Raw genomic sequence first — 115,343 nt, 5'->3', positions numbered from 1 at the left:
TGTACTCTATGACGACCGAAGAGAAACGCAACCCGGATATGATCAACCATAGCCGCCGGAAGCGGATTGCTACAGGTAGTGGAACATCCCTGGCCGAAGTAAACCGTCTGATCAAGCAGTTTGATGAGATGCGCCGCATGATGAAACAGTTCTCAGATATGATGGGACCTAAAGGTGGCAAAAATAAAGCGATGAAGCAGCTTAAGGGTCTGGGTAAAGGGATGAAGTTTCCTTTCCGTTGATTCCAATGGCAGCTGAACGATATACAGATTTCATTGAAGGAGGTGAATTTTCAAATGGCAGTTCGTATTCGTCTGAAACGTATGGGTGCTCACAAAGCTCCTTTCTACCGCGTAGTGGTATCGGATTCCCGTTCCCCACGTGACGGTCGTTTTATCGAGGAGATCGGTTACTACAACCCGGTTGAACAACCGGCTGTTGTTAAGATCGATGAAGATAAAGCATTGCAATGGCTTCAAAACGGTGCACAAGCATCCGACACTGTCCGCAACTTGCTGAGCAAAGCGGGCGTGATGAAGAAGTTCCACGAGTCTAAATTGACTAAATAAGGTGCTGATTCGGAGGGTCATCTATGGAAGAATTAGTAAGCATAATTGCTAAGGCTTTGGTCGATCATCCGGAAGATGTGGCGGTTCGGACGGTTGAGAAAGACCGGCTTGTCGTTTATGAGTTAACCGTTCATCCTGACGATGTTGGGAAAGTGATTGGTAAACAGGGACGAATCGCAAAGTCTCTTCGTACGGTCGTCACATCAGCAGCAGTTAAGATGGATAAACGGGTAACCGTTGATATCATATCTTAAAGATATACGAAAGGGGGTTAGGATGCATGTCCTAGCCCCTTTTCGTGCATGCTGAAACTTAAATCATAGGATTGAAATAGCTCGTCAAGTATGATGTTCTGCGGAAGAATTGAAGGGTAACGGAATCGATTCTGAAGAAGCGTTAAGATAACAGCGATCCGAAGAACGATTCGTAACCGGAGGGGCGCAGGAAGATCATCACATATGAGTACCAATATGAATGGAGTGTAGGAGGAAAGTATGGCAGAGTTTATGAATGTAGGTAAAATTGTCAATACCCATGGAATTCGCGGCGAGGTGAGAATCATGCCTCTAACTGATTTCCCGGAAGTGCGTTTTGCGAAAAATGCAGAGTTGTTTTTCTTTACACCAGATAATCATCCAGTCATGGTTAACGTGGAATCTGCACGTTTGCATAAGAATATGTATATTCTTCGTCTGAAAGAGTATGGCAACATTAATGAAGTAGAGAAGTTTAAAGGCGGCATGGCCAAAGTGTTAAAAGAGAATCTGGCAGAGCTGGAGGAAGGTGAGTACTACTTCCATCAAATCGTTGGGTGTTCTGTCATCACCGAAGAGGGTGAAACACTTGGAACCATCTCTGAGATTTTGACTCCTGGAGCGAATGATGTATGGGTTGTCAAAACGCCTGCAGGTAAAGAAATTCTGCTTCCGGTTATTGATGATGTTGTTCTTGACGTGGACGTTGCAGAGAAGCAAGTCAAGGTTCACCTGATGGAAGGGCTGCTGTAACATGAAAGTGGATGTATTAACCCTATTCCCGGAAATGTTTGACGGTGTGTTCGGAATTAGCATTCTGGGCAAAGCCCAAACCAAAGGACTTGTATCTTTGGGAGCAACAAACTTTCGAAATTTTGCGACCAACAAACATAATACAGTTGACGATGCACCTTACGGCGGAGGTGGGGGTATGGTATTGAAGCCAGATCCCATCTTTGCTGCTGTCGAGGATGTATTAGAACAACGGGGCGAAGCTGCGGCAACGATGAAACCCCCACGTATCATTCTAATGTGCCCGCAAGGTGAGACGTTCACACAGAAAAAAGCAGAGGAACTTGTACAAGAAGATCATCTGATTTTTATTTGCGGACATTATGAAGGCTACGATGAGCGTATCCGAGAGTTTCTCGTAACGGACGAATTGTCAATTGGTGATTACGTGCTGACGGGTGGCGAACTGCCTGCGATGGTGGCGATTGACAGTATTGTACGCCTTATTCCGGGTGTACTGGGTAATGAGACAAGTGCTGTAACGGATTCATTCAGTACCGGATTGCTTGAATACCCGCACTACACACGTCCTCCGGAATTCAGAGGTATGAAGGTTCCAGATATGCTGTTATCCGGACATCATCTGAATATTGAGGCATGGCGCAGGGAGCAATCCTTGCTTCGTACGCTGGAACGCAGACCGGATATGTTGGAGACGGCGGACTTGACGGACAAAGAACGGATTTGGCTAAATAAACTTCGTTCCGAACGTGAAAAGAATGTAGAGTAATTTGATGATATTTCGTTTGAGCACGTAAATAATCTCTTTCGAAAGCCTGAAAGACCAGCCTTGTGTTATATAGGTTGGTCTTTTTCTATATTGAACATTTTTGCCGCTTTGAACATTTTTGCATGTTCCGAAATAGGGTTGTATAAACTGAAAAATTTCTTTATCGTGATCTCAGCTAGAAGCGTATGAAGACGACATGCTGAGGAGGAAGAATATGAATCATCAGCCGTATGAAGTTGGAAGAGTGAATATTAGCGAAGCTGGAGAGCGCTGCAAGATGCTTCTGGGAGATCTGAATGGAGATGGCAGGCTTGAGATGCTGTTGGTGCAGGCAGATGGTGGCATAGATGACCGTTACGTCCCGCATCAGGTATGCTGCTTGTCGGCATATGATCTGGATGGAGCTTTAATATGGCAGGTCGGGACACCGGACCCGAATGCTGGCGGTCCAGGATCAGACTATCCCGCTCAGATTGCAGATTGGGATGGGGACGGAAATAATGAAGTGCTGTGTGTAATGAACAAACAATTGCTTATCCTGGACGGAAGAACCGGAGAGATAAAGAAGCGTCATGAGTTGCCTGGAGAGCAAGCGCATGACTGTATTATTCTTGCAAATCTGACTGGTGACCAACACACAATGGATATCCTGCTGAAGGATCGGTATAAGACATTATGGGCATTAGATCATGATTTTAATTTGCTGTGGAAGCATGAAGGCAATATAGGTCATTTTCCGTGGGTCTACGATATCGATGGGGATGGTAAAGATGAAGTGATGGCCGGGTATGACATGCTGGATCATGATGGAGCATAATTATGGTCCTGTCAGAATCTTGATGATCACGCAGACTGTATATGGTTTGGCGATGTGGACGAGGACGGGGAGGTTGAAATTGTTATCGGTGGCAGTGTCACGGTGATGATGGATCGGAACGGTAATGAAAAATGGCGTTATGAGGATACGATTGAATCACAGCATATTGCATTGGGGAAATTTTATGGAGAAAGACAAGGATTACAGATTGCTGGCCTGGATCGGATTATTCGTGGAGATGAGAATGGTAAGGATGGAATGTTTATGCTGGATAGCGACGGAAAGGAACTTTGGAAAGAAGATCGTAAAACTCGTGGGTGGTTAACCATTATTGAGCCTGTACGCAACTGGGATGACAGCGGGCTTGACTATATCCTGGTTTATCGTCGAGGTGGAGGTGTCCTACCATCTTTGATTAATGGTAATATGCAAACGGTTGCAGCGTTTGGAAAAGAGGGCTACGCCGTACATGCAGACTTGTGTCAGAGCGGAAGGGAACAGGTCATCATCTATGATGCACATGAGGCGGTGATCTATTCCAGCTCAGTGATGGAGGTAACCACTCCAACCTCTTTGGGCATAAAAAGAGCCCAGCTTCAGCCAAAAAGGCTGTATAGCTCGACTCTTTATCCAGGCGGGGAAGTTTCAATCTAGCTTAATGACTGATCTCTACGACAGGAAGGATTTCCTGTTGTTGGTCTGATTCAGGATGGAGCAATGCAGCCAAATCGGTTCCTGTCGTAACCGTTAATCGTGGGAGCTTCATAGGATTATCCCCAGGTCGAACAAATCCTGAACGTACGGAAAAGGCCATGCGATACCCATTTTGCTGCAGCTGATAGATCATCTGCGTGCTGGTATAACCGAAAGGGTAGGCAAGATACGGCGTATCAATACCAGTTTCTTTCATCAGCTTGACGTCATCATTGAGCAAGCTTGTATCGAGTCCGACGGGCACGTTGTCGCCGCAACGCATATATCCCTTGTGATGCAGGTTATAGGTATGGCTGTTAAACTCAAAGACGTCTTTAGCGGCATGCATCTCCTGTTTGGAGATAAACGTATTTTTGGCAGGATCAAAAGGTGAAGGCTGATCCTGAATTTTGCTGCCGATTACAAACAGGGAAGCATGGAAATTATATTTTTTGAGCACAGGGTAGGCTAAAGTATAATTGTTCTGATACCCATCATCAAAGGTGATGACAATGGATTTTTTGGGCAGGGAGATCTGTCCATTCACGTATTGCTCTAGCTGCTCCAGTGTAATTGTGTTGTAGCCTTCTTCATGCAAATATTTCATATTTTCTTCGAAGTCTTCCAGATTAATGATCGATTTGTTGTTTGTTTCATGATTATTAATTTTGGGCTGTATGTAATGATACATCAGTACAGGTACTTCAGTAGCCGAATCTTGTGCGATGTGAAAGGTAGCCAGATCAAGTGCAGGTTTGCTGGAATAATCGGAGTGAGACATTAGAAATGCCTTACGTTTGACCATATCCCAGGACGTGCATGCTTTGTGAGACATTGCATTGGTAGGATGAGTTACCGCATACGCATACATTGTAATGGTACAAGTGAGTAATGCGAGTGCAGCAAGAGCAATTTTTTTGAAGTATTTCATAATTCGTTTGGTTCTCCTTTTGCCATTTCATTTCTTCGTGGAATTACATTTTTAGATGCATCACCATGTAATCCAACAAGCTATATCATAGACGATCTTTCTTGACAGAAAGTTACAGTATTTTTTCCGTCTAATACTTGACTTATTCATGGATACTAATTATGACAATCCATAGGGCGAAGCTTTGATGTCCATAAAGGAATTGTGCAGAAAAGCGCATGGACAGGTGTATTTTAATGGAATTGTAATGTGACTATAATAAAATTCAGGACGTATTTAAAATGAACGTTATAGCGGATAACGTCTATACTGGAGTAAAGGAAATTAATGAGAATTAAAGGGCATTGAAAAATCAAAGAGTTCTGTCAGCAATTTGTTTATTTTTCCTTGTGTTTTGTTATGGTGCGTGATACAATAAGTCTGTTATGTGGAATACGGCGGTCCTCTATGGATAATGAAGGAGACAAGGTGTTCTCTGGAAGAAGTATGAACGCCTGTACGGAAGGAGGGAGTCATAGATGAATATCGTTCAAGCGATTACACAAGAACAACTTCGTAAAGATATTCCGAGTTTTCGTCCTGGTGACACTTTGAAAGTGCACGTTAAGGTAATCGAGGGAACTCGTGAGCGTATCCAATTGTTCGAAGGTGTTGTGATTAAACGCCGTGGTGGTGGAATCAGTGAGACTTTTACAGTTCGTAAAATTTCTTACGGTGTAGGTGTGGAAAGAGCTTTCCCGCTTCATTCCCCTAAAATCGATAGAATCGAAGTGGCTCGCCGTGGTAAAGTGCGTCGTGCGAAGCTTTATTATCTTCGTGAACTACGCGGTAAAGCAGCGAGAATTAAAGAAATTCGTTAATATAACGGATACCGGGGAGGGCTTGGAGACAAGCCCTTTTCGTTTTTGTCCGGGAAAAGTTGAACCGGAGGTGCACTTCCGAGTAAAATGGTATGGCGGCACACGCGCGAATAGTCCGGGAGGCTTGTGAAATCAGTTATTGAAGGACATTTGAATTGTGGATTAAATGTACTGGTAATGCTTGCGTGTAAGATTACATAACTGATGATGTGTAAAAACTGCTATAACATGTACTGTGAAGAGAGGAAGATCATTAATGGAACAGGAAGTTCAACAGGACCAGGGCAATACTGCCGAAGAGAAAGGCAGTCGATCCAAAAAAGCCAAAAATGAAATTTTCGAATGGCTTAAAGCCATCGTGATCGCACTAGTACTTGTCATTTTAATTCGGTGGTTACTGTTCAAACCGTTTGTTGTGGACGGGCCTTCCATGCAGCCGAATTTTCATACAGGTGAACGTGTAATCGTCAATGAAATTTTATATGATATTAGGGAACCACAGCGCGGAGAAGTAATTGTATTCCACGTTCCTACCGAAGGCCGTGATTTCATTAAACGTGTCATTGCTGTCGCTGGTGATACCGTTGAGGTTCAGGACGATACAGTTCTCGTCAATGGTAAAAAAGTCGATGAGACTTACATTCAGGGAGCCATCGATGCTGCAGAAGCGAACGGTGGAACCTATAACGTGAAGGACTTCCCTAATGAACAATTCCCGGATGGGAAAGTACCTGAAGGTCATGTTTTTGTAATGGGGGATAACCGTCCGAACAGTACGGATAGCCGAATGATCGGTTATGTATCACTGAAGGATATTGTAGGTCGTGCAGATGTGATTTTCTGGCCGATCGGCGATATCAAATGGATTAACCATTAATATGAATGCAGGATATATAAGCAAAATATAAAATGTACACCAAAACGTAGAGGGTTGAACTAATCTGGGGATAATAGAGATCTAAGATGGTTTTACCAGCGAAGTGATGCGGTGTGCATGTTATAGAAAAAAGTTTATATATCAACAAATAATGAGGTGAAGACAAGGTGACGATTCAATGGTTTCCAGGTCATATGACCCGAGCCAGACGCCAGATTCAGGATAAGTTAAAGCTGATTGACGTGGTCATCGAACTGCTGGATGCCCGTCTGCCTGTCTCCAGCCGCAACCCGATGATTGACGAGATTTTACAGGGCAAACCCCGGATGATTTTGTTGAATAAGTCCGACTTGGCGGATGCGAAAGTAACGCAAGAATGGATTGAATATTTCAAAAAAGAGGGAATCACTGCTTTCCCTGTAGATGCTTCAACAGGTACCAACGTGAAAGACATTCCAACACAAGCAAAGCTTCTCCTAAAAGAAAAAATTGACCGTCAAATAGCTAAAGGGATTAACCCTAGAGCGGTTCGTGGACTGATTGTTGGTATTCCAAACGTGGGTAAATCCACGCTGATTAACCGACTGGCTGGACGGAACATTGCGGCAACGGGAGATCGTCCTGGTGTGACAAAGGGACAACAGTGGATCAAAGTTGGTAAAGAGATGGAACTGCTGGATACCCCCGGTATTCTGTGGCCGAAATTTGAAGATCAAAACGTGGGTTATCGTCTTGCGGTAACAGGTGCAATTAAGGAAGAGATTCTGAATGCAGAAGACATCGCCTTTTTTGGCATCAGTTATCTAATGCGTTATTACTGGGAATCTCTTGAAGAACGATACGGACTTCAGGAGTTCTCCAAGGATGCGGATGATTCTGACAGCGTTGTTGCGATCATGGAACAGGTTGGTCGTATACGTGGTTGTGTGGTAAGTGGTGGGCGTATCGATTTGGAAAAGGCATCGCGAGCTTTTCTGCGTGAACTGCGTGCGGGCAAAATGGGACGTTTCTCTATGGAAGCTCCTTATTAAATAAGAGACAACTGCCGAAAGAAGCGGCCGTTACCGGATTACCGGGAGCGGTCGCTTTTTGTCATATTGGAATTTAGATTAGAGGAACTTTGATTGATCTGGAAGGTGATTCTAGAAAATTGCACTTAATGGGATTGTATTGTACGTATATCTGGGTCTCTTAAATCATGCTATGATGAATGATGAAGATTTAGCCTGCTCAGTGCTGAATATCTTCAATTTAAGCCAACAGATACCGATAAAATAATAACTCATCATCGTATTATCATATATGCTTTACAGAAGTTTATTTCTTATTTAATAGGATCTGATAGAACAAAAATCGGGAATCTACGTCTATATAATAAAATGATATAAAGTGATGCGTTAAGCAAGAGTGGGCAGAGGAGATGACACCGTAATGAATGAAATGAAGGAGTTAACTGAATTGACGCAACTGGATGCCCTGGTTGAACCGAAAAAGAAGAAAAAAGAATTGGTGGAGCCCAAAGATCTGCTGATCTATGAGCGTGAATATTGGGAAAGCGGATTTGAACATATTGCCGGAATTGATGAAGTGGGACGTGGTTGTTTATTTGGAGATGTAGTAGCGGCAGCCGTTATTTTACCTCGTGAGCTGATTCTGGAAGGCGTTAATGATTCCAAGAAATTAACGGAGAAAAAGCGCGACGCATTATATGACATCATAATGGAAAAGGCGTTGGCAGTGGGAATTGGTTATGCGGATGCGGAAACGATTGATCAACTGAATATTAAACAGGCTGCAAGGCTTGCCATGAAACGTGCGGTAGAGGCCCTTGAGGACGTGCCGGACTACCTGTTGGTGGATGCCGAAAAGGTAGATGTGAATATACCACAGTTATCCATTATTAAAGGTGATGCAAATAGTCAATCCATTGCGGCAGCATCCATTATTGCGAAGGTTACCCGGGATAGGCTTTGCAAGGAGGATTGGGATACGTTATATCCGGAATATGGTTTATCGATACATAAGGGATATGCAACGAAATTTCATCGTGAACAAATTATGGCTCTTGGTGCTACACCCATGCATCGTCGCAGTTTTCTCGGCAATCTGCTCGGAGAACAGCACACTTTATTTTAATTAGACCATACGCGGAGGGAGGGGAAGGTTATGAATATAAGTTCCGTGATTCGTGGGTTACTGGGGGATAGTAAACCGGGAAATGCCAAGCCATTGGAGTTAAAGGAAGGCCAGGTTGTACGTGGTTCTGTGGTTAGTGTATCCGATGATGGAGCAGATGCGGTTCTTCAGATTCAGGGTGTGCAGGTGCGTGCAAAACTAGAAACCCCGCTTCGCCCAGGTGAAACAACTCTGCTTCAGGTTCAGCCTCCAGGTGAAAATGGCGTAACGGTAATGAAACCACTGACGGGTACATTAGCAGAGCTGCCACAGGCATCTCTGAACAATTTGCTTCAGGAGGTAGGCTTGCCGGATACCAAGGGGAATCGGGAACTGTTGTTAGCTATGCAGCGAAGTGGATTACCTTTAACCAAGGATAATGTAGCCATGGTTCAAAATATGATAACAGCAAAACCTGCACAAGTGCCTGTCGAAGAATGGGTTCAGGCGACAGGTATTGCTTTTCAGCGTGGTCTTCCGGTTACAGCGGAAACGGTAAAGGGCTTGCATCAAGCTGTATTTGGCCCGCCACTACATCAGTTGTTGAAGGGTTTGGCTGAACAGCTGGAGTCCATGCTGACCCAAACCGCAGGTAAACCGCTGCCGACTGCTGAACAGGCAGCTACAGTGAAGAATAACATTACGGCTGGAGTGCCTATACCTTCAAACGGAGAGCAGACGGGAGGAAACTTAGCTGCGTCAGGCGGTAACCGTCAGGTAGGAGGAACAACCGGATTGTCCGGGCAACCCGTGCCTGGAGCGACTGCTGGTGGTACTCCAATGGCTGATGGATCTGTGGAAACAGCTGGTGGTGCGGTTAAAGGCAATGGGCAGACTGGAGCAGGGACTGCCGAGAGTGCTGGGATAAAAGCAGGGACTAGCCATGTTGAAACTGCTGGCAAGGTGGGTACAGGTATTCCGGCAGGAACCGGAATACCTGGTGAGAGCCCGCGTGCAGTTGACGCGGGTGTTGCTGGGAGCCGCCCAGGTACGCCGGGTGCTGCTGTGGATGTTACGGCTGGCCGAGTGATAGCGGGCCAGCCTGAGGGGGGCGCGGCCGGGCGAACTGACGGCCACGTTGAAACGCCTGCTGCTGCGGGGTCTACCGCTTCCGCAGCAGGGCAGGCGGCGCCAGCAGCTCCATCGGCAGCGCAGCTGGCACCCAAGCTGCTGGCGCTTCTGGACGCGCTGCGCAGCGCGTCCACAGCCGCACCGGCACAGCCAGGTGCGGCGACACAGGCCGCCCCTGCATCGCAGGGCGGCTCGGTGGCTGCGGCTGCCGGAGGCGTGCCGCAGCCTTTGCCAGCCGGCGCAGACGCGCTGCCGGCTGGCGGTAGTGCCGCAGCGCCTGCGGGAGCTGCGGCGGCGCCCGTCACCCACGAGGGGGACCCGTGGGTGGGGCGTGTGTTGAAGCTGCTCGGTGCGGAGCACGAGCAGCAGGCAGTTCACGGCGCGGCTGCGCAGGCGCGCGTGGGGGATGTGGCGAGTCCGGGAACCGCGGATTCGCTCAAGGGCTTGCTGCTGCAGCTTGCCAGCAGCGATGGTGCACCGGCGGCACTCAAGGATGTCGCCGGACAGGCTGTGCAATTTCTGACAGGTCAGCAGTTATTGCTAACAACAGATCGCAGTGCTACCTTTGCCCAGATGCACTGGTTTATCCCCATTACCGGACCTGACGGAGAAGAGACGGCTTCCGTTCAGATTCAATCACGCCGTGGGCAACGCGGTGAATTGGATGCATCCAACTGCCGCCTTTGGTTTGATCTGGACATGAAAAGTCTTGGTCCGACATTGGTGGATGTGCATGTTGTTAATAATATCGTCAGTCTGCGTGTACTAAATGATGGCGAAGGAATGGGACCGCTCTTGGAAAGTGGGCGCGAAGAGATCCATAAGGCGCTGGACAAGCTGGGTTATCAGTTGCTGACTTTCAAGGCGGAACCCTGGCCTATTGGCCAGGAACCGGGTGCCGAACGGAAAATGACTGCCTCGGACTACAGTCCTGAACGATACAAAGGGGTGGACATGCGGGTATGAAAGAGGATTCGCAACCGGACCTGATGTCCAAAAAGGCCGTTGCTTTAAAATATGTACCTGGTGAGAGTGAAGCACCAGTGGTCGTAGCCAAAGGCCGTGGCAAAGTGGCAGAAGCCATTTTGGATAAAGCCAAGGAAAATGGTGTGCCTGTTCAGGAGGATGCCGCACTTGTGGAAGTGCTTTCTAAACTGGATTTGGACGAACAAATCCCGGCGGAACTGTATCAGCTGGTGGCGGAAGTGTTGACCTACATTTATCGTGCTGACCGTCTAGCTTCTGGACGAGAGGAAGAGGAATCATGGTAGAGCACGGATCAGAACAGGGTCCAGCTTCAAAACTGACACGTCAGCAAAAAGGACGATTGGGTGAAGAAGCTGCTTGCGACTGGCTTCGGGAGCATGATTATCGCATTTTGAAGCGCAATTGGCGCTGCCGACGCGGAGAGATTGATATCGTTGCTTCTCGTGAAGACATGATCATTTTTATTGAAGTCCGCAGCAGAAGCGGAACTGCACAGTATGGTACACCCCAGGAGTCAGTAGATATTCGTAAAATGCAGCAGGTACGTGCAACTGCATCTGTATATTTGCAAATGACTGGAGAAACGACTCATCAAATCCGTTTTGATGTGATCGCAGTCATGCTGGATAAAGCAGGCGAAATTGTTTCAATTGATCATATTATGAATGCATTCTGAGTTTCTGCTACATAAACGATTCTTCTAAATGTGTTAACCCACAAGAAAGACACTTAAAATAGTGACTCTCTTGTGGGTTATTTTTTTGGACAAGTTATTGGTAAGAAAGAAATTAAGAAAACATAACTAATATACATGCGACAAACAACGATACATATTGTATCGTATTATGGATTATTAAAATTATCCTCGTTGTGATTATTTACTTTTTCTATTGTTAATGGACTACATTCTAATTATTAATTCTCTAATAGAAGCTCAAACGATGTGTGTAAATCCAGTCTAAATTATAGAGTTACCTGTGATAAAATGCCCTTTTTCTCTTTATCATGCATATGTCCTTACTCATGTTCGTTTTAATTCCATAAACAATGAAGCCTCGCTGTATCTTCTAACTTGTTGCTAGACGGCGAAAGAGAATGGAGCGCTTAAAATAAATAGATACAAAATGTATCATTTATAATAAAATGAGAAAAGCAAATATGAAAAAGAGGTGTGAACTATGAAAGAAATTCAATCTATTGCGGCAAACAAAATCAAACAGGAGTGGGTGACACCACAATTGGAAGTGTTGGATATTAGCAAAACCATGAATGGTGGTGAAGGGATTTGGCAATATGTTTGGGGCGGGGAATTTTGGAAGCTCGAAATGTTGGTTAGTTAGATAGATAAAACGAGTTCATATGGTCACCGGACTTACTACTATATTTGGATGAGGTGAACGATTGTCATGAGTATTCAATGGAAATGGATGATTCGTTTAAGTGTGTTTTTATTATTTTTTGGGGTGTGTGGTCTGCTGCATTCTGGAACGACATATGCTGCATCCAAAAATGCTTCTGCGGAGGGGCAAGTTAATAATCTTGCTCAAACTTCAAAAATTTATGGGGAAATTACTGATATGGATGGTTTTCCGGTGAAAGATGTAAATGTAAATATTAAGATGCACACATTCGAAAGCAGCGAAATAGCAACCAAAACAGTTAAAACCAATTCCAAGGGAGAGTACAGTTTTGAAACAACGATAAGTGAAAGCATATACATCATTATTAGTCCGGTTGCCAAGGGGTATTTGGGAACCATCAATAAGTATAATAACTTTTATTTGTTTCCGGGAGAAACAACGGAAAAGAATTTTGTCCTTTATGAGCCTTCGACAATTGTAGGCAAAGTTACTGATCAATCAGGAAAACCTGTTGTGGGTGCTATCATTAAAGCAACAACAGTCAGCCAATCTGTAAAGACAGACAAGGAGGGCAACTATGCGATTACAGGAATAGATAATTATGCCTACAATGAAATTACGATACAGGTTGATGCAAAAGGCTATGTACTTTACACAACAAATGGATCTCCAGGCATTGGGAGGACAATGAAATTGAACATAGTACTGCAAGATGCAGCGGATGTTAGTGGTTTGGTACAAGATGAACAGGGGAGGCCAGTGGTAGGGGCCACGGTATCTATTTATAATCTTAAGATGATAACAGACAAACAAGGCAAGTATTCCATAAATCGACTGTCTCCGGGATCAAGCACAATCTCTGTTGAAGCGGATGGTTATATCAAGCAAACGATTAGGGTAACTTTGGTCAAAGGACCTAACAATACTTTTGATTTTTTTCTCAAGAATAATGTGGATAATACCCCGCCTGTAACCAAATATACTTTAGTTCCTTTGACAGAGGTATCCAATGGAAAACAATATATTAATGGTTTTAATTTTAAGTTAAAGGCAACGGACGAAGTTAACGGATCAGGTTTGAAAATGACCCAGTACAGAATCAATGGGGGTGAATGGATCACGTTTACCGTACCAATAAAAATCTATGCTCCTGATGTCAAAACAGTGGAGTATTTCAGCACGGATATCGCCGGCAACCAAGAAAAAATAAACAAAATGGATTTTGTGAATGGGAAATATGAAGGAGCAGGATCATACCCTTATTGATTAAATAGCTATTTATAATGAAGAAAGGCGACGTTGACTCTAAGAATCCCTCCGCGGGGGAAGAGTCGAAGTCGCCTTTTTGCATCCGAAATAATCAGAACGAAATAATGTTAATCGCATTCCTTTGAATCCAATGAACAGATCAGTGTATAATCAAGAGGGTAATCCAGTTTTGCTGCACCGTTTGATTTTTCATAAATGAGTCGATTCACATCGCAGGCTCGAACTGCGGTCACGGATAATTTTTTATAATCTGGGAGGCATGGTCATGAGTAAATCTACCCAAACGGGTAACGCCGTAAGAGAAGCCATTCAAAATCGTCGTACAGTCAAAAAGTTTAAAAAAGAAGCTGTTCCCACACAGCAGATTATTGATTTGTTGGACACAGCCGTATGGGCACCCAATCATAAATTGCGTGAGCCGTGGCGGTTTTTATTGTTTAGCGGAAATGGACTGAACAAGCTGGCAGACGCTATTGATGCAGAGATGGGAGAGGATAACAAGTTCTCTGCCAATATCAAGCAGGTCCCTGCCGTCATGCTTGTTGTTATGGAAGAAGATCCGCGCCAAAATATCTGGGATGAAGATTTTGCAGCAGTAAGTGCATTGGTGCAAAACTTCCTACTCGCGGCATGGAGTGAAGACATTGGAACGTTCTGGGTAACCAAGCCTTTCCTCTATGGACCCAAATTCCGTAAGACACTTGGGATTCAGGCTGGGGAAAAAATTATAGGCATGGTTTACATGGGGTATCCAGAGGTTATTCCTTCTGCCAAAGAACGTACACCAGCCAAAGACAAGCTGACTATATTTGAATAATTGATATCTTGTTCGCTATTCATTCGAACGTAATGCTCTATGCAAAGCCCCTGCACGTATATCTCTTCTCTTATAAAGAGGATATATATGCAGGGGTGTTTGATTTGTAAAACTATTTAGCCATAAATTTGAAATCTATAAATATCTCGATTGAACCTTTCATGAAGGTAAATGGCGAAGGCACGTATTTCACCTTATAGCCCTTATAGCCTTATTTCCTTGATGACCCTCGCTCAAAATAAATTCAAATCCAACTGCCGATACTGTATCGCTTCAGCCACATGAGCTGTCAAAATGACGCCTTCATCATCCAAGTCTGCGATCGTCTGGGCCATCTTAATAATTCGATCATGTGCACGCATGCTCAGGTTCAGTGCTTGCAGTGTCTGCTGTAGCAGTTGGTCTGCTTCTTCAGGCAGGCGGATTGTTCGACGCAAAAGGGTTCCTGAGAGCTGGCTATTCCAACGAACTGAACTATTAGCATATCTTGCGGCCTGAATATGATGAGCATGAATGACTTTGGCCTGCATTTCCGCAGATGAAGGAGAAGCGCCAGCCTTGCGCCACTCGCTCGGGGGAGGAACTTCGACCTGAAGGTCGATGCGATCTAGCAACGGACCCGAGATTTTGGCACGGTAGGCGGCAACACGGGCAGGACTGCATATACAGCGTTGATCCTCCGATTGAGCAGAGAGATATCCGCAAGGACAGGGATTCATAGAACAGGCGAGCATAAATTGTGCTGGAAATGTGAACGCGGCTCTCGCACGGCTAATGGTGACTTTGCGATCCTCCAATGGTTGTCTCAACACTTCTAGGACTTGCCGCTGAAACTCTGGCAGCTCATCCAGAAACAATATCCCCCGGTGAGCAAGACTTACTTCGCCAGGTTTGGGGATGCCGCCGCCTCCAATGAGACCTGATGTGGAGATCGTATGGTGTGGAGAGCGAAAGGGTCTGTCTGCGATGAGACCATTTGAGGTATCTTTAAGCTTGCCTGCGGCACTTAGCACTTTGGTTACTTCCAGCGCTTCGTCTTCGGACAATGGTGGGAGAATCGTAGGCAGCCGTTTAATTAACATGGTTTTCCCTGTGCCCGGAGGTCCGACCAGCAAAATATTATGCATACCAGCTGCGGCAATCATGAGTGCACGCTTTACGTGATGCTGTCCCAGAACATCACTATAATCATCGTCCAACGACGGAGATCGCATTGGGCCCTCATGGCGCTCCATATCACCGACATTGGGATTCAGAGCAGAGAGATGGGCGTAATCTTTTAAAACAACAGGCCCCGTATTCTGCATCATTCCTTTCCTCTGCTTTGAATTCGTTTCCTGTTCAGGAACGATATCTTGCAAATGACGAACACCATATACCTGAATACCCCGAATCAACGAAGCCTCTTCCAGATTGTCGGCGGGCAGAAGAATGGAGGTAAAGCCTTGCCGTTTTGCCAAATCTACCATAGACAAAATACCAGGCACAGATCTTACTGAACCGTCCAATGCCAGCTCACCTACCACCAATGTCCGTTCCTCTACTGGAAGAACCAGCTGACCACTTGTTGAAAGTAAACCAATAGCGATGGCAAGATCGAAAGAAGATCCTTCCTTGCGCAGATCAGCAGGAGCCAGATTTATCGTAATCCGTTGCAACGGATACTGATAGCCACAGTTTTTTATAGCGGCACGAACGCGTTCAACCGCTTCACGAATAGCTGAATCCGGTAATCCAATAATTGAAGTCTGGGGTAAACCATTCGATAGATCTGTTTCCACTTCAATTAAAACGCCGTCAATTCCATATAAACAAGCACTATGCAGTTTTCCGTACATAATAAAAGAAACACCTCACTTCGTCCTTGGCGCGCATAATACAGGCCAGTCTACGAATTAAGGTGCTTCCTCAGCTTCTAACAAGCATTTTATATAAAAGAAATCAGGGCGTCAACCCGTCATCGTCATAGCTGCTGTATATCTATCCCTGACTCCTGAATTGTTTACAGTTTCCGCATGTAGTTTCTAGCAGAAGTATAGAATGTTCAGTTCTGAATCAATGTCGCGCTGTTGTGAAAATGGATGTAGATGCTGGTTGCTGTTATAACATATAAAGAGATCTTTTTATTACGTTGTCATATGATATCGATCGTATATGCTCCAAATTATATTTTATACAATTAAATTTATCACTATTAAATGGAAAAGTAAAATCATTTGTGCTCAATTATTCTGTTTTTTTTATAATTTATGATAAGATAGATGAGGGGCTCCTAATAATTCGCAAATTCTAGCGATTATAACAGTTGTAAGCCTCTATTATTAAGGAATATAGAATGCACAATAGGTAGGTGGGACAGATCTATGCAGAATGAAAGTTTGAAGCTGGATAACCAATTATGCTTTGCCATATACGCTTGTTCACGTGAAATTACGAAGATGTACCAACCCTATCTTGAGGTGCTTGGGGTAACCTACTCTCAATATCTGGTCTTGATGGTATTGTGGGAACGTGAAGAATGTACGGTTAAGGAAATCGGAGAGGCACTTTACCTCGATTCAGGCACTTTGACGCCTCTTCTGAAACGTTTGCAGTCAGCAGGACTTATTCATCGCGAACGTTCAGCTCAGGACGAACGGAAAGTATTGATTACACTTACAGACGCTGGGCGGGAACTTCGCCATAAAGCCTTGTCTATACCTGAAGCGATCCAGGAAGATGCATGTCTGAACAGTACTGAGTTCGAATCTTTACTGGGACAGTTCAAGGGACTGCTGGAGAAAGTACATCAAACCAACACCAAAGAAGCCAAAAAATAAAATGTAACATCGTATTACTATTAAGAAACCTTGGCTTATTAGCTGAGGTTTTTTCCATTAATATCCAAGCATTCACAATATGGGATCATACCCATATCAAAATACTGTCTATTAACCATTACTTTTTTAAGGAAAGCGTTTTAAAAACATGTTACAATGAATTGGGTTTAAGTGAAAATAGTCAACATTTGTCTTTTGTTAGTCTACCAACCCGCCTTGTTGCAGTCATGTTGATAGGAGGATTCGAGAATGAATATCCATGAATATCAAGGAAAAGAAGTACTGAAACAGTATGGAGTCACCGTTCCAAACGGAAAGGTTGCTTATACAGTCGATGAAGCGGTTGCGGCCGCAGAGGCACTGGGCAGTCCGGTGACTGTAGTCAAAGCGCAAATTCATGCAGGTGGCCGGGGGAAAGCCGGCGGCGTGAAAGTAGCGAAAAGTATCGACGAAGTTCGTGCTTACGCATCCGAAATTTTGGGAAAAGTATTGGTAACACACCAGACTGGACCTGAAGGTAAAGAAGTGAAGCGTCTTCTGATTGAAGAGGGATGCGATATCCGCAAAGAGTATTATGTGGGTGTTGTTGTGGACCGTGCCACAGGCCGCGTCGTAATGATGGCTTCCGAAGAAGGCGGTACAGAGATCGAAGAAGTAGCTGAAGCTACACCTGAGAAAATTTTTAAAGAAATTATTGACCCTGCAATTGGATTGCAAGTGTTCCAGGCGCGTAAACTGGCGTACAGCATTCGTATTCCGAATGAGTTGGTGAACAAAGCGGTTAAGTTTATGCTTGCGTTGTACAAAGCATTTGTCGAAAAAGATTGCTCCATTGCTGAGATCAATCCACTCGTTGTTACCGGAGATGGAAACGTTATCGCGCTGGATGCAAAATTGAATTTTGATTCCAACGCCTTGTTCCGTCACAAAGACATTTTGGAACTTCGTGATCTGGATGAAGAAGACGAAAAAGAAATCGAAGCTTCCAAATACGACCTGAGCTACATAGCACTTGATGGCAACATCGGCTGTATGGTCAATGGCGCGGGACTTGCGATGGCGACGATGGATATCATCAAATACTATGGCGGCGACCCGGCCAACTTCCTCGATGTTGGGGGCGGTGCGACAACAGAGAAAGTGACCGAAGCTTTCAAAATCATTTTGTCTGACGCCAAAGTGGCGGGTATCTTCGTTAACATTTTTGGCGGCATTATGCGTTGTGATGTCATTGCCAATGGTGTTGTTGAAGCCGCGAAGCAGCTTGGCCTGACTAAACCGCTGGTTGTTCGTCTTGAAGGAACTAACGTGGAGCTTGGTAAACGTATTTTGGGTGAATCCGGCCTGAATATCGTTCCTGCTGATTCCATGGCCGATGGTGCACAGAAAATTGTTGCCCTCGTAAAATAAGTTCATTCCTGGGCAAATTGCTGCCTTAGTTCCGGAGCTGTCCGGCACTTGAAAAATAACCGTAAGGATGTGAAGCAACGTGAGTATTTTGATTGATAAAAATACAAAAGTCATTACGCAAGGCATTACGGGTTCAACGGGAATGTTCCACACGAAGGGCGCATTGGACTACGGAACCCAGATGGTAGGCGGCGTTACACCGGGTAAAGGCGGAACCAATGTTGATATTACGCTGGAAGATGGCAAAGTAGTTAGTCTGCCGGTGTTTAATACAGTACAGGAAGCGAAGGAAGCTACTGGCGCAACAGCGAGCGTCATCTACGTTCCTCCGGCATTTGCAGCGGATTCCATCATGGAAGCCGTTGACGCAGAGCTGGATCTCGTGATCTGTATTACAGAAGGTATCCCGGTACTTGATATGGTCAAGGTTGACCGTTTCATGGAAGGCAAAGATACCGTTCTGATCGGACCAAACTGTCCGGGCGTTATTACACCAGGTGAATGCAAAATTGGCATCATGCCGGGTTATATTCATATGCCTGGCCACGTTGGCGTGGTCTCCCGTAGTGGAACACTCACGTATGAAGCCGTTCATCAATTGTCTGCGCGTGGAATTGGACAATCTTCTGCTGTGGGAATCGGGGGAGACCCGGTTAAAGGTTCTGAGTTCATTGATATCCTGAAACGGTTCAATGAAGACCCACAGACACATGCTGTAATCATGATTGGTGAAATCGGTGGTACGGCTGAAGAAGATGCTGCAGAGTGGGTACGCGAAAACATGACCAAACCGGTGGTTGGATTTATCGGTGGTGTTACGGCGCCTCCAGGCAAACGCATGGGTCATGCCGGTGCTATTATCTCTGGTGGTAAAGGTACAGCCAAAGAAAAAATTGCGAAACTGGAATCTTGCGGAATCAAAGTTGCTCCGACGCCAGCTGAAATGGGCTCGACTCTTGTGAGCGTACTTGAAGAACGTGGAATTCTGAATTTGTGCACGACACATTAATTCTTTTCCGTTATAATAGAAGAAACGGTGCAGGAAATTTATTTTTCTGGTGAGCCGACTATTGAAATGCGGAAAAGGTAAGCAACCTTTTGTCCTGAACAGGGCGAAGGGTTGCTTTTTTGCGTTTTTTTACAGGATGTAAAAGGGAGCTGTTGTCTGCCTGTATTGGTAAACGCTTGCAATCCGTTGTCACTTATCACACAATATGAGGGAAGATTTTCTTCCCGTTATGGGAGGTTTCTAATTATGGAAGAGAGATGGATTTTGATTGGACTGCATGAAACGGATGGTATTGGTAAGAAAACGATCTCCAAACTGCTATCAGGACAACATCAACTGACGGATTTTCTGGATTATAAAGAAGGGGATTGGACTGCCGCGGGTTTACGCAAGGATCAGGCTGTGCGTCTAACCAAGCAATTCAATATCGACTGGATTGAGCAGAGACAAGAGAGTGTTTATAAACAGGGCATTGAAGTCGTTACCTATTTGGATCATAATTACCCCATATTAATGAAGGAAACCGTTCAGCCACCCTGGGTGATGTATGGTCGCGGAGATCTGAATCTGTTGCACGCTCAATCCATTGCGATGGTAGGAACACGTATGCCTACGGTATATGGACGTAAAATTGGTGAGAAGCTGGCAGAGCAACTATGCAAGGCAGGGCTGACCATTGTAAGCGGGCTTGCAAGAGGAATAGATAGTGTGTGCCACGATGCGACTCTTCGTGCAAACGGCAAAACTATTGCGGTATTTGGGACAGGAATTGATAACATCTATCCGCCGGAAAATACAAGTCTTGCCGAACGAATTGCCGAAACAGGGCTGCTTTTGTCAGAATATCCTCCGGGTACACGTGCACGTCAGGGATTATTCCCGGAACGTAATCGGATCATTGCAGGGTTAACCCTCGGTACGCTAGTTGTAGAGGCTGATATCCGAAGCGGATCACTCATTACAGCAGATGCTGCACTCGAAGCGGGAAGAGACGTGTTTGCAGTCCCAGGACCCATTACTTCTCCCAAAAGCCGAGGCTCGCACAATCTGATTCGTCAGGGGGCAAAATTGGTGACCTGTGCCACAGATTTATTGGAAGAGTTTCGATTGGACTTGCCAAATGCCGAACAACTTCCTTACAATAGAGGACGTTCGGCTGAAAGCAGTGAAACTTCTAATGAAGGAATTTTCCCAGTTGTAAAACTATCTTCAGATGAACAACGTGTTATTTATCTGCTAGAGCAGGAAGAGCAATCACTGGATCAACTTGTGGAACAGCTCAACTGGGATTTTGGACATTTGCATTCAGTTCTGTTATCTTTAATCATAAAAAAGCAGATTAGCCAATTACCTGGAACCAAATACGCAAGGGTATGACGATGCTGCGATCAAGGCAGCATGTGAAAATAGATTATTAGCGGAAGTTAGTCCTGCTGCTAATGAAGTATGAATTATAAAAACAAGCAGCAGTTTCATGACTGAGAGGAGGATGAACCTATGGCGGATGCACTCGTAATCGTGGAGTCGCCCTCAAAGGCGAAGACGATCGGCAAATATTTAGGCAGCAAGTTCATCGTAAAAGCTTCGATGGGACATGTACGCGATTTGCCAAAGAGTCAGATCGGCGTTGAGGTGGAGAATGATTTTAATCCGAAATATATTACGATCCGCGGCAAAGGTTCAATTTTGAAAGAACTGAAGGATGCACGAAAGAAAGTGAAAAAAGTGTATCTCGCAGCTGACCCGGATCGCGAAGGTGAGGCTATTGCTTGGCATTTGGCCCATGCACTTGAACTGGATGAAACTGCGGATTGCCGAGTGGTATTTAATGAAATTACGAAACAGGCTGTCAAAGATGCGTTCAAAACGCCGCGTAAGATCAATATGGATCTGGTTAACGCGCAGCAGGCCAGACGTATTCTGGATAGGCTTGTAGGATATAAAATTAGTCCGTTATTATGGAAGAAAGTCAAAAAAGGATTGTCCGCTGGCCGCGTTCAGTCCGTGGCCGTCAAAATCATTTTAGATCGTGAAAATGAAATTAATGATTTTGAACCGGAAGAGTACTGGAGCATTACTGCCAAACTGACAGCGGACGGAAATCCGTTTGAAGCCAAGTTCCATCAGTTGAACGGTACCAAAACCGAACTTGGCAGTGAGGCAGAAGTACAGGCCATTTTAAAACAGATCGAAGGCGCTTCTTTTACAGTCAAAGAAGTTAAAGAGAAGGAACGTAGCCGTAACCCTTCTGCTCCTTTTACAACAAGTTCCTTGCAGCAGGAAGCCGCTCGTAAATTGAATTTCAGAGCTTCCAAGACGATGTCTGTCGCACAACAGCTGTATGAAGGTGTAGACCTCGGAAAAGAAGGCACAGTCGGTCTCATTACGTATATGCGTACAGACTCTACTCGAATTGCAGCATCGGCTCAGGAAGAAGCCAAGGAATATATTATTGGCAAGTACGGTGAGCCATTTGCACCGGAGACGCCTAGAAACTATTCCAAAAAAGCAGCCAATGCTCAAGACGCGCATGAAGCGATCCGTCCAACGTCAATTTTGCGTGATCCGGATTCCATTAAATCGTTTATGAGTCGTGATCAATTCCGGTTGTACAAACTGGTTTGGGAACGTTTTATAGCGAGCCAGATGTCATCTGCCGTTCTGGATACACTCTCCGTTGACATTGCTGCAGGTGATACAATTTTCCGTGCAGCGGGTTCAAAGGTTCGTTTCCAGGGATTCATGAAGGTATATGTAGAAGGTAATGATGACGGTACAACGGAAGAAGATCGTCTTTTGCCTCCGCTGAAAAATGGAGATGTGCTGGAGAATCGGGAGATCGAGCCGAAACAGCACTTTACACAGCCGCCACCACGTTATACGGAAGCAAGGTTAGTTAAAACGCTTGAGGAACTGGGCATAGGGCGTCCGAGTACATATGCGCCAACGCTGGAGACCATTCAGAAGCGCGGATATGTTGCCATTGAAGAGAAGAAATTCATGCCTACAGAACTGGGCGAACTTGTCATCGAACAGATGGAGGAGTTTTTCCCGGAGATCCTGAATGTGGAGTTCACCGCGAACATGGAAGGTGATCTTGACCATGTGGAGGAAGGGTCGGAAGATTGGGTCAAAGTACTCGCAGAATTCTACGAATCTTTTGAGAAGCGGCTTGAGTTTGCAGAAGAAGAAATGAAAGAAATCGAGATTGAAGATGAAGTATCGGATGAAATATGTGAGAAGTGCGGCAAACCGCTCGTTTATAAGCTAGGCCGTTTCGGCAAGTTTCTCGCATGTTCTGGGTTTCCGGATTGCCGGAATACCAAACCGATCATCAAGGATATAGGTGTGACTTGTCCGAAATGTAAAGAAGGGCATGTTGTTGAGCGCCGCAGTAAAAAGGGACGTATTTTCTATGGTTGCGACAAGTATCCTGAATGTGATTTTGTATCATGGGATAGACCGTCAGCGAAACCATGTCCAAGTTGCGGATCACTAATGATTGAGAAACGGAACAAACAGGGAACACGATTACAGTGTACTTCGTGTGATCATCAAGAACCGGTAGAGGAACCGGAAGAAGAATGAGCGGATTAGCTTAATGGGGGTAAATGATTTTGACGAATGAACAACAAGTAACCGTTATTGGCGCCGGGCTCGCAGGAACAGAAGCAGCTTGGCAGATCGCAAGTCGCGGTGTGCGCGTAAAACTATACGAGATGAGACCGGTTGTGAAAACGCCGGCTCACCATACAGATAAATTTGCAGAACTGGTGTGCAGCAACTCGCTTCGTGCCAATGGGTTGACCAATGCAGTTGGTGTATTGAAGGAAGAAATGAGAATGCTTAATTCTCTGGTCTTGGGTGCAGCAGACCGTCATGCCGTTCCAGCGGGTGGAGCACTTGCAGTGGACCGGGACGGATTCTCAGGCGAGATCACATCTACGCTTCATCAGCATCCACTCATTGAAGTTGTTAATGAAGAGCTGACTTCTTTGCCGGAAGATGGAATCGTTGTAGTTGCAACGGGGCCTTTGACTTCACCAGCATTGTCCGAGCAAATCAAAGCCCTTATGGGTGAAGAATACTTCTACTTCTATGATGCGGCTGCGCCAATTATCGAAAAAGATTCTATTGATATGAATAAAGTCTATCTGGCTTCACGTTATGATAAAGGCGAAGCGGCGTACTTGAACTGTCCTATGACAGAAGAGGAATTCGATGTGTTCTATGAAGCGTTGATCACAGCGGAAGTTGCTCAACTGAAAGAGTTTGAGAAAGAAATTTACTTCGAAGGCTGTATGCCGATTGAAGTCATGATGAAACGTGGCAAACAAACGGCTTTGTTTGGTCCGATGAAACCTGTAGGACTCGTCAATCCGCATACTGGAGAACTGCCGCATGCTGTTGTTCAGCTTAGACAGGACAATGCAGCAGGAACGCTGTACAATCTGGTCGGATTCCAGACGCATCTGAAATGGGGAGAACAAAAGCGGGTCTTTTCTTTGATCCCAGGACTTGAAAATGCGGAATTCGTTCGTTATGGCGTAATGCACCGTAACACATTTATCAATTCTCCCAAACTGCTTCGTCCAACGTATCAGTTCAAAGACCGTCCAAACCTGTTCTTTGCAGGTCAAATGACGGGAGTAGAAGGCTATGTAGAATCTGCGGCATCCGGTCTAATCGCGGGTATGAATGCGGCCAAAGCAGCGCTTGGACAGGAACTGGTGGTATTACCGGTGGAGACCACGCTGGGCAGTATGGCACAGTATATTACAACAGCTGATTTCAAACATTTCCAGCCAATGAACGCAAACTTTGGATTGCTGCCGAAGATGGAAACTAAAATACGCAATAAAAAGGAAAAGAATGAAGCACTTGCGCAACGTGCACTGGATGGCATTGCCCGTTTTGCAGCAACAGAAGGTCTAACCGTTCCAGAACGCGTGTAAATTAATCGTGGGAGGAGGCTGATATCATGGATATGTCATTTCATGCTACAACGATCTGTGCAGTTCGTCATAATGGCAAAGCAGCCATTGCCGGTGATGGTCAGGTGACCATGGGGCAAAGTGTTGTGATGAAAAATACAGCCAAAAAGGTAAGACGTTTATATCGAGGACAGGTAGTGGCAGGTTTTGCAGGTTCCGTAGCGGATGCTATTACCTTGTTTGAGAAATTCGAAGGTAAGCTGGAGGAGCACCATGGTAATCTGCAGCGGGCAGCGGTAGAACTTGCCAAGGATTGGCGTCAGGATCGGATTTTGCGCAAACTCGAAGCACTCCTTATTGTAATGGATAAAACGGGTATGCTGCTGATTTCTGGTGGGGGAGAAATTATCGAGCCGGATGATGATGTTATCGCTATTGGCTCGGGAGGAAACTTCGCGTTGTCTGCTGCACGCGCGTTAAAACGTCATGCGCTGGATCTGGAAGCAAAAGACATTGCTCGTGAAGCACTCCAGATTGCTTCAGAGTTATGTGTATATACCAACAATAATATTATTGTTGAAGAGTTGTAAGGAAAGCAATCTCCCGTGATGGGGCATGATGATTAAATCGGCTCCAGTTACTTCGTGGAGATTCTTTGTCCTTGTAGCTAATCTATAATGTTCTATCTCATAATCAAGGTTTGCATACTGTTAGGAGGGAAGCTATATGGATACTCAAGCGTTAACGCCAAGACAAATCGTTGCAGAGCTTGATAAGTACATTGTAGGTCAAAAACAGGCTAAAAAATCGGTAGCGGTCGCCCTTCGCAATCGTTATCGCCGTAGCCTTTTGCCAGAACATACCCAAGATGATATTGTACCAAAAAATATTCTGATGATTGGACCTACTGGTGTAGGTAAAACCGAGATTGCACGCCGACTGGCTAAGTTGGTAGGAGCCCCATTCGTAAAGGTGGAGGCTACGAAGTTCACAGAAGTGGGTTATGTTGGCCGTGACGTGGAATCTATGATTCGTGATTTGATTGAAACATCACTGCGGATGGTCAAGCTGGAACGTACAGAAAAGGTCAAAGACAAAGCGGAAGAGGCTGCCAATGAGCGGATCGTACATATTTTGGCCCCTTCACAATCCAAATCCAAAAATCAGCGGAATCCGTTCGAAATGATTTTTGGTAATAATGGCAACAACACGCCAGAAACCGATGAGCAAGAACCGGATACCGGAGTAGCCGAGCGGCGACGTAAAATCAAATTTGATTTGTTATCAGGCAAGCTGGAAGATGACGTTATCGAAATTGATGTGGAAGATACCACGCCTAACATGATGGACATGTTCGCTGGTCAAGGAAATGATCAGATGGGGATGAACATGCAGGAGATGTTTGGCAGTTTATTACCTCGTCGTACCAAAAAACGTAAACTGGCGATTAAGGAAGCTCGCAAAGTATTAATTCAGGAAGAAGCGGGCAAGTTGATCGATATGGATGATGTTACTCAGGAGTCCATTCGCCGGGCGGAACAAACAGGTATCATATTCATTGACGAAATTGATAAAGTGGCCAGTCAAGGACGCGGTAGCGGCCCAGACGTATCCCGTGAAGGGGTACAGCGTGATATTCTGCCAATCGTGGAAGGATCTACGGTAATGACCAAGTATGGCCCTGTCAAAACGGATTACATCCTGTTTATGGCAGCTGGCGCATTTCACGTAGCAAAGCCCTCAGATCTCATTCCAGAGCTCCAGGGGCGTTTCCCAATCCGTGTAGAACTGAACAGCCTGACGCTTGATGAATTTGTGTCGATTCTCACTGAACCTAAAAATGCGTTAACCAAGCAGTATGTGGATTTGCTGCGTACGGAGAATATTGAGATTGAGTTCTCGGATGATGCCATTCGTGAGATTGCCAAGCTGGCTGAGTCCGTGAATCAGAATACCGAAAATATCGGTGCACGGCGCCTGCATACTATTCTGGAGAAACTTCTTGAGGATTTGTCTTTTGAAGCGCCAGAGCTTACGCTGGAGCGTATGGTAATCACTCCGGAATATGTACGTGAGAAATTGAATGACATTGCACTTGATCGTGATTTAAGTCAATATATCCTGTAACATAGGTGTAATGCGCTGTTAGAGCGATTGAAGTATAAATGACGGTATACAATGGATGAATAAAGATCAGACGACTACACGGAAATGGGATATTCGATCCTGGTTCGGACTGTAGTAGACTGTATTCAATCCATCTGTATACCGTTTATTTTTGTTTTAGCCTAATACAATGCTGTTTTTTAACCGATAAAAGAGATGGAGTTGTATAAGACGAAAGATAATCTAGGACTTGTGCCGCAGAGATAATGTATTTAAGCCCTAAAGTTGTGTTTACAACTCATATTTGATACTTCTATAAATACCAATAATAGGATTTTATTTTTCCAAGTCTGGTTATCGGTTTAATTAGAAGCTCGAGAAAAAATTGCATAAATGCGCAAAAAAATGAATGAGGTGGTATTGCGAATGTGACAATTTATTTTTGTGGAATATAAATGAGCTTGCTCAGTTTAAATGTTAAAAAAGTGTTTTAGATATGAAGCTGAAACAAGTAATCCGAAATGGATATTTTGTCAATTAGCAATTTCATTGAATAGAGAAGATTCCATGAAACATTATAAGAAAGCCTATTATATCGGTAAATATTTCTAATGAGAAATCGTTTGAAGCTTTTCGATAGATTCCTTGTTTGTATTATTATGATGTGCTCAAACGAGTTGATGCATAGTATAAATTTTAAGAATGTTTAAGAGCTCAATTCGAGCACTTAAGCTTATTTTTGTTTTGGGCCCCAACATTTACGAAAAAATTCATAATTTGCAGAAAATACACAAAAAGCTCTGTCTTTCAGAAAAGATAGGGCTTTTTTCTTATTGTAATATATCCCAATCTCGAAGAAACTTATGTTATACGACAACATCAGAGTTAATTCTACTTAAGTCCTAGAAAACCGTGTGAAAGTGAATGTTTTTTGTCGAAAAAACATAAGCATCCTGAGGGAAAAGATTGAATCTATTTCCATAATTTCTAAAGAGAGGAGGGCGATTATGAATCTTTTGAATGATATTAGTTTTCAAAGGCTGCAAGGTGCACTCGATGCCTCCAACATTAGACAACGAACAATTGCTGACAACATTGCGAATGCGGACACCCCGTATTTCAAGCGTTCGGACGTTGCTTTTGAAGAAATGCTACAGGAACAAATGAATGGAGATATGCCTGTTCTTAAAGGAAAAGTAACGGATTCAAGGCATTTTGTCATAGGTCCTTCCTCTTCCATACCTACACCAGTAGTTAATATGGACCAGTCAACATCCATGAATAACAACCAGAACAACGTCGATGTAGACAAAGAAATGAGTCTTCTGGCGGAGAATCAGCTGCGTTACAACGCTTATATTCAGCAAGTGAATGAACAGATCAAAATGATGCGTGTTGGAGTCGAAGGGAGATAACTTAGGTGAACATCAGTAACAGTTTCAGTATCAGTGCATCGGCTCTAACAGCTCAGCGTTTGCGGATGGATGTTATATCATCCAACATTGCCAACGCGGAGACGACGCGCGCGAGTGTGACCAATGGCGAGGCGGTTCCTTACAAGCGCAAAATGGTTGTGCTTGAACCCAACAAAACTTCCTTCAACAGCTTGCTTCAAAATCAGATGAAAAGCAGTGGGTCTGGAGAGGGAGTAAGAGTATCGGAGATTCGTGAAGATCAGTCCCCTCTGAAGCCGGTCTACGACCCTACACATCCGGATGCCAACGCTGAGGGATATGTGTACATGCCTAATGTGGATATCGCGAAAGAAATGGTGGACATGATCTCGGCTTCACGCTCATATGAAGCAAACGTCACTGCTTTGAACTCAACCAAAGCAATGATATCCAAGGCATTGGAGATTGGAAGAGCCTAGTTTATTGCTTAAAGGTGGAAATAGCCATAAAACCAAAGAACAAAAATGAAAGGGAGGGACATTAATGATTCAGAACAACATGTTTAGCACACAGGGGATTCAACCGCTTCAGATGCAAAGTACGGCACAAAGTAAACCATCTACACCAGCCGAAACCATTCAGAGCTTCGGTACATACCTACAGGATGCGCTAGGGTCTGTAGCTGCACAGGAGACCCAGGCACATGAAATGTCAAACCAATTCCTGGTTGGAAAAGTGAACGTTGATCAGGTGATGATCGCTTCTGAACAGGCCCTGTTGAGTCTGCAACTTACGACTCAAGTCCGAAACAAAGTAGTCGAAGCATATCAGGAGATTATGCGTACGCAATTATAAAATGTCTTAAATGCGCTTCGACAACGGCGCTGATTATTACAACAAGCAGCTGCGATGCTGCTCCTGACCGTTAAACTTTAGAACCTATAAAGATTGCGGAAGGACAGACCAAGCAAAGTTTCGGATGGGGTGACAGAGTGAATGAGAGAATTGCCCAATACAGGGATAAGGCATCCCAGTATTGGAATAGTTTTAGCAAAAAGCAAAAAGTATTATTTATTTCCACCTTCCTGTTTTTAATTTTGGCTGCAGTTGTACTAACCATGCAATTGTCAAAGACGGAATATGAAGTTGCTTTCACTGATTTGAATGCAAGTGACTCTGCAGGCGTCATTAATTATCTGGATTCATCGAGTATTCCATACAAATTAAGTGCAGACGGTAAGACCATATCTGTACCGAGCACGGATGTAGCTATTGCAAAAGTAAATATCGGATCACAAGGAATTATTCAGAATGGTTCATTAGGGTATAAGTCATTTGAGGAGTCATCATCTCCAATCGGGATGACGGATAAAGAGTTCGATGTGAAGTATAACAACGCATTGAACGGAGAAGTGGAGCAGTTGCTTCAACGAATGCAAGGCATACAGGATGCTAAAGTATTGGTCAATATGCCAAAAGATAATATCTTTGCTGGCCTAGAAGAGCAGGATAAAGCATCAGCATCAGTGGCCCTGCAGTTTAAACCGGGTTATCACCCCAATCAGGCTGCGGTAGATGGATATTTTAATTTGGTCAAAACAGCCATTCCCAATCTACCTATTGAAAATATAACGATTACGAACACGGATGAAGCGGAACTGATTCCGACCGCCCGAGGTGGTAGCGGGGGATTATCTTCTGAAGTCCAAGAAAATATGGCGTTACAGAAGAAATTCGAAAATGATGTTCGCAATAATGTGAAACAATTTCTTTCCCAGATTGTTGGTGACGAGAACGTCAATGTTCTGGTTGCTTCCAAGCTTAATTTTGACAAGGAAACACGGAAAGAAAACCTGGTTCAACCGGTCGATGTAGATAATATGAAAGGCATCGAGATCAGTGTGCAAGAGATTCAAAAAAGTTACACTGGGGCAAGCAATCCGACAGGTGGTGTTGCTGGCACAGGTCAAGAGGAAGTTCCCGGTTATCCATCATCGGATGCATCAGGCAACTCAACCTCGGAGGAAACATCCAGCACCAAAAACTACGATGTTAACCGAATTGTTAAAGATATTGTTTCCAGTCCGTATACTGTAAAAGATTTAACCATTAACGTTGCGGTTGAACCACCGGCAGGACAAACAGAAATACAAGCACCGGTTCAGGATGCGATTGAAAATATTTTGGTTAACATTGTTCGTGCATCATTGGCGGACTCAGGCACTGTAATAAGTGACGCAGACTTGGCCAAAAAAGTTTCGGTAATGTCTCAAGGATTCCAGACTGCAGCGGCAACAAATACAGGCTTCAAGCTTTCCACCGGAATGATGTGGGGCATAGGAGCACTGGTGGCAGCATTGATTGCAACGGTTGTTATTTTGTTAGTGCGCCGTCGTCGCAAACAAAACGAAATAGAAGAAGAGGACATTCCTCTTCCAGTAGCAACAGAGTTTCCGTCCATTACGTTGGACAGTGTAACGAACGAAAGTCAAGTGCGCAAACAATTGGAGAGTTTGGCAAAGAAAAAGCCAGACGAATTCGTCAATCTGCTGCGTACGTGGCTGGCTGACGAATAGAGGTGAACGCATTGGCGAAGGCAAGCAGTCAAGGTCTGACTGGAAGACAAAAAGCAGCAATTTTGTTGATTACATTAGGTCCGGAAGTATCCGCGCAAATCTTCAAACATTTGCGGGACGAGGAGATTGAACAACTAACGTTGGAAATTGCCAATGTTCGTAAAGTGGATGCTTCCGAAAAAGATATGATTATGTCTGAGTTTCACCAGATCTGTTTGGCACAGGAATATATCTCACAGGGCGGTATTACGTACGCGAGAGAAATTCTGGAGAAAGCACTCGGGTCGCAAAAAGCACTTGAAGTTATTAACCGTTTGACGGCTACGCTGCAAGTTAGACCCTTTGACTTTGCGCGTAAGGCGGATCCGAATCAAATATTGAACTTCATTCAGAACGAAAGCCCGCAAACAATTGCTCTGGTATTATCGTATCTGCAATTTGAGCAGGCAGCAGCAATTTTGTCCTCGTTACCACAAGAGAAGCAAGCCGATGTAGCACGCAGAGTTGCTGTTATGGACAGTACGTCTCCAGAAGTCATTTCTCAAGTGGAACGGGTGCTCGAGCAGAAATTATCTTCTACTGTTACGCAGGATTATACAAATGCGGGTGGTATCGAATCCATCGTTCAGATCTTGAACGGCGTCGACCGTGGTACGGAACGTACTATTCTCGACTCGTTAGAAATTCAAGATCCGGAACTTGCAGAAGAAATCAAAAAACGCATGTTTGTATTCGAAGATATCGTCAATGTCGACGATCGTTCGATCCAGCGTATTATCCGGGATATCGACAACGCAGATTTGCAGTTGGCACTCAAAGTGGCAAGCGAAGAAGTACGGGATGCTATATTCCGAAATATGTCGAAACGGATGTCCGAGACATTCAAGGAAGAAATGGAATTCATGGGACCTGTTCGGTTGCGTGATGTTGAGGAAGCTCAGACCCGTATCGTAGGAACGATCCGTAGATTGGAAGAAGCTGGTGAGATCATTATCGCTCGCGGTGGAGGAGATGATATCATTGTCTAATTTGATTAAATCTTTCCAGTATGTACCGGTCGATGACCACAAACGACTCGAAAATCATCATCATTATGGTGGATCGGAGTCTGATGCGGAGTTAGATGGTGAACGTGCTGAAGGTTCTGAAGCTGAGATGCTTCAGGCACGCGTGGACGAAGAAACACAACGTCTTACCGCGGAGATGCTGGAGGATGCCAAGGAGTTTGCAGAAAAGCAGGTACGTGATGCTTCGGAGGAAGCGGAACGATTGCTTCAAGAAGCCCGTGAACAGATAGATAGCTGGTGGCAGGAGCAGCGTCAGCAGGATGAACATCTGACTGAAGCGCTTCGTTCACAAGGTTTCCAGCAGGGTTTTGAAGAAGGCAAAGTACAGGCAGAACTGGATCTCCAGGTGAAGATCGAAGAGATGATGAAGGAAGCACGCGGGGTGCTTGAAGAAGCTTACATTGCCAAAGATCAGATTATACAGGAAGCAGAGCCTTTCCTTGTGGATCTCGCCTGTGGTATCGCTGAGAAGGTGATTGACAAACAACTCTCGGTTGAACCAGAACACACACTTGAACTGATTCGTCAGAGTTTGTCTCGCAAACGTGAACAGGGGATGATCACCTTATGTGTGGCACCTGATCAATTTGCTTTTGTGCAGGCCGCACGGGAAGAGTTGGCTATGGCAATTGACTCTCAGGCAGAATTGCAGATTTTGCCTGATGCTACGGTAAAAGACAAGGGATGTGTTATACGGTCGTCGTTTGGAAGCGTAGATGCCAGAATTGATACCCAGCTCGCTGAAATTAAAAAAGAACTGATCCGCATAGCACTTGAGGATGAGGGGCGAAAAAATCAACATGAAGATTCTTAGCTCACAGCGATACATGGAACATCTTAAGCAATTTGATCCCGTTCGTATTAACGGTAAGGTCACTCAGGTCATTGGTCTTATGGTTGAGTCGGAAGGTCCGGATGCAAGTATTGGCGATGTATGTTACATCTACCCTGGAAAATCTGCCAAGCCACTCCAGGCAGAGGTTGTTGGGTTCCGGGATAACAAAGTATTGCTCATGCCACTCGGTGAACTTCAATCTATTGGTCCTGGATGTGATGTGGTCGGAACGGGTAAACCACTTGGCGTTCAGGTTGGATCAGAATTGCTTGGTAAGGTGTTAGATGGATTGGGACAACCTTTGGACGGTTCCTTGTTACCCTCCAGAATGCCGATGTACTCCACATCCAATACGCCAGTGAATCCGATGGACCGACCACGTGTACTCGAAACGATGAGTGTAGGTGTGAGAGCCATTGACGGTCTGTTGACGGTAGGCAAAGGACAGAGGGTCGGCATATTTGCCGGATCGGGTGTTGGTAAAAGTACGCTGATGGGCATGATCGCCCGCAATACAGCAGCAGACGTCAATGTAATTGCTTTGGTAGGCGAGCGGGGCCGCGAGGTTCGTGACTTTATTGAACGGGATCTGGGTCCGGAAGGACTGGAACGATCTGTCGTTATTGTCGCTACCTCTGATCAACCTGCTCTGATTCGAATCAAGGGCGCGGTCATCGCAACTACGATTGCGGAGTATTTCAGAGACAGAGGCATGAATGTCATGTTGATGATGGACTCCGTTACACGTTATGCCATGGCACAGAGGGAAGTAGGACTTGCCGTGGGGGAACCTCCTGCAATGAGAGGATACACTCCTTCTGTTTTTGCGAGTTTGCCCAAGCTGCTTGAGCGAGCGGGGACTGGACCCACAGGCTCGATTACTGCTTTTTACACCGTCCTTGTCGACGGGGATGATATGAACGAACCGATTGCAGATGCGGTGAGAGGTATATTGGATGGTCATATTGTATTAAATCGGTCCATCGCAAATAAAGGTCATTTCCCTGCCATTGATGTGCTTGCGAGCATTAGTCGGGTTATGAAGGATATTGCTCCTGAAGAGCAGCTGGAAGCCGTTAATAATATGAAGAGACTGATGGCTGTGTACAAGGAATCAGAGGATTTAATCAACATTGGGGCTTATCAAAGAGGTTCAAATGCTGCCATTGATGAATCCATTGACCAGATTGATAGCATCTGGGACTTTACCAGGCAGAAAGTCGATGAAAAAGTAACGTTGAGTGAAGTGCAGGAACGTTTGATTCTTGAATTTGCAAGGAGATGAATGGGTAAACGATGAAATTTCGATATCATTTCCAGAAGGTTGTCGACCTGAAAAGCAATGAAAAAACGCAAGCGGAGTGGATGTTATCCACAGCCATCGGGAAACTTCAGACTGAGGAAGAGCATCTTTTACAACTATTGAATGATAAAAAGGAACTGATAGATGTCATTCAATCCGCTACGGAAAGTACGGCTTCCGTATCCAGCTTGCAAGAGATGCAGCGGTATGTCCATCACCTTGACGAGTGCATTTCACGCAAAAGTAGTGATGTCAGACATGCTGAGGTCAATGTGCAACGGAATCAGACGTTTCTGAACGGCAAAATGATGGACGAAAAAGTATGGCTTGGGGCGAGAGACAAGGCCAAAATCAAATTTCAGCAGGAGATGCTCCTCCGGGAACAGAACGATCTGGACGAGATGGCTACTGTACGCTTCGCTGCCAAAGCCGGACGCGCGAATTGATGTGGCCGGACGCGAAGTTGTCTCGTGAAGGAGGAAAGAACAATGGCTGTTAAAGACACAGATATGGAAAAAGAGTCGAGCGGCGGTTGGGAAAAGTTCTTGATGATTTCAATCCCAATTGTGTTCACTGTGGTTTTGTTAGGTGTATTGCTTACTCTATTTAATGTAGATATTCGCAACAACCTGCTTGATGTAGCTAACAAAATACCTGTCGTGAAGGACTGGGTACCTGATCCTGTGCTAGATCCAGAGAAAAAGAAACTGGAGAAGAGTGAGCAGCAGGTCGAGAGTGCAGAAGCGACAATAGATAAACTGAAGGCACAAGTAAGCGAGAAAGAAACAGAACTCAAAGCAGCGAAAGATGCCACGACCACAGAGGCGAAGAAAGCAAGCGATTTACAAAAGAAATTAGATGATGCGGAAAAAGCGGCTGAAACCGCTGCGCAGAATCCAGAGACAGAGTCTGATTATCAGAAACAAATTAAAGATTTGGCGAAGATGTATGCGGACATGAGTCCCAGTAAGGCCGCACCGATTTTGCAAAATATGACGAATGAAGAGATGGTGCTGCTTCTGAGTGCGATGCAATCAACTGCACGAACCAAGGTGCTGGAAAAGATGGACCCAAAAACAGCGGCTGATGTCACGATGATGATGAAGGATGCAAAACCATCCGGTGATCTGGCCCTGGATGCACTGCAATCCCGCTTAAAGAAAGAAACTGCATCGACATCAACGGCGACTACAACTAACTCCAAAAACTTGGATAAAAATCAGCTTAGTCAAACGTTTGCTTCCATGTCGGCCTCTAGTGGAGCTAAACTATTGCTCGAAACATATAAGCTGAGTCCGGATAAAACCTTGACCATTTTAAATTCTGTCGACGATGCTACACGGTCTCAATTGCTTGAAAATATGTCGACTGAAAATTCAGTTGAAACTGCAAAAATATTAAATAAACTAATGGGTAACAAGTAGAATAGTAGCGTCTGTTTACTCCGGAGAGGAGGTGAAAATAAATGTCGATTGTATATCAAATGACAACCACATCATCCGCTAAGACAACAGCAGCGCAGACAACTGGAACAGGATCCAAAGGTGCAACTGCTGGAAGCGGTGATTTTCTGCAAACTCTTGCCCAATCATTGAATGGTGGTGCAACGGCGGAGAATGACTCGGCTACAGCAACGAGCTTAACAGCGAATCCGCTGATGTTTACCTTTGCAGCTAGTGAAGATGGGGAACAAACATCGATCACCGATATCTTAAGTTCGTTATTCGCAGATTTGGATTCGCTAGATGAAGCTTTGGAAAATGATCCGTCACTACTTGCTGATTTACAAAGTCTGATTCAGCAGATGTACGCTCAATTAGATGCTAATCCTGGTATTCAAGCCGAAGGTTCTGATGAGCCTACAAGTGAAGCGGGAAATGCAGCATCAGCAATTGATTTGGCGGAACATCCAGCAGCAGTGCGCTTTGTATTACAGGATGTGCTTACACAGTTAATTGCGGGTATGAATGAGCCTAATAGTACTGTTGTCAAGAACGCTCCAGAATTCAAGCACCTGCTACAATCTCTTCAAAGTCAGTTGCAAGATGCTGGCGTTGACACCAGTCTTAACAAAGGGTGGACTGAACTTAAATCCATTCTGGATACATTAGCAGTGGCTAAGGATCAGTCTGTGCAAGTGGCTCCAACAAATCAAACGTCCAAGCAAGACTCAGTGGCATCACAAGTTCTTGTTGCGGCCGCTTCAAATACTGGACCTAAAGTTTCAGTTGAAACGGATTCAGCACCTACAGCGAATGAAGTAGGAGAAGTGGACCATTCAAGTATCATTACGGCAGGAGAGTTGTCCTTACGTTCATCAGGTACATCAGCAGGCAAACCGGCGGAACCTGTCATGCAAGCCTCCCAGTTTGCAAAAGAGATGACACAATTTGTTGTGAACAAGCTGGATATCGTGCAGCAAAAGGGATTTTCGGAGGCAACTATCTCACTACGTCCGGAGCATCTAGGTAAGCTGGATGTACAAATTACTTTGCAAAACGGACAATTGGTTGCACGGTTTATGACAGAGCATACGATGGCGAAAGACATGCTAGAACAGCAAATGATGCAACTGCGTAGCTCGCTTCAAGCTCAAGGCATTCAAGTGGAACGACTTGAAGTTACTCAGAACAGCTCACTTGGTTCACAAATGTACCAGGATGGGGGACGCCAACCAGGAAGCAATTCTCAGCAGCAACGTCGCTCACGTGAACGTGAAGAACAATCGGATGATGCTGTAACTACAGCAACTCTCCAGGAAGAGTTGCGCAACTGGCGTAGTGAGCATGAGGAAGGCAGCGACCTGCGGAGAGACACGTTTACAGCAGAAGCTTAAACAGAAATGAGGTGAAAATATGGCTAATGAAGCGATTTCTACCAATAATACCTGGCCTAACTATTCGGCAGCGAATAAAGCCACAACAAGCGCTGCAACAAAAGAGCTGGGCAAGGATCAGTTTCTTAAAATATTGATCACTCAGCTACAAAACCAGGATCCGATGCAGCCAATGGAAGATAAGGAATTTATCGCTCAGATGGCTCAGTTCAGTTCGGTAGAACAACTGGTGAATATCTCTTCTCAGCTAAAGACTTTGAATCAGTCTCTTGGGACAGTTTCGGGCATGATTGGCCGCGAGATTAGTTGGCTTTCTTCTAATAAAGAGGATAACGGAACCCTCCGTCAGGGTATTGTGGATTCCATTATTGTACGAGATGGTGTTCAGTACGCAAAAGTGGGCAATGACGAAATCAAGCTGGATGAAATTATTCAAGTAACTAATCCAACACAGGCTGAGGAAAATGAAACTCCAGTTCAGGACGCTGCAGATTCAGCTGTAACGAACGAAACCAAGGAACCAGAACCATCAGCACAGCCTGAAGACAATGGAAACCTGTTATGAGTGACCGCATAACAGTAGGCCAATTGTACACAGGTCCAATTACACCTAATTTGCTTAACCGTTCCAAAGCGGGAGAAGCATCCAATGTACCTGAACGCCCTTTTGCACAGGTATTGGAAGACAACCTCCTGAAATTGAGTAATCATGCTGCCAAAAGGTTGGAACAGCGCGGTATTGAACTCAAGACTGAGCAGATGCAGCAGATTGGAAATGCACTGGATAAGGCTGCTGCCAAAGGAGCCAAGGAATCCTTGATTTTGATGAAAGATATGGCTTTTATCGTTAATGTCAAAAATCGTACTGTTGTTACAGCCATGGATAGTGAAAGCATGAAGGATAATGTATTCACCCAGATTGATAGTGCTGTAATCATTTCTTGACCGGCTGGCCCTTCTCGGGAGCCGGAATGCCGCTGACCGACTGACGCGGTAACCAAACTAAGGCTGGGAGGATTTTTAAAAAATGTTGAAATCAATGTACTCAGGCGTTTCCGGGATGCGGGGTTTTCAAACGAAACTTGATGTAATCGGTAATAATATTGCGAACGTGAATACGGTTGGCTTTAAAGGTAGCCGTGTCATGTTCAAAGATATTATGAGCCAAACAACGGCGGGGGTGACAGCGCCAGGAGATGAAAACGGTGGTGTAAATGCAAAGCAGATTGGTTTGGGTGTATCGGTGGGATCGATTGATACGCTGCATCTCGCAGGCAGCCCAATGACAACTAATAATCCAACCGACCTGCGTCTAAATGGTGATGGTTTCTTCCTGGTGACCCTTGGTGGGGAACAAGAAGTTCCTTTTTTAACCCGTGCAGGAGATTTCCATGTGGATGCTAACCGTAACCTCGTGACATCCGATGGTCTGTTCGTTGTTGATAGTGGTGGAGAACCTATCACACTGGACGAAACAGTCGTTTCTTTCACGATTGGTCAAGATGGAATTATCAACCAGACGATGGATGATGGAACAACTGAAGCTGGAGCACAACTCGGCATAGGGAAAGTAACAAATCCGGAAGGCCTGGAAAAAATCGGTGGCAACTTGTATCGCATTACTGCAAATGCCAATGCTGATGGGGAATTTGAAATTGTCACTGCCAATAGTACTGAATTTGGTACAGGATCCGTTATTGCAGGACAACTTGAAATGTCCAACGTGGATCTAACTGGTGAATTCACAGAGATGATCGTTGCTCAGCGTGGATTCCAGGCGAACTCACGTATTATTACAACGTCCGATGAAGTGCTTCAGGAAGTTGTTAACCTGAAACGTTAATAACTGATTAGTAATTTTTAATGCGTGGGGGGGCTTGCTCCTCCACTCTGATCGAGGGGGCTTAGCATGATTTCGGTTACGCGGTTAAACGGTTCTCCCATGTGGTTAAATGCGCTGATGGTTGAAATTGTGGAAGAGACACCAGACACGTATATTACTCTGGTAACCGGAAAGAGACTTATTGTGCTTGAGAAAGCCGATGAGGTTATTTCCAAAATTAAAGATTACAACCGTGAAATCGGGGTTCAGGCAGCCACTATTAAAGTGCAGCAAACGGAGGAGTCCTGATGAAAAAGATGTTGCCTTGGCTTGCAACAAGCTTGCTAGCTATAACACTCATTGTGGTGGTTGTGTTTGTATTTATGCAAGGACAGAACGGGAATAAGGTTGACACACATACGGCAGCCGCGGCAGAGAAGAAGATGACTGCGGATGAGATTGTTGCAGTTTCCTCAGAGCTTGGAGAAATTAAAACCAATTTGGCTGATATAGACCATGTTGTAGTTGTAAGTTTTTCTTTCAAATTATCCGACAAAAAGGCTAAAGAAGATTTTGAGAAAATCAAGGAAATCACGGTGAAGCCTATTATCATCCAGACTTTTGCGGATACCAAGTCTGATGAGCTGGCTACAGCGAAAGGTCGCATTCAATTTAATAAAAAATTGACTGAGCTTATTAATGAAGCTTTACCAGAAGGTAAGCTGGCCAGCACTAGTTTTTCTGCTTTTGTGATGGCGCCAATGTAATGAACAGGACACGCTGTAAATCTGTAAGGGGGTGAGAACATGGTGGATGTATTATCACAAAATGAGATTGACGCCCTATTAGCTGCCCTTTCCTCTGGTGAGATGGATGCTGAGGAATTGAAAAAGGAAGAAACTCAAAAGAAAATTAGGTCGTACGATTTTAAGCGGGCAGTTCGTTTTTCCAAAGATCATATTCGAAGCTTGACCCGTATTCACGAAAATTTTGCACGCTTTCTCACCACTTATTTTTCAGCCCAACTGCGGACGTTCGTTCAGATCAATGTCGTTCAGGTTGAACAGTTGCCTTATGACGAGTTTATCCGTTCTATTCCGAAGATGACGATATTGAACATATTTGAGGCGGAGCCATTACAGGGACGGATGGTGATGGAGGTTCATCCCAACGTGGGTTATGCAATGCTGGATCGTCTGCTTGGCGGAACAGGAAATGCACCGACAAAGATCGCATCGATGACGGAAATTGAGACGACGATTATGGAGCGGATTTTCAGCCGTGCGTTTGAAAGTTTGCAGGAAGCATGGAAGACTGTGTTGGATATTTCTCCAAGGATGGAAGCACTGGAGACCAATCCGCAATTTATGCAGATTGTATCACCTAACGAGACCATCGCTTTGATCTCACTGAGTACCAAAATCGGTGACACCACAGGCATGATCAATTTGTGTATCCCACATGTCGTTCTTGAACCAATTATGTCCCGGTTGTCGACTCATCAGTGGTTTGTTTCGGAGAAAAAGACGAGAGCTCCTGAAGAATATGATGCTCTCAAAGAGCGTGTGAACAAAGCCAAATTGCCCGTCGTTGCGGAGTTGGGCGAATCCAGAATTTCAATTGCTGAATTTTTGGGTCTGTCTGTTGGCGATGTCATTACGTTGAACAAACCCGTTGATGAGGGACTGTCCATTAAAGTTGGAGACAGGCTGAAGTATATGGGTAGCCCGGGAACGATCAAGGATCGTGTGGCTGTGCAAATAGACAAGATTGTCACCGAAGGAGTTGAAGAATTTGACGAGTAAGGATTATTTATCCCAAGAAGAAATCGATGCTTTGCTCAGACAATCGGAATCGATGAACAGTTCGGAACCGGCTGTGAAAACAGTTGATGATTTTTTGACCGAGCTGGAACAGGATGCCTTGGGGGAGATTGGTAACATTACATTTGGTAGCGCGGCGACAGCTTTGTCCACGCTATTAGGCCTAAAAGTAGATATTACAACACCTAAAGTATCCATCATCAGCCGGACACAGTTTGATGAAGCATTTCCTAAGCCTCATGTTGCTGTTCATGTGAATTACGTAGATGGATTTGAAGGGATTAACTCACTAGTCATCAAAAAACGGGATGCTCAAGTCATAGCGGATCTGATGCTTGGCGGCGAAGGTAATCCGGTCGATGAAGAACTGAATGAAATCCATATCAGTGCAGTACAAGAAGCGATGAATCAGATGATGGGTTCGTCTGCTACTTCCATGTCTACCATCTTTAACCGTTTTGTGAATATTTCTCCTCCGGGGATTGATATTCTCAATATGGAAAGTGGCGAGGGAGTCAGCAATCTGCCAGAAGATGAGACGTTGATCCAAGTATCATTCCGTCTGTTGATTGGCGATCTGATTGATTCCAATCTCATGCAGCTGCTTCCAGTCCATTTTGCCAAAGAAATGGTAGAGATGTTGATTGGAGGAGCTCAAGAGTCTACTGCTAGTGCACCAGTTGCGTCAACACCTGAGCCAGCACCAGCACCGGTAGCAGCACCAGTTGCCCCTGAGCAACCTCCGGTTCAGCAACAGATACCACCACAGGCGCAGCAGCCGCCTGTTCAAGATTATAATGGCTATGGGCAGGGCCCGATGGGAATGCCTCAAGGAATGCCGCCACAGCAGCCGTATGGCATGCCTCCGCAGCAACCTTATGGTGTACCGCAGCATTACGGCGGTGTGCCGAATAGGAATGTAAACGTACAACCGGTTCAATTCGCCAATTTGCAAAATGGGGCGTTCGGCCAGGTAGACGAAAACAATTTGAATTTATTGATGGACATTCCCCTTAAAGTCACCGTAGAATTAGGAAGGACCCAGAAGCAAATTAAGGATATTTTAGAACTGTCACAAGGTTCAATTGTCGAGCTGGACAAACTGGCCGGTGAACCTGTCGATATTTTGGTAAATAACAAGTTGATTGCCAAAGGTGAGGTTGTCGTAATCGACGAAAACTTTGGTGTTCGTGTTATAGATATCGTAAGCCAATGGGACCGAATACAGAAATTACAATAAGCACAATTTAGGGAGGACTTGAATCAAGATGGCAAACCGAATTTTAGTCGTGGACGACGCTGCATTTATGAGAATGATGATCCGGGACATTTTGTCCAAAAACGGATACGAGGTCGTTGGCGAAGCACAGGATGGATCACAAGCAATTGAGAAGTTTAAGGAGCTTCGTCCTGATCTGATCACAATGGATATTACCATGCCTGAGATGGATGGTATTGCAGCTTTGAAAGAAATCAAAAAAATTGATGCTAACGCAAAAGTGATTATGTGCTCTGCGATGGGTCAACAAGCGATGGTTATTGATGCAATCCAAGCTGGAGCTAAAGATTTCATTGTGAAGCCGTTCCAATCTGACCGGGTTATCGAAGCAATCAGCAAAACGCTGGGCGTTTAAGAGACATGATGATGGCTCAGGATAAGATTCCAGATGATGTTGGCACGGGAGTCAATTATTATTTTCAGCTTGTATGGGTGATTGTTGTCCTGGCCGTCATTCTGGTTCTTATAGTCTATCTGATTCGTTTTCTAAACAAACGGAATCAGCGATGGTTCCGGAACGGCACAATTCGTATTTTGGGTGGAGTCGGACTGGGACCAAACAAGTCGCTGCAAATTATAGAAATTGGCGGTAGCGTTTATCTACTCGGTGTGGGTGATGACATACAGCTGGTGGATAAGGTTTCGGATCTTGAAGAGGCACAGCGAATCATTGATTCATTTGAACGGGATGCTTCAGCACAACAGGGAAGCCTTTCGCCTCTCATTGCAAAGCTGGCAGCCCGATTGCGCAAAGATGAACCGCCGCGGGAAATGGAACTCGAGGATACAACCTCTTTTCACGAACTGTTTGAATCTAAACTTCGGCAGATGCCTAACCGTAAAGAGAAGATGGAGAAGGTTCTGGAAGAAGACAATACTACAGATCGGTCGAGGGATTCATGAAGAAAAAGATTTGGTTAGCGTGTTTTTTCATAGGACTCATCAGTCTGGCATCCGTCACTGTTGCCTTTGCCGAACCGATTCCGAATATTGATATTCAAATTGGAAACGGGGATGGGGGCACTCCAAGCACGAGTTCATTGTCCATTATCCTGCTGATCACGGTACTTAGTATCGCACCAGCTTTGCTAGTACTAATGACCAGCTTTACCCGGATTGTTATCGTTCTCGGTTTTGTGCGGACATCCTTGGGTACGCAGCAAATGCCACCCAATCAGGTGCTGGTCGGTTTGGCACTTTTTCTAACACTGTTCATCATGTCACCGACGTTGTCATCCATCAATCAGGTAGCGCTTCAGCCCTATCTCAAGGGTGACATCACACAAACCGAAGCGTTGGAAAAAGCTGCGGATCCTATGAAGAAGTTTATGTTCTCCCACACTAGGGAGAAAGACCTGCTGCTGTTTATGAAGTACAATCAAACCGAAAAGCCAAGCACATACCAGGATATCCCGATTACTGTGATGGTACCGGCATATGCAATCAGTGAGTTGAAGACAGCATTCCAGATGGGATTCATGATCTTTATTCCATTCTTGGTTATAGACATTGTAGTTGCGAGTACACTCATGGCTATGGGCATGATGATGCTTCCACCTGTCATGATCTCATTACCTTTCAAAATACTGCTATTTGTACTTGTCGATGGCTGGTATCTGGTCGTGAAGTCACTGTTGCTGAGTTTTAACACTTGAGCCGGCATATTAAAGGAGGACGGTCATGACTTCGGAGTTTATTATCGGTCTGGCCGGGAAAGCGGTTTATACTTCACTGCTGGCCAGCGCACCTATGCTTATTCTAGCTCTGGTTGTAGGACTCATTATCAGTGTGTTTCAGGCAACCACTCAAATTCAGGAGCAAACCCTGGCCTTTGTGCCTAAAATCATTGCTGTACTTCTGGCAGTACTTTTGTTTGGTCCTTGGATATTGAATATACTGGTCGATTTCACGTATAACATTCTCGATAATTTATACAGATACATAGGGTAGGCTGTTGCAGATGGAGACATTGTTGCAAAGTTTTCCTGTCGCTCTGCTTATGTTTTGTCGAATAGCATCATTTTTTGTAACTGCACCGGTCTTCTCGGCTCGGAATGTGCCGAATTCTCTTAAAATTGGCTTATCGGCATTTGTAACCTTTACTGTGTATATGGTATACGGCATAGACCAGGTTGTACCTACAGATCTGAGTTATATCCTGCTGGTTATCCGAGAGATATTGATTGGCTTGCTCCTAGGCTTTGTTGCTTATCTGTTAATGACGGCTATACAGACCGCAGGAACATTTATTGATCTTCAGATTGGTTTTGGTATGGCCAACGTATATGATCCAATGACAGGTGCTTCTGCTCCGCTTACAGGTAACTTCAAATATGCTTTTGCGGTATTGCTTTTTCTGACAATGAACGGACATCATTATCTGCTCGATGCCATTGTATACAGCTATCGTTGGATTCCCTTGTCGAATGTATTCTTTCTACGATTGGCAGACGGAAGTATTGCTGAATTTTTGGTGCGTACTTTAGGTCAATCATTTATGTTGGCTTTTCAGATGTCTGCGCCGATTGTAGTTGCTCTGTTTTTGACAGATGTAGGATTGGGATTTTTAGCGAAGACGGCTCCTCAATTCAACGTATTTGCCGTCGGAATGCCACTTAAGGTACTCGTAGGGCTTGCTATTTTGCTTTTGCTGGTTCCCAGCTTTGCCTTTGTGTTTAGTCAATTGTTCGAAGTAATGTTCAGATCCATGGAAAACTTGCTTGGGACCATTGGACAGAGGCCGGGCTGAGTGAAACGGAGGACAAGATTCGAATGAAATATCAACTCGACCTCCAAATGTTTGCGGGGGAAAAAACAGAGAAGGCTACCCCGAAAAAAAGACAGGATACGCGAAAAAAAGGACAGGTTGTCAAAAGTATGGAGCTGTCCGGCGCATCCATTCTCCTATTCACGTTTTTGATTATGATGATGTTCAGTAACTTTTATAAAGAACGAATAGTTCGACTGTTTACGGACATCTTCATAAATCGACTGAGTATGGAGATCACCGGGGAGAATGTTGTCGCTCTGATGATGCGATATGGTATCGAGGTAATGCTGTTGCTTGCTCCTGCTTTGCTAGGTGCGGTACTTGTTGCGTTAATCGTTAATTACATGCAGGTTGGTTTTCTTCTTGTAGGGGAAGGTTTGAAGCCAAAACTTGAGAAATTGGATCCGATAAAAGGGTTCAAAAATATTTTTTCTCTACGTTCTTTGGTTGAATTCGCTAAATCGATTCTGAAAATGTCAATTATCGGTTTTCTCGTTTACAGTACAATCACAAGTTACCAATCAGACATTGCTTCACTGTCACATTTTTCACTGGATGCGATTCTTCATTTTGCTGCTTCGATTACCTTAAGCTTAGGAATTAAAATTGCCGTAGCGCTCCTGGTGCTTGCAGTATTCGATTACATGTATCAGAAGTACGATTATGAGAAGAACATACGTATGTCCAAGCAAGATATCAAGGACGAATACAAAAAAATGGAAGGTGACCCACTGATCAAGGGGAAAATCAGGGAGCGTCAGCGTCGTATGGCTGTTCAGCGCATGATGCAGGAAGTTCCCAAAGCGGATGTAATTATCACCAACCCGACTCACTTTGCCGTTGCGCTTAAGTATGAAGGCTCGGAGATGGAAGCGCCGCAGATAATAGCCAAAGGTCAGGATTACGTTGCCTTGCGTATTAAGGAAATTGCCAAAGAGCACGGTGTCATTACTATGGAAAACAAGCCGCTGGCACGGGCATTGTTCCAGAGAGCCGAGATTGGTGACGCCATACCGGCTGATTTGTTTCAAGCGGTAGCCGAAGTGCTGGCTTATGTATATAAATTAAAGGGCAGAACGAAATAACAAGGGATCGGAGGCCGTACATTCATTGAAAACAAAAGATATAGCTGTCCTTGCGGGTATCATCGGCATCGTGTTGATGATGATTCTCCCGATCCCAACCTGGTTGTTGGACATGTTGCTTGTCATCAATATCTCAATTGCACTGATGATACTGCTTGTTGCAATGAACAGCAAAGAGGCACTGCAATTTTCTATCTTTCCTGCATTGTTGCTAATCACGACGTTGTTTCGATTGGCACTCAATATATCGACAACGAAGCTGATTCTGGGAGAAGGAGACGCTGGTTCGGTAGTTGCTACCTTTGGTAGCTGGATAGCTGGTGGACAGATTGCAATTGGATTCATTGTGTTTCTGATTCTCGTCGTTGTTCAATTTATCGTTATTACGAAGGGTTCGGAGCGTGTAGCTGAAGTAGCAGCACGATTTACCCTCGATGCGATGCCTGGTAAACAGATGAGTATCGACGCAGATTTGAATGCTGGTCTGATCAATGAGCAGCAAGCACGTGAACGTCGTTCCAAAATTGAACGCGAAGCTGACTTCTACGGAGCCATGGATGGAGCGAGTAAATTTGTAAAAGGAGACGCTATAGCGAGTATCATTATTCTCCTGATTAATCTCATTGGTGGATTTATCATCGGAATGACGGTTCATGGTCTCGATTTTGCAGAATCGCTTTCTACCTATTCTGTGTTAACGATCGGGGATGGACTGGTAAGCCAGATTCCTGCACTCCTGATATCTACAGCAGCAGGTCTTATCGTAACAAGAGCCTCATCGGAAGGGAATTTGGCCGATGACATTACGGGACAATTGTTTACATACCCGACGCTCCTTTATATTGTAGCTTTTGTAATAGCAATGCTCGGTTTTTTTACACCGATTCATGTTATTACAACGTTGCCGCTTGCAGGTTTGCTGGCTTTTGCCGGATGGAGGATGCAGAATAATCTGAATCAGAAGCAAGAGGCAGAGGAGCAAATGGAAGAGGAGCAGCAGATTGAAGAAGTTAGAAGTCCGGAGAGCGTAATCAACCTTCTTCAGGTTGACCCAATTGAGTTTGAATTTGGTTACGGTTTGATTCCTCTGGCTGACAATCAGCAGGGTGGGGACTTATTGGATCGGATCATTATGATTCGTAGGCAATGTGCTCTTGAACTGGGGTTAGTCGTTCCGGTTATCCGGATTAGGGATAATATCCAATTAAGACCGAATGAATATGTCATCAAAATTAAGGGTAATGTTGTTGGCGGCGGAGAACTGTTGTTGAATCATTATCTGGCCATGAGTCCGGGTTATGAAGAAGAATCTGTTACAGGGATCGAAACGACAGAACCAGCTTTTGGTCTTCCAGCGTTATGGATTGATGAAGTAACCAAAGATAGAGCTGAACTTGCAGGATATACGGTTGTAGATCCTCCTTCAGTTGTAGCTACACATCTGACTGAATTGATTAAGAAGCATGCGCATGAGTTACTTGGCAGACAAGAAACAAAAGCACTCGTGGATAATCTCAGAGAGAATTATGCTGCGCTGGTGGATGAACTCATCCCATCCGTCCTGTCCATTGGAGATGTACAGAAAGTGCTCGCCAAGTTGTTGCGTGAGAAAGTTTCCATTCGTGATATGGTTACAATTTTCGAGACACTGGCGGACTACGGAACGTACACCAAAGACCCGGATGTACTGACAGAATATGTGAGACAATCCCTTTCTCGTCAGATTACCCAGCAATTCTCCCAAAAAGGAGAGACGCTTAGAGTTATCACTGTTGGACCTGGCCTGGAGAAGAAAATTGCCGAGAGTGTACAGCAATCCGATCAAGGCAGTTATCTTGCACTGGATCCGGCTTCAACACAAAGTGTATATCAAAAGTTGACTGAACAAGTCAATCGATTGATCCAGTCGGGCCAGCAGCCTGTTGTATTAACTTCTCCAACTATTCGTATGTATCTGCGTCAGGTGATTGAGCGTACCATGCAGGATATACCAGTGCTTTCCTATAGTGAGTTGGAGCCGAATGTTGAAATTCAAAGTGTCGGGGTGGTGAACTTATGAGAGTAAAACAATACGTCGTTGAAACCATGCCCGAAGCTATGCTTCAAATTCGCAAAGACCTGGGAAGTGATGCCGTCATTCTGTCCACCAAGGAAATCAAGGTGGGGGGGGTGCTGGGGATGTTCCGTAAGAAAAGGATTGAAGTTGTAGCTGCTGTAGATAAGGAAGAAAAAAAACAGACTACAAATCAAGTTCAAAATCAATTTTCACCCGTACCTCGCGCATTTGTACCTGAAGCATATCGACAAACGGCTCGCTCGTTTGTCGTTGCTTCTGACGAATCAGCTGCGAGTATCGCTGAAAAAAATGTGCAAGAGAAAGCTACGGATGCCACAGCTGTGTCTGAATCGAGTAAACTCGGTTCAGACATGAGCAGCGGCAGATCTTCTTTGAGTATCGAGCATAAACCGCGACCGCAAGGGGCGGATTTTTCGGGTTTAACATCAGCCAGTGGGCAGCAGGAGCAGGCGAACGATCTGCAGCAGGGCCAACTAATGTCTGAATTGCAGGAGCTCAAACTGATGATGACCAAGTTGTCTAAGCAAGGAGAAACGGCAGATCCGTTATCAGAGAAGTTTCATGCTCTTCGAGAAAGGTTGATGGAGCAAGACATTTGGCCAGAAGTATGGGAATCTTGGTTTGAGGTTGTTCAGACAAATCTCTCTGAAAAAGAATTAGATGAAGTAGAAGCTGTTCAAGCAGTGCAATTGGAAATATCACATTTTTTGGAGAAACGTATCGACGTGGGCATTTTGCCAACCACACGCATTGTGTATGTAGCTGGGCCAACTGGCGTTGGTAAAACAACGACCATTGCCAAGCTGGCTGCTGAACAGATGTTCAACAAACAGCGAAAGGTAGGGTTCATCACTTCCGATACCTATCGTATCTCAGCTGTAGAACAACTTAGAACGTACGCATCCATTTTAAATGTCCCGCTTGAGGTCGTACAATCCCCAGGTGATACACAACGTGCGATCTCCCGTCTTGAGGAATGTGATTTGATCTTCATGGATACAGCCGGAAGAAACTACAGAAATGAGCTGCTTGTTTCAGAACTGCAAAGTTTACTCGCACCTGTGGAAAATAGTGAAACTTTTTTGGTTTTGAGCATGACTTCCAAAAGTTCCGATATGGTTCAAATAACCGAGCATTTTAGTAAATATGGGCTGGATAAGGTTATTTTTACGAAGATGGATGAGACCGGAAGCTGCGGCCCTATGTTTAACCTACTGCATCGTTTTCCACTTAAACTTGCTTATGTGGCGAACGGACAAAATGTGCCTGATGATCTACTCAAACCTGATGCGGATTCTCTGACCAAACAATTGTTAGGAGAGCTTGTACGATGAAGGACCAGGCAGCCTCACTCAGAAGTATGGTCTCCATGCCTAACGGAGTGGAGGGAAGTGGTCGTGATTCACGCTCCTCCAAAATCATAACCGTTGCCAGTGGAAAAGGAGGGGTTGGTAAATCCAACTTCACACTTAATTTTGCACTGAGCTTACAGGCAATGGGGCAGAAGGTATTGGTGTTTGATGCAGATATAGGGATGGCTAATATCGATGTCCTAATGGGAACCTCATCTCCCTATAATCTGTACCATCTGTTATACCGACAGAAATCCATACAGGAAATCATACAGCTTGGTGCAAGCGGGTTGCCTTATATCGCCGGAGGTTCGGGGATGAAAGAATTGTTCTCATTGTCAGATCGAGATCTGGAGTTTTTTGCTGGACAAGTTGAAGAAATTGCACAGGAGATGGACTATGTCATTTTTGATACTGGGGCAGGACTTTCCAGAGAAAACATGAAATTTATCGGTGCAGCCGATGAATGCCTGATCATCACCACACCTGAACCAACTTCAATAACCGATGCTTACGCTTTAGTTAAAGTTATGCATGGCCAGGAATATGCCACACCCTTTCGGATGATCGTTAACCGGGTTGAAGACCAGCAAGAGGCGGAAAGGGTGGCGGATAAAATAGCTGGAGTGGCTAAGAGATTTTTACAGATCGATATCCCCCTGCTTGGATATATTTCCGAAGATGCCCAGGTTGTAAAGGCAGTTAAAAGGCAAGTGCCATACAGTCTGGCATATCCGAATGCAAAAGCTTCCAGGGATATATTGAAACTCGCACATCACTATTTAGCTGCACCTGCTGCTCCGGGATCCGAAACCTTGACAGGAATCAGAGGATTTATGAAAAAGTGGCTAAAGCGGACAACATGATTTCTGAATAAAGGAAACAGGGGTGGAAACAACATGGCGGTGTATCAAGTATTGGTTGTCGATGATTCCGCTTTTATGCGTAAAATTGTTTCAGATTTAATTGAAGCAGATTCGGAGTTTAAGGTTACGGCAACAGCGTCAAATGGTAAGGAAGCTATTCAAAAAGCAAAAGATTTGAAGCCCGATGTCATCACAATGGATGTTGAGATGCCTGAAATGAATGGGTTGGACGCATTAAAATCGATCATGAAGCAATCTTTCGTCCCGGTGATTATGCTTTCAGGTATCAATGAACAAGGTATGAAAGAGACCATCATGGCGCTTGAGGCCGGTGCGTTTGACTTCATTCGTAAGCCATCGATTGTGCATGATCAGGATATTGCCCAAGTCGGTAAAGCACTGGTTGAGCGGATGCGAGCAGCTATGGATGAAATCAAGCGAAAAGCCGATCGTGAAGCATCCATGAAGAAACGGGATGAAGCACAGAGCAAACTGCTGCAACAGTCTCAGCGAGTTCAGGTTGATCCTTCTTTACCAGATCGTAAAGGTCTTTTGAAGAAAACGATAGAACCTGCTCAGCCAGGAACACGTCTAGGTAGCGGACAAACTGAATCCTTACGAGCAAAACCGAAGCATCCCACTATTCCACTGACGAAGCAGAATACAGGACGCCTGGACAAAAAGCAGGAGCCTTTGCGAGATTCAAATCGAGCTTCGGATGCCAGCAATGACAAATTAGCAAAGCTAAACAAGCCAACGCAATCTCCTAAGGAAAAACGTTTGTCCAATATATCTCGATTGGCAGAACAGGAAACTGCTGCAGCTTCAGCTGATCCATCCAAAGATATTTCGAAGGTAATTCCTTCTCATAAGGGAGCAGGACCGGAAGGATCATTCAACAAACTTGTGGCTATTGGTTGTTCAACTGGTGGACCGAGAGCCCTCAAGACTTTGCTGGAGCAACTGCCAGGTGATTTACCTGCTCCAGTCATTATTGTACAGCATATGCCCCCTAACTTTACTCGATCCCTTGCCCAGCGATTGAATACGTTCAGTGAACTGCATGTGGTTGAAGCTGAGGAAGGCATGGTTTTACGAAAAGGAACGGCTTATATTGCTCCTGGCGGCTTCCATGTCAAAGTCAACAAAACTGCTGATGGAAGGTTCACCATAAAGCTGACAGAGGAAGAACCAGTCAATGGACACCGGCCCTCAGTAGATACGATGTTTGAGTCGCTGCTGCCGTACACGTCATTGCAACGACATTTGGTTTTGCTGACAGGGATGGGCAGTGATGGTGCTCGTATGATGAAAAAATTGTATGAAGCGGGTGTCACATCAACCTTTGCAGAGAATGAAGAAACTTGTGTTGTTTATGGTATGCCGCGTTCTGCTGTAGAGCTGCAATGCGTGCATCATCTTCTACCCTTGCAGGAGATTGCGCCTAAACTTGTTCAAGCTGTGAAATAAACGGAGTAAACTCATGGAGGAGGTGCCTCACAATGGACATGAATCAATATTTATCTATGTTTATTGATGAGTCTAATGATCATCTGCAGTCCCTTAACGAAAATATGCTTCAACTCGAAGGCAGTCCGGAGGATCTGGGAATTGTTCAGGTCATATTCCGCTCTGCTCATACATTGAAGGGTATGGCTGCTACAATGGGGTTTGAGGATTTGGCATCATTGACGCACAAAATGGAAAATGTGCTGGATCTGGTGCGTAACGAAAAGTTGAAAATGCAGGATTTCATTTTTGATACCCTGTTCAAAAGTTTGGATGCCTTGGAGAATATGGTTCAGGATATTACCGGAGGTGGAGAGGGGAAAGCAGATGTCTCCTCCATCGTAGCTTCTCTCCAAGCCATTGAGAGTGGTGAATGGACGGGAGGTACTGCTCCAGTAGCCGAAGTAAATCAATCATCAAGTACAGTAACACCAAGTGCGGTTGAACTGGACGAATTCCAGTACTCCGTATTGGATCAGTCCATAGCTGAAGGTCACCGTGTGCTCTATATTGAAGTTCTTGTCAGCGAGCAGAGCCAGCTGAAGGGCGTACGTGCATATATGGTCTTCGATCTGTTAGAACGCTCGGGTGAAATTGTTAAATCGTTTCCAACCGTTCAGGATATTGAGCAAGAGAAGTTTGAGCGCAGTTTTTCGTTGTATTACATAACGACCAAAGAGGCGCAGGAACTTGAAAAAGGCATTATGAGCATCTCTGAAATTGAAAGTGCCAAGGTCATTCAGCTGGATCAAGAGACTCTTCAGCAAATGACCAATCAGGCAGCGGCAACAGCTGAAGTGGAAGCTGCACCTGTTCCTGCTCCAGTAGATGCATCCCCGGAATCGGATTCTTCATCGAAAGAAGAACCAAAGAAACTGGCGGCCACTAAAACTGCACCTAAACAAGCTGCTGCACCTTCACGTACCATCCGTGTGGATATAGAACGTCTGGATGTACTGATGAATTTGTTCAGCGAGTTATTGATTGACCGTTCACGCCTGGAGCAGTTGGCCAGTGAGACGGGTAATAATGATTTATCGGATACTGTAGCTCATCTGAGCAGAGTCAGTACAGATTTGCAAAATATTGTACTGAAGTTGCGTATGGTCCCTGTAGATACCGTATTCAACCGTTTCCCGCGTATGATTCGTGACCTTGCTAAAACACTGGACAAAAAAATCGATCTGGTCATTACGGGTGCCGAAACGGAACTTGATCGGACGGTAATCGATGAGATCGGCGATCCGTTGGTACATTTGCTGCGTAACGCAGTTGACCATGGTGTTGAATCGATCGCAGAGCGTGTAGCAGCAGGTAAACCTGAATTGGGAACAGTTAACCTTCGGGCCTTCCATAGCGGGAATCATGTATTTATTGAGATCGAAGATGATGGTAAAGGTATTTACCGGGACAACCTTTTGAGAACAGCAGTCAAGCGTGGAGTTGTTACCGAAGAACAAGGTGCCAAGATGAGCGATGATGAAGTGAACCAGCTGCTGTTTGCACCAGGCTTCAGTACCGCTGATAAAATCTCGGATATCTCCGGCCGTGGAGTAGGCTTGGATGTTGTAAAATCCAAAATCACTTCTCTGGGTGGTAATGTAACCATTCATTCGACACCGGGTAAAGGGACCAACTTCTCTGTTCAGTTACCATTGACCCTGTCCATTATCGCTGCGATGCTTGTTCGACTGGGATCTGAGAAATATGCCGTTCCTTTGTCTTCCATTGTGGAGACAGCCATTGTACAGCGTGAACAGGTTCGCAACATTCATGGTAATAAAATGATCACATTCCGTGAGACTCTAATTCCGTACCTGTCGTTGAGCGAAGTTTTTGGAGTGCCTGATTTCAATGACGCGGATGAACAAGAGACTGAAATCGTGGTCATTCGCAAAGGTGAACGTCTTGCAGCTGTAGCCGTTGAAGAATTTATTGGACAAAGTGAGATTGTTCTTAAATCGATGGGTACTTATCTTCCTGCCATTGAAGGAATCTCTGGTGCAACGATTCTGGGAGACGGACAAGTAGCTCTGATTCTTGATCCTAATGCATTTATTAAATAAGCACACAAGATAAGTCTTACATTTAATAGGGAGGTTTTTTACATGGAAGAAGAGTTGAAAGTCATTGTCTTTAAATTAGGATCCGAAGAGTATGGTATTGAGGTAGACAAGGTTCAGACGATAGAGCGTATGATGCCTATTACCCGTGTTCCGAAGACCTTCTCTTTTGTAAAAGGAGTTATTAACTTACGCGGTGTTGTTATTCCCGTCATTGATCTGCGTGGTCGATTCTCTTTGCCGGAAACAGAATATACCGATCAAACACGTATTGTCATTGTAGGTGTAGACGACATGCAAGTTGGCTTTATCGTTGACTCTGCCAATGATGTTATTGACATCAAACGTGATGCAATTGATAGTCCGCCTGAAGTGGTTGGTGGAGTTAAAGCAAGATACCTGCGTGGTGTAGCCAAGCTGGAGGATGCTCGCTTGTTGATTATGCTTAACCTGAACGAAGTATTAAATAAAAGCGAGGTTGTACAGCTGGAAAGTATTGAGGGCTAACACCGTGGAACTGTTCAACCGATTTGAGGGATTCCAAATGGATGTGCTCAAAGAGGTCGGTAACATTGGAGCAGGCAACGCCGCAACGGCGTTGTCTCAGCTTCTTAATAGACCGATTGACATGGGTGTACCTACAGTGCAGATGCTTCCTTTTGAAGAAGTTGCTGAAAAAGTGGGCGGGGATGAACGTATTGTTGTTACTGTATTTCTTCGTGTTGAAGGCGAAGCGCCAGGCAATCTGTTCTTTATGATGGCACCTGAGGCTGCCAAAATGCTGTTGAACCGTCTTGCTGGTTTTGATCTGAAGGAAGGTCTTGCATTCACGGAAATGGAACAATCGGCTCTATCCGAAATCGGAAATATTTTGGCGGGTTCATACCTTTCTTCATTGGCAGATTTCACGAAACTATCTATGTATCCGACTGTTCCTGGACTTGCTATTGATATGGCAGGAGCCATTTTGAGTTATGGTTTGTTGCAGTTTGGTGAAATGGGCGACGATGCATTATTGATTGACACTTCTTTCTTTGAAGGCAAAGATCAGGTAGAGGGTCAATTTTTCCTGATTCCGGATCCGCCATCTTTTGCTAAGATATTTGAATCTCTAGGGGTGCCACTGGATCATGATTGAGGACAAAAGCGTCGTTAAAGTCGGTATGGCGGATTTGAACATTGCTCATCTTCCCGGCGTAATCCGTACGACTGGCTTGGGCTCTTGTGTAGGATTAACAATGTATGATCCGCATTTGAAGCTTGCCGGAATGGCGCATGTCATGCTCCCCACTTCAGAGATTGCTCGTGAAGGAACTTTGAACAAAGCCAAATATGCGGATACGGCATTGCCGGAATTGTTACAAAGAATGATACAACTCGGTGCATCTCGTTCACGTATTGTGTCCAAAATGGCTGGAGGGTCTCAGATGTTTGCCTTCGCGGGAGCAGGGGATACGATGCGTATCGGACCGAGGAATGCGGATTCTTGTCGTGAATGGTTAGAAAAGCTTGGGATTCCACTTCTTGCCGAAGACACCGGTGGGAATTACGGACGAACGATTGAAATGGACTGTGAAACTGGACTTTTGACTATTCGAAGTGTCCAAATGGGTGTAAAGGAACTATAAGACATGATAGGAAACTACCGTATTAATCTTGGAGCAGGCATAGTCGGATTTATTCTGACTTTTTTTGTAGCATACAGCAGCAATGTGTTGATGACCAGCTTAATACGCGGGTTGATCGGCTTTGTAGCCTGGTTTGTCCTTGCTTATGGTTTACGCTGGGGACTGGGATTGCTGCTGAACCCTTCAGTAGAGGGGAATGGGTATGGTTATGATTCACCGGGCGCTCAAGAACTAAGAGGTTCACAGGTGGACATTAAACTCGAAGACGATGGACAAGAACTGAATGACTTGCTCAAACATGGACAGAACGCCTCCTCTGGGGAGAACCTTCCACCATCTGAGACGAAAGCTCCAACGGGATTTGCCCCTTTGGATCCGCCTAAACTTGTCCGGACCAAAGAGCCGGAGGAGTTGGCGCAGGCCGTTCGTCACCTGACAGACAAATAAGGAGGGTGAAAGCAATTGAACGAGCGTAAAGCTTCACATTTGAACCACGCTGACTTGTGGGAAAAGTGGAAAGAACAAGGCGATCTTGAAGCCAAGAAAAGTTTGATCGAAAAGTATCTTCATATTGTAAACTATGTATCCGGGCGTTTGGCTGTTGGTCTGCCCAAAAATGTCCCGAAAGATGATCTGGAGAGCAATGGAGTTATGGGATTGATTGATGCGTTGGAGAAATTTGACTATGAACGTGGTCTGCAATTTGAGACGTACGCATCATGGCGTGTGCGCGGTGCAATTCTTGATGGTTTGCGTCAAGGAGATTGGGTTCCTCGTTCCGTGCGGGAGAAAGCAAAACGAATTGAAGATGCTTACCAGCAGCTAGAGCAAACATACTTGCGTTCTGTTAGTGATGAAGAAATGAGCCAGTATCTCGACGTGTCTACGAAAGACTTTCAACATATGCTTCAAGAAGTGGCAGTTATGTCGCTTTGCTCTCTGGAAGACCCAATCCGGGAAGAAGAGTCCGAGACTCGACTTTCATTAATGGTCGATGAAAAAGCCAAAAACCCGGATTACAAAGTAAATGAATTCTACTTAAAAGAAGCTTTAGTGCAGGGGCTTGAAAAATTGACGGTCAAAGAGAGAACGGTTGTTTCACTTTTATATTATGAAGATCTCTCTCTTAGTGAAATTGCTGAAGTAATGTCTCTTTCTCCGTCACGTATCTCGCAATTGCACTCAAAGGCCATTTTACGATTACGTGGAACACTGGATAAACAGAAAGACTTGCTTATGCGTAAAGATTAATATAGTAATATATGAATAGAGAGCATTAACATTGGATATTGGGGAGTGGAAAGCCTAAAAGGGGGAAGAAATGCATTGACACAGCAGACTGTTTTGGAACAGTGTTTGAGCATTGTTTTATCAGATGATAAAAGTACGGCCTACCTTGAATTTTCCAAACAGGAAGAAGGTTTTGCCTGTACACCGGATGAGCTCGAAAAATTTATAGCGAGTCAGGGTATTAAGTATGGTGTGCTGCGCGAAGCGTTGCTTGTTTTTGTGAGTCATCCTGAGACGTACGTGAAGGATCGATATAAGATTGCCGAAGGTATTAAACCAGTACCTGGAACTAATGGCTTTATTAAAGTGCTGGTGGGCATGGACGATTCCAATGAACGGCGACCTTTGGAAGCAGAGAACGGAACAGTCGATTACAAAGAAGTGACTCGCTTAAACAATGTTCGAACAGGTCAAATCATTGCCGAACGAATTCCTCCTGTGGATGGCACGATGGGAAGGGCTGTAACAGGTGAAGAAATACCGTTTCGTCCAGGGAAAGAAGCACGCTTCAAAGTGGGGAAAAATGTTGTCGTTAATCCTGATGGATCCGCGATGTATGCCGCTCTGGATGGATTGGTTACCAAAACAGAAGGCAACAAATTGAATGTGTTTCCGGTGTACGAGATCAATGGAGATGTGGATTATAACACTGGTAACATCGATTTTGTAGGTACAGTTGTCATCCGCGGCAATGTGCTTACCGGATTTAAAGTAAAAGCTGCGGGGGATATACGTGTCGTCGGAGGTGTCGAGGGGGCGGAGTTGGAAGCTGGTGGCTCTGTCGAAATTACCGGCGGTATTATTGGTTATAACAAAGGGCTTATACAAGCAGGGCATAACGTGAAATGTACCTTTATTCAAGAAGGCAACGTCGATGCGGCTGAAAATGTACTGGTATCCCAAAGTATTATGCATTCCACGATTCGTGCAGGTCATGCGGTAATCTGTGAAGGTACCAAAGGACTTATCGTCGGCGGGTCGATCCAGGCTGGAGAAAAGGTCTCAGCACGCGTCGTCGGCAACAGTATGTCTACTGTAACTTCCATTGAAGTAGGGGTACTGCCTAAGCTCCGTAATGAGTTGAGTGAATTACGTAAGGAAGTCAAAGAGCAGATGGATGCTTTGGATAAAACGAAAAAAGCTTTGACATTATTGGATCAGTTAGCTGCTGCAGGCCAACTGACCCCGGATAGAATGTCCATGCGAATCAAACTGAGTGCGACTCAAAAATCTGCCCTTCGTCTTAGCGAGGAAACGAAAACACGTATCTTTGAAATTGAGAAGGTTCTTGAAGATACAAGTAGGGCTCGCGTCGATATTCATAAGATGATTTATGGAGGCTCTAGAATAGTTATCGGCAGATACACCAAATTTATTAAAGATCCGGTAAGTCGAATATCTTTTTATTATCATGATGGGGATATAACGATGGTTCCATTCGTTTAAGTACAGCATTCAAGCACATAAAGAAATCCATTCGATACCGTGAGGTGAGCGTATGAGTTTCAAAGCAGTTGAGTTGCAGATTGCCGTACCTAGAACAAGTGAGGCGGGGCGTTATCAGAATGAAGCCCAGCAGAGACCGGTCATTGACCAGAACCTGCTAGCGGAACAAACGGCCAAAGAAGCAAATGAAGCAAGGCAACGAAGCGAGGCGCTGGATGAAACAGCGCACACAGATGTACGCGATGGTCAATCTAGAAACAAAGAGCAGCAGAGCGGCTCCAACGAACCTGAAGTTACTTCAGCGCTGGAAACTGTCAAACCTGCTGAGCATCCCTACAAAGGAAAACATATTGACCTGTCGTTGTAATGGATGACATGTGACTCACATGTAGTCTTAAACACCGATGGCTGCATTAAAAGGAGAGAACCCAAATTGTCACCATGGATCATTATTGTCATATTAGGAGCCTGCGCAATTGCATATGCGCTTATCATGCCCAAGAAAAACAAAGTGCAGGAGCCTGGGCATCACCTGGTGCAAGAGATGGAATCTACGCTTGAACATTATATGGCTGAGATAGAGAACGATAATGATGCTCTCATTCAGCGTGTTGCTGAAATGAAGGGTGAGGCGACGGCGGCAGATCAGCGTATGCAGTCACAGCTTCAGGAATTACAGCGGAGGCTGGATCAACTGGAAGAAAGTAAAACGATAAAAACAGACATACCCTCCAATATAATTCCGGTACATAGCACAAGCGGATTGCAAGCACAGGCGCTTGTAGACAGTGTGCGAGCAGATTCGGCCCAACAGGTGTCAGAAGCAGAACAGCAGGCCGCTGTACAAGAACCTAAACCTGTACGTGAATCCATTAAGGACCGATATGCAGAGCTGTTTAATCTACATGCTGAAGGAAAGTCAGTGGATGCCATTGCCAAGCAGACGGGCATACAACGTGGAGAAGTTCAGCTGATTTTACAGCTGGCAGAACGGGAGGAGAGCTAACAGATGGACAAGCGCTCCTTATGGATTGGACTTGGAAGTGGCATGATTGTTGGTGCAGTATTGCTGCAGCTTGCAACGGTTGGACAAAACGCACTGTCTGAGAGTAATCTCGACCCTGAGTTGGCTACGGCCAATCTGACAATGGAACAGCTTGAAGCAGCTGCAAAGAGCATGGACATGAAGCTTGTAGCTTCTGATGATGAGTTGTTTACAGAAGCTGAGTGGGTAGCGAAGAAGAAACAAGAAGGCAGTGAACTACAGGGGAAAACGGCAACGGCACCTGAAGCGGCAGAATCAGCTGTGAAACCGGAGCAACCTGACGATCCAAAGCAACCTGTCACTAATGAAAGCGACAAACAGGACGAAGTCGATCAGCCAAAAACGACCGAACCGTCAAGTCCTAACAGTCCCGAAGCTGCGGCTACTGTATCGTTCAAAGTACGTTCAGGCAATAGTCTGGCCATCGTGGCCGGGAATCTGGAGAAAGCCGGGATTGTCGATAGTGCACAAGCTTTCATAAAGGCAGGCAGAGCAGAGCGAATTAACACTAAAATACAAGTTGGTACCTATGACTTGGAAAAAGGCGAAAGTTTCAAATCCATTATTGCCAAGATTACAAAAGAACCGTCAAACTGAGTGCGCTCAGGCAGGGCGGTTTTTTTGTATAAATAATGACAAGTTCTGTATCGCTATGAAGGAACGGAAATTTGCTTTGAAAGACTGTTGCATCAGGCAATCAGTTATGATATATTAGATAACGGTGTTAAAACACACGCATGTGCTAATTTTGTTGAGGGTGCTTTCCTGATGGAGAGTCTTGGCGAAAAATGATGCCGGCGGAGGACACAATAAAACCATATTAGGAGGTGTGTGAAGATGGCAGTAATCTCCATGAAGCAGCTTCTCGAAGCTGGGGTACACTTCGGTCACCAAACTCGTCGTTGGAACCCAAAAATGGATCGTTATATCTTCACTGAAAGAAACGGAATTTATATCATTGACTTGCAAAAGACAGTGAAAAAAGTCGAAGAGGCTTACAACTTCGTTAAAGGAATCGCAGGAGAGAATGGTACAATTCTTTTCGTGGGTACTAAGAAACAAGCTCAAGATTCAGTTAAAGAAGAAGCTGAACGCGCTGGTCAATTCTACATTAACCAACGTTGGCTCGGCGGTACCCTGACTAACTTCTCAACTATTCAAAAACGTATTGATCGTTTGAAACAGTTGGAAGCTTGGGAAGAAGACGGTACTTTCGCTGTATTGCCTAAAAAAGAAGTAATCTTGCTTCGCAAAGAGAAAGATCGTCTGGAGAAATTCCTCGGCGGTATTAAAAATATGAAAGGCCTGCCAAGCGCCCTGTTCATCATCGATCCACGCAAAGAGCGTATCGCTGTTGCGGAAGCTCGCAAATTGGGTATTCCAATTGTAGGTATCGTTGATACTAACTGCGATCCGGACGAGATCGATTATGTTATCCCGGGTAATGACGACGCAATCCGCGCCGTTAAGCTGTTGACAGGTAAAATGGCTGATGCCGTTATCGAAGCTAACCAAGGCGAAGAAACTTCCGCTTAATAGATTCGAACATATCTAATGAATTAAATGAAAAGGGTGGTTGGTAGGTGGATAACCTCTCACTGCCCTTTTTTTAGAGTGTACGTACAATTACTTATTTTTGGAGGGAATTAATAATGGCAGTTAATGCGAGTGCAGTAAAAGAACTCCGTGAAAAAACGGGCGCAGGTATGCTCGATTGCAAAAAAGCACTGGAAGAAGCAAACGGTGACATCACGAAAGCAGCTGAATTGCTGCGTGAAAAAGGGCTTTCAGCAGCAGCAAGCAAAGCTGGCCGTGCAGCAACTGAAGGCGTTGTAGAATCTTATATCCACGCTGGTGGCCGTATTGGTGTACTGGTAGAAGTGAACTGTGAAACTGACTTTGTTGGTAAAACAGATCAATTCAAAGATTTCGTTAAGGACATCGCTATGCAAATCGCAGCAGCGAGCCCGAAATTTGTTACTCGTGAAGAAGTTCCTACAGAAGAGCTGGAAAAAGAGAAAGAAATTCTGAAAGCTCAAGCTCTGAACGAAGGCAAACCAGAAAAAATCGTTGAGAAAATGGTTGAAGGCCGTATCGGTAAATATTACGAAGAATTCTGCCTGTTGGAGCAAACCTTTGTTAAAGATCCTGACAAAACGATCTCCCAACTGCTGAACGAAAAAATCAGCCAAATCGGTGAAAATATCTCCATCCGTCGTTTCGTTCGTTATGAACTGGGTGAAGGTCTTGAGAAAAAAGTAGACAACTTCGTAGAAGAAGTTATGTCCCAAGTGAACAAATAAGACGGTTTTCAAACCGGCAAGCAGGAATGATTTTCGAAGATATAAGAATGATGAAACTTCGAAGCGCTACTCCCTTATATCCCAGGAAAACTATGCCTTACCGGTTGAATGTTTTTCCTAAAAGAGCGGAACACAACTGTGTTCCTTTCTTTTTAAGCAGGAGGCCATGCGCGAGAAGTTTTGTTGGTTGAACGCCGAGGGTGTTCAATTCAAAGTGGAGGGTGAATAATTGGAACAGCCAGTATTTAAACGTGTTGTCTTAAAGGTCAGCGGAGAGTCTCTTTCCGGTCAAAATGGCTACGGTATTGATGCAGAGACGATCTCGTCGATTGCCCAGCAAGTAAAAGAAGTAGTTGAACTAGGTGTACAGGTTGCTATCGTGTGCGGCGGCGGAAACATCTGGCGCGGAATTGCCGGTAGCGAAAACGGCATCGATAGAGCAACTGCCGATTATATGGGGATGCTGGCGACGGTTATGAACTCGCTCGCCCTGCAAGATGCACTGGAACAGATTGAAGTTCCTACTCGCGTACAGACATCGATTGCCATGCAACAAATTGCGGAGCCTTATATTCGTCGTAGAGCTATCCGTCATCTGGAGAAAGGCCGGGTCGTTATTTTTGCAGCAGGTACAGGTAACCCGTTCTTCTCCACCGATACAACAGCAGCACTGCGCGCAGCAGAGATCGAAGCAGAAGTCATCTTAATGGCCAAAAATAAAGTTGATGGTGTATACTCAGCAGATCCGTTTAAAGACAGCACAGCTGTCAAGTTTGATCAGTTGACTTACATGGATATACTTAACAAAGATCTTGGTGTAATGGACTCAACGGCGTCCTCGCTGTGTAAGGACAACAACATTCCGTTGATCGTATTTGCCATTACGGAACAAGGTAACATCAAACGTGTTGTTCTTGGTGAACGCATCGGGACAATCGTTAAAGGGAGTGTAGATTAATGCCACAAGCGGTTAAAAAACATGCCGAAGAACGTATGGATAAAGCGATTCAAGCGTTACGACGTGATCTTGCCACTTTGCGTGCAGGTCGTGCAACTCCGGCTCTTCTCGACCGGATTCAAGTAGAGTATTACGGTGCAATGACTCCGCTCAACCAATTGGCTAATATCAGTACACCGGATTCCCGGACACTGATGATCCAGCCGTGGGATAAATCCTCCATGGGGGATATTGAGCGTGCAATTATGAAATCGGATCTTGGCCTTACGCCAGCGAACGACGGAACTATGATTCGTCTGTCCATTCCGGCACTTACGGAAGAACGCAGACAAGAACTTGTGAAGTTGACGAAAAAGTTCGGTGAAGAAGGCAAAGTAGCCATTCGTAATATTCGCCGTGATGCGAATGATGATATTAAAAAAATGGAGAAGTCAGACATTTCCGAGGACGAGTCCCGGAGACATCAAGACGACATCCAAAAATCGACCGATAAGTTTATTGCTGAAGTCGATAAGGTACTCGCTGCCAAAGAAAAAGAAATCATGGAAGTGTAAGACAAGCGCAGCCCCTCCAATACGGTGGGGTTTTGTCTCTTTTTCCAAGCTTCAGGTGAAGAAACTTCAGGGATTTTGGAGGAACAGGAATGATCAAACGGGTTCGGTCGTGGTGGAATGGGGCTGACAAGCAGGAAACGCTGACTATATCCGAGGATAATATCCCGCAGCACGTCGCCATCATTATGGACGGCAATGGACGATGGGCGAAACGTTTGGGTCTCCCACGAATAGCTGGCCACCAGAATGGGATGAAGGCGGTCAAACGTGCGACCATCGCGGCGGATGAACTGGGCATCAAATATCTGACGATGTACGCTTTTTCGACAGAAAACTGGACGCGTCCAAAAGAAGAAGTGGATTTTCTGATGCGGCTTCCGCAAGAATTTTTGGCGATAGAGCTGGATGAGCTTATAGAAAAAAATGTACGCATCCGTATGATGGGCCAGGAAGAACATTTGCCTTCCCATACCATTAATGCTTTGCGTGAAGCTATTCGTCTTACGGAACATAACACAGGGCTTGTTTTGAATTTTGCAATGAACTACGGAAGTCGTCGCGAAATGACGGACTGTGTCAAACAGATCGCTCTGCAGGTAAAGTCGGGGGAACTATCGGCAGACGACATTACGCCTGAACTCATTGACAGACATATGCTCACTGGGGATATGCCTGATCCGGATTTGCTGATCCGGACGAGCGGAGAGTTGAGATTAAGCAATTTCATGCTTTGGCAGCTCGCATATAGCGAACTATGGTTTACGGATATATACTGGCCCGAATTTGGCAAAAAGCATTTGCTTGAAGCAGTAGCCGAATATCAGCGCAGAACAAGGCGTTACGGCGGTTTGAAATAGATGGAGGATGAAGCCGTTGAAACAGCGATTAACGACAGGAATCATAGCAGGTGTGTTGTTTTTGGGTTTTTGCATGCTGGGCGGACCCTGGTACCATGGCTTGGTATTGCTCATGGCTCTCATCGGTTATTATGAATTTGTTAAAATGACCGGGGTACAGCCTTTTTCGGGTGTAGCCCTAATTGGTTATGCAGGTATCTTTGCGATTGTGTTTCCTTGGGAAATGATTTGGGAAGTTAGACCACTAACGTTATTCCAGATCGGATGGCTTGTGATGCTTGTATTAATGACTGCCTCTGTGGTAACTAAAAACAAGATTCCTGTAAACACTGTTGCCATGCTCTTTCTGGGAGTAATGTATATTGGAATCGGTTTTTATTACATCGCGGAATCCAGACATTTGCATCATGGGTTGTTCTGGACGTTTCTGCTTCTGGGCTCCATATGGGCAAGTGATGCAGGTGCCTATTTTGTAGGGAAACTTATCGGGAAGAACAAACTTTGGCCGTCGATCAGTCCTAATAAAACGGTGGAAGGTGCACTGGGTGGTATTGTGATCGCTGTAATCACTTCTGTTGTTTTTGCATTGGTGTCAGACGGCTTGTTGTCTTGGCAAAGAGCGGTATGGATTGGGATTGCATGTGCGGTTGTAGGACAAATGGGAGATCTGATTCAATCTGCTTACAAACGTGTGTATAACATCAAAGATTCCGGCACTTTGCTCCCGGGGCATGGCGGTATTCTGGATCGATGCGACAGCTGGATTGTCGTTTTTCCATTCGTACATATACTAATGCTTCTGCCCTATTAAAAATGAGCACAAGCCATATAACGAACTATTCGTCATAGGCATTGGATAAATAAAGATGAGGTGCAGCATGAAAAAAATTGCGATTCTTGGGTCAACCGGTTCCATTGGAACTCAGACACTGGATGTAGTCGATATGCATCCCGAACGCTTTCAAGTAGAGGGATTGGCTGCTGGGAGCAATATAGAGTTGCTGATTGAGCAAGCGAAGCGTTATCGACCCAAAAAGGTATCAGTTGGCTCAAAGGAACTAGCAGAGACAGTGGCACCGCACTTACCTATCGAAACACAGCTTTTTTATGGCAAAGAAGGACTGGTGGAGGTCGCTGCCGGGACGGATGCAGATACGGTTGTCACTGCTGTAATGGGGAGTGTTGGGCTTGAGTCGACCCTGGCTGCTATTGATGCAGGCAAACAGATTGGGCTGGCTAACAAAGAGACGCTAATTACAGCGGGACATATTGTTACTGCCAGAGCGGCTGCGAAAGGGGTACCGATTCTGCCTGTGGATAGTGAGCACTCGGCTATCTTCCAATGCTTGAATGGAGAACCTCGTGAACGCGTGATGGGAATTACACTTACGGCTTCTGGAGGATCATTCCGTGATTTGACTCGTGAACAGCTGAAGGAAGTTACCGTAGAAGATGCACTCAAACATCCCAACTGGTCGATGGGGTCGAAGATTACGATAGACTCGGCGACGATGGTCAATAAAGGGCTGGAAGTTATTGAAGCGCATTGGCTGTTTGGACTAAGTTATGATCAGATTGATGTGTTGCATCACCCGGAGAGCATCATTCATTCCTACGTGGAGTTTAATGATACAAGCATTATTGCCCAGCTTGGCAATCCGGACATGCGTGTTCCCATTCAGTATGCACTGACCTATCCTGACCGCTTACCATCGCCTTCACAACGTCTATCCCTAACACAAGTGGGCAAGCTGCATTTCCGTGAGATGGATATGGAACGGTTCCCTTGTTTAAGAATGGCATACGAGTGTGGTAAAATGGGAGGAACCGCAGCAACGGCGTTTAATGCAGCCAACGAGGTTGCTGTAGCACGTTTCTTGCGTAAAGAGATTTCGTTCCTTAAAATAGAGGATATTATTGCTTCTGTGCTGGAGGCACACCGCAATGTGGACGAGCCTGATCTGGAGGAAATCGCAAGATGTGATCAGGAGAGCCGGCAACTTGCGTTCAGTCTGTAATCTCTTTTTTCAAGATAAAATGGAAGAAGTGATTCTCTTGTGCGGCATCAGAGAATAATGATAATCTAAAGGGACAGACTGCGGTTCGTGCCGTGAAGGAGGATGGATAGGGATTGGAAACCATACAAGTGGTATTTCTAACGGTGCTCATGTTCTTTGTCATCGTGACGGTTCATGAATGGGGACATTATTATTTTGCCAAACGCGCCGGTATTCTTGTACGGGAATTTGCGATCGGTTTTGGTCCCAAATTGTTCTCATATAAAAGAAACGAGACCCAGTTCACACTGCGTCTGCTGCCTTTTGGCGGGTATGCACGTATGGCTGGGGAAGATCCGGAACTGGTAGAAATTCAAGAAGGTCAGACCATTGCGGTAAGATCAGCTGATGACCAAGTCAAAATGATCTACCTCGATCAATTGGATAATCGCAAAAATGTAATTCGAGGTGAAGTCATCTCCATTGATATGGAGAATGCACTGAAATTGCAACTCGATGTGGATGGCGAAATTCAGCAGTACCGGATTCATCCGCAAGCGATGTTGGTGAGTCGGGGCAAACAAACCCAAATTGCACCTAAAGATCGTCAATTCGGCAGTAAAACGGTTGGTCAGCGGGCAATGGCGATTTTTGCCGGACCACTCATGAATTTCATCCTGGCATTTGTTTTATTTGCAGTCTATGCACAAATGGCTGGGGTTCCAGTTGAGAATCCGAAAAATCTGGAAATTGGCGAAGTGCTTGAAGGTGGAGCTGCCTACCAAGCGAACCTGCAAAAGGGAGATATCATTGAGACAATCAATGGTACGGCCATCGGCACGGATTCGCAAAAAATGGTGAGCATGATAGCTGATTCCAAAGACAAGCCGATGGAATGGACACTGCGTCGGGGGAATGAAACGTTTAATATTACGATCACACCTCGCGCGGTAGAAGGCCAGGAAGGCGGTAAAGTTGGTATTGTACCTACCCTGCCAACTCGTTCTGTTGGATTCGTGGAAACATTTAAAGTGTCCGGAGTAGCTATGGTAGATACGACCAGAGTAATCTTTGAAGGATTCAGACATCTCATTAATCAATTTAACATGGACGATATCGGTGGTCCGGTGCGTACGTTTGAGGTTACGGGCCAGATTGCAAAACAGGGTATTGAGCAATTAACCAGATGGGCTGCCATTTTGAGCCTTTATCTCGGTATCTTCAACCTGTTGCCTATCCCTGCGCTTGACGGTAGCCGTTTGGTTTTCCTGGGGATTGAGGCGCTTCGTGGCAGACCTGTTGACCCGAACCGGGAAGGTATGGTTCATTTTGTCGGCTTCGCCATGTTGTTTGTACTGATGCTGGCAGTAACATATAATGATATATTACGATTAATTAACGGATAATTATGGTTTGACTACGCTCTGTTTATTCAGAGATAGTCGTAATGGGAGGACGCTGGAGTCTTATGTCAAAGGAAAATGATAAACAGTTCGTGACTGAAATTACACCTCAGGGCGAGGATTTCTCACGCTGGTACATTGATGTTATTAAAAAAGCTGATCTCATGGACTATGCACCCGTACGCGGTTGTATTGTTTTCAAACCAGACGGATTTGAGATCTGGGAACATATTAAGGATGAGTTGGATCGTCGTTTCCGTGAAACGGGCCATCGCAATGCTTACTTCCCGATGTTCATTCCTGAGAGCTTTTTCCAAAAAGAAAAAGAACATGTTGAAGGCTTCAATCCCGAATTGCCTTGGGTTACGGAAGCTGGGGGAGAGAAGCTGGAAGAACGTCTGGCAATCCGTCCTACATCCGAAACGATTATTGGTCACATGTATTCCAAGTGGATTCAGTCTTATCGGGATCTTCCGGTATTGATCAACCAGTGGGCTAACGTAGTCCGTTGGGAAAAAAGAACGTTGCCTTTCCTTCGCACAAGTGAGTTCCTGTGGCAGGAAGGTCACACTGCGCATGAGACCGAAGAAGAAGCACGTGAAGAAACAATGAAGATGCTTCAGATTTATCGTGAAGTGGTTGAAGAGTATTTGGCTATTCCGGTAATTGTAGGTCAGAAAACCAAATCCGAGAAGTTTGCGGGTGCGGTGGATACGTACTCGATCGAAGCCATGATGAAGGATGGACGTGCTGTACAAGCAGGTACATCACACTACATGGGAACTAACTTTGCAAAAGCATTTGAAATTCAGTATCTTAGCCGTAATAATGTGCTGGAGCTGGCTTACACCACTTCATGGGGGGTAAGCACACGTTTAATCGGTGCGTTAATTATGGTTCACGGAGATGACCGTGGTCTGGTTCTTCCTCCTAAAGTTGCACCAACGCAAGTGGTTATGATTCCAATTGGACCGCCAAAAACACGTGATGCCGTTGTAGGCCGTGCGGACGAGTTGTTCGCTGAACTGAAACAAGCGGGAATTCGTGTGAAAATGGATGATCGCAGTGATGTTCGTCCAGGCTGGAAATTCAACGAATATGAGATGCGTGGTGTTCCGATTCGTCTCGAAATTGGTCCGCGTGATATGGAGAACGGTGTATGTGTTCTCGTTTCCCGGATTACTGGAGAGAAGAAAGTCGTTGAACAAGCAAATCTGGTGGAAGAAATCCAGACTATGCTGACTCAAGTGCAAGCCGATATGCTGCAACGTGCTCGCACGTTTATGTCGGACAACTTCTACTCTGTAGATACGCTTGATGAGATGAAGGAATTGATGGAAAACAAACGTGGGTTCACACTGGCTGGATGGTGCGGTTCTGAAGCTTGCGAAGATAAAGTAAGAGAAGTAACAGGTGCAACAAGCCGGAACATTCCGTTCCAGCCTGCGGAAGAAAAGCATACGTGCCTGGCTTGTGGTGAAGAGGCGAAACACACGGTAGTGTTTGCAAGAGCGTACTAAGTCAGGATAACCTGACTAACGGCACTTATTCACCGTAAGAGTAAGGAATGGAGAGCTTCTGTCGGATAAAATGAGTCGGTGCGGGTTCGGATCGGGGACATTTTTGAATGCAGAGGCTTTTCCTGTTTTAAGGGGGTACAAGGAGGAACACGATGAGTGGATTCGAGGAGAAGAGAAAACGGTTTGAGTTGTTGATGAAACAGACGGAACTTCCGGCTGGTCTAATAGAGCCCTACTTTTTGGATGGATGGATTGAACGGGTGGAGACAAGCCGTAGCAACCGCGACTGGACTATTGTGATTGCAAAAGATACCTTGGTTCCTGCTCCAATCTATCGAACATTTTGCCTGCACATCCAGGAGAAAATGAATCACATTTCCAAGATCACGTTTGGTTTCAAATATAGTGATCAGGTCGAGATTGGTGATATTGTCAGTGAGTATTGGAACTTGTTCCTTGAATGGGTTACAAGGGAAATTCCATCTGTTAATGGTTGGATGAACCGCACCAAGTTCGAATGTGAAGCAGATCTGCTGCAATTGACCATGAGTGATGCCATGTCGATGGAGCTTGCGAAGAAGAAACAGATCGATCAAGCTATAACTACTTTTTATGATAAGTATTTTCAACTGCCCTTGCGGGTCAAATTGCTGGTTGGTGAGGTTGAAAGCAACAAAGAGGCGATGGAACAATTCCAGCTCAAGAAGCGGGAAGAAGAGCTTCAAGTTATTGAGCAGATGATGAGTGAAGTGGACTCGGAAATGCCTGAAGAGGAAGAACAGGGCGATGTTCGTTTACAGATGGGATATGATATCAAGGAACCACCTGTACCTATGCAGGAAATTCAGGATGAAGAGAAAAAGGTTACGTTGCAGGGAACGGTCTTCGGTCTGGATCGCAAGGAGTTGCGGAACGGGAATACGTTGTTTACTTTTTATCTCACGGATTTCACGGATTCCATGCAAATGAAGATGTTTGCCAAAACAAAAGAGGATGTCAAAATCCTGAGCTTGCTGGCCAATGGAAAATGGGTGAAAGTGCGTGGCCGTGTAGAATACGACCGGTTTATGCAAATTCCGGAACTTGCCATGATTCCTTCAGATTTGGTTGAAGTAAAGGCACCGCCATCCCGTAAGGATAATGCAGCTGAGAAACGGGTTGAGTTCCATCTGCACTCCACAATGAGTACAATGGATGCCGTAACTTCGATCGACAAATACGTAAAGACTGCAGCGGAATGGGGACACAAGGCAATCGCAGTAAGTGATCATGGCGGTGTGCAGGTGTATCCGGAGGCGTCCAAAGCTGCCAAGAAAAACGGAATTAAAATGATCTACGGCCTTGAGGCTAATGTGGTGAATGATTCGGTTGCTGTTGTTATGGCACCACAGCCGTTGGAACTCAAATCAGCGACATATATCGTGTTTGATATTGAGACCACAGGTCTGTCTGTAACCCAGAACAAGATCATCGAAATTGCGGCAGTGAAGGTAGAGGACGGTAAAGAAATTGACCGCTTTGCTACGTTTGTAAATCCGCATGAGCGCATCCCATATAACATTCAGCAGTTGACTAATATTAACGATGAAATGGTGAAGGATGCACCTGAGCTAGAACCGGTTATTCATGATTTTGTGAAGTTTGCCGGAGATGGCGTACTGGTTGCACATAATGCGCGATTCGATATGGGCTTTATTCAGGCTTCGCTGAAACAGCTTGGCATGCCTGAGCTTCAGAACCCTGTACTCGATACTTTGGAACTGGCACGGTTGTTATATCCAAAAATGAAGAACCACCGTCTGAATACGCTGGCGGATAAATATAAAGTAGCACTGGAAAGTCATCACCGGGCGATTGATGATACGATTGCGCTCGCTGGTATACTGAATGGATTGGTTAATGATGCCGCTCAGATGAAAGGCCTGACCATGCTTGATCGGCTTAATGATTATGTCGGAGTTGATCTTTCAAATACGCGTCCATTCCATTGCGGCATCTATGCTTTGAATGATGTCGGCAAAAAGAATCTCTATAAACTGGTATCACTTTCTCATACAGAGCATTTCAAACGGGTGCCTTGTATTCCAAAATCGAAGCTGATCAATTTGCGTGAAGGTCTCATTATTTTATCGGGTTGTGAAAAAGGTGAGTTTTTCGAGGCTGTGTTGAACAAATCGCTTGAAGAGGCGGAAGAGATAGCGCATTTCTATGACATTCTGGAGATCCAGCCTTTGACAATGTATATGCATTTGGTGGACAAAGGGCTCGTGGCTACGCCAGAGGAATTGAAGCTCGCTGTTCGTAAAGTTGTTGACATTGGTCAAAAATTGGGGAAACCGGTAATAGCCACAGGTAACGTGCATTATCTCGAGCCGCGCGACAAGCTATATCGGGATATCACGATTCACGGAATTACGGGGTTCAGCCCGCTCAAAGATCAACGTAAACCGGATGCTCATCTAAGAACGACGGATGAAATGCTGGAAGAGTTCCAGTACCTGGGCCAAGATAAAGCCTACGAAGTCGTTGTTACGAATACGGTTGAATTGGCAGATCGGTTCGAGGAAATCAAGCTGTTCCCGGACAAGCTGTTCACTCCGATTTTGGAAGGCGCAGACGATGAGATCCGTAATACCTGCTATAATACCGCCAAGTCGATTTATGGTGAGGAACTGCCGGAAGTCATTGTGGCACGACTGGAGAAAGAATTGAATCCAATTATCAAATACGGTTTTTCTGCCAACTATCTGATCTCGGAACGTTTGGTTAAAAAATCGAATCAGGATGGGTACCTTGTCGGATCACGGGGATCAGTTGGTTCTTCTGTAGTTGCTACTTTCCTGGGGATTTCCGAGGTTAATCCGTTGCCAGCGCACTATATTTGTGTAAATCCGGAGTGTAAGCACAGTGAGTGGTTCCTCGACGGAAGTGTGCCGAGTGGATTTGACCTTCCTGAGAAAGAATGCCCTGATTGTGGAGGCCGATTAAAAGGCGAAGGGCAGGATATTCCGTTTGAGACGTTCCTTGGTTTTAAAGGGGACAAGGTTCCCGATATTGACTTGAACTTCTCGGGTGATTATCAGCCGCATGCCCATAACTATACGAAGGTGCTTTTCAGCGAAAAGAGTGTGTTCCGTGCGGGCACAATTGGTACGGTAGCTGAAAAAACAGCATTTGGTTTTGCCAAGAAATATGAGGAGGAACATCATAAGAAATGGCGAGGAGCAGAACTGAACCGTTTGGCCTCCGGTTGTACCGGGGTTAAACGTAGTACAGGACAGCATCCCGGTGGTATTGTTGTTGTACCGGATTATATTGAAGTGGAAGATGTAACGCCTGTGCAATTCCCGGCGGATGACGTTAATGCGGAGTGGAAAACAACACACTTTGACTATCACGCCTTCGAAGAGAACTTGCTAAAACTCGATATTCTGGGGCACGATGATCCAACTATGATGCGGATGCTGCAGGATTTGACAGGTATCGATCCAACGACCATTCCGATGAATGATCCTAAGGTCATGAGCATGTTCAACTCTACCGAAGCACTCGGCGTTACGCCAGAGCAGATTCGTTCACCAGTTGCCACTTTTGGTGTACCAGAGATGGGGACTAAGTTTGTACGTCAGATGCTTATTGAATCCCAGCCTTCGTCTTTTGCCGATCTACTCCAAATCTCCGGATTGTCTCATGGTACGGGGGTATGGCTTGGTAATGCACAAGATCTAATCAAAAATGGAACTTGTAACATCAAAACGGTGATTGGTTGCCGGGATGATATCATGTTGTTCCTGATCTATAAGGCGGGCATGGACGCCAGTCTTGCCTTTAAAATTACGGAGAGTGTGCGTAAGGGACGTGGTTTGCCGCAGGAATGGATTGATGAGATGAAAAATTGCAAGGTGCCGCAATGGTACATTGATTCCTGTCTTAAAATCCAGTACATGTTTCCAAAGGCCCACGCGGCCGCTTATGTTATCTCAGCAGTGCGTACAGCTTTCTTTAAGCTGTATCACCCAATTGAATACTACGCGACATACTTCACAGTTCGTGCCGATGAGTTTGACATTGAACTGGTATGTCAGGGCTATGAGCCCATCTATCGGAAGATCGTAGAAATTGAACAATTAGGTTTCCAGGCACCGCCAAAAGAAAAAAACATGCTGCCTGTCCTTGAGATGGCATTGGAAATGGCAGCACGCGGATTCTCACTCAAGCCGATTGATCTGTATCGCTCGGAAGCAACGAAGTTTATTGTTGACGGAAATTCTCTTATTCCTCCGTTTTCGGCACTGGGAGGAATCGGGGATAATGCTGCACGCAATATCGCTGCAGCAAGAGAGCATGGAGAATTCCTGTCAATTGAAGATTTCCAGCAAAAGTCTAAAGCAAGTAAAACAATTGTTGAGTTGCTGACGGGCATGGGATGCTTCCGCGGTTTGCCGGAAAGCAATCAATTATCCTTGTTCTAAAATGGCATTTTGAGTATCTATTTATGGTCTGTAATGTGATTACGTAAATTTTTCTTCATTAGTGGTTAAAATGGCTGAGTGATCGCTTACTTGTCACTATTACCAGACTATGTTATAATTTTTGAAGTGAACGAGATAGTACGAATTTCTAAAGAGTGGGGAAACCCACTCTTTAGTCTTTGGTATACAAGAATCTTGGGTAATGAAGAAATTGCCAGCCATTATTTGCTGGTGTAACCTAAGTTGGAGGTTATCGGTTTTGAGCACAACGAACATTAAATCTACCGTGGAAGAAATGATCCAACCCTACTTGAACGAACAAGGCTTCGAGCTGGTTGACATCGAATACGTCAAAGAAGGCAGCAACTGGTTTTTACGGGTGTATGTCGACAAAGAGGGTGGCATCGACATCGATGATTGTGTCTTGATCAGCGAAAAGCTAAGCGCCAAGCTGGATGAGAACGATCCGATTCCGACCATCTATTTCCTTGAAGTGTCTTCTCCCGGTGCGGAGCGTCCACTGAAAAAACCGGAGGACGTTGCCAAATCCGTAGGTAAAAACGTATTTGTTACAACCTACGAGCCGGTAAATGGTATAAAGGAATTTGAAGGCAAGCTGCTTTCCTTTGATGACGGGGAACTTGTGATCGAAGCAGGCAAGAAACAGCATGCCATTCTTTATGACAAGGTTGCGAGTGCGCGCCTGGCCATTCTGTTTTAAGTGCCTTGTTCACTTATTAATGAAAAAAGACACATCTCACGATAACGGCAAGGTGCTCATGAGTTTAGAGCCTTTCGCCGTTTTACGTATGAGATGCCATGTTTGAAAGGGGGATCAACATTCATGAGTATGGATTTTATTGAAGCAATGAATGAATTGGAGCGGGAAAAAGGGATCAGTAAGGATGTGCTGTTTGAAGCGATCGAGGCAGCACTCATCTCCAGCTACAAGCGTAATTTCAACACCGCCCAGAATGTGCGTGTTGACATGAACCGTAATACGGGTGTTATCCGGGTGTATGCCCGCAAATTGATCGTGGAAGAAGTCCTGGATTCACGTACCGAAATTTCATTGCCTGCTGCACGAGAGATCAACCCACACTTCCAGCTGGAAGATATTGCGGAGATTGAAGTTACGCCGCGTGATTTCGGACGTATCGCCGCACAAACTGCCAAACAGGTAGTGACCCAGCGGATTCGTGAAGCCGAACGCGGCCTGATCTACAACGCTTTCGTTGATAAGGAAGAAGATATCGTTACGGGAGTGGTGCAGCGTCAGGATTTGCGCAATATCTACATCGATCTGGGCAAAATCGAAGCGGCATTGCCGCTGACCGAATTGATGCCGAACGAGAAGTTTGTTCATGGTGACCGTATTAAAGCGTACATCACCAAGGTCGAGAATACGACCAAAGGGCCGCAAATCATTTTGTCCCGTACACATCCGGGCTTGTTGAAACGTCTCTTTGAACTGGAAGTACCTGAAATTTTTGACGGTGTAGTCGAGATCCGCTCCGTCGCACGTGAAGCGGGCTTCCGCTCCAAAATTGCTGTTCATTCCCGCAATGAGGAAGTTGATCCAGTTGGATCATGTGTAGGTCCTAAGGGAATGCGCGTGCAGACCATTGTGGGTGAGCTGCGCGGTGAAAAAATTGACATCGTTCGTTTCTCCGACCAGGTAGACGAATATGTGGCAAATGCACTTAGTCCTTCCAAAGTATTGGAAGTTCAAGTATTCGAGGAAGAAAAGATGGCTCGGGTTATTGTTCCTGACTATCAGCTGTCCCTCGCCATTGGGATCAAAGGCCAAAATGCCCGATTGGCAGCCAAACTGACCGGCTGGAAAATCGACATTAAGAGCGAGAGCCAGGCGGAACAGGAATTCGGCAGAGAGAAAGATTCTTCTTCGGAAATGCACCAAGATTCCGTCTCCGTCGACTAAAGTAAAGCACGGGGGGGCGCTAACGTATGAAAACTAAAAAAGTACCGCTGCGCAAATGTGTGGCGTGTCAGGAAATGATGCCCAAAAAGCAGCTGATCCGTATCGTTAAAACGCCAGAGGATGAAGTGCTGATCGATTTGACTGGCAAAAAGTCCGGACGTGGTGCTTATTTATGCGGCAAAGAGTCCTGTTTTAAGCTTGCACTCAAAAACCGGTCTTTGGATCGGGCGCTCAAGAGCAAAGTCTCACCGGAAATTTATGAGCAATTGGCAGCTGATTTCGTTGCGGTAGAGGACGAATTCATAGCAGCACAGGAGCGTGAACATGATGAATAATAAAACATTGTCTTATCTGGGACTCTCCATGCGTGCAGGCAAACTTGTAACAGGTGAAGAAATTGTACTTAAAGCGATCCGTTCTTCCGAAGCTAAAATGGTTATTGTTGCGGGTGACGCCTCGGCCAATACACAAAAGAAATTTCGCGACAAATGCGGGACATATAAAGTTCCACTGGTGATCGGATTTGACCGGGATAGTCTGGGTTCAAGTATCGGTAAAGAAACGCGGGTTGTTCTTGCAGTAACGGATCGAGGGTTTGCAAAAATGATCTCCAAGCAAGTCGGTATAATGTCGGAGGTGGAGTATATTGAGTAAACAGGAAAACAAGGATAAATTGCGAGTTTATGAATATGCGAAGTCCCTTAATATGAGTAGTAAAGAAATTATAACCATTCTTAAAAAGCTGGATATTCCCGTAAACAATCATATGAGTGTCATGGAGAATGGTTCAGTCGGTAAGGTGGAACAATTTTTTAAAGATATAAAATCCACTGCCGCTTCCAAACAAAGTAACGAAGCAAAATCCGTTGCTACTTCGTCAGTGCGCAGTGACAAAACAGTGGACAGCAACAAGCCGGCCGGCGGAGTGAACACGCCGAATAGCAGCAACCCATCCGGTAGTCCCGTACAAACAAAAATACAACAGGAAAAGCAGGTAGGTATGAACAATAGACCAAATTCCAACAATAACAATGGCTCCCAAAGACCTAGCGGCCAAGACAGCCGCAACAGAACGAACTCTTCCCAAGGCTCAAGCCAAGGAGGACAATCAAGTAATCGTCCAAGACCAGCTCAAGGTGGACAAAGCAGTACAGCATCCCGTCCGCAAAGTACGGGTCAACGTCCAGCGAATAGTGGTGGCGGTCAAACAAGAAGCGCAGGACCGAACGGCGGTGGCAATACTGGCACTGGCGGCAACCGTACTGGTGGCCAAGGACAGAGCTCAGGACAAGGCCAACGCAGAGGTGGCCAAGGTAATTCCGGCAATAACAACAATAGCGGCAACCGTTCAAACAGCGGTGGCGGTGGACGTCGTTATGACGACAACCGTGGCGGCAACTTCCGCGGTAATCGTGGTGGCAAGAACAATCGCAACAGAAATCAACAACAGTACCAACAACGTGAGAAAATTGATAACACACCTAAGAAAATCATCGTACGTGGTGACATGACTGTTGGTGAAACAGCGAAGTTGCTCCATAAAGATGCTTCTGAAGTTATCAAAAAACTCATTGCAATGGGTGTAATGGCAACGATTAACCAAGAGCTTGATATCGAAACAATCCTGCTGCTTGCTGGAGAATTCGGTGTTGAGGTTGAAGTGAAAATTGTCCTTGAAGATGACCGCTTCGAAACACTTGAAGAGAATGATGATCCTGCTGACTTGCAGTCCCGTCCTCCGGTAGTTACGATCATGGGTCACGTTGACCATGGTAAAACAACATTACTTGATGCGATTCGTTCAACGAATGTAACGGGTGGAGAAGCAGGCGGTATCACGCAGCATATCGGTGCTTATCAAGTTGAAATTAACAACAAAAAAATCACGTTCTTGGATACACCAGGTCACGAAGCGTTTACTGCTATGCGTGCACGTGGAGCACAGGTTACGGATATTACAATTATTGTTGTAGCTGCAGATGACGGTGTTATGCCACAAACGGTTGAGGCGATTAACCATGCCAAAGCTGCTGGACTGCCAATTATCGTAGCTGTCAACAAAATTGATAAGCCGGGTGCAGATGCGGATAAAGTAAAACAAGAATTGACCAACTATGAACTCGTTCCGGAAGAGTGGGGCGGTGACACCATCTTTGTTAACGTTTCGGCGAAACAAAGAATTGGTCTAGAAGGTCTGCTTGAAATGATCCTGCTCGTTGCAGAAGTGAACGAGTACAAAGCGAACCCGGACAAACGTGCCCGTGGTACAGTGATCGAAGCCGAGCTGGATAAAGGACGTGGCCCAGTTGCCCGTATTCTAGTACAGCACGGTACATTGAAAGTCGGAGATGCTTTTGTAGCAGGTAACTGCTTCGGTCGTGTACGTGCGATGGTGAATGACAAAGGTCGCCGTTTAAAAGAAGCTGGACCTTCAACACCTGTAGAAATTACGGGTCTGACTGAAGTTCCAGGTGCGGGAGATCCGTTCATGGTGTTTGAAGATGAGCGTAAAGCGCGTTCTATCGCCGACAAACGTGCCATTACACAACGTGAATCCGATCTGGGTACAAACACACGTGTGACATTGGATGATTTGTTCCAACACATCAAAGACGGTGAAATCAAAGACTTGAACGTAATTATCAAAGGTGACGTACAAGGTTCGGTTGAAGCATTGAAAGGTTCCCTTGCGAAGATCGAAGTTGAAGGTGTACGCGTGAAGATTATTCATAGCGGCGCTGGTGCAATCACAGAGTCTGACATCATTTTGGCTGCAGCATCCAATGCCATCGTGATTGGTTTCAACGTTCGTCCTGATAATCAGGCGAAAGCGACTGCAGATCAAGAGCAAGTAGACATTCGTCTGCATCGCGTTATCTACAGCGTTATCGAAGAAATTGAACAAGCAATGAAAGGCATGCTTGATCCGATTTACAAAGAAAAAGTAATCGGTCATGCTGAAGTTCGGAGCACGTTCTCCATCAGTAAAGTCGGCACCATTGCTGGATGTATGGTTACCTCGGGTAAAATTACGCGTTCCGCGGAAGCACGCCTGATTCGTGATGGCATCGTCCTTTACGAAGGCAAGCTGGATTCCCTGAAACGTTACAAAGATGATGCCAAAGAAGTAGCCCAAGGTTACGAGTGCGGTATCACGCTGGATAAATACAATGATCTCAAAGAAGGCGACGTTATCGAAGCCTTCATTATGGAGACAGTACAACGATAAGCAAGGAAGCATGAGGTGAACAACGATGGCTAAGATTCGTACAGGTAGAGTGGGCGAGCAGATCAAGAAAGAATTAAGTCTGCTCATCCAGTCTGAACTGAAAGATCCTCGTATCGGCTTTATTACCGTAACGGGAGTCGAAGTGACAGGCGACTTGTCGCAAGCCAAAGTTTATCTGAGTGTCTTTGGTGAACAGGATCAAAAGGATAACTCGCTTAAAGCGCTGGCAAAAGCAAATGGATTTTTGCGTTCAGAACTGGGCAAGCGTATCCGTTTTAGACACGTTCCCGAGTTGATATTCAAGATTGACGAATCTATTGCATATGGCAGCCGAATTGAGAAGCTGCTTGGTGATATCGGTACCGACAAGAACGAATCCGAGTAACAGAATAAAGGAGACGGCAATGCACACTTATGAACAGGCGCTTCAGGACGGAAAGCAATTTCTGCTGGAGCATGATGATTACCTGGTCGTGTCGCATGTACAGCCGGACGGTGACGCAGTCAGCTCGACGGTAACGGTGGGCTGGCTGCTGTCATGTCTGGGCAAGACATTCACGATGATTAATGAAGGTGAAATTCCACAACGCATGAACTTTCTGTGGGAAGCTGGCAAGATCGTGAACATGACCGAACAACCACCGGCGCGGAAATATAAAGCGATTATCTGTGTGGATTGTGCAGACTTTTCCAGAGTAGGCCTGACTCGTCATTATTTTGAAGATGATGCTGTTATTTTAAATATTGATCATCATCCAACCAATGACGCGTATGGAACAGTAAACATCATTAAGCCAGACGCAGCAGCAACGGCTGAAATTCTGTTTGATTTCCTCAATCTTTTCCCAGTGAAGTGGAATAAAGATGTGGCTACTGCAGTCTATACAGGATTGCTAACAGATACAGGTGGATTCCGCTATGCGAATACGAGTCCTAATGTGATGACCACTGCATCCAAATTGCTTGAACATGGTGTGAATGGACCTTATCTTGCACAGATTTTGCTTGAGCAGGTTACGCTCCCACAAGTCCGTATATTGAATCAGGCACTCTCAAGCCTGCAAATGACTGACGATGGCAAGATTGCCTGGGTGGTCATTACGCCTGAAGACATGATTGCTTGTGGAGCGGCTAATGAAGATCTTGAAGGGGTAGTCAATTACCCGCGTAACATTCAAGGTGTGGAAGTGGGCATCTTTTTTAAAGTAATCAATGACAATGCGGTGAAAGTATCTCTTCGGTCAGCTGGTAAGGTTGATGTCGCCTCGCTTGCACAGAACTTTGGTGGAGGCGGACATGTACTTGCAGCTGGATGTCGCGTAGAGGGCAAGTTGGAAGATATCGTCGAACTAGTGCTGAAGCAGGTGAATGCTCAATGGTAAAACCATTTGAAGGTGTACTTCCAGTGTATAAACCAGCGGGATTTACTTCTCATGATGTTGTGGCTAAAATGCGTCGCATCCTCAAAATGAAACGTATTGGTCATACAGGCACATTGGACCCGCAAGTTACTGGCGTACTGCCGCTTTGCCTAGGACGGGCAACACGTGTGGTGGAGTACATGCAGGAGCTTCCCAAGGAATACCTGGCAACGCTACGACTGGGTCTGTCTACTGACACGGAGGATATGACAGGTGAAGTTATTGAGCGGTCGGAGACAGCAGTTAAGGTGACACAGGAGCAGGTTCAGCAGGTGCTGGAGCAATTCCTGGGCACCATCTCACAGGTTCCACCTATGTATTCTGCGGTCAAAGTGGATGGGAAACGTCTCTACGAGCTTGCTCGCGAAGGAAAAACGGTAGAGCGTAAGAGTCGTGAAGTTACGATCTATGAACTGGAATTGACAGGAATTGAGATTCAAGGCGATACTACGGATATATCGTTCCGTGCTTTATGTTCCAAAGGAACCTATATTCGAACGTTATGCGTGGATATCGGCAAAAAATTGGGATATCCATCCACCATGCTACATCTGGAGCGTACGATATCGGCTGGAATCTCTGCTGATCATTGCCTTCATTTTGAAGAAGTGGAACAACGCATGATCGATGGAACGTTAGCCGAGGTGTTGATTCCGGTTGATGAAGCTATCTCTTCCATTCCAGCACATACGGTGGGTGCGGATCAGGCCAAGGGAGCCCTCCAGGGCCAGAAATTATCGGCGCGTTTGCTCGAACCGCCTGCAGAGCAACCTGGTCTACTGCGGTTATATGATCAGGATGGGACGTTTCTGGGGATATTTGAGCGGGATGAATTGAAAGCAACGGTGAGAGCTGTTAAAGTCTTTTTACCGGAATAAAGAGGTTCCTGGTTTGAGTGGTGGTACTCAAGCCTGGCCTATCAAGTGAAATGCAGGTGAATGATTGTGAAAACCGTAATGCTAACCTATCCGCAGACGTTACAATCGGCTGTTCAGGGCACACATCCCCAAGTGCTTGCGATCGGTCAATTTGACGGGCTGCATCTCGGACATGCAAGTGTCATTTTGTCAGCTGTCCGCATTGCACGCGAAACGGGCATGCAGGCAGCGGTGATGACCTTTCATCCTCATCCGAAGGAAGTTATGCGCAAAGGGGATTACGAGGGTTATTTAACTCCCTTGAGAGATAAAGAAGACATCCTGGCAGGGATGGGTGTAGACGTACTCTATGTGGTCGAATTCAATGAGGAGTTCTCAAGATTGACGCCACAGCAATTTGCACATGATCTGCTGCTTCCGCTTCAGACTCGAACAGCGGTAGTTGGTTTTGACTTCCGCTTCGGTCACAAGGGAGCAGGGGATGAGCAGCTTCTTCGCGCATTGGGAGAAGGTGAAATGACGGTCGAAACTGTGCCTCCATTCCTGTTAAATGGTGAGAAGGTAAGCAGTTCTCTCATTCGTGGCCTGTTGAAGCGTGGAGAAATGGACGAAGCCAGCCAATGGCTCGGTCGACCTTATAGTATCAGGGGAATTGTAATTCATGGAGAGAAACGTGGGCGGACCATTGGTTTTCCTACCGCTAACCTTGAACTTACGGATCATTATGTTACGCCAGCGAAAGGTGTTTACGCTGTTCGTGTGCAGTATGGGGAGCAGGAACTGCGCGGCGTCATGAACCTTGGTGTGAAACCTACCTTTCACGAAAACGGGATGAAACCTACGTTTGAGGTGCACTTGCTTGATTTTGATGGGCAGATATATGACCAGGAATTAAAGGTTGATCTCGTTCATTACATTCGTGCAGAGCGAAAATTTGACTCGATTGATGCCTTGATCAGTCAGATTCGTGAAGATGCATTAACCGCCGCCCGTCTGTTATCCTAAGGTCCAGGACAAAATACATGTTTACATTTACTTTGTCTGGGCAACTATGATATAATGTACTACGTTGTCGTTTGAGACAACACATAACCTTGGCTTGGTTACTTGCTCTCACCGGCGGTGACGAGGCTAATGGCGATTATAATGAAGGAGGTGAATAGGATGGCATTGACTCAAGAACGTAAACAACAACTGATCGACGAGCACAAAACTCATGAGTCCGATACTGGATCACCTGAGGTGCAAGTTGCTATCCTTACGGAAAACATCAGAAGTTTGACAGACCACTTGCGTACGCACAAGAAAGACCACCACTCACGTCGTGGACTTTTGAAAATGGTAGGTCAACGTCGTAAGCTTTTGGCTTACGTGAAAAACAAAGATGTTAAACGTTACAGCGCACTGATCGAAAAACTCGGATTGCGTCGTTAATTATCGTACATGTTTTCAAAATCAACCTGGCTGTTATCCGTCATTCCTTTGTCTAAAAGGACAAGCGGAGCTTACAGCCGGGTTGTTTTGTAGATGAACATGTTGCCATATATTTGTAGCTGATGGCTCCGCAAGGAGCTTTTGTTTTGCAAGTGAGCATGTTGCTGTGGAGTTAATGAATGCAGGACAAGCAGGAAATACTGTGAAAATGCAGAATCCATTGTGTTAGGAACGAATAAAAGGAGGGATTTCATGGAACAGCGTGTTGAAATGCAGCTTGGTGGAAGAACGCTTACGCTTGAAACAGGGCGTTTGGCCAAGCAGGCTAATGCTGCCGTTAAGGTAACATACGGGGATACCGTTGTATTGTGTACCGTGACAGCATCAAGTGAGCCTAAAGATCTGGACTTTTTCCCATTAACGGTAAACTATGAAGAAAGATTGTATGCCGTAGGTAAAATCCCAGGTGGATTTATTAAACGTGAAGGCAGACCAAGTGAGAAAGCGATTCTTTCGAGCCGTTTGACAGACCGTCCGATTCGTCCTTTGTTCCCTGAAGGTTTCCGGAATGATGTACAAGTTCTGAATATCGTTATGAGTGTGGATCAGGACTGCGAACCGCAAATTGCTGCCATGATCGGTACATCGGCTGCACTGAGCATTTCAGATGTTCCATTCAGCGGACCGATTGGTGGCGTAAAAGTTGGACGTATTAATGGTGAGTTCATCATCAACCCAACGATTGCACAGCTTGAGGTAAGTGAGATTGAACTCGTTGTTGCAGGAACCAAAGATGCCATTATGATGGTTGAAGCGGAAGCGAACGAAGTTCCGGAAGAAGTAATGCTGGAAGCAATCATGTTCGGACATGACGAGATCAAGAACATTGTTGCAGTCATTGAACAACTCGTACAAGTGGCCGGTAAAGAAAAAATGGCAGTTAAATTGCATGCCGTTAATGCTGAAGTTAACAGCAGTGTACGTGAGTTCGCCAGTGCTCGTCTGGTTGAAGCTGTTAAAATTGCTGAAAAACATGCACGTCAGGATGCAATCGATCTTGTGAATGACGAAACCGTTGCTCACTTCGAAGAGAAGTATATTGAGACTCCAGAACTGCTCAAAGATGTGAAAGAAGTGCTGCACGATATCGTTAAAGAAGAAGTGCGTCGCCTAATCACTCATGATAAAGTTCGTCCGGATGGACGTGGACTCGCTGAGATCCGTCCAATTGAATGTGATACTTCCCTGCTGCCACGTACTCACGGTTCAGGTTTGTTCACTCGTGGTCAAACACAGGCGCTCAGCATTTGTACACTTGGTGCACTGGGTGATGTTCAAATTTTGGATGGAATCAGTCTTGAAGAAACGAAACGTTTCATGCATCACTATAACTTCCCACCGTTCAGCGTAGGTGAAGCTCGTCCATTGCGTGCTCCAGGCCGTCGCGAAATCGGACATGGTGCACTGGGTGAACGTGCTCTTTCTAAAGTAATTCCTTCCGAAACAGACTTCCCATACACGATTCGTCTGGTATCCGAAGTATTGGAATCTAACGGTTCAACTTCACAGGCAAGTATCTGTGCCAGCACATTGGCTATGATGGATGCAGGTGTACCAATCAAAGCTCCGGTTGCGGGTGTAGCTATGGGTCTGATTAAAGACGGAGATCATGTATCCATCCTGAGTGATATTCAAGGTATGGAAGATCACCTCGGTGACATGGACTTCAAAGTAGCAGGAACACCTGATGGTGTAACAGCAATTCAAATGGACATCAAAATTGATGGAATTGATCGTCAAATTTTGTCTGAAGCATTGGCTCAAGCCAAAGAAGGTCGTATGCACATCTTGAGCAAAATGACCGAAGTGATGAAAACTCCACGTGAGCAGTTGTCACAATATGCCCCTAAAATTACAACCATGCATATCAATCCGGACAAAATCCGTGATGTTATTGGTGCAGGTGGTAAAATTATCAATAAAATCATCGAGGAAACCGGTGTTAAAATTGATATTGAACAGGATGGACGTGTCTTTATCGCCTCTTCTAACCAAGAGATGAATGATAAAGCTAAATCGATCATCGAAGGCATTGTACGTGAAGTACTGGTCGGCGAGATTTATGTAGGTAAAGTAAAACGTGTTGAGAAGTTTGGTGCATTCGTTGAAGTGCTGCCGAACAAAGAAGGTCTGGTACACATCTCACAATTGTCCACAGAGCGTGTTGCTAAAGTGGAAGATGTTGTTGCTATCGGTGATTCCATTACGGTAAAAGTAACGGAAATTGACCCACAAGGCCGTATCAACTTGTCCCGCAAAGCCGTATTGACTGCTGAAGCTCCAGCTCAATCATAGGCTGCGTGCCATCGTTTTTTTGAAAAGATAGATTGAATGAAGAGACAGAATGTGAATTTCTGGCTCTTTTTTTAACGTTTAAATATCTTTATGACATCGATTGTCTACTCATAAGGCCTTTGAATCCAGCTTTGTAGATACTTTACATGAACAGCTTGTTTTATTCATATTCTTGCACTTGTCCTCATATGATGGGGACAAAGACGGCGGGAGGATGGAGCTGTGGGAAACCAATCCAAAAAGCTGGCGGCTGTTCTGGTAGGTATGGCAGCTGTCATACTGGTCGGACAAGTGGGCAGTGTACGTACATACATTACGGAAATTCGTGATGGACCAGGCACGCAAAATGCATTTGATATGTTCAAAGAGGCAACCGGAGAAGATCAGCTGTTGTCGGCGATCCGGGATAAAGCGGCCGAAACGAAAATCGCTCCGGTAAATGCCAGAGTGGATCGGGTCTGGAAAGCGATACCCGGGTATAACGGAATAGAAATTGATGTGGAAGCCACGTATCGCAAAGCACTTGGTGGCACGCTGAATACCAAGATAGCGTATGTCTATCGGCAGACTGTACCTGAAATCCAACTTAAAGATTTGGGTGCACACCCGATTTACCGGGGGAATGCCGAGAAACCAATGGTATCTTTCATGATTAATGTAGCGTGGGGCAATGAATTCATTATCCCAATGCTAGATACGCTTGACGCCGAAAAAGTCAAAGCTACTTTTTTTCTGGATGGAAGCTGGTTGAGCAAAAACGAGGAACTGGCCAAGGAAATCCAAAAGCGTGGACATGAGTTATCGAATCATGCATACTCACATCCGAATATGAGTCGGTTGAGTACGGAGCGAGCCAAGCTGGAAATCAGTAAAACCCAGGACCTGCTCAAACAAAAGTTGGGTGTGGAGAACCATTGGTTTGCTCCACCTTCCGGTGATTTTAATCAACAAACGGTCGACATTGCTTCCGGCATGGGACTTCAAACGGTACTTTGGACACTGGATACGGTGGATTGGCGCAAACCAAGTTCTGCTTCTGTTGTAGCCAAGATCGCCAAAAACGTAGAAGCCGGTACATTAATTCTGATGCACCCCACGGCTGCTTCTTCAGGAGCTTTAAAAGGTATGATTGATTCCATACGGGCCAAGGGTTTGACGCTTGGAACCGTTAGCGAAACACTGTCATCCGAGCGCGTGAAGGGATCAGCGGTTGAGTGAATGATGTTTTTTTGTTACTATCAAACAGTTGGAACCAAATGTCGATTTCAATTTTACGTTGAAATCCAGGCAATTATAGAGATGTAGGAGGGCCAACCGTGAAAAAAATTCAGCTGGGCAATGGCCTCAGAGTTGTCATGGAACAGATTCCGACCTGTCGTTCCGTGTCATTTGGAATATGGGTCAAGACAGGTTCTCGCAATGAGCAGCCTGCAAGCAACGGAGTGTCCCATTTTATTGAGCACATGCTGTTCAAAGGAACGGATCGTTATGATGCCAAAGCGATTGCGGAGCAATTTGATGCCATTGGTGGTAACGTGAATGCGTTCACTTCAAAAGAATACACTTGTTATTACGCCAAAGTATTGGATGAACATCTGCCAATAGCTGTAGATGTGTTGTCCGATATGTTCTTCCGCTCTAAAATGGATGATGGTGAACTGCTCAAGGAGAAAAACGTCATTCTGGAAGAAATATCGATGTATGAGGATACGCCGGATGACATGGTCCATGATCTTATGGCTTTGGCCGCCTATGGTGAGCATCCGCTCGCTTATCCGATTCTGGGTACAGAAGAGCGTCTCAAGGCGATGGACTCCAGCCATTTGCGTGCATATATGAAGGAGCACTACACGATTGAGAATACCGTTATTAGTATTGCAGGTAACATTGATGACAGTGTGATTGATTTGATGGAAAAGCATTTTGGTGCTTTTGATGTCAACGGTGTAGCTGAACAAGTCACACTGCCTGCATTCCAGAGCGGACAACTCTTTCACAAAAAGAAAACGGAACAGAATCATATCTGCATCTCGTTCCCGGGATGTAAGATTGGAGATCCGCTCCAATTCGCCATGGTCGTGTTGAATAATGCGATTGGCGGAGGCATGAGCTCCAGACTCTTCCAGGAAATTCGGGAGAAACGCGGCCTTGCTTATTCCGTTTACTCGTATCATAGTTCCCATGCGGATAGTGGACTCTTCACCATCTATGCAGGTACAGCGCCGAAACAGACGAAAGAAGTTCTGGATCTGACCAAAGAGGTTCTACACGATCTGGCTGTAAATGGATTGTCTGAAGATGAACTTCGTAAAGGAAAAGAACAGCTGAAAGGAAGTCTGATCCTCAGTTTGGAAAGCACGGGCAGCCGGATGAACCGTCTGGGTAAAAACGAGCTGATGCTGGGCAGACACCACACGCTGGACGAAATGATTGCCAAAATTGAAGAAGTAACGATGGACGATGTTGATGCTGTGCTGGACCTGATGTTTGCAGAGCCATTTGCGCTTGCTATGGTCGGTGCTTCGGATCGTACGATCGCTGGATTAAGAAGGGATGATTTTGTTGCATTACGTTCAAATTCAAAAGTTACCGGGCAATGAAGATATTAAGTTGCCTCAAAAAATGTCAGAGCTGGCCTCCGGCTTTGATGTAGTTGCGGCATTACAAGAAGAGGTTGTATTGCAGCCGGGACAGCGTACGTTGATTCCTACGGGACTCGCGATGGCAATGCCTGCTGGATTGGAGGCACAGGTTCGCCCTCGTAGCGGTCTCGCTTTCAAACATGGGATTACGTGTCTGAACACACCTGGCACCATTGATGCCGATTATCGCGGTGAGGTTAAGGTACTTCTGATTAATCTGGGTCAGGAGCCATTCACCATTGTACGTGGGGAGCGAATTGCCCAAATCGTCTTTCAAACCGTTCCTGCAGTTGAATTAACCGAAGTCGCTGAACTGTCGGAAACTGTACGTGGAGAAGGCGGATTCGGTCATACCGGAAAATAAATGCTCTGAAACTAAGTTGTAAATAGGAGCATCTTCTGTAATTAGAGCTTTAAAGTTTGATTTACTGAGCATGTTCTCGAAGAGTCGTCCCTGAGGGGCGGCTCTTTTTTCTTTTTTTGAACGATAGAGACAATGTTTTCTTTGCATGCTTCAATTTTAATGTTTCACCCCCCTGTGGGCCACTGCATACGATAAGGCATACATGTGGTGAAAGGAGTGACGTCCCGATGCTGACCGGTGTCCGGATTATAGTCCTGGGCGGAGATGCGCGGCAGCTTGAAGTCATTCAAAAATGCGCAGAGCTGGATGCTACGGTAAGTGTGGTGGGCTTCGACAAGCTGGAGCGTTCCATACCGGGTATCGAACACCAGGAATTGGAGGACGATGTATTTGCTTCGGCAGATGTGCTGGTGCTTCCTGTGGTCGGGTGTGATGATCAGGGTAAAGTGAGCACTTCGTTCAGTGATACACCGATTTTTCTGAAAAAGGAACATGTTGCGGCATTGCCGGAGCATTGTATTGTGTTCACAGGTATGGCGAAGCCTTTTTTACGTGATTTGTGCCGGGAAAATGGTCTACGGCTTGTTGAAGTACTCGATCGTGATGACATCGCGCTCTACAACTCCATTCCGACTGCTGAAGGCGCAATTGCTATGGCGATTCGGGAGACGGACTTCACGATCCACGGCTCGGAATGCATTGTGCTTGGCTTGGGTCGAACAGGTTTCACAATGGCCAAAACGCTTCAGGGACTTGGGGCAAATGTACGGGTGGGAATCAGGCGCGAAGAGGATGCTGCTCGAGCAGCCATAATGGGCTGGAAGCCTTTCATGACAACGGATTTGGCCGCTCAAACCGGGGAAGTTGACTTGCTTTTTAATACGATACCGACTATGATAATCACAGCACAAATCCTGTCCAAAATGCCGCAAAAAGCAGTCATTATCGACCTCGCATCCGCTCCTGGCGGCTGTGATTTCCGATATGCCGAAAAACGCGGTATCAAAGCGCTACTTGCGCCTGGCCTCCCCGGCATTGTTGCTCCCAAAACGGCTGGCGGCATTATTGCCGACGTGTTAATCCGTTTGCTTTTGGAAGAACAAAACGCACGGGAGGTTGAACAATGAACTGGCAGGGAAAAACGGTAGGTTACGCAATTACAGGTTCTCATTGTACGTTTGAAGAGGTTATGCCGGTGATTAGCCGCTTCGTGGCCGAAGGTGCCAATGTTGTCCCGATTATTTCCAATTCGGTTCTGACTACGGATACACGCTTTGGGACCGCGCAAAATTGGCAAAAACAGTTGAAAGATATAACGGGGAATGATATCATTTCTACAATTGTTGAGGCAGAGCCGTTAGGGCCTTCCAAGTTGCTCGATGTGCTCGTAATTGCTCCATGCACAGGCAACACGACGAGTAAACTGGCTAACGCCATGACGGACAGTCCGGTTTTAATGGCAGCCAAAGCCCAGATGCGAAATCAGCGTCCGCTGGTACTCGCCATTTCCACCAATGATGGCCTTGGGTTGAATGCTGCGAACATCGCCAAACTGCTGGTGGCCAAATATCTGTATTTTGTGCCATTTGGGCAGGATGATCCGGTGAAAAAACCGAACTCGTTAGTGGCCAAAATGGAGCTCATTCCGGAGGCATGCTGGAGTGCGCTTGAAGGCAAACAGTTACAGCCAATGATTGTGCAGCGTTCTGCACAGGCTTGATAGTTCTTGGGTCCGCCGTAACATTAGTTTGTTTATAGACATGGTTCTGTACAGACTTAGTTAAGGGGATAACGGTTATTCGCTTGAAGAAATGAAGATGGTTCGAGAGACAAAGAAAATCATGAGGGACGTTATGCTGGCATAAACAGCTACCTGTGTCCACGTTCCTTTCATTAAAAGGGAATTCCTGCTTGCAACGATTAGGTTAGGCAAGCGGGATCAGTGCACGGGGAACGTGTGCGACATGATCTCGATAACAACCGCGGCCTTCATATGGGATTGTTTCACTAATCTTTGATGAGGAGCGGCATGAAATGCCGTATAAAATGCTGAAATTATCGCATCGGAACGCTCCCTAGGGTGATCCATTTGTTGATTTGACCCGTGTCCAGTCTTCTTGCGTACACAAATGGAGGAATAAAGATGCGCATCATGGTACAGAAATTCGGAGGTACATCTCTCTCTACCGTTCAGGCGAGAGAGCATGTGCTCCGTCATGTTAAACGTGAACTTGAAGCAGGATTTAGTCTGGTCATTGTTGTGTCAGCGATGGGTCGCCGTGGTGAGCCTTATGCGACTGATACGTTACTGGACTGGGCTGCACAGAACGGAAATGCACTCTCCGCACGCGAAAAGGATTTACTGCTGTGCTGTGGTGAAATTATTTCTGCGACGACTTTAAGCAGTCTGCTCGAACATGAAGGCATTCCAACTACAGTGCTGACCGGTGCACAAGCAGGTTTTGTGACGGACGACAATTTCGGGAATGCCCGAATTTTGGATGTCCGTCCTGTTCGTGTGCTGGAGCAGCTACAGAGTGGGCGTGTTGTCATTGTTACAGGGTTCCAGGGGCAGACCGAAAATGGTGACTTTACGACCCTTGGTCGTGGAGGAAGTGATACGTCAGCCACAGCTCTTGGTGCAGCATTACACGCTGAGATGGTGGACATATACACGGATGTAAATGGAATACTGACAGCAGATCCACGTATCGTGGAGGACGCTCGTCCGTTGACTGTTGTGAGTTATGCCGAGATATGTAATATGGCCCATCAAGGAGCCAAAGTAATTCACCCACGTGCAGTCGAGATTGCGATGCAATCCCAGATTCCAGTGCGTGTGAGATCTACCTTTGCAGATAGTGAAGGGACGCTGGTAACGCATCCAGAAGGATTCCAGGATGTGCAGACAGGCATTGTCGACCGATATGTAACAGGGATTGCCTATGTAAGTAATGTTACGCAAATAACGGTGGAAGTGCCGGGTGGTGCAGATCGTTTGCAGCTGAAAGTGTTTAAAACGATGGCTGAAAATTCGATCAGCGTAGATTTTATTAATGTTACCCCTCTGGGGGTTGTCTATACCGTTTTCGATAGTGATTCCGAGAAAGCTATACAGGTACTGCAGGAAATTGGTCTTAAACCGCAAAGTCTCTCCGGTTGTGCCAAAGTTTCCGTCATCGGCGGAGGTATCAACGGAGTGCCAGGCATTATGGCACGGATCGTGGAATCCTTGACTCTTGCGGACATCCAGATCCTGCAATCTGCAGATTCCAATACAACGATTTGGGTACTTGTGAAAAAAGAAGATATGGTTCAAGCTCTGAGGGCACTTCACGCCTCATTCGAACTTCACTTGTAGTACTTTGAAGTCAGCGGAGCCGGACCTGTTTTGAAGGAGGAATCGAATTGGACTTTGGAAGATTGATTACAGCAATGGTCACTCCGTTCAACGAACAAGGGGAGATCCATTGGGAGGAAACTGCACGTCTGATTGATTATTTGATTGATGATCAAAAGTCAGAGACGCTCGTTATTTCAGGAACAACTGGAGAATCTCCCACGCTTAGCGACAAAGAAAAAGTAGAACTATTCGAATTCGCGGTAAAACATGCGGCTGGACGGTGCAAAATCATTGCTGGAACGGGTAGCAATAACACCGCTCATTCAATCCATCTGACTCAGGACGCTGAACGTGCTGGTGTAGATGGTGTTTTGCTGGTTGTTCCTTATTACAACAAACCAAGTCAAGAGGGAATGTTTAGACATTTTGAAGCGATCGCGAACGCGACGAAACTGCCAATTATGTTGTATAACGTTCCTGGACGTACAGCAGCTAGTCTTTCGGCTGCAACAACGATTCGTTTGGCACAGATTCCTAACATAGTAGCTACGAAGGAATGTGTATCGTTGGAGCAAGTCACGCAGATTGCTGCGGGTGCACCGGGACATTTCAGGGTGTATTCCGGTGACGATGCTGCTGGCTTGCCAGCCATTGCTGTAGGTGCTTACGGGATCGTTAGCGTTGCTAGCCATGTGGTAGGCGCTGAGATGAAACAAATGATTGATTCCTACTTCGGTGGTGCACCTGTACAGGCGGCTCAGATACATCAGAAGCTGTTTCCGGTGTTCAAAGGTCTATTTGAGTGCCCACAGCCTTTACCGAACCCTGTAGCGGTGAAATACGCTCTGACATTACGTGGTCTGAACGTAGGATCTGTACGCCTGCCGCTTATAGCTGCAACAGAGGATGAGCAAGGCTTTATTCGTACCTTGTTCAACTAGCAATAATAGATATTGAACTGATTCGTTAACTTTTATAGACCCATAGAAATTGCAGAAGAACCGCTCCTCATTTAAGAGGAGGCGGTTCTTTTTTTTGACGACGATGGTTAGGTTTCTTTTCACAACTGGAGGCAAACCTAGAGGTTAACGAGAGAGTGACTTGTTTTTTTTGTTTTTAATCATGTATAATGATGTCAAGTGACTGGGTGCGGTATTTTTTTGAAATTGAAAGCGACATCGTTTCTTGGTGTAGCTTTGTGGTGAAAAAGGAAGGAACGGCTAAGAAGGATCATTTCAAAATCCATCTTGTTGGTGAAGGGGAATAACTTCGAAGAACTTCTTCCAAATATCGTGAATAAAGGTGCTCTTTTGCATTCATCCCTATTTACGGGCATGGGTGTGATGGACTGCTTTTCTTAACTTACAATAAAATAATAAGGTACGACGTCCAACTACCATAGGAGGTTTAGATTCATTTGTCTAAGAAAAATAACAACGATAAACTGATGATTTTTGCTTTGGGCGGCGTAGGCGAGATTGGTAAAAATATGTACGTCATCCAATACGCGAACGACATTGTAGTCGTAGATGCTGGTCTTAAATTCCCGGAAGAAGATATGCTTGGAATCGACATCGTCATTCCTGACATCTCTTATCTAACTGAAAACCGTGACAAAGTAAGAGGTATTATTTTGACTCACGGACATGAGGATCATATTGGTGGTCTGCCATATGTTCTGAAACACTTGAATGTTCCTGTATACGGAACAAAGCTCACTCTCGGACTTGTGGAGAACAAGCTGAAAGAAGCCAATTTGCTGGGTGAAACAAAACGCATTCTGATTGATGCGGATTCCGAGATTCAACTCGGCTCTGTATTGAAAGCAACGTTCTTCGCTACTAACCATAGTATTCCGGATTCCGTCGGCGTATGTGTCGAAACACCGGAAGGCGCTGTTGTTCATACAGGTGACTTCAAATTTGATCACACTCCAGTAAATGGTCAATATGCAGATCTCCAGCGTATGGCACAGATCGGAACCAATGGCGTACTCGCCCTCTTGTCCGATAGTACCAACGCAGAGAAACCTGGATTTACACCTTCGGAGAAAAATGTGGGTATCGTTCTGGAAGATATCTTCCGTAAAGCAAGCCAACGTGTCGTTGTAGCAACATTTGCTTCCAACGTACACCGGATTCAACAGGTTATCAATGCAGCTGAAGTAACTGGACGTAAAGTCGCAGTTATTGGACGCAGTATGGTAAATGTGGTGGGTATTGCTTCTGAACTGGGTTACCTTGAGATTCCAGACGGCATGATCATTGAGCCGGAAGAAGTAGGCAAAATGGCTGCTGACCGTGTAGTAATTCTCTGCACAGGTAGCCAAGGCGAGCCAATGTCAGCATTGACACGTATGGCTCGTTCCACTCATCGTAAAGTAGATATTTTGCCTGGTGATACAGTAATTATTGCTGCAACTCCAGTTCCAGGTAATGAGAAATATGTAGGCCGTACGATTGACGAACTGTTCCGTCTGGGTGCCAACGTGCATTACAGCGGTGCAAACAGTGGCGTTCACGTATCCGGTCACGGTAGTCAGGAAGAGCTGAAACTGATGCTTAACCTGATGAAACCGAAATATTTCCTGCCGATTCACGGTGAATTCCGTATGCAGCGCCGTCACGCGGTATTGGCTGAATCTGTAGGTATTGATCCAGACAACATTTTCATTACGGATATCGGTGAAGTGGTTGAAATTCAAGGCGGAGCAGCACGCAAGGCAGGTAAAGTTACTGCAGGTAACGTGTTGATCGACGGCTTGGGTGTAGGTGATGTAGGTAACATCGTATTGCGTGACCGTAAATTGCTGTCACAGGATGGCATTCTGGTTGTCGTGGTAACACTGAGCAAACAGGATGGCAAAATTGTTTCCGGTCCAGACATCATCTCCCGTGGATTTGTCTATGTACGCGAATCGGAAGGACTGCTTGATGAAGCCAATCGCATTGTCAGCAGCACACTGCAGAAGTTGATGAGTGAGAACGTTAACGAATGGGCTTCACTCAAAACGAATGTTAAAGATGCACTCGGACGCTTCTTGTATGAGCAAACTCGTCGTAGACCGATGATTTTGCCAATCATTATGGAAGTTTAAAATAAATCAAACAAAAACATAAATTCAGGCACACAGTCGCCCCTTCTCTACGAGTAATATTGGACGGTTCCTCGTAGAGAAGGGGCTTTTTTTGTTGTTTTCTGGCCCTACACCAGATTGTGGAGAAATTGATGAATAATCGGGTATAAGTCAGCTGGAACATTCCCCATACTAAGGAAATACATTACATGTTTCTGGAGAAGGGGAGTAATCGAATGAGCGAATACATGAAAAACAAGCAAACACCGAAATCGGAACAACCGGGCACCGAGGCACCGGAAGTGCCTGCACAAGAGGAAAAGGGTATGTCACCTGTAACGGAGGCTATTCAGCAATTTGGACAGACGCAGTCACCTGCAGCTGAATCGAACATTTTCTGTATGACCATTATCGGTCAGGTGGAAGGGCATTTAATTTTACCTCCGCAAAACAAAACAACAAAGTATGAACACCTCATTCCTCAGCTGGTTGCAGCAGAGCAGAATCAGCGAATCGAAGGCATTTTGATCATTTTAAATACGGTAGGAGGAGATGTGGAGGCGGGCCTGGCTATTGCCGAAATGATTGCTTCACTTAGTAAACCTACGGTTACCGTCGTCATTGGAGGAGGGCACAGCATTGGGGTTCCGATCGCGGTTGCCTCAACCTATTCCCTGATTGCGGGTAGTGCAACAATGACCATTCATCCGATCCGTATGAACGGACTCGTGATAGGCGTGCCTCAGACGTTTGAGTACATGGAGAAGATGCAGGAACGTGTCGTAAGATTTGTTACATCGCACTCCAATATCTCTGAAGAAATGTTCAAGGAACTGATGTTTAAAACGGGTGAACTCAACCGCGATATCGGAACAGCTGTGGGTAGCGCTGATGCAGTTAAATATGGATTGATGGATGCCGTAGGCGGGATCGGACAGGCCATCGCTCAGTTGAATCAACTCATAGGAGACAAAAGACAGACGCTGCAGGCAGGAGGCTATACCCAATGACACTTTACACAGTGATGCCACCTGAACTGCTGTGGTCAGGGATGTGGAATGAAGGAGAAGACACCCGTGAGATCAAGATGAACGGATTATTGATGCAGGTCAGACCTGTTAATGAAAATGAGGCTGTTATAGTACGTTTACTTGAATGCCCCTTGGAAGCTTATCTGAATCCCGCTAATATGCCCGGATCTATCGTTCCACTTTCGGGTAACCCGGGACCAACATAACGCGACCAAATAAGACAAATTGAGCAGAAAAAGAACATATGTACGGATTATATTTGTATGGTATAATATTCTTCTGGGGGTGACCTGATTTTGGCCAGAAGAAAAAAGAGGAAAAAAAAGGCCGCAGCTTTTAGCGGCGTTTTAAAATATGAAATTTACGGCATTGTGCTTATAACCCTTGCCGTCATTGCTTTGTCGGGTGAAGCAACCGTAGGGCGCTCGCTTTCCAAGATGTTTGGGTTGATGCTTGGCAAGTTCTATTTTGCGATTCCGCTTATAGGGATCTATTATGGCTTAATGGTGATGATTCATCGAAAATGGCCGAGCGGCTGGACAACGCGCAAGACAGGGCTCGTATTGCTGGTGTTTGCTTTAACACTGATGAGTACCGTCTCTGCCATGCACCAGAAACTTATACCAGTTGGAGCCCTGGAGCCAGGTGCTGTACTTACACAGATACATAATGATATGCAAATCGAGTTGCTCACGCCTGCTGCGCCAGGCGAACGGGATTCGATGCTCAATAAGGACATTAGCGGCGGTTATATAGGAGCGGCGCAGTTTGCCTTGTTCTTGTGGTTGTTTGGCAGCTTGGGAGCCCGATTGATTATGATCGTCATGTTCGTTATCAGTTTCATGTTGATTACCAATCTTTCTTATGTCGATCTGATTCGCATTTTCAGAACGAAGATATGGGATGCAGGTAGTGCGATGTACAAAAAGCTGGAGGCTAGACCAGCAGCACGTGCTACTTCAAGCTCTGCGAGCAAGAAAAACGGGAATGTTCGCAAAGTGGTACCTGTTCCAGTAGACGACGAGGAAGATGATGACGATTACGATGATCTGCAGAATCAACAGCTACCGAAACGAAAAGCACCGATTTTTTTCCAACTCTTTGGAAAATGGGGTTCTGATCGGGAACGGACGAAGGCTGAGCGTGGAGTGGACGAGGATGATTCTTTAGACGCGGAACATGTCGTCTACCGTGCGGAGCAGGAAACTCCTGCGGATTCATGGCATGATGAGCCAATCATCGCATCCGATGTAATGGCTCCTGCAGCAGTTCCTGTGCAATCAAGACCTAATTCGGCACCAATCATTCGTGACTTCTTTGAACATGTCAGATCCGAGGATGCTGGTAAAGATGATGATCTGGATGATGCGTATCCTTTCCCAGATGATCTAACGGATAACATGCAGGCGAAAGAGCCTCCAATCAAGATCTCAGATGAACTTGTGGATAACAATGAGTGGCCTGAAGCGGCGGATGCTGGAATAGCTACGATGGATGCTGTTGAGGGTAGTTCGGACGTTGGGTCTACGTTGAGTAATGGGGCTCAAGGTTCGGTTGTTTCAGATACGGAGGGGCAGGAAGTGCAGCCAGTTAAGCCACCACCACCTCCTCCGAAACCTTATAAACTTCCGTCATTCAGACTTCTTTCCAAGCCTAACAATGGAGGTAAGGGTGGCGACCAGAAGGATTACATGCAGACTGCACGCAAGCTGGAAGCAACGCTGGAAAGCTTCGGTGTTCGTGCCAAAGTACTTGAAGTAGTCAGAGGCCCTGCTGTTACACGTTATGAGATCCAACCGGATATTGGTGTGAAGGTTAGCAGAATTGTAAGTCTGACAGACGATATTGCTTTAGCCCTGGCGGCTAAGGATATCCGAATGGAAGCACCAATTCCCGGCAAATCCGCAATTGGTATTGAAGTACCTAATGGAGAGGTATCCGTAGTAACAATGCGGGAGGTTATGGAGACTGCCACATTCCAGGAAGCCGAATCCAAAGTGACCATTGCATTTGGAAGAGATATCTCTGGACAGACGATCATCGGTAATCTGGCTCGTATGCCCCATTTGCTGGTGGCTGGTGCGACGGGTTCAGGTAAATCAGTATGTATCAATGGTATTATTACGAGCATCCTGTACAAAGCGAAGCCAGATGAAGTGAAATTTTTGATGGTCGATCCCAAAATGGTCGAGCTAAACGTATATAACGGTATTCCGCATCTGATGGCACCGGTCGTAACGGATCCTAAAAGGGCCTCACTTGCTCTCAAGAAGATCGTTGTTGAGATGGAGAAAAGATATGAGTTGTTCTCCAAATCCGGTACACGTAACGTTGAAGGTTATAACAATCTGATGAAAGACAACCCAGCGGCGGTTTTGCCTTACATCGTTGTTATCGTGGACGAGCTGGCTGACCTCATGATGGTTGCCGCCGGTGACGTGGAAGATGCGATTGCTCGATTGGCTCAGATGGCGCGTGCAGCGGGTATCCATCTGATCATTGCCACACAGCGCCCTTCTGTGGATGTTATCACTGGTGTAATCAAAGCCAACATTCCGTCCCGGATTGCCTTTGGTGTATCCTCTCAAGTGGATTCTCGAACCATTCTGGATATGGGTGGGGCCGAGAAGTTGTTGGGCCGAGGAGATATGCTGTTTATGCCTATGGGAGCTTCGAAGCCGGTTCGTGTACAAGGCGCTTTCATGAGTGATGAGGAAGTTGAAAATATCGTGAATTACGTGCGTGGTCAAGGTGAAGCGCAGTATGACGAATCCATTGTTCCTGAGGTGGATGATTCCGTTCAGGCAGCAGAAGAAGTGCAGGATGAGTTATATGAACAAGCAGTACAGATTATTTTGGAGGCGAAGCAAGCTTCCGTTTCTCTATTGCAGCGCCGAATGCGAGTGGGTTACACGCGCGCAGCACGTTTGATTGATTCCATGGAGGCCCGAGGTGTGATTGGTCCTTACGAGGGCAGTAAACCAAGGGAAGTATTGATCTCACTGGAACAGTATCAACAGAATAAAATAAGCTCGTAATACACATATGTGTAAAAGATCCAAGCCCTTAACCTTACTGGTTGAGGGCTTTTTGCATGCCATTTGACTGAAGATTTGCCATGATGTCCAATGATCGGAGGATTTGGTGCATAGGAACGAAGTATGCTTGTCATAATAACCTTAGCGATTCTGTTAATCCCACAAGAGAAAGGTAGAGCACAGTCGATGCGAAAAATGAACATATGGCTTTTCACTGCTATTTTGCTGATGTCCGCATTGGGAATTCGTTATTTGCTTCCTGGGAATACAGCAACCGAAAGTCCAAACCCAAGTACCCCGCAAGTCGAAGAGCAGTCGTTACCCACCTTTAGCACCAATGCTGTGAAATATGGAAGTTACGGTCAGGATGTATACGAGCTTCAAGGCCGGCTAAAATATTTGGGATTTTACAATGGTAAAATTGACAGTAATTTCGGCAGCACCACATTGAAATCAGTAAAATGGTTTCAATCGGAATTCGGCATGAAGGCAGATGGTGTGGTTGGAGCCAAAACCAAGCTGAAACTTTACAATGCTTCAAAACAATGGTCGCCAACAGAAACACCGTTGCATAAGGATCAAACCTCAGGAGATAGTGGCAACAATAACAATACTGCGGATAAAGAGCAGGACAATATGGGCTCTGCCAATTCCATGGGATTGTCAGAGAACGAAATCAAAATTATGGCTAACGCGGTATATGGTGAATCTCGCGGAGAGCCATTTGAAGGTCAAGTGGCAGTAGCGGCAGTTATCCTGAATCGTGTGAAATCGCCGAGTTTCCCGAACACACCATCAGGAGTGATTTTCCAGCCGGGTGCGTTTACTGCCGTTGCAGACGGCCAGATTTATCTGGAACCGAATGCTCAAGCTAAAAAAGCAGTTGAACAGGCGATGAATGGTTGGGACCCATCCGGTGGATGCCTCTATTATTTTAATCCGAAGACAGCTACATCCAAATGGATCTGGACACGTCCTCAGGTAAAAACAATTGGGCAGCATATATTCTGTATGTGATGATCTTGGAAGCAACCAGAAGGCGTGACTTCGGTTGCTTCTTGCCTTTTGAATGGGTTAAAATGGTTGTTACGTTTAAGCTTCACTTATTGCATGATAAATGACGCCATAAAGGGGTTTTGACATTTGAATACATCAGGATTTGAACGAGGAAACCGGAAAGAATTCCGCATACATGTTCTTCCTACGAAACGTTTTAAGACATTTGCGATCTCGCTTTACGCAGGGGTTCCCCTGCAGGAAGATACGGTTACCAAAGTAGCCTTAACACCTTTCGTACTTCGGCGCGGGACCGAATCCTATCCGGAAACAACGCAATTTCGTGAACAATTGGAACATTTGTATGGAGCGGGTTTTGGCTTTGATGTCTATAAACGTGGCGATTACCAGATTGTACAGTTCCGTATGGATACCATTAATGATTCCTTTGTTGGCGGAGACGAGCAGCTGTTGGATCGTTCTTTTGCTTTTCTAGGTGAGGTCCTCACACGCCCTGCACAGGAAAATGGACATTTCAGAACTTCTTATGTACAAGCTGAGCGGGAGACTGTTCGCAAAATGCTGGAGTCCATCGTCAATGACAAGATGCGTTATGCTGCGGAACGTAGTATTGAGGAGATGTGTAAAAACGAACCTTACCGCTTGCACCCGCTTGGTGAACGCAAGGATTTGCCGGGCATTGATCCAGATACATTGACAGCTTCGTATCAGGAATGGTTGCAGCAGGCAAGTATGGACTTGTATGTGGTGGGCGACACCACGCTGGAAGAGGTAGAGAATCTGGTTCAGCGTTATTTCAATGTAGAACGAGCGACCTCTTCTGACTATCATACACAGGAAGCTATTCGTGGAGATAAAGAAGTGGAAACCGTTGTAGAACGACTTAATGTTAATCAGGGTAAGCTCAATATGGGGCTTCGCACGTCTATCACTTATGGTGACCCTCAGTATGCAGCTGCTTTGATGTATAACGGCATTCTCGGAGGATATCCTCATTCCAAGCTGTTTGTTAATGTTCGTGAAAAAGAAAGTCTGGCGTACTATGCCTCTTCGCGTTATGACGGACATAAAGGGATTGCAACGATCCAATCCGGGATAGAAATCCCCAATTACGAAAAAGCCGTCATGATTATCAAGCAGCAGCTGGATGAAATGAAGAAAGGGAATATCACTGACCTGGAGATGTCTCAGACCAAGGCGATGATCCGTAATTTGCTCAAGGAAATGCAGGATTCTGCATTTGAGCTGATTGCTTATGATTTTAATCGACAATTATCCGGCAAAGAACGAACCGCCGAGGAACTGCTGGCCCAGGTAGAACAGATCAGCAAAGAAAATGTTCGTGAGGCGGCAGAGAAATTCCGTCTGGATACGATTTATTTCTTGCGTGATGAGAAGGGGGAATAGTCGGTGGAGAGCATAACATACGATCGTTTGCAGGAAACGCTGTATTACGAAGTGATGGATAACGGGCTGCATGTTTATATTCTGCCTAAACCGGGTTTCCAGAAAACATATGCCACATTTGCAACCAAATACGGCTCGGTGGACAATCATTTTAAGGTTGAAGGACAAGAGGAAGTGAAGGTTCCGGACGGAATTGCTCATTTCCTGGAACACAAAATGTTTGAAGAACCAACAGGCGATATTTTCGCTACATTTGCTTCTCATGGAGCTTCTGCCAATGCTTTTACCAGTTTCGATCAGACGGTTTATTTGTTTTCGGCAACGGAACATGTCAATGAAAATATACAAACATTAGTTGATTTTGTGCAAAATCCTTACTTCACCGATCAGAATGTGGAAAAGGAAAAAGGGATCATCGCACAGGAAATTAATATGTATGCCGATAATCCGGATTGGCGCGTTTATTTTGGCCTGATTGAGGCGATGTATCAGAAACATCCTGTGCATATTGATATCGCCGGAACCGTTGAATCCATTGGTACTATAACCAAAGAAACGTTGTACACGTGTTACAACTCTTTTTATCATCCAAGCAATATGCTTCTGTTTGTCGTGGGTGGAGTAGATCCGCAGGAAGTGATCGATATGGTTCGTTCGAACCAGGCGAAGAAAAATTACAAGCCTCAAGGGAAAATCGAGCGGATTTTTGAACCGGAACCTAAGCAAGTGGGCGAAGCTAGACGTGAATCCAAATTGGCCGTTTCCCTGCCCAAATGTTTGTTTGGTTTTAAGGAAACTGAAGTGGGACTTACTGGAGAAGACCTGCTGCGCCGGGATATGACAACTAAACTAATGATGGATCTGTTATTTGGTTCCAGTACCCCGCTATTTCAAAAATTGTACGATGAAGACCTGATTTCGGACAGCTTTGGGCATGAATATAACAGTTCGCCGCAATATGCTTTTTCTGCTATTGGCGGGGATACCAAAGACCCGGATCAACTGCTTGCGCGTATTCGTGAAGAAGTCGATGCTATTGTGGAAAAGGGATTTGATGCAACCGACTTTGAGCGCGCACGCAAAAAGAAAATAGGTGGATATTTGCGTATGCTCAATTCACCAGAAAACATTGCGAATGAATTCACGCGTCAGCAATTCCGTGGTGGTGATTTTTTCAACATGCTCTCGTTGTATGAATCGCTCACACTGGAAGAGGTAAACCGTAGATTGAAAGAGCATATTCGTTGGGATCAACTGGCGATATCGCTTGTCGTGAGTCCTTAATATGGAGAGGGGAACAGGACAATTGAAGCCAATTGGAGAAATGACAGTACTTGTAACAGGCGCGAGCGGAGGCATTGGAGCAGCTATCGCAGAGCGTTTTGCCAAGGTGGGCATGAATGTAGTGATTCACTATATGAAATCGCATGAAGCAGCTAATGAAGCGGCGAGAAGGTGCATGGAACAAGGCAGTGGTAAAGTGATGACGGTGTCTGCTGATCTACGCAGTCGGGAGCAAATTGAACGTATGCGTGAGAAGCTGGAATCACATGGGCTGATGCCGGATATTCTGGTGAATAATGCAGGGATATCTCATTATGGAATGCTGTCTGATGTTACGGAAGAAATCTGGGACGAAGTGATGGCGATCAATCTGAAGGGCACGTTCTTGTGCACACAGGAAATGATGCCTCACATGATCTCCCAAAGATATGGTCGAATTATTAACGTGTCGTCTATCTGGGGACTGTCGGGTGCCTCTTGTGAGGTGTTGTATTCTACAACCAAAGGCGGTGTAAATGCTTTCACCAAGGCTCTTGCCAAAGAGCTGGCTCCATCTGGCGTAACGGTGAATGCTGTAGCTCCTGGTGCAGTTCAAACATCCATGTTGAACCATCTGGACCAGGATGAACTAAAAATGCTGGAAGAGGAAATTCCGGCAGGAAGACTTGCCCAGCCAGATGAAATCTCATCACTGGTCTACTTCCTTGCACTTCCCGAGTCTGGATACATTAATGGGCAGATTATAAGTCCAAATGGTGGCTGGCTCACTTAATATATGGGGGAGCGCAATCAATTTTGTTTTAAATACGGGGTAGTTTCTTGATGGAAATTAATGATTTGTAGATGATCTTCGATTAATTCAAAAATGCTCGTATATAAAATGTCCGGGAAGCACATATTACAACTGTTGATTTTAAATCTCATGCGTCAGCTAAGGAGGATTTATCATGTCAACAGAAAAAACAGTGCTCTCAAGTTTTGACACATGGAAGAAGTTTTTGGGTGACCGCGTGCTGCAAGCAGAGAAGATGGGGATGAGTGAAGATACCATCAACAAACTTGCATACGAAATCGGTGACTTCCTGGATGAGAAAGTCGATCCGGCGAACCATTCCAACCGGGCATTGAAAGAATTATGGGATGTCGGCGATGCAGATGAGCGTCGTACGATCGCGTGCCTGATGGTCAAATTGGCCAAACAAAACGCATAAGATTACAGATGGAAAGCTCCCGCAAGGGGGCTTTTCTCTAATGATTACACATTGATTACAGACCTGTTCTTGTAATTCATTTTCATTTTATATATCATTAACGTGACCCATTTTTAGAAGATATCTCAGATTGTCGTCCAATGGACGCGTTCTGTTACTGTCGAATAATGTGGAATAATGCTTTACGGGGTGTTTAAATGGAATCTAAACAATGGTATATGGAGTATAAAATACATAAGAACAGACCCGGCCTTTTGGGGGATATTGCCTCTATGCTGGGGATGCTTGAAGTAAATATATTGACCATCAACGGTGTTGAAGGCAAGACCCGGGGGATGCTTTTGGAATCAGACGATGATGAGAAGATCCGTCTGCTGGGTGAAATGCTTGGCAAAGTGAACAGCATAACTGTGTCTGCTTTGCGTCAACCGAAACTGGTAGATATTCTCGCTGTCCGTCATGGTCGTTATATTGATCGTGATTCGGATGATCGCAAAACATTTCGTTTTACGCGGGACGAACTTGGGTTACTTGTGGACTTTTTGGGTGAAGTATTTAAGAGGGAAGGCAATCAAGTCATTGGTTTGCGTGGAATGCCGCGTGTAGGCAAAACGGAATCCATTATTGCAGGCAGCGTATGTGCGATGAAGCGCTGGACGTTTGTTTCCTCCACACTTCTTCGTCAGACCATAAGAAGCCAGATGTCAGAGGACGAATTGAATCCAAACAATGTGTTTATCATTGACGGAATTGTCAGTACGATTCGTTCAAGCGAACGGCATTATAATCTGTTACAGGACATCATGACGATGCCAAGTACCAAGGTTATTGAACATCCGGATATTTTTGTGCAGGAGTCTGAATATGATTTTAATGATTTTGACATTATTATTGAACTGCGCAACAATCCGAATGAAGAAATTATTTATGATACGTTTACGGCCAGCTACACCGACGAACTGTAACGCTCCGTACGGGATCATGAAATAGATAAGCAACAACCATAGAGATAAACATAAGGAGGAGATGGCATGTCTGAACTGGGTCAGCAGTTAAGGGAGGCCCGGCTGCAAAAAGGGATGAGTCTTGACGATGTACAGGAAATGACTAAAATTCGCAAGAGGTATTTGGAGGCAATAGAGGCAGGAGACTACAAAGTGCTGCCTGGCAGCTTCTATGTGCGTGCATTTATCAAAACCTATGCGGAAACGGTGGGACTAAATCCTGATGAGCTGCTGGAGGGACATAAGAAAGATGTACCTGCAGAAGAAACGGAAGCAACCATGGAGCCAGTTATTCAAAAGCGTTCAAGCCGCCCGGTAGAGCGCAGTAACCGCTGGATGTCTGTTGCGCTGATGTGGACTTTTCCGGTATTAATTCTTGTACTGTTGTACGTGTATGTAGTGATGAACAAAGATGATTCGGATACACAAGGGCTGGATCAGACGAAGATCACAGACAGCCAGCAGCAACCTCAAGATAAACCGGATGAGCCTACAGATAATGGCCAAGCTTCTAATCCTCCAACTAATGAACCAGGTAGCGGAGAAACGAATGAAGGCGAAGCAGGCGGTAACGGTGGCGGAACAGCAGAGGGGCAGCCTGACGGACAAACTGACGGACAGACGGATGGTCAAACAACGGGTGAAGATGAAGAGAACCCAACAGACAATCAGCCAGCTTCTGTAACTGTTGCTGAAGACGGAAAATCAGGCAATATTACGAACTTCAAAGTGAACGGCAGTGCAGGGCAGCCTGTGACGGTTACAATTAAAGCAACGGGGCATAGTTGGCTGGAAGTATACAAGGGCGAGAACTCTAGTGGCGAGAAGTTGGAATACGGCAACACCGCTGAGGGAGACAGTTATACTTTTGAATTGGACAGTGCAGGAATGTATATTAAGTCCGGTTACGCTGCAGCGACCACAATTGAGGTTGCAGGGCAGGTTGTGACAGACGGGAAAGCGACGAACCGCATTCGGTTAAGACTTGGTGAGGATACGTCCTCCACTGGTACTGAAGGCACAACGACGAATGAAACAGGAAGCAATACTGAAGGAAGCACCGGCACTAGCGGCGAATAACCAAAGTTTCTGCGGGAGACACTAACCTTGTCTTCAACTTGCAGTCAACTTTTGGTGAAGTGAGGTGGATGGCTGTGACAGTCAGCTGGATCGTAACAGGTTTGGGGATCATTGTCAGCCTCCTGGGTTATTACTTGACTCCAACTGCTTGGGGTTACGGAATTTTGGGTTTTGGACTTGCACATGTACTTCTGGGTGTGCTTGACATGTTCAGACAACCTAATCGCAGCCGTTATTAGAAGGACAGCCGCACAAAAAGCATTTTTGGCAACCATCATAAGTGGCAGCCAAAAATGCTTTTTTATTTTGAAAAACCTCATAAAATTAGACTTTTGCTTGGCGTATCCTCTATAATGTTACAGAACATATGATTAACTGAAAGGGTGACTGGTTTGAGTTCAGAAAATTCATTTGATATCGTGTCCAAAATGGACTTGCAGGAATTGACAAATGCCGTTACACAAACGGAAAAGGAAATTGGCACGCGTTATGACTTCAAGGGCAGCAAGAGCAGTCTGAAACTGGATAAGGATGCGTTAACGATCGTATCTGATGATGAGACCAAACTCAAGGCTGTTATCGATGTATTGCAATCCAAGATGGCTAAGCGGGGTTTACCTCTAAAAAACATTGATTATGCAAAAGTAGAACCAGCTTCTTCAGGTACAGTCCGCCAGCGTTTGAATTTCAAGCAGGGGATTGATCAGGATATCGCTAAAAAAATTAATATTCTGATTCGTGACTCTAAGATGAAGGTGAAGAGTCAGATTCAGGGAGATCAGCTCCGGGTAACAGGTAAAAGTAAGAATGATTTGCAAGCAGTTATGCAGTTGTTAAACGGTGCCAATCTACCTCTGGATCTGCAATATACAAACTTTAAGTAATATCTCCTCTTTGTAGCAAGGTATGTTTTTTGACACTACAATTGGCGTATATTATACTAAGTGTGCATTGCTGGCAGATAAGCATCAAAGCCCAGTCATCATCGTTTGCTGACTTTGTGAAAAGCAGTACATCTTCTGAAAGTCACCGGAACGTTTAAAACGGTTTTGCGTTTGAACGGTTGACTTTATTTTTTGCGTTTTTACATAGTGAGAGCACTTTAGTGCTGATTGACAGTGAAACTGTACATTTCATGTTCCGGATGATGAATACGGGATTAAGATGAATGTTTGGAGTAATGGAGGATAAGAGGGAGGGCGTCTTGTGAATTTACCCAACCGGATTACGCTTGCACGAATTTGCTTAATCCCTTTTTTGATGGTGTTCCTGCTCGTAGATTTTCCGTTTTATCCAGAGCCGTTGCAATTGGGAAGTTTATCACTTCCGTATAATCAGTTGATTGCTGCTGTCATTTTTATCATTGCAGCAAGCACGGATGGAATTGATGGCTATCTGGCGCGGAAAAATAATATGGTTACCAACCTAGGGAAATTGCTTGATCCGCTGGCTGACAAGTTGTTGGTTACTGCGGTGCTGATTTCACTTGTGGAAATGGGCAAGTTGGATTCCTGGATTGCTGTGGTCATTATTAGTCGTGAGTTTGCGGTTACCGGCTTGCGTCAGATTGCATTATTGGATGGTTCGGTTGTTGCAGCAAGTGCCTGGGGCAAACTGAAAACCGTCGTGCAAATTGTGGCGATTGTGCTGCTGTTGTTGAATAATTTCCCGTTCTCATTTACGGGTATTCACATGGACGTTATTGCCGTTTGGGCTGCAGCGATCATTACAATTTGGTCAGGTATTGATTACTTTATCAAAAACAAAAATTTGCTTCATTTATCAAAAGCGTAACGTTTGAGGTTGAATGGGTAAGCATGAAGAAATCATTTGTACGAAGGGCAATAGGAAATTATCCTATTGCCCTTTGATCACTCACCACGTGTACAGGAGGATGCTGAATGAAGGCAGAAATCATTGCAGTTGGCACAGAATTGTTGCTTGGACAAATTGTGAATACCAATGCCCGATATCTATCCCGTGAATTGGCTGCGATCGGGATTGATGTATATTTCCAAACGGTGGTTGGTGATAACCTTAATCGACTAAGTGACGCTATTCGCATCGCCCAGGGTCGTGCAGACGTCATTTTATTTTCCGGGGGCATCGGTCCCACACAGGATGATCTGACCAAGGATGCGATCGCGGCGGTCTTGAACCGCAAGCTGCATATAGATCGAATGGCTATGGACAAAATCGAGAGCTTCTTCAGAGATCGTAATGTGGACATGACCGAAAATAATCGCCGTCAGGCGATCGTTATAGAGGGTGGGACACCGCTGGCGAACGAAACAGGCCTTGCCGCAGGAAATGCGATTTCTGACAATGGCAAACATTATGTAGTGATGCCTGGACCGCCGAAAGAGCTGATTCCAATGTTTGAACAGGAAGTTAAACCTTGGCTGTTCCAGCATGTACTAACAGAAGAAATGCCGATTTACTCAAAAATGCTGAAGTTTGCAGGGATCGGAGAATCGGCATTGGAAGACCGACTCCTGGATCTGATTGATACGCAGACAGATCCAACGATTGCTCCTTATGCCAGTGAGGGAGAAGTTACGGTACGTGTATCTACAAAGGCTCCAAGTGAGAGTGAGGCGAAGCTGAAGCTGGACGCAATGGAAGTTCAGATCCGGGAACGATTGCCAGAGCATCTCTACGCGAACGAGGATGTGCCTATAGAGTACACAATCGTAACGATGATGTCTGATATGGGTCTGACCCTTAGCGCGGCTGAGAGCTGCACAGGAGGGCTCGTCATGCAAAGTCTGACGTCAGTTCCTGGCAGTGCTTCGATGCTTAAGGGCGGAATAGTATGTTACTCCAATGAAATTAAGGAGAAGCTGCTCCATGTGCCACATGCCTATCTAGAAGGTGAAGATGCACCGGGCGCAGTGAGTCCGGAAGTCGCCAAAGTGCTGGCAGAACAGATTCGCATGATTGGGGATGCCGACTTCGGTCTGTCGGTTACAGGTGTAGCGGGACCTGGTTATTCTGAACGCAAACCACCAGGACTTGTTTTCATCGCTCTGGCTCAACGTGGTAAAGAGACAGAAATTCATGAACTGCGCATTAATGGCAATCGGGAGACGGTGCGGATCCGTTCTGCGAAGGCGATTCTTTACCGTTTGTGGCGCAAACTTGTGGAGATGGACTAGTTCATAGCTCGGATTGCATTTGCTAAGGCAAGCAAGTATAATAAAGGAAGACGGAAGAACCGTAGAATCAGGCTTTACAGCCTTGTTTACGGTTCTTTTTTCTGTTTAATGGAAAGTTTGTTTGAGGAAGAGGCGCCTCGGCCTTCACAAAAAAAACGAATGTATGTTCGAAAAAAAGCTTGGCAAACGTGTTAAAACAAGGTATCATTATCTTATAAACAGTAAAGGGTGTGAGCTTATTGTCAGACCGTCGTGCCGCGCTTGATATGGCGCTCCGTCAAATAGAGAAGCAATTTGGTAAAGGATCCATCATGAAACTGGGTGAGTCGACTCACATGCAAGTGGAAATCATACCCAGCGGTTCCTTGGCTCTGGATATTGCATTAGGAACAGGCGGCTTGCCTAAAGGCCGTATTGTTGAAATATATGGACCAGAATCTTCCGGTAAAACAACTGTAGCATTGCATGCGATTGCTGAAGTACAACGGGTGGGTGGACAAGCTGCATTTATCGATGCAGAGCATGCTCTTGACCCGCAATACGCAAGCAAACTGGGTGTTAACATTGATGAGTTGCTTCTGTCTCAGCCAGATACGGGTGAGCAAGGGCTTGAAATTGCAGAAGCGCTTGTACGTAGTGGAGCTGTAGATATTGTCGTTATTGACTCGGTTGCTGCATTGGTACCAAAAGCGGAAATTGAAGGCGAAATGGGTGATTCCCATGTCGGTTTGCAAGCACGTCTGATGTCTCAGGCGCTGCGTAAACTGTCTGGTGCAATCAGCAAATCCAAAACCATCGCAATCTTCATCAACCAGCTTCGTGAAAAAGTCGGTGTTATGTTTGGTAACCCGGAGACAACACCTGGTGGTCGTGCCCTGAAATTCTACTCTACAGTACGTTTGGATGTACGTCGTATTGAGAGTATTAAATCAGGCAATGACATCATCGGTAACCGTACTCGTATCAAAGTTGTAAAAAACAAAGTGGCACCACCGTTTAAACAAGCGGAAGTGGACATTATGTACGGTGAAGGTATTTCGAGAGAAGGCAGTATCATTGATATTGGTACAGAGCTGGACATCGTGAACAAAAGTGGTGCGTGGTACTCTTACGAAGGCGAGCGTTTAGGTCAAGGACGTGAGAACGCCAAGCAGTTCATGAAAGAGCATCAAGATATTGCTCAAGTAATCGAGCAAAAAATCCGTGTAGCCAGCAACTTGACTACTGCAGTTCCTGTGCCTACGACTGAAGATCAACAAAAAGAAGCGGCAGAAGAACAAGAATTGTTTGAAATTAACGAGTAATGCTCTGAATCCCCGAAACTTGTCTGAGTGATCTTGGCTCGATCTAGATCTAGGCTAATGGGGTAAGGTGTGCGCTCGCGCTGTCCAACAGCCTCTGTCCGAATGGGCAGGGGCTGTTAGTACGTTTTCTGTTAGGGAGAGGCCGGACATTGTTTCCGGCCTTTTGTATTACATCTGGTGTCTCTGTGAAATTACGCTCTAAACGTATGCAGTTTATCTGTGTTATCTCCGTCGGAGATCTGCTAATCGGATTCAAGAAAGTCTTTTGTTTTGTTCTGTGCTATCAGTAGACACCATGTGATACAAGTATCAAATGATGTGGAAGGGGAGACCGAAATGGATCAACATGAAGATGATTTATATGAAGAAGCCAAGCTGGAGGGAATCTCCCAATTCCCGGATAACGAAGAACTTATCATTACACGAGTTGAACGAACGAAGAGCAGGGAAGCTCGTTACCGAATTACCTTTGGTTTATATTCAATTACGGTGCTTGAAGATGTAATGATTAAATATCGGATGACCCGGGGAAATACGTTTCTGAAAAAGGACTTGGAAGATATCATTATTGCTGACGAGCGACAGCGGACGTATGTGCAGTCTTTGCGATATCTGGAGCATAAACCCCGCACACGCCACGAATTAAGTCAGAAGCTGCGTCAGAAAGAGTTTGCTGCATCGTTGATTGAAGAGGCCCTGGATCGGCTTGAGCGGGAGAATTTGGTCGATGACGAACTGTTTGCGAAGGAATGGACTCGTCAGCGTATGGAGGGCCAGCGGAAGGGAAAACTGTGGATAAGGCAAGAGCTGCGTCAGAAGGGCATTGCCAATGAGCTAATTGCTGAAGCGCTGGAAGGTGTAAGTACAGATGCGGAATATGAGACGGCTCTAACCGCCGGACGCAAAAAATGGAATCAGGTCAAAGGAGACATCCAGGAGAAGAAACGTAAAACGCTTCCCTTCTTGATGCGACGAGGTTTTTCCATGGATATGGTGCGTCGGGTTGTGAATTGTTTAATTGAAGAAGACGAGGCTAAAGACCTCGAAGATGACGAAGCGTTGTTATGGGATTAGCAGACTGGACCCACTATACTGCATTCTCTTGACAATTTCTTTCGTCAAATACTAAAATGGACATGAGTCTGTAAGAAATGGACAACCCTTTTTCCTTCCAAAAAAGCGGTTTCTGTTTTTTAAGATTTATACCATTCATGATTATGGGTTCGCTGGAAACGGTGAATAGTACATGGAAGCATGTACATGTGAAATGAAAATCGGCGGGGGATCGCCGTGAGTATTCGTTATTCCCAAAAATATGTAAGGCTTGAAAACAACAAATTGACCCAAGGAGTGCCTTGGAGGAACCAACGAGGAGGTGAACAGTATGGACATCGTAATCACGATCGTTCTCGTTGTGGCCGCGCTCGTTATTGGGTTCGGAGTAGGGTATTTTATTCGCAAATCTCTTGCAGAGGCTAAAATCTCCAGTGCGGAACAAGCTGCCGTGCAAATCGTGGAGAACGCGAAGAAAGAGGCAGAGGCACTGAAGAAAGAAACGGTGCTGGAAGCGAAGGACGAAATCCACCGCATTCGCGCCGAAGCTGAAAAAGACACTCGTGAACGTCGGAACGAAATTCAACGACAAGAAAGACGATTGTTGCAAAAAGAAGAGTCGCTGGATAAAAAATTGGAATCACTCGAACGTAAAGAAGAGCAAGTGGCTAACAAAGAGAAACGAATTGATGAGACACAGCAGCAGATCGAGATGATCTACAAAAACCAGGTGACGGAGCTGGAGCGCATATCCAACCTCACTATGGAAGACGCACGCAGTATCATACTGTCCAACGTAGAACAGGAAGTTCGTCATGAGACGGCTCAAATGATCAAGGACATTGAACAGCAAGCGAAGGAAGAAGCGGACAAAAAGTCCCGCGAGATTATTACACTCGCTATCCAACGCTGTGCGGCTGACCACGTGGCTGAAACAACGGTATCCGTTGTTACTTTGCCAAATGAAGAAATGAAAGGCCGGATTATCGGTCGTGAAGGACGTAACATCCGTGCGCTTGAAACCCTTACAGGGATTGACCTCATTATCGATGATACGCCAGAAGCTGTTATTCTGTCGGGCTTTGACCCGATTCGCCGTGAAATCGCCCGTACTGCCCTCGAAAAACTGGTGGCTGATGGACGTATTCACCCGGCACGGATTGAAGAGATGGTGGAGAAATCCCGCAAAGAAGTGGATGAGCGTATCCGTGAATACGGTGAGCAAGCTACCTTTGAAGTGGGCGTGCATGGTCTGCATCCGGACTTGATTAAAATTCTGGGCCGGTTGAAGTTCCGTACAAGCTACGGTCAAAACGTCTTGAAACATTCGATGGAAGTCGCTTATCTGGCTGGATTGATGGCTGGCGAACTCGGAGAAGACGTAACCCTAGCAAGACGTGCAGGTCTATTGCATGACATTGGTAAAGCGCTGGATCACGAAGTGGAAGGATCACACGTCGAAATCGGCGTGGAACTAGCGAAGAAATACAAAGAACATCCGGTTGTAATCAACAGTATCGCGTCCCATCACGGGGATTGCGAAGCGACTTCGGTTATTGCCATGTTGGTTGGCGCAGCAGATGCGCTCTCCGCAGCAAGACCAGGCGCACGCCGCGAAACGCTGGAAACGTATATCAAACGACTGGAGAAGCTGGAAGAAATTTCGGAATCGTTCGAAGGTGTCGAGAAATCGTATGCCATTCAGGCCGGACGTGAAGTTCGCGTCATGGTACAGCCTGAGAAAATCGACGATGCTGAAGCCTTCCGCCTCGCACGTGACATCACGAAGATGATCGAGAACGAACTCGATTATCCGGGTCACATCAAGGTCACCGTCATCCGGGAAACCCGTGCGGTTGAATACGCAAAATAGAGCATTACGGAAAAGTGGCCGCAGTAGTGGGCCACTTTTCCTGTTGATAGCCTGTTAAAAGGCATTTTTATAATAAAATTGATGAGCAAGAGATAGAGGTCCTGCGAAGTTTCGGATGCTTTGAAGAAGGCTGCGCTTGGTAGGGATTAAGGAGGCAGTAAAATGAAAGTTTTGTTTATTGGTGATATTGTGGGGAATGTGGGGCGTAAGGCACTGAAGGAAAACTTGCCCTACCTCAAAACGAAGTATAAGCCACATGTGGTCATTGTAAATGGGGAAAATGCAGCGGCAGGCCGGGGAATTACCGGGGCAATTGCGAATGAATTTTTCAACTGGGGTGTGCATGGCATCACCCTTGGTAACCATACCTGGGACAATAAGGATATATTTGATTTTATAGATGATGAGCCACGTATGATTCGTCCTGCGAACTTCCCTCCGGGAACGCCAGGCAGAGGGTACACGGTAGTCAAAGGAGAAGGCAAGGAGCTGGCGATTGTCAACCTGCAGGGCCGGACGTTCCTGCCTGCTCTGGATTGTCCATTCCGCGTTGCCGATGAGATTGTGGATGAACTGCGTCAAGACCATAAATGCATACTAGTCGATATGCATGCTGAAGCCACGTCAGAGAAGATTGCCATGGGCTGGCATCTGGATGGACGTGCATCGCTGGTCGTAGGTACACATACACATGTGCAGAGCAACGATGATCGTATTTTGCCTGGAGGAACAGCTTATTTAACGGACGCGGGTATGGTGGGGCCGCGTGACGGCATATTGGGCATGGAGCGTGAAGCGGTGCTTCGCAAGTTCTACACTCAGCTTCCGGTACGATTTGTTGTTGATGATGGCAAATGGCATTTCCACGGTGTATTTGTGGAGATTGATGAAGCCACAGGTGCTGCAACACGCATTGAGAAAATTCGTCTGATGGAGGACGAGTGGCGCATGGAATAGGGGTATTGTCCCATTTTGCAGGGAAACCCGTCTAAAAAGAAGGAATTTTTTTGCCTCCCGCGAATAACATCTAGTAAGTGGAAACAAACATTCAACATTCCCAGGGAGGTACTTACCATGGAAGTATTAAAAGTTTCAGCAAAGTCCAATCCCAATTCCGTAGCCGGCGCTCTTGCAGGTGTTCTTCGTGAACGTGGAAATGCTGAACTGCAGGCAATTGGAGCGGGAGCACTGAACCAAGCCATTAAAGCGGTAGCGATAGCCCGGGGATTTGTAGCACCAAGCGGAGTTGACTTGATTTGTATTCCAGCTTTTACAGACATTGTGATCGACGGCGAGGACCGAACGGCCATTAAGCTGATTGTGGAGCCCAGATAATACATGCGTTTATGCATTGAACCTGTTTACGAAGTAGACAGGTTTTTTTGCGTTTTAATTCCATAACATAACCGTGTAGAAGGAGAGATTGTGATGCACAACTGGCGAGTAGCCGATTTTCATTGTGATGCTTTGAGTAAAATGCTGATGAACCCTAGCCATTCATTTGAAAATGCTTCACAGCTGGATGTGAATCTGGAACGTATGAGGGAAGGTAACATTGGTTTACAGGCCTTTGCAATCTATTTGCCCGAAGTGCTTGGCAGAGGCAAGTTTGAACATGTGATGGGACAGTTGGACATCTACCGCAAGCGAGTGGAGATAACCAAAGAACGAACTGAAGGCACACATACATTATTATGGCGAGAACAGCTTACGCAGATCGGGCAGACGGACAGACCATGGGGGCTACTCACACTTGAGGGTGTAGATGGACTGGAAGGCAATCTCTTTTATCTGGAGTTATGTTATCAAATGGGTGTACGGATCGTTGGGCTTACCTGGAACTATGCCAATTGGGCAGCTGATGGTGTACTAGAGAAGCGTGGAGCGGGACTTACGGAGAAGGGCAGGGAGCTGGTTCAACTGTGTAACCAAATCGGCATGCTGCTGGATGTTTCGCATCTGACCGAAAAAGGCTTTTGGGAACTTGCTGACCTTAGTGAACGTCCTTTTATCGCTTCGCATTCCAACAGTTATGCCATCTGCCCGCATGTGCGTAATTTGAAGGATGATCAGATTCGAGCTATTATTGCCCGGGAAGGGCGCATCGGACTGACGTTTGTGCCGTGGTTTGTGAAGCAAGAAGGCGAAGTATGTATTGAGGATCTATTGCCTCATATTGAGCGGATATGTTCCCTGGGTGGGGAGCATCATCTGATGATGGGGTCTGATTTTGACGGAATTGCTACGTATATCCATGAGCTTGAACATACCGGGCAGTATCCAAAGCTGATAAATACGCTGCTCAAGCACTACGACGAATCAATCGTTCGAGGTTGGATGTGGGGCAATGCGATGAGTTATTTAGGAGAAAACTTGCCGGAGAAAAATTTGAAGATGGAACATGGGAAATCATGATACTGTTGGCCATCTGAATAAAACGAACTGAAAGAAAAAGTCGTACATCTTAGACGGATTTACCAAATGTTAGGCATTAATGATTGCAAAATAAGTGTATTTCATGAATTTTCAGCAGTTCGTTTTCATTTCACCTCAAAAAGGGGTATAATACCATAGGATTGTTAAGAGCCTGGCTACAGGCCATAGATAAACAAGGAGTGAAATTCACAATGAGCAAAACAGTACCTGTGGGCGTGTCTGCCCGTCACATTCATGTATCTCAAGAGCACGTTGAAATTTTGTTTGGTAAAGGCTACGAATTGACTGAGTTTAAACCTCTGTCCCAACCAGGACAATATGCTGCTAACGAAACCGTAGCGGTTATTGGTTCAAAAGGACAGTTTGATAAAGTGCGTATCCTTGGACCTGTTCGTCCGGAAACGCAACTGGAAATCTCAATGACAGACTCTTTCGCTATTGGTGTTAAGGCACCTGTACGTGAATCCGGAAGCATCGAAGGTACTCCAGGTATCACAATTAAAGGACCTGCTGGCGAAGTTACAATCGATAAAGGTGTTATCGTTGCTGCTCGTCACATCCACTTCCATACTTCTGATGCTGCTAAATGGGGTATTGAGGACAAACAATTGCTGAAAGTTCGTCTGGGTGGAGATCGTGGTCTGGTACTGGAAAATGTACTGGCTCGTGTATCGGATTCCTTTGCACTGGACATGCATATTGATACGGATGAAGCTAATGCAGCTGGCGCTCGTAACGGCGATACTGCTGAAATCATCGACTAATCACATGGAACCAATCTTCAGCCGTGATCCTGGCGGTTTGAATGAACGTATAAACCTGAGTATATCCACAGCGTCGCTACATTCGACCTGAGGATAGCTCAGGTTTTTGTGTTTTCGGGCTGTTTAGCACACCGGCGGGATTTCGAATGAGGCGAAGAGGCAGCGGCTTTGGATGTGGAACTACAGCCCAATTCATGTTATAATTTGCTGTAATGCTCTTTTGATGTATAAAGCGTGCAAATCACGTGAAACAAGATGAAATAACGATTTTTTATTAATAGAGGCTGTAAGGAGTGACCGAAGGAAATGGCTAAAGACTCAAAAAAGGATTACTCCCAATATTTTGATTTCTCCGATGCCAAAGTAATTTCGCAAGATGAATTCAGCA

Annotated in this window: 113 protein-coding genes and 1 pseudogene (2 of these 114 cut by a window edge); 112 read left to right on the top strand and 2 right to left on the bottom strand. The window is 45.5% G+C overall.

The window, feature by feature from the left end:
• From ffh to ACR1R9_RS16165, 6 genes and pseudogenes are all read left to right on the top strand, one after another.
• Nucleotides 1–242, top strand: partial view of a signal recognition particle protein gene (gene ffh / locus ACR1R9_RS16190; RefSeq protein WP_024630183.1) — the 3' portion only. It extends 1,135 nt beyond the left edge of the window; the window shows 242 of its 1,377 coding nt (coding positions 1,136–1,377); its start codon lies off the left edge, out of view; it ends in the stop codon at nt 240–242.
• 54 nt (nt 243–296) lie between these two features.
• A complete protein-coding gene (rpsP, locus tag ACR1R9_RS16185; RefSeq protein ID WP_024630184.1) occupies nt 297–569 on the top strand; it encodes a 30S ribosomal protein S16 in 273 nt (90 codons plus the stop codon).
• Between the two features lie 23 nt (nt 570–592).
• Nucleotides 593–823: a KH domain-containing protein gene (locus ACR1R9_RS16180; protein WP_024630185.1), complete on the top strand. Its 231-nt coding sequence runs from the start codon at nt 593–595 to the stop codon at nt 821–823.
• A gap of 240 nt (nt 824–1,063) precedes the next feature.
• Complete coding sequence (gene rimM, locus ACR1R9_RS16175; RefSeq protein ID WP_326067091.1) at nt 1,064–1,576, top strand: ribosome maturation factor RimM; 513 nt, start codon at nt 1,064–1,066, stop codon at nt 1,574–1,576.
• Nucleotide 1,577: 1 nt separating this feature from the next.
• On the top strand, nt 1,578–2,345 hold the full coding sequence (gene trmD, locus ACR1R9_RS16170) for a tRNA (guanosine(37)-N1)-methyltransferase TrmD (RefSeq protein ID WP_433923193.1): 768 nt from the start codon (nt 1,578–1,580) through the stop codon (nt 2,343–2,345).
• 214 nt (nt 2,346–2,559) lie between these two features.
• Nucleotides 2,560–3,816 (top strand): annotated as a pseudogene (locus tag ACR1R9_RS16165) (hypothetical protein).
• Between the two features lies 1 nt (nt 3,817).
• Here the strand turns inward: ACR1R9_RS16165 and ACR1R9_RS16160 are convergent.
• Entirely contained in the window at nt 3,818–4,786 is a 969-nt protein-coding gene (locus tag ACR1R9_RS16160; protein ID WP_326067089.1) for a polysaccharide deacetylase family protein, read from the bottom strand.
• Nucleotides 4,787–5,304: 518 nt separating this feature from the next.
• Between ACR1R9_RS16160 and rplS the strand changes: the two genes are divergently transcribed.
• From rplS to ACR1R9_RS16110, 10 genes are all read left to right on the top strand, one after another.
• Nucleotides 5,305–5,646, top strand: coding sequence for a 50S ribosomal protein L19 (rplS, locus tag ACR1R9_RS16155; RefSeq protein WP_024630190.1), 342 nt, complete (start codon nt 5,305–5,307; stop codon nt 5,644–5,646).
• A gap of 256 nt (nt 5,647–5,902) precedes the next feature.
• Nucleotides 5,903–6,523: a signal peptidase I gene (gene lepB / locus ACR1R9_RS16150; RefSeq protein WP_076289488.1), complete on the top strand. Its 621-nt coding sequence runs from the start codon at nt 5,903–5,905 to the stop codon at nt 6,521–6,523.
• Nucleotides 6,524–6,690: 167 nt separating this feature from the next.
• Entirely contained in the window at nt 6,691–7,554 is an 864-nt protein-coding gene (gene ylqF, locus ACR1R9_RS16145; RefSeq protein WP_076289489.1) for a ribosome biogenesis GTPase YlqF, read from the top strand.
• A 409-nt stretch (nt 7,555–7,963) separates the two neighbouring features.
• Complete coding sequence (locus tag ACR1R9_RS16140) at nt 7,964–8,659, top strand: ribonuclease HII (protein ID WP_433923700.1); 696 nt, start codon at nt 7,964–7,966, stop codon at nt 8,657–8,659.
• 30 nt (nt 8,660–8,689) lie between these two features.
• Complete coding sequence (locus ACR1R9_RS16135) at nt 8,690–10,735, top strand: DNA ligase (protein WP_433923194.1); 2,046 nt, start codon at nt 8,690–8,692, stop codon at nt 10,733–10,735.
• Nucleotides 10,732–11,040, top strand: a complete 309-nt coding sequence (locus tag ACR1R9_RS16130; protein ID WP_076289491.1) for an EscU/YscU/HrcU family type III secretion system export apparatus switch protein — start codon at nt 10,732–10,734, stop codon at nt 11,038–11,040. The genes ACR1R9_RS16135 and ACR1R9_RS16130 overlap by 4 nt, the downstream gene beginning before the upstream one ends.
• Nucleotides 11,034–11,432, top strand: a complete 399-nt coding sequence (locus ACR1R9_RS16125; protein WP_326066409.1) for a YraN family protein — start codon at nt 11,034–11,036, stop codon at nt 11,430–11,432. Before ACR1R9_RS16130 ends, ACR1R9_RS16125 begins: the two co-directional genes overlap by 7 nt.
• A 502-nt stretch (nt 11,433–11,934) precedes the next feature.
• Nucleotides 11,935–12,096, top strand: coding sequence for a paeninodin family lasso peptide (locus ACR1R9_RS16120; protein ID WP_433923195.1), 162 nt, complete (start codon nt 11,935–11,937; stop codon nt 12,094–12,096).
• Nucleotides 12,097–12,162: 66 nt separating this feature from the next.
• A complete protein-coding gene (locus ACR1R9_RS16115; RefSeq protein ID WP_433923196.1) occupies nt 12,163–13,383 on the top strand; it encodes a carboxypeptidase-like regulatory domain-containing protein in 1,221 nt (406 codons plus the stop codon).
• Nucleotides 13,384–13,651: 268 nt separating this feature from the next.
• Nucleotides 13,652–14,203: a nitroreductase family protein gene (locus ACR1R9_RS16110; protein ID WP_163760956.1), complete on the top strand. Its 552-nt coding sequence runs from the start codon at nt 13,652–13,654 to the stop codon at nt 14,201–14,203.
• 233 nt (nt 14,204–14,436) lie between these two features.
• Here the strand turns inward: ACR1R9_RS16110 and ACR1R9_RS16105 are convergent, their stop codons facing one another.
• Nucleotides 14,437–16,041 carry a YifB family Mg chelatase-like AAA ATPase gene (locus tag ACR1R9_RS16105; protein WP_433923197.1) on the bottom strand — a complete coding sequence of 535 codons (1,605 nt, stop codon included), beginning with the start codon at nt 16,039–16,041 and terminating at the stop codon, nt 14,437–14,439.
• Between the two features lie 525 nt (nt 16,042–16,566).
• Here ACR1R9_RS16105 and ACR1R9_RS16100 point away from each other — a divergent pair.
• The 96 genes from ACR1R9_RS16100 to miaB all read left to right on the top strand — a co-directional run.
• Nucleotides 16,567–17,022 carry a MarR family winged helix-turn-helix transcriptional regulator gene (locus ACR1R9_RS16100; RefSeq protein ID WP_076289496.1) on the top strand — a complete coding sequence of 152 codons (456 nt, stop codon included), beginning with the start codon at nt 16,567–16,569 and terminating at the stop codon, nt 17,020–17,022.
• Nucleotides 17,023–17,271: 249 nt separating this feature from the next.
• The gene (gene sucC, locus ACR1R9_RS16095; protein ID WP_053783785.1) at nt 17,272–18,432 is read left to right on the top strand and encodes an ADP-forming succinate--CoA ligase subunit beta; all 1,161 of its coding nucleotides are present in this window, start codon (nt 17,272–17,274) and stop codon (nt 18,430–18,432) included.
• 79 nt (nt 18,433–18,511) lie between these two features.
• Nucleotides 18,512–19,441 carry a succinate--CoA ligase subunit alpha gene (gene sucD, locus ACR1R9_RS16090; protein ID WP_076289497.1) on the top strand — a complete coding sequence of 310 codons (930 nt, stop codon included), beginning with the start codon at nt 18,512–18,514 and terminating at the stop codon, nt 19,439–19,441.
• A gap of 246 nt (nt 19,442–19,687) precedes the next feature.
• Nucleotides 19,688–20,818: a DNA-processing protein DprA gene (dprA, locus tag ACR1R9_RS16085; protein WP_433923198.1), complete on the top strand. Its 1,131-nt coding sequence runs from the start codon at nt 19,688–19,690 to the stop codon at nt 20,816–20,818.
• Between the two features lie 120 nt (nt 20,819–20,938).
• Entirely contained in the window at nt 20,939–23,029 is a 2,091-nt protein-coding gene (gene topA / locus ACR1R9_RS16080) for a type I DNA topoisomerase (RefSeq protein WP_076289499.1), read from the top strand.
• A 23-nt stretch (nt 23,030–23,052) separates the two neighbouring features.
• A complete protein-coding gene (trmFO, locus tag ACR1R9_RS16075) occupies nt 23,053–24,396 on the top strand; it encodes an FADH(2)-oxidizing methylenetetrahydrofolate--tRNA-(uracil(54)-C(5))-methyltransferase TrmFO (RefSeq protein WP_433923199.1) in 1,344 nt (447 codons plus the stop codon).
• 26 nt (nt 24,397–24,422) lie between these two features.
• Nucleotides 24,423–24,965 (top strand): ATP-dependent protease subunit HslV, encoded by a 543-nt coding sequence (hslV, locus tag ACR1R9_RS16070; protein WP_326066398.1) that lies wholly within the window; start codon nt 24,423–24,425, stop codon nt 24,963–24,965.
• A 136-nt stretch (nt 24,966–25,101) separates the two neighbouring features.
• Nucleotides 25,102–26,502, top strand: coding sequence for an ATP-dependent protease ATPase subunit HslU (gene hslU, locus ACR1R9_RS16065; RefSeq protein ID WP_099853318.1), 1,401 nt, complete (start codon nt 25,102–25,104; stop codon nt 26,500–26,502).
• A gap of 986 nt (nt 26,503–27,488) precedes the next feature.
• A complete protein-coding gene (flgB, locus tag ACR1R9_RS16060; protein WP_053783790.1) occupies nt 27,489–27,896 on the top strand; it encodes a flagellar basal body rod protein FlgB in 408 nt (135 codons plus the stop codon).
• A gap of 5 nt (nt 27,897–27,901) precedes the next feature.
• The gene (gene flgC / locus ACR1R9_RS16055) at nt 27,902–28,354 is read left to right on the top strand and encodes a flagellar basal body rod protein FlgC (protein ID WP_063566414.1); all 453 of its coding nucleotides are present in this window, start codon (nt 27,902–27,904) and stop codon (nt 28,352–28,354) included.
• Nucleotides 28,355–28,418: 64 nt separating this feature from the next.
• Nucleotides 28,419–28,730: a flagellar hook-basal body complex protein FliE gene (gene fliE / locus ACR1R9_RS16050; protein WP_024630209.1), complete on the top strand. Its 312-nt coding sequence runs from the start codon at nt 28,419–28,421 to the stop codon at nt 28,728–28,730.
• 137 nt (nt 28,731–28,867) lie between these two features.
• Nucleotides 28,868–30,451 (top strand): flagellar basal-body MS-ring/collar protein FliF, encoded by a 1,584-nt coding sequence (fliF, locus tag ACR1R9_RS16045; RefSeq protein ID WP_310852608.1) that lies wholly within the window; start codon nt 28,868–28,870, stop codon nt 30,449–30,451.
• An 11-nt stretch (nt 30,452–30,462) separates the two neighbouring features.
• Nucleotides 30,463–31,479, top strand: coding sequence for a flagellar motor switch protein FliG (gene fliG, locus ACR1R9_RS16040; RefSeq protein WP_063566412.1), 1,017 nt, complete (start codon nt 30,463–30,465; stop codon nt 31,477–31,479).
• The gene (locus ACR1R9_RS16035; RefSeq protein WP_076289504.1) at nt 31,472–32,332 is read left to right on the top strand and encodes a FliH/SctL family protein; all 861 of its coding nucleotides are present in this window, start codon (nt 31,472–31,474) and stop codon (nt 32,330–32,332) included. The genes fliG and ACR1R9_RS16035 overlap by 8 nt, the downstream gene beginning before the upstream one ends.
• Nucleotides 32,319–33,638 (top strand): flagellar protein export ATPase FliI, encoded by a 1,320-nt coding sequence (gene fliI, locus ACR1R9_RS16030; RefSeq protein WP_076289505.1) that lies wholly within the window; start codon nt 32,319–32,321, stop codon nt 33,636–33,638. Before ACR1R9_RS16035 ends, fliI begins: the two co-directional genes overlap by 14 nt.
• An 11-nt stretch (nt 33,639–33,649) precedes the next feature.
• Nucleotides 33,650–34,102: a flagellar export protein FliJ gene (gene fliJ, locus ACR1R9_RS16025; protein ID WP_072732398.1), complete on the top strand. Its 453-nt coding sequence runs from the start codon at nt 33,650–33,652 to the stop codon at nt 34,100–34,102.
• A gap of 42 nt (nt 34,103–34,144) precedes the next feature.
• Nucleotides 34,145–35,080, top strand: coding sequence for a MotE family protein (locus ACR1R9_RS16020; protein ID WP_076289506.1), 936 nt, complete (start codon nt 34,145–34,147; stop codon nt 35,078–35,080).
• Nucleotides 35,081–35,121: 41 nt separating this feature from the next.
• Nucleotides 35,122–36,492, top strand: coding sequence for a flagellar hook-length control protein FliK (locus ACR1R9_RS16015; RefSeq protein ID WP_076289507.1), 1,371 nt, complete (start codon nt 35,122–35,124; stop codon nt 36,490–36,492).
• A 19-nt stretch (nt 36,493–36,511) separates the two neighbouring features.
• The gene (locus ACR1R9_RS16010) at nt 36,512–37,057 is read left to right on the top strand and encodes a flagellar hook capping FlgD N-terminal domain-containing protein (RefSeq protein WP_076289508.1); all 546 of its coding nucleotides are present in this window, start codon (nt 36,512–36,514) and stop codon (nt 37,055–37,057) included.
• The gene (locus ACR1R9_RS16005) at nt 37,054–37,437 is read left to right on the top strand and encodes a TIGR02530 family flagellar biosynthesis protein (RefSeq protein WP_076289509.1); all 384 of its coding nucleotides are present in this window, start codon (nt 37,054–37,056) and stop codon (nt 37,435–37,437) included. The genes ACR1R9_RS16010 and ACR1R9_RS16005 overlap by 4 nt, the downstream gene beginning before the upstream one ends.
• Before the next feature lie 82 nt (nt 37,438–37,519).
• Nucleotides 37,520–38,335 (top strand): flagellar basal body rod protein FlgG, encoded by an 816-nt coding sequence (flgG, locus tag ACR1R9_RS16000; protein ID WP_076289510.1) that lies wholly within the window; start codon nt 37,520–37,522, stop codon nt 38,333–38,335.
• 66 nt (nt 38,336–38,401) lie between these two features.
• Entirely contained in the window at nt 38,402–38,623 is a 222-nt protein-coding gene (locus tag ACR1R9_RS15995; protein ID WP_024630220.1) for a flagellar FlbD family protein, read from the top strand.
• Nucleotides 38,623–39,081, top strand: coding sequence for a flagellar basal body-associated FliL family protein (locus ACR1R9_RS15990; protein WP_076289511.1), 459 nt, complete (start codon nt 38,623–38,625; stop codon nt 39,079–39,081). Before ACR1R9_RS15995 ends, ACR1R9_RS15990 begins: the two co-directional genes overlap by 1 nt.
• Before the next feature lie 39 nt (nt 39,082–39,120).
• On the top strand, nt 39,121–40,119 hold the full coding sequence (gene fliM / locus ACR1R9_RS15985; RefSeq protein ID WP_024630222.1) for a flagellar motor switch protein FliM: 999 nt from the start codon (nt 39,121–39,123) through the stop codon (nt 40,117–40,119).
• Nucleotides 40,109–41,377: a flagellar motor switch phosphatase FliY gene (gene fliY / locus ACR1R9_RS15980; protein ID WP_076289512.1), complete on the top strand. Its 1,269-nt coding sequence runs from the start codon at nt 40,109–40,111 to the stop codon at nt 41,375–41,377. The genes fliM and fliY overlap by 11 nt, the downstream gene beginning before the upstream one ends.
• Before the next feature lie 28 nt (nt 41,378–41,405).
• Nucleotides 41,406–41,771 (top strand): response regulator, encoded by a 366-nt coding sequence (locus tag ACR1R9_RS15975; protein ID WP_017689175.1) that lies wholly within the window; start codon nt 41,406–41,408, stop codon nt 41,769–41,771.
• A gap of 8 nt (nt 41,772–41,779) precedes the next feature.
• Nucleotides 41,780–42,319: a flagellar biosynthetic protein FliO gene (locus tag ACR1R9_RS15970; protein ID WP_371121409.1), complete on the top strand. Its 540-nt coding sequence runs from the start codon at nt 41,780–41,782 to the stop codon at nt 42,317–42,319.
• Nucleotides 42,316–43,071: a flagellar type III secretion system pore protein FliP gene (fliP, locus tag ACR1R9_RS15965; protein ID WP_063566400.1), complete on the top strand. Its 756-nt coding sequence runs from the start codon at nt 42,316–42,318 to the stop codon at nt 43,069–43,071. The genes ACR1R9_RS15970 and fliP overlap by 4 nt, the downstream gene beginning before the upstream one ends.
• A gap of 25 nt (nt 43,072–43,096) precedes the next feature.
• Nucleotides 43,097–43,366, top strand: coding sequence for a flagellar biosynthesis protein FliQ (fliQ, locus tag ACR1R9_RS15960; RefSeq protein WP_024630226.1), 270 nt, complete (start codon nt 43,097–43,099; stop codon nt 43,364–43,366).
• A gap of 10 nt (nt 43,367–43,376) precedes the next feature.
• Nucleotides 43,377–44,165 (top strand): flagellar biosynthetic protein FliR, encoded by a 789-nt coding sequence (gene fliR, locus ACR1R9_RS15955; protein WP_063566399.1) that lies wholly within the window; start codon nt 43,377–43,379, stop codon nt 44,163–44,165.
• Nucleotides 44,166–44,188: 23 nt separating this feature from the next.
• Nucleotides 44,189–45,271, top strand: coding sequence for a flagellar biosynthesis protein FlhB (gene flhB / locus ACR1R9_RS15950; protein ID WP_163760933.1), 1,083 nt, complete (start codon nt 44,189–44,191; stop codon nt 45,269–45,271).
• A 25-nt stretch (nt 45,272–45,296) separates the two neighbouring features.
• Nucleotides 45,297–47,330, top strand: a complete 2,034-nt coding sequence (flhA, locus tag ACR1R9_RS15945) for a flagellar biosynthesis protein FlhA (protein WP_076289514.1) — start codon at nt 45,297–45,299, stop codon at nt 47,328–47,330.
• Nucleotides 47,327–48,682, top strand: coding sequence for a flagellar biosynthesis protein FlhF (flhF, locus tag ACR1R9_RS15940; protein ID WP_326066380.1), 1,356 nt, complete (start codon nt 47,327–47,329; stop codon nt 48,680–48,682). The genes flhA and flhF overlap by 4 nt, the downstream gene beginning before the upstream one ends.
• Nucleotides 48,679–49,566, top strand: a complete 888-nt coding sequence (locus tag ACR1R9_RS15935; protein WP_326066379.1) for a MinD/ParA family protein — start codon at nt 48,679–48,681, stop codon at nt 49,564–49,566. The genes flhF and ACR1R9_RS15935 overlap by 4 nt, the downstream gene beginning before the upstream one ends.
• A gap of 33 nt (nt 49,567–49,599) precedes the next feature.
• Entirely contained in the window at nt 49,600–51,036 is a 1,437-nt protein-coding gene (locus ACR1R9_RS15930; protein ID WP_326066378.1) for a protein-glutamate methylesterase/protein-glutamine glutaminase, read from the top strand.
• A gap of 32 nt (nt 51,037–51,068) precedes the next feature.
• Nucleotides 51,069–53,141 (top strand): chemotaxis protein CheA, encoded by a 2,073-nt coding sequence (locus ACR1R9_RS15925; protein ID WP_326066377.1) that lies wholly within the window; start codon nt 51,069–51,071, stop codon nt 53,139–53,141.
• Between the two features lie 42 nt (nt 53,142–53,183).
• A complete protein-coding gene (locus tag ACR1R9_RS15920; protein ID WP_063566392.1) occupies nt 53,184–53,645 on the top strand; it encodes a chemotaxis protein CheW in 462 nt (153 codons plus the stop codon).
• A gap of 37 nt (nt 53,646–53,682) precedes the next feature.
• Nucleotides 53,683–54,276, top strand: coding sequence for a chemotaxis protein CheC (locus ACR1R9_RS15915; RefSeq protein WP_433923701.1), 594 nt, complete (start codon nt 53,683–53,685; stop codon nt 54,274–54,276).
• Complete coding sequence (locus tag ACR1R9_RS15910; protein ID WP_063566391.1) at nt 54,269–54,766, top strand: chemotaxis protein CheD; 498 nt, start codon at nt 54,269–54,271, stop codon at nt 54,764–54,766. Before ACR1R9_RS15915 ends, ACR1R9_RS15910 begins: the two co-directional genes overlap by 8 nt.
• 3 nt (nt 54,767–54,769) lie before the next feature.
• The gene (locus ACR1R9_RS15905; protein ID WP_076289519.1) at nt 54,770–55,213 is read left to right on the top strand and encodes a hypothetical protein; all 444 of its coding nucleotides are present in this window, start codon (nt 54,770–54,772) and stop codon (nt 55,211–55,213) included.
• Nucleotides 55,214–55,228: 15 nt separating this feature from the next.
• The gene (locus ACR1R9_RS15900; RefSeq protein WP_072732409.1) at nt 55,229–56,017 is read left to right on the top strand and encodes a FliA/WhiG family RNA polymerase sigma factor; all 789 of its coding nucleotides are present in this window, start codon (nt 55,229–55,231) and stop codon (nt 56,015–56,017) included.
• A 75-nt stretch (nt 56,018–56,092) separates the two neighbouring features.
• The gene (locus tag ACR1R9_RS15895) at nt 56,093–57,502 is read left to right on the top strand and encodes a DUF342 domain-containing protein (RefSeq protein WP_433923200.1); all 1,410 of its coding nucleotides are present in this window, start codon (nt 56,093–56,095) and stop codon (nt 57,500–57,502) included.
• 52 nt (nt 57,503–57,554) lie between these two features.
• Nucleotides 57,555–57,869, top strand: a complete 315-nt coding sequence (locus tag ACR1R9_RS15890) for a hypothetical protein (RefSeq protein ID WP_076289521.1) — start codon at nt 57,555–57,557, stop codon at nt 57,867–57,869.
• Between the two features lie 66 nt (nt 57,870–57,935).
• Entirely contained in the window at nt 57,936–58,508 is a 573-nt protein-coding gene (locus tag ACR1R9_RS15885; RefSeq protein ID WP_433923201.1) for a hypothetical protein, read from the top strand.
• 3 nt (nt 58,509–58,511) lie between these two features.
• A complete protein-coding gene (locus ACR1R9_RS15880) occupies nt 58,512–59,144 on the top strand; it encodes an endolytic transglycosylase MltG (RefSeq protein WP_076289523.1) in 633 nt (210 codons plus the stop codon).
• Between the two features lie 240 nt (nt 59,145–59,384).
• Nucleotides 59,385–60,083, top strand: coding sequence for a 30S ribosomal protein S2 (rpsB, locus tag ACR1R9_RS15875; RefSeq protein WP_024630243.1), 699 nt, complete (start codon nt 59,385–59,387; stop codon nt 60,081–60,083).
• Between the two features lie 116 nt (nt 60,084–60,199).
• Nucleotides 60,200–60,850: a translation elongation factor Ts gene (tsf, locus tag ACR1R9_RS15870; protein ID WP_062326078.1), complete on the top strand. Its 651-nt coding sequence runs from the start codon at nt 60,200–60,202 to the stop codon at nt 60,848–60,850.
• Nucleotides 60,851–61,079: 229 nt separating this feature from the next.
• Nucleotides 61,080–61,808 (top strand): UMP kinase, encoded by a 729-nt coding sequence (pyrH, locus tag ACR1R9_RS15865; protein WP_024630245.1) that lies wholly within the window; start codon nt 61,080–61,082, stop codon nt 61,806–61,808.
• On the top strand, nt 61,808–62,362 hold the full coding sequence (frr, locus tag ACR1R9_RS15860) for a ribosome recycling factor (protein ID WP_024630246.1): 555 nt from the start codon (nt 61,808–61,810) through the stop codon (nt 62,360–62,362). The genes pyrH and frr overlap by 1 nt, the downstream gene beginning before the upstream one ends.
• Nucleotides 62,363–62,451: 89 nt before the next feature.
• Nucleotides 62,452–63,219 (top strand): isoprenyl transferase, encoded by a 768-nt coding sequence (locus tag ACR1R9_RS15855; protein WP_063566384.1) that lies wholly within the window; start codon nt 62,452–62,454, stop codon nt 63,217–63,219.
• A 16-nt stretch (nt 63,220–63,235) separates the two neighbouring features.
• The gene (locus ACR1R9_RS15850) at nt 63,236–64,030 is read left to right on the top strand and encodes a phosphatidate cytidylyltransferase (protein WP_076289524.1); all 795 of its coding nucleotides are present in this window, start codon (nt 63,236–63,238) and stop codon (nt 64,028–64,030) included.
• Between the two features lie 67 nt (nt 64,031–64,097).
• Nucleotides 64,098–65,237: a 1-deoxy-D-xylulose-5-phosphate reductoisomerase gene (locus ACR1R9_RS15845; RefSeq protein WP_433923202.1), complete on the top strand. Its 1,140-nt coding sequence runs from the start codon at nt 64,098–64,100 to the stop codon at nt 65,235–65,237.
• 113 nt (nt 65,238–65,350) lie between these two features.
• A complete protein-coding gene (rseP, locus tag ACR1R9_RS15840) occupies nt 65,351–66,622 on the top strand; it encodes an RIP metalloprotease RseP (RefSeq protein ID WP_076289526.1) in 1,272 nt (423 codons plus the stop codon).
• Nucleotides 66,623–66,684: 62 nt separating this feature from the next.
• The gene (gene proS / locus ACR1R9_RS15835) at nt 66,685–68,139 is read left to right on the top strand and encodes a proline--tRNA ligase (RefSeq protein WP_076289527.1); all 1,455 of its coding nucleotides are present in this window, start codon (nt 66,685–66,687) and stop codon (nt 68,137–68,139) included.
• Between the two features lie 152 nt (nt 68,140–68,291).
• Nucleotides 68,292–72,611 carry a PolC-type DNA polymerase III gene (locus ACR1R9_RS15830; RefSeq protein WP_076289528.1) on the top strand — a complete coding sequence of 1,440 codons (4,320 nt, stop codon included), beginning with the start codon at nt 68,292–68,294 and terminating at the stop codon, nt 72,609–72,611.
• A 259-nt stretch (nt 72,612–72,870) separates the two neighbouring features.
• The gene (gene rimP / locus ACR1R9_RS15825) at nt 72,871–73,332 is read left to right on the top strand and encodes a ribosome maturation factor RimP (RefSeq protein WP_062326086.1); all 462 of its coding nucleotides are present in this window, start codon (nt 72,871–72,873) and stop codon (nt 73,330–73,332) included.
• A gap of 123 nt (nt 73,333–73,455) precedes the next feature.
• Nucleotides 73,456–74,553 (top strand): transcription termination factor NusA, encoded by a 1,098-nt coding sequence (gene nusA, locus ACR1R9_RS15820; protein WP_062326087.1) that lies wholly within the window; start codon nt 73,456–73,458, stop codon nt 74,551–74,553.
• Between the two features lie 26 nt (nt 74,554–74,579).
• Nucleotides 74,580–74,888: an RNase P modulator RnpM gene (gene rnpM / locus ACR1R9_RS15815; protein ID WP_433923203.1), complete on the top strand. Its 309-nt coding sequence runs from the start codon at nt 74,580–74,582 to the stop codon at nt 74,886–74,888.
• Entirely contained in the window at nt 74,878–75,207 is a 330-nt protein-coding gene (locus ACR1R9_RS15810; protein ID WP_029880929.1) for a YlxQ family RNA-binding protein, read from the top strand. Before rnpM ends, ACR1R9_RS15810 begins: the two co-directional genes overlap by 11 nt.
• A complete protein-coding gene (gene infB / locus ACR1R9_RS15805) occupies nt 75,200–77,782 on the top strand; it encodes a translation initiation factor IF-2 (RefSeq protein WP_433923204.1) in 2,583 nt (860 codons plus the stop codon). The genes ACR1R9_RS15810 and infB overlap by 8 nt, the downstream gene beginning before the upstream one ends.
• A gap of 25 nt (nt 77,783–77,807) precedes the next feature.
• Nucleotides 77,808–78,167 (top strand): 30S ribosome-binding factor RbfA, encoded by a 360-nt coding sequence (gene rbfA, locus ACR1R9_RS15800; RefSeq protein WP_433923205.1) that lies wholly within the window; start codon nt 77,808–77,810, stop codon nt 78,165–78,167.
• A gap of 19 nt (nt 78,168–78,186) precedes the next feature.
• Complete coding sequence (locus ACR1R9_RS15795) at nt 78,187–79,164, top strand: DHH family phosphoesterase (RefSeq protein WP_433923206.1); 978 nt, start codon at nt 78,187–78,189, stop codon at nt 79,162–79,164.
• Nucleotides 79,158–80,081 carry a tRNA pseudouridine(55) synthase TruB gene (gene truB / locus ACR1R9_RS15790; protein WP_433923207.1) on the top strand — a complete coding sequence of 308 codons (924 nt, stop codon included), beginning with the start codon at nt 79,158–79,160 and terminating at the stop codon, nt 80,079–80,081. Before ACR1R9_RS15795 ends, truB begins: the two co-directional genes overlap by 7 nt.
• Nucleotides 80,082–80,147: 66 nt before the next feature.
• Nucleotides 80,148–81,086: a bifunctional riboflavin kinase/FAD synthetase gene (locus ACR1R9_RS15785; protein WP_433923702.1), complete on the top strand. Its 939-nt coding sequence runs from the start codon at nt 80,148–80,150 to the stop codon at nt 81,084–81,086.
• Between the two features lie 159 nt (nt 81,087–81,245).
• Nucleotides 81,246–81,515: a 30S ribosomal protein S15 gene (gene rpsO, locus ACR1R9_RS15780; RefSeq protein ID WP_056700672.1), complete on the top strand. Its 270-nt coding sequence runs from the start codon at nt 81,246–81,248 to the stop codon at nt 81,513–81,515.
• 252 nt (nt 81,516–81,767) lie between these two features.
• A complete protein-coding gene (gene pnp / locus ACR1R9_RS15775) occupies nt 81,768–83,870 on the top strand; it encodes a polyribonucleotide nucleotidyltransferase (protein WP_063566373.1) in 2,103 nt (700 codons plus the stop codon).
• Nucleotides 83,871–84,092: 222 nt separating this feature from the next.
• Nucleotides 84,093–85,088, top strand: coding sequence for a polysaccharide deacetylase family protein (locus ACR1R9_RS15770; protein ID WP_257219306.1), 996 nt, complete (start codon nt 84,093–84,095; stop codon nt 85,086–85,088).
• A 98-nt stretch (nt 85,089–85,186) separates the two neighbouring features.
• Nucleotides 85,187–86,470, top strand: coding sequence for a M16 family metallopeptidase (locus ACR1R9_RS15765; protein WP_076289533.1), 1,284 nt, complete (start codon nt 85,187–85,189; stop codon nt 86,468–86,470).
• Complete coding sequence (dut, locus tag ACR1R9_RS15760; protein WP_170867769.1) at nt 86,430–86,876, top strand: dUTP diphosphatase; 447 nt, start codon at nt 86,430–86,432, stop codon at nt 86,874–86,876. The genes ACR1R9_RS15765 and dut overlap by 41 nt, the downstream gene beginning before the upstream one ends.
• Before the next feature lie 227 nt (nt 86,877–87,103).
• A complete protein-coding gene (dpsA, locus tag ACR1R9_RS15755) occupies nt 87,104–88,003 on the top strand; it encodes a dipicolinate synthase subunit DpsA (protein ID WP_063566370.1) in 900 nt (299 codons plus the stop codon).
• A complete protein-coding gene (locus ACR1R9_RS15750) occupies nt 88,000–88,596 on the top strand; it encodes a dipicolinate synthase subunit B (protein ID WP_024630269.1) in 597 nt (198 codons plus the stop codon). Before dpsA ends, ACR1R9_RS15750 begins: the two co-directional genes overlap by 4 nt.
• A 423-nt stretch (nt 88,597–89,019) precedes the next feature.
• Nucleotides 89,020–90,237, top strand: a complete 1,218-nt coding sequence (gene dapG, locus ACR1R9_RS15745; protein WP_076289534.1) for an aspartate kinase — start codon at nt 89,020–89,022, stop codon at nt 90,235–90,237.
• A 47-nt stretch (nt 90,238–90,284) separates the two neighbouring features.
• Nucleotides 90,285–91,160 carry a 4-hydroxy-tetrahydrodipicolinate synthase gene (gene dapA / locus ACR1R9_RS15740; RefSeq protein ID WP_433923208.1) on the top strand — a complete coding sequence of 292 codons (876 nt, stop codon included), beginning with the start codon at nt 90,285–90,287 and terminating at the stop codon, nt 91,158–91,160.
• A gap of 476 nt (nt 91,161–91,636) precedes the next feature.
• On the top strand, nt 91,637–93,316 hold the full coding sequence (locus ACR1R9_RS15735; RefSeq protein WP_053783840.1) for a ribonuclease J: 1,680 nt from the start codon (nt 91,637–91,639) through the stop codon (nt 93,314–93,316).
• 227 nt (nt 93,317–93,543) lie between these two features.
• Nucleotides 93,544–94,305: a ClpP family protease gene (locus ACR1R9_RS15730; RefSeq protein WP_076289746.1), complete on the top strand. Its 762-nt coding sequence runs from the start codon at nt 93,544–93,546 to the stop codon at nt 94,303–94,305.
• The gene (locus ACR1R9_RS15725) at nt 94,302–94,532 is read left to right on the top strand and encodes a YlzJ-like family protein (RefSeq protein ID WP_063566367.1); all 231 of its coding nucleotides are present in this window, start codon (nt 94,302–94,304) and stop codon (nt 94,530–94,532) included. The genes ACR1R9_RS15730 and ACR1R9_RS15725 overlap by 4 nt, the downstream gene beginning before the upstream one ends.
• A 90-nt stretch (nt 94,533–94,622) precedes the next feature.
• Nucleotides 94,623–97,364 carry a DNA translocase FtsK gene (locus ACR1R9_RS15720; RefSeq protein WP_433923209.1) on the top strand — a complete coding sequence of 914 codons (2,742 nt, stop codon included), beginning with the start codon at nt 94,623–94,625 and terminating at the stop codon, nt 97,362–97,364.
• Between the two features lie 186 nt (nt 97,365–97,550).
• Nucleotides 97,551–98,381, top strand: a complete 831-nt coding sequence (sleB, locus tag ACR1R9_RS15715; protein ID WP_076289538.1) for a spore cortex-lytic enzyme — start codon at nt 97,551–97,553, stop codon at nt 98,379–98,381.
• 126 nt (nt 98,382–98,507) lie between these two features.
• Nucleotides 98,508–99,788, top strand: a complete 1,281-nt coding sequence (yfmF, locus tag ACR1R9_RS15710; RefSeq protein WP_310852621.1) for an EF-P 5-aminopentanol modification-associated protein YfmF — start codon at nt 98,508–98,510, stop codon at nt 99,786–99,788.
• A gap of 3 nt (nt 99,789–99,791) precedes the next feature.
• Nucleotides 99,792–101,072 (top strand): EF-P 5-aminopentanol modification-associated protein YfmH, encoded by a 1,281-nt coding sequence (yfmH, locus tag ACR1R9_RS15705; RefSeq protein WP_433923210.1) that lies wholly within the window; start codon nt 99,792–99,794, stop codon nt 101,070–101,072.
• Between the two features lies 1 nt (nt 101,073).
• A complete protein-coding gene (gene ymfI, locus ACR1R9_RS15700) occupies nt 101,074–101,844 on the top strand; it encodes an elongation factor P 5-aminopentanone reductase (protein ID WP_076289541.1) in 771 nt (256 codons plus the stop codon).
• A gap of 175 nt (nt 101,845–102,019) precedes the next feature.
• Complete coding sequence (locus ACR1R9_RS15695) at nt 102,020–102,283, top strand: DUF3243 domain-containing protein (protein WP_062833846.1); 264 nt, start codon at nt 102,020–102,022, stop codon at nt 102,281–102,283.
• 197 nt (nt 102,284–102,480) lie between these two features.
• Nucleotides 102,481–103,248 (top strand): DUF3388 domain-containing protein, encoded by a 768-nt coding sequence (locus ACR1R9_RS15690; protein ID WP_024630282.1) that lies wholly within the window; start codon nt 102,481–102,483, stop codon nt 103,246–103,248.
• A 66-nt stretch (nt 103,249–103,314) separates the two neighbouring features.
• Nucleotides 103,315–104,367, top strand: coding sequence for a helix-turn-helix domain-containing protein (locus tag ACR1R9_RS15685; protein WP_433923211.1), 1,053 nt, complete (start codon nt 103,315–103,317; stop codon nt 104,365–104,367).
• Between the two features lie 68 nt (nt 104,368–104,435).
• A complete protein-coding gene (locus ACR1R9_RS15680) occupies nt 104,436–104,606 on the top strand; it encodes a hypothetical protein (protein WP_157258470.1) in 171 nt (56 codons plus the stop codon).
• Between the two features lie 153 nt (nt 104,607–104,759).
• Nucleotides 104,760–105,251: a YajQ family cyclic di-GMP-binding protein gene (locus ACR1R9_RS15675; RefSeq protein WP_017689115.1), complete on the top strand. Its 492-nt coding sequence runs from the start codon at nt 104,760–104,762 to the stop codon at nt 105,249–105,251.
• A 322-nt stretch (nt 105,252–105,573) separates the two neighbouring features.
• A complete protein-coding gene (gene pgsA / locus ACR1R9_RS15670; RefSeq protein WP_063566359.1) occupies nt 105,574–106,161 on the top strand; it encodes a CDP-diacylglycerol--glycerol-3-phosphate 3-phosphatidyltransferase in 588 nt (195 codons plus the stop codon).
• A 107-nt stretch (nt 106,162–106,268) separates the two neighbouring features.
• A complete protein-coding gene (locus ACR1R9_RS15665; RefSeq protein WP_076289543.1) occupies nt 106,269–107,525 on the top strand; it encodes a competence/damage-inducible protein A in 1,257 nt (418 codons plus the stop codon).
• 239 nt (nt 107,526–107,764) lie between these two features.
• On the top strand, nt 107,765–108,829 hold the full coding sequence (recA, locus tag ACR1R9_RS15660; RefSeq protein WP_076289544.1) for a recombinase RecA: 1,065 nt from the start codon (nt 107,765–107,767) through the stop codon (nt 108,827–108,829).
• A gap of 336 nt (nt 108,830–109,165) precedes the next feature.
• Nucleotides 109,166–109,903, top strand: coding sequence for a regulatory protein RecX (locus tag ACR1R9_RS15655; RefSeq protein ID WP_076289545.1), 738 nt, complete (start codon nt 109,166–109,168; stop codon nt 109,901–109,903).
• A 310-nt stretch (nt 109,904–110,213) separates the two neighbouring features.
• Nucleotides 110,214–111,755, top strand: a complete 1,542-nt coding sequence (rny, locus tag ACR1R9_RS15650; protein WP_062326115.1) for a ribonuclease Y — start codon at nt 110,214–110,216, stop codon at nt 111,753–111,755.
• A 162-nt stretch (nt 111,756–111,917) separates the two neighbouring features.
• A complete protein-coding gene (locus ACR1R9_RS15645) occupies nt 111,918–112,712 on the top strand; it encodes a TIGR00282 family metallophosphoesterase (RefSeq protein ID WP_024630289.1) in 795 nt (264 codons plus the stop codon).
• 117 nt (nt 112,713–112,829) lie between these two features.
• Entirely contained in the window at nt 112,830–113,090 is a 261-nt protein-coding gene (locus ACR1R9_RS15640; protein WP_019005392.1) for a stage V sporulation protein S, read from the top strand.
• A gap of 93 nt (nt 113,091–113,183) precedes the next feature.
• Nucleotides 113,184–114,170: a dipeptidase gene (locus ACR1R9_RS15635; RefSeq protein WP_433923212.1), complete on the top strand. Its 987-nt coding sequence runs from the start codon at nt 113,184–113,186 to the stop codon at nt 114,168–114,170.
• A gap of 212 nt (nt 114,171–114,382) precedes the next feature.
• Nucleotides 114,383–114,955, top strand: a complete 573-nt coding sequence (gene pduL / locus ACR1R9_RS15630; RefSeq protein WP_053783855.1) for a phosphate propanoyltransferase — start codon at nt 114,383–114,385, stop codon at nt 114,953–114,955.
• Between the two features lie 306 nt (nt 114,956–115,261).
• A protein-coding gene (gene miaB / locus ACR1R9_RS15625) for a tRNA (N6-isopentenyl adenosine(37)-C2)-methylthiotransferase MiaB (protein ID WP_076289547.1) crosses the window boundary here: on the top strand, nt 115,262–115,343 show its 5' end (the start). The gene runs 1,475 nt beyond the window's last position; 82 of the gene's 1,557 nt are visible here — the first part of the coding sequence; it begins with the start codon at nt 115,262–115,264; its stop codon lies off the right edge, out of view.

Source organism: Paenibacillus taichungensis (assembly GCF_050994985.1).
In the GTDB taxonomy this organism is placed as follows: Bacteria; Bacillota; Bacilli; order Paenibacillales; family Paenibacillaceae; genus Paenibacillus; species Paenibacillus taichungensis.
Note: the sequence above shows the minus strand (reverse complement) of the source record. Positions and strands in the feature narration are given on the sequence as shown.

Excerpts from the sequence above, each read along its gene's own strand:
- ACR1R9_RS15640 (WP_019005392.1), top strand. The coding sequence starts at position 112,830 with ATGGAAGTATTAAAAGTTTCAGCAAAGTCCAATCCCAATTCCGTAGCC.
- ACR1R9_RS15695 (WP_062833846.1), top strand. The coding sequence starts at position 102,020 with ATGTCAACAGAAAAAACAGTGCTCTCAAGTTTTGACACATGGAAGAAG.
- ACR1R9_RS15995 (WP_024630220.1), top strand. The coding sequence starts at position 38,402 with ATGATTTCGGTTACGCGGTTAAACGGTTCTCCCATGTGGTTAAATGCG.
- topA (WP_076289499.1), top strand. The coding sequence starts at position 20,939 with ATGGCGGATGCACTCGTAATCGTGGAGTCGCCCTCAAAGGCGAAGACG.
- rnpM (WP_433923203.1), top strand. The coding sequence starts at position 74,580 with ATGAAAACTAAAAAAGTACCGCTGCGCAAATGTGTGGCGTGTCAGGAA.
- flgB (WP_053783790.1), top strand. The coding sequence starts at position 27,489 with ATGAATCTTTTGAATGATATTAGTTTTCAAAGGCTGCAAGGTGCACTC.
- ACR1R9_RS15635 (WP_433923212.1), top strand. The coding sequence starts at position 113,184 with ATGCACAACTGGCGAGTAGCCGATTTTCATTGTGATGCTTTGAGTAAA.
- ACR1R9_RS16120 (WP_433923195.1), top strand. The coding sequence starts at position 11,935 with ATGAAAGAAATTCAATCTATTGCGGCAAACAAAATCAAACAGGAGTGG.
- dapG (WP_076289534.1), top strand. The coding sequence starts at position 89,020 with ATGCGCATCATGGTACAGAAATTCGGAGGTACATCTCTCTCTACCGTT.
- ACR1R9_RS15990 (WP_076289511.1), top strand. The coding sequence starts at position 38,623 with ATGAAAAAGATGTTGCCTTGGCTTGCAACAAGCTTGCTAGCTATAACA.
- trmFO (WP_433923199.1), top strand. The coding sequence starts at position 23,053 with ATGATTTTGACGAATGAACAACAAGTAACCGTTATTGGCGCCGGGCTC.
- sucC (WP_053783785.1), top strand. The coding sequence starts at position 17,272 with ATGAATATCCATGAATATCAAGGAAAAGAAGTACTGAAACAGTATGGA.
- ACR1R9_RS15930 (WP_326066378.1), top strand. The coding sequence starts at position 49,600 with ATGGCGGTGTATCAAGTATTGGTTGTCGATGATTCCGCTTTTATGCGT.
- ACR1R9_RS15725 (WP_063566367.1), top strand. The coding sequence starts at position 94,302 with ATGACACTTTACACAGTGATGCCACCTGAACTGCTGTGGTCAGGGATG.
- frr (WP_024630246.1), top strand. The coding sequence starts at position 61,808 with ATGCCACAAGCGGTTAAAAAACATGCCGAAGAACGTATGGATAAAGCG.
- ACR1R9_RS16115 (WP_433923196.1), top strand. The coding sequence starts at position 12,163 with ATGAGTATTCAATGGAAATGGATGATTCGTTTAAGTGTGTTTTTATTA.
- ACR1R9_RS16140 (WP_433923700.1), top strand. The coding sequence starts at position 7,964 with ATGAAGGAGTTAACTGAATTGACGCAACTGGATGCCCTGGTTGAACCG.
- pduL (WP_053783855.1), top strand. The coding sequence starts at position 114,383 with ATGAGCAAAACAGTACCTGTGGGCGTGTCTGCCCGTCACATTCATGTA.
- ACR1R9_RS15975 (WP_017689175.1), top strand. The coding sequence starts at position 41,406 with ATGGCAAACCGAATTTTAGTCGTGGACGACGCTGCATTTATGAGAATG.
- sleB (WP_076289538.1), top strand. The coding sequence starts at position 97,551 with ATGCGAAAAATGAACATATGGCTTTTCACTGCTATTTTGCTGATGTCC.
- pnp (WP_063566373.1), top strand. The coding sequence starts at position 81,768 with ATGGAACAGCGTGTTGAAATGCAGCTTGGTGGAAGAACGCTTACGCTT.
- flhF (WP_326066380.1), top strand. The coding sequence starts at position 47,327 with ATGAGAGTAAAACAATACGTCGTTGAAACCATGCCCGAAGCTATGCTT.
- fliP (WP_063566400.1), top strand. The coding sequence starts at position 42,316 with ATGAAGAAAAAGATTTGGTTAGCGTGTTTTTTCATAGGACTCATCAGT.
- ACR1R9_RS16130 (WP_076289491.1), top strand. The coding sequence starts at position 10,732 with ATGAAAGAGGATTCGCAACCGGACCTGATGTCCAAAAAGGCCGTTGCT.
- ACR1R9_RS16100 (WP_076289496.1), top strand. The coding sequence starts at position 16,567 with ATGCAGAATGAAAGTTTGAAGCTGGATAACCAATTATGCTTTGCCATA.
- lepB (WP_076289488.1), top strand. The coding sequence starts at position 5,903 with ATGGAACAGGAAGTTCAACAGGACCAGGGCAATACTGCCGAAGAGAAA.
- fliM (WP_024630222.1), top strand. The coding sequence starts at position 39,121 with ATGGTGGATGTATTATCACAAAATGAGATTGACGCCCTATTAGCTGCC.
- ACR1R9_RS15920 (WP_063566392.1), top strand. The coding sequence starts at position 53,184 with ATGGAAGAAGAGTTGAAAGTCATTGTCTTTAAATTAGGATCCGAAGAG.
- fliR (WP_063566399.1), top strand. The coding sequence starts at position 43,377 with ATGGAGACATTGTTGCAAAGTTTTCCTGTCGCTCTGCTTATGTTTTGT.
- ACR1R9_RS15830 (WP_076289528.1), top strand. The coding sequence starts at position 68,292 with ATGAGTGGATTCGAGGAGAAGAGAAAACGGTTTGAGTTGTTGATGAAA.
- fliJ (WP_072732398.1), top strand. The coding sequence starts at position 33,650 with ATGAAATTTCGATATCATTTCCAGAAGGTTGTCGACCTGAAAAGCAAT.
- ACR1R9_RS15890 (WP_076289521.1), top strand. The coding sequence starts at position 57,555 with ATGAGTTTCAAAGCAGTTGAGTTGCAGATTGCCGTACCTAGAACAAGT.
- ACR1R9_RS15655 (WP_076289545.1), top strand. The coding sequence starts at position 109,166 with ATGGATCAACATGAAGATGATTTATATGAAGAAGCCAAGCTGGAGGGA.
- ACR1R9_RS15925 (WP_326066377.1), top strand. The coding sequence starts at position 51,069 with ATGGACATGAATCAATATTTATCTATGTTTATTGATGAGTCTAATGAT.
- ymfI (WP_076289541.1), top strand. The coding sequence starts at position 101,074 with ATGGAGAGGGGAACAGGACAATTGAAGCCAATTGGAGAAATGACAGTA.
- ACR1R9_RS15795 (WP_433923206.1), top strand. The coding sequence starts at position 78,187 with ATGCACACTTATGAACAGGCGCTTCAGGACGGAAAGCAATTTCTGCTG.
- ACR1R9_RS16020 (WP_076289506.1), top strand. The coding sequence starts at position 34,145 with ATGGCTGTTAAAGACACAGATATGGAAAAAGAGTCGAGCGGCGGTTGG.
- ACR1R9_RS16135 (WP_433923194.1), top strand. The coding sequence starts at position 8,690 with ATGAATATAAGTTCCGTGATTCGTGGGTTACTGGGGGATAGTAAACCG.
- ACR1R9_RS15680 (WP_157258470.1), top strand. The coding sequence starts at position 104,436 with ATGGCTGTGACAGTCAGCTGGATCGTAACAGGTTTGGGGATCATTGTC.
- ACR1R9_RS16125 (WP_326066409.1), top strand. The coding sequence starts at position 11,034 with ATGGTAGAGCACGGATCAGAACAGGGTCCAGCTTCAAAACTGACACGT.
- ACR1R9_RS15915 (WP_433923701.1), top strand. The coding sequence starts at position 53,683 with ATGGATGTGCTCAAAGAGGTCGGTAACATTGGAGCAGGCAACGCCGCA.
- fliQ (WP_024630226.1), top strand. The coding sequence starts at position 43,097 with ATGACTTCGGAGTTTATTATCGGTCTGGCCGGGAAAGCGGTTTATACT.
- ACR1R9_RS15970 (WP_371121409.1), top strand. The coding sequence starts at position 41,780 with ATGATGGCTCAGGATAAGATTCCAGATGATGTTGGCACGGGAGTCAAT.
- ACR1R9_RS16015 (WP_076289507.1), top strand. The coding sequence starts at position 35,122 with ATGTCGATTGTATATCAAATGACAACCACATCATCCGCTAAGACAACA.
- ACR1R9_RS16005 (WP_076289509.1), top strand. The coding sequence starts at position 37,054 with ATGAGTGACCGCATAACAGTAGGCCAATTGTACACAGGTCCAATTACA.
- ACR1R9_RS15690 (WP_024630282.1), top strand. The coding sequence starts at position 102,481 with ATGGAATCTAAACAATGGTATATGGAGTATAAAATACATAAGAACAGA.
- nusA (WP_062326087.1), top strand. The coding sequence starts at position 73,456 with ATGAGTATGGATTTTATTGAAGCAATGAATGAATTGGAGCGGGAAAAA.
- ACR1R9_RS15935 (WP_326066379.1), top strand. The coding sequence starts at position 48,679 with ATGAAGGACCAGGCAGCCTCACTCAGAAGTATGGTCTCCATGCCTAAC.
- flhB (WP_163760933.1), top strand. The coding sequence starts at position 44,189 with ATGAAATATCAACTCGACCTCCAAATGTTTGCGGGGGAAAAAACAGAG.
- ACR1R9_RS16180 (WP_024630185.1), top strand. The coding sequence starts at position 593 with ATGGAAGAATTAGTAAGCATAATTGCTAAGGCTTTGGTCGATCATCCG.
- ACR1R9_RS16160 (WP_326067089.1), bottom strand. The coding sequence starts at position 4,786 with ATGAAATACTTCAAAAAAATTGCTCTTGCTGCACTCGCATTACTCACT.
- ACR1R9_RS15685 (WP_433923211.1), top strand. The coding sequence starts at position 103,315 with ATGTCTGAACTGGGTCAGCAGTTAAGGGAGGCCCGGCTGCAAAAAGGG.
- fliE (WP_024630209.1), top strand. The coding sequence starts at position 28,419 with ATGATTCAGAACAACATGTTTAGCACACAGGGGATTCAACCGCTTCAG.
- proS (WP_076289527.1), top strand. The coding sequence starts at position 66,685 with ATGTCAAAGGAAAATGATAAACAGTTCGTGACTGAAATTACACCTCAG.
- flgG (WP_076289510.1), top strand. The coding sequence starts at position 37,520 with ATGTTGAAATCAATGTACTCAGGCGTTTCCGGGATGCGGGGTTTTCAA.
- ACR1R9_RS15665 (WP_076289543.1), top strand. The coding sequence starts at position 106,269 with ATGAAGGCAGAAATCATTGCAGTTGGCACAGAATTGTTGCTTGGACAA.
- hslV (WP_326066398.1), top strand. The coding sequence starts at position 24,423 with ATGGATATGTCATTTCATGCTACAACGATCTGTGCAGTTCGTCATAAT.
- ACR1R9_RS15905 (WP_076289519.1), top strand. The coding sequence starts at position 54,770 with ATGATAGGAAACTACCGTATTAATCTTGGAGCAGGCATAGTCGGATTT.
- ACR1R9_RS15645 (WP_024630289.1), top strand. The coding sequence starts at position 111,918 with ATGAAAGTTTTGTTTATTGGTGATATTGTGGGGAATGTGGGGCGTAAG.
- rbfA (WP_433923205.1), top strand. The coding sequence starts at position 77,808 with ATGGCTAAGATTCGTACAGGTAGAGTGGGCGAGCAGATCAAGAAAGAA.
- ACR1R9_RS16105 (WP_433923197.1), bottom strand. The coding sequence starts at position 16,041 with ATGTACGGAAAACTGCATAGTGCTTGTTTATATGGAATTGACGGCGTT.
- ACR1R9_RS16110 (WP_163760956.1), top strand. The coding sequence starts at position 13,652 with ATGAGTAAATCTACCCAAACGGGTAACGCCGTAAGAGAAGCCATTCAA.
- ACR1R9_RS15845 (WP_433923202.1), top strand. The coding sequence starts at position 64,098 with ATGAAAAAAATTGCGATTCTTGGGTCAACCGGTTCCATTGGAACTCAG.
- ACR1R9_RS15810 (WP_029880929.1), top strand. The coding sequence starts at position 74,878 with ATGATGAATAATAAAACATTGTCTTATCTGGGACTCTCCATGCGTGCA.
- ACR1R9_RS15880 (WP_076289523.1), top strand. The coding sequence starts at position 58,512 with ATGGACAAGCGCTCCTTATGGATTGGACTTGGAAGTGGCATGATTGTT.
- dpsA (WP_063566370.1), top strand. The coding sequence starts at position 87,104 with ATGCTGACCGGTGTCCGGATTATAGTCCTGGGCGGAGATGCGCGGCAG.
- ACR1R9_RS15910 (WP_063566391.1), top strand. The coding sequence starts at position 54,269 with ATGATTGAGGACAAAAGCGTCGTTAAAGTCGGTATGGCGGATTTGAAC.
- ACR1R9_RS15730 (WP_076289746.1), top strand. The coding sequence starts at position 93,544 with ATGAAAAACAAGCAAACACCGAAATCGGAACAACCGGGCACCGAGGCA.
- tsf (WP_062326078.1), top strand. The coding sequence starts at position 60,200 with ATGGCAGTTAATGCGAGTGCAGTAAAAGAACTCCGTGAAAAAACGGGC.
- rimM (WP_326067091.1), top strand. The coding sequence starts at position 1,064 with ATGGCAGAGTTTATGAATGTAGGTAAAATTGTCAATACCCATGGAATT.
- hslU (WP_099853318.1), top strand. The coding sequence starts at position 25,102 with ATGGATACTCAAGCGTTAACGCCAAGACAAATCGTTGCAGAGCTTGAT.
- truB (WP_433923207.1), top strand. The coding sequence starts at position 79,158 with ATGGTAAAACCATTTGAAGGTGTACTTCCAGTGTATAAACCAGCGGGA.
- rpsP (WP_024630184.1), top strand. The coding sequence starts at position 297 with ATGGCAGTTCGTATTCGTCTGAAACGTATGGGTGCTCACAAAGCTCCT.
- ACR1R9_RS16010 (WP_076289508.1), top strand. The coding sequence starts at position 36,512 with ATGGCTAATGAAGCGATTTCTACCAATAATACCTGGCCTAACTATTCG.
- ACR1R9_RS15855 (WP_063566384.1), top strand. The coding sequence starts at position 62,452 with ATGATCAAACGGGTTCGGTCGTGGTGGAATGGGGCTGACAAGCAGGAA.
- rpsB (WP_024630243.1), top strand. The coding sequence starts at position 59,385 with ATGGCAGTAATCTCCATGAAGCAGCTTCTCGAAGCTGGGGTACACTTC.
- trmD (WP_433923193.1), top strand. The coding sequence starts at position 1,578 with ATGAAAGTGGATGTATTAACCCTATTCCCGGAAATGTTTGACGGTGTG.
- fliI (WP_076289505.1), top strand. The coding sequence starts at position 32,319 with ATGAAGATTCTTAGCTCACAGCGATACATGGAACATCTTAAGCAATTT.
- rplS (WP_024630190.1), top strand. The coding sequence starts at position 5,305 with ATGAATATCGTTCAAGCGATTACACAAGAACAACTTCGTAAAGATATT.
- ACR1R9_RS15750 (WP_024630269.1), top strand. The coding sequence starts at position 88,000 with ATGAACTGGCAGGGAAAAACGGTAGGTTACGCAATTACAGGTTCTCAT.
- dprA (WP_433923198.1), top strand. The coding sequence starts at position 19,688 with ATGGAAGAGAGATGGATTTTGATTGGACTGCATGAAACGGATGGTATT.
- rpsO (WP_056700672.1), top strand. The coding sequence starts at position 81,246 with ATGGCATTGACTCAAGAACGTAAACAACAACTGATCGACGAGCACAAA.
- rny (WP_062326115.1), top strand. The coding sequence starts at position 110,214 with ATGGACATCGTAATCACGATCGTTCTCGTTGTGGCCGCGCTCGTTATT.